Source organism: Pseudomonas sp. KH_046_2 (assembly GCF_057838985.1).
On sequence record NZ_CM174480.1, the window covers coordinates 5,662,501 to 5,777,843 of the forward strand.

Annotated in this window: 103 protein-coding genes, 1 tRNA gene and 1 pseudogene (2 of these 105 only partly in view); 59 read left to right on the forward strand and 46 right to left on the reverse strand. The window is 59.9% G+C overall.

The genetic code is table 11. The annotated features are described in order from the left end of the window. On the reverse strand, positions 1–836 hold the 5' portion of the coding sequence (gene tyrS, locus AC3IX1_RS25840) for a tyrosine--tRNA ligase (protein WP_110662979.1). Its footprint begins 364 nt before the window's first position; only the first 836 of its 1,200 coding nucleotides appear in the window; its start codon is at positions 834–836; the stop codon falls past the left edge of the window. A gap of 211 nt (positions 837–1,047) precedes the next feature. Between tyrS and AC3IX1_RS25845 the strand changes: the two genes are divergently transcribed. Together AC3IX1_RS25845 and AC3IX1_RS25850 are read left to right on the forward strand one after the other, a co-directional pair. Continuing rightward, entirely contained in the window at positions 1,048–2,466 is a 1,419-nt protein-coding gene (locus tag AC3IX1_RS25845) for a peptidoglycan DD-metalloendopeptidase family protein (RefSeq protein WP_489386274.1), read from the forward strand. A 3-nt stretch (positions 2,467–2,469) separates the two neighbouring features. After that, positions 2,470–3,561, forward strand: a complete 1,092-nt coding sequence (locus tag AC3IX1_RS25850; RefSeq protein WP_489386275.1) for an anhydro-N-acetylmuramic acid kinase — start codon at positions 2,470–2,472, stop codon at positions 3,559–3,561. Between the two features lie 68 nt (positions 3,562–3,629). On the opposite strand, the gene erpA is transcribed toward AC3IX1_RS25850, so the two are convergent. Further along, positions 3,630–3,980 (reverse strand): iron-sulfur cluster insertion protein ErpA, encoded by a 351-nt coding sequence (gene erpA, locus AC3IX1_RS25855; protein WP_007906865.1) that lies wholly within the window; start codon positions 3,978–3,980, stop codon positions 3,630–3,632. Positions 3,981–4,146: 166 nt separating this feature from the next. Continuing rightward, positions 4,147–5,181, reverse strand: coding sequence for an N-acetyl-gamma-glutamyl-phosphate reductase (argC, locus tag AC3IX1_RS25860; protein WP_007980174.1), 1,035 nt, complete (start codon positions 5,179–5,181; stop codon positions 4,147–4,149). 135 nt (positions 5,182–5,316) lie between these two features. On the opposite strand from argC, the gene hemJ reads away from it, so the two are divergent. From hemJ to coq7, 6 genes are all read left to right on the forward strand, one after another. Further along, entirely contained in the window at positions 5,317–5,745 is a 429-nt protein-coding gene (gene hemJ, locus AC3IX1_RS25865) for a protoporphyrinogen oxidase HemJ (protein WP_353741670.1), read from the forward strand. Between the two features lie 33 nt (positions 5,746–5,778). Continuing rightward, entirely contained in the window at positions 5,779–6,747 is a 969-nt protein-coding gene (locus AC3IX1_RS25870; RefSeq protein WP_489386276.1) for an NAD(P)H-dependent flavin oxidoreductase, read from the forward strand. A gap of 93 nt (positions 6,748–6,840) precedes the next feature. After that, positions 6,841–7,806 carry a DUF805 domain-containing protein gene (locus AC3IX1_RS25875; RefSeq protein WP_489386277.1) on the forward strand — a complete coding sequence of 322 codons (966 nt, stop codon included), beginning with the start codon at positions 6,841–6,843 and terminating at the stop codon, positions 7,804–7,806. A gap of 61 nt (positions 7,807–7,867) precedes the next feature. Further along, on the forward strand, positions 7,868–8,656 hold the full coding sequence (locus AC3IX1_RS25880; RefSeq protein WP_032829767.1) for an SDR family NAD(P)-dependent oxidoreductase: 789 nt from the start codon (positions 7,868–7,870) through the stop codon (positions 8,654–8,656). An 80-nt stretch (positions 8,657–8,736) separates the two neighbouring features. Next, positions 8,737–9,075: a histidine triad nucleotide-binding protein gene (locus AC3IX1_RS25885; RefSeq protein WP_007986008.1), complete on the forward strand. Its 339-nt coding sequence runs from the start codon at positions 8,737–8,739 to the stop codon at positions 9,073–9,075. 148 nt (positions 9,076–9,223) lie between these two features. Then, on the forward strand, positions 9,224–9,871 hold the full coding sequence (gene coq7 / locus AC3IX1_RS25890) for a 2-polyprenyl-3-methyl-6-methoxy-1,4-benzoquinone monooxygenase (RefSeq protein ID WP_489386278.1): 648 nt from the start codon (positions 9,224–9,226) through the stop codon (positions 9,869–9,871). Positions 9,872–9,976: 105 nt separating this feature from the next. Here coq7 and speD read toward each other — a convergent pair whose 3' ends face one another. After that, positions 9,977–10,768: an adenosylmethionine decarboxylase gene (gene speD, locus AC3IX1_RS25895; RefSeq protein ID WP_007986012.1), complete on the reverse strand. Its 792-nt coding sequence runs from the start codon at positions 10,766–10,768 to the stop codon at positions 9,977–9,979. A gap of 239 nt (positions 10,769–11,007) precedes the next feature. After that, positions 11,008–11,430 (reverse strand): OsmC family protein, encoded by a 423-nt coding sequence (locus tag AC3IX1_RS25900; RefSeq protein ID WP_007994936.1) that lies wholly within the window; start codon positions 11,428–11,430, stop codon positions 11,008–11,010. A gap of 228 nt (positions 11,431–11,658) precedes the next feature. Between AC3IX1_RS25900 and crp the strand changes: the two genes are divergently transcribed. After that, on the forward strand, positions 11,659–12,303 hold the full coding sequence (crp, locus tag AC3IX1_RS25905; RefSeq protein ID WP_008051651.1) for a cAMP-activated global transcriptional regulator CRP: 645 nt from the start codon (positions 11,659–11,661) through the stop codon (positions 12,301–12,303). Positions 12,304–12,313: 10 nt separating this feature from the next. Here crp and AC3IX1_RS25910 read toward each other — a convergent pair whose 3' ends face one another. From AC3IX1_RS25910 to AC3IX1_RS25925, 4 genes are all read right to left on the reverse strand, one after another. Continuing rightward, on the reverse strand, positions 12,314–13,015 hold the full coding sequence (locus tag AC3IX1_RS25910) for a lipoate--protein ligase family protein (protein ID WP_489386279.1): 702 nt from the start codon (positions 13,013–13,015) through the stop codon (positions 12,314–12,316). A gap of 133 nt (positions 13,016–13,148) precedes the next feature. Beyond that, positions 13,149–13,985 carry an indole-3-glycerol phosphate synthase TrpC gene (trpC, locus tag AC3IX1_RS25915; RefSeq protein WP_489386280.1) on the reverse strand — a complete coding sequence of 279 codons (837 nt, stop codon included), beginning with the start codon at positions 13,983–13,985 and terminating at the stop codon, positions 13,149–13,151. Next, positions 13,982–15,031: an anthranilate phosphoribosyltransferase gene (trpD, locus tag AC3IX1_RS25920; protein ID WP_489386281.1), complete on the reverse strand. Its 1,050-nt coding sequence runs from the start codon at positions 15,029–15,031 to the stop codon at positions 13,982–13,984. Before trpD ends, trpC begins: the two co-directional genes overlap by 4 nt. 9 nt (positions 15,032–15,040) lie before the next feature. Continuing rightward, positions 15,041–15,634 (reverse strand): aminodeoxychorismate/anthranilate synthase component II, encoded by a 594-nt coding sequence (locus tag AC3IX1_RS25925; RefSeq protein WP_007980194.1) that lies wholly within the window; start codon positions 15,632–15,634, stop codon positions 15,041–15,043. A gap of 409 nt (positions 15,635–16,043) precedes the next feature. On the opposite strand from AC3IX1_RS25925, the gene estP reads away from it, so the two are divergent. Beyond that, positions 16,044–17,954: an esterase EstP gene (gene estP, locus AC3IX1_RS25930; RefSeq protein WP_489386282.1), complete on the forward strand. Its 1,911-nt coding sequence runs from the start codon at positions 16,044–16,046 to the stop codon at positions 17,952–17,954. Between the two features lie 75 nt (positions 17,955–18,029). On the opposite strand, the gene trpE is transcribed toward estP, so the two are convergent. From trpE to AC3IX1_RS25980, 10 genes are all read right to left on the reverse strand, one after another. Continuing rightward, positions 18,030–19,511, reverse strand: a complete 1,482-nt coding sequence (gene trpE / locus AC3IX1_RS25935; protein ID WP_489386283.1) for an anthranilate synthase component I — start codon at positions 19,509–19,511, stop codon at positions 18,030–18,032. A 70-nt stretch (positions 19,512–19,581) separates the two neighbouring features. After that, on the reverse strand, positions 19,582–20,400 hold the full coding sequence (locus AC3IX1_RS25940; RefSeq protein ID WP_489386284.1) for a phosphoglycolate phosphatase: 819 nt from the start codon (positions 20,398–20,400) through the stop codon (positions 19,582–19,584). Beyond that, positions 20,397–21,071: a ribulose-phosphate 3-epimerase gene (rpe, locus tag AC3IX1_RS25945; protein WP_150725211.1), complete on the reverse strand. Its 675-nt coding sequence runs from the start codon at positions 21,069–21,071 to the stop codon at positions 20,397–20,399. Before rpe ends, AC3IX1_RS25940 begins: the two co-directional genes overlap by 4 nt. A 115-nt stretch (positions 21,072–21,186) precedes the next feature. Further along, entirely contained in the window at positions 21,187–22,335 is a 1,149-nt protein-coding gene (locus tag AC3IX1_RS25950; protein ID WP_489386285.1) for an iron-containing alcohol dehydrogenase, read from the reverse strand. A 214-nt stretch (positions 22,336–22,549) separates the two neighbouring features. Next, positions 22,550–23,374, reverse strand: coding sequence for an ABC transporter permease (locus AC3IX1_RS25955; RefSeq protein ID WP_489317422.1), 825 nt, complete (start codon positions 23,372–23,374; stop codon positions 22,550–22,552). A 12-nt stretch (positions 23,375–23,386) separates the two neighbouring features. After that, entirely contained in the window at positions 23,387–24,634 is a 1,248-nt protein-coding gene (locus AC3IX1_RS25960) for an ABC transporter permease (protein ID WP_095964075.1), read from the reverse strand. A gap of 213 nt (positions 24,635–24,847) precedes the next feature. Then, positions 24,848–25,891, reverse strand: coding sequence for an ABC transporter substrate-binding protein (locus tag AC3IX1_RS25965; RefSeq protein ID WP_150725209.1), 1,044 nt, complete (start codon positions 25,889–25,891; stop codon positions 24,848–24,850). 48 nt (positions 25,892–25,939) lie between these two features. Then, on the reverse strand, positions 25,940–27,064 hold the full coding sequence (locus AC3IX1_RS25970; protein WP_056726651.1) for an ABC transporter ATP-binding protein: 1,125 nt from the start codon (positions 27,062–27,064) through the stop codon (positions 25,940–25,942). 351 nt (positions 27,065–27,415) lie between these two features. Then, the gene (locus AC3IX1_RS25975; RefSeq protein ID WP_008051638.1) at positions 27,416–28,045 is read right to left on the reverse strand and encodes a response regulator; all 630 of its coding nucleotides are present in this window, start codon (positions 28,043–28,045) and stop codon (positions 27,416–27,418) included. 14 nt (positions 28,046–28,059) lie between these two features. Continuing rightward, the gene (locus AC3IX1_RS25980; protein ID WP_489386286.1) at positions 28,060–30,456 is read right to left on the reverse strand and encodes a PAS domain-containing sensor histidine kinase; all 2,397 of its coding nucleotides are present in this window, start codon (positions 30,454–30,456) and stop codon (positions 28,060–28,062) included. A 73-nt stretch (positions 30,457–30,529) separates the two neighbouring features. Between AC3IX1_RS25980 and AC3IX1_RS25985 the strand changes: the two genes are divergently transcribed. Further along, positions 30,530–31,519: an alpha/beta hydrolase family protein gene (locus AC3IX1_RS25985; protein ID WP_489386287.1), complete on the forward strand. Its 990-nt coding sequence runs from the start codon at positions 30,530–30,532 to the stop codon at positions 31,517–31,519. 152 nt (positions 31,520–31,671) lie between these two features. On the opposite strand, the gene AC3IX1_RS25990 is transcribed toward AC3IX1_RS25985, so the two are convergent. From AC3IX1_RS25990 to AC3IX1_RS26000, 3 genes are read right to left on the reverse strand one after another with little or no spacing between them, the layout of a single operon-like run. After that, positions 31,672–32,439, reverse strand: a complete 768-nt coding sequence (locus AC3IX1_RS25990; protein ID WP_489386288.1) for a TerB family tellurite resistance protein — start codon at positions 32,437–32,439, stop codon at positions 31,672–31,674. 1 nt (position 32,440) lies between these two features. After that, positions 32,441–33,112: an N-acetylmuramate alpha-1-phosphate uridylyltransferase MurU gene (gene murU, locus AC3IX1_RS25995; protein WP_489386289.1), complete on the reverse strand. Its 672-nt coding sequence runs from the start codon at positions 33,110–33,112 to the stop codon at positions 32,441–32,443. Then, positions 33,109–34,128, reverse strand: coding sequence for an aminoglycoside phosphotransferase family protein (locus tag AC3IX1_RS26000; RefSeq protein ID WP_489386290.1), 1,020 nt, complete (start codon positions 34,126–34,128; stop codon positions 33,109–33,111). Before AC3IX1_RS26000 ends, murU begins: the two co-directional genes overlap by 4 nt. A gap of 130 nt (positions 34,129–34,258) precedes the next feature. On the opposite strand from AC3IX1_RS26000, the gene AC3IX1_RS26005 reads away from it, so the two are divergent. The 11 genes from AC3IX1_RS26005 (at position 34,259) to AC3IX1_RS26055 (ending at position 48,367) form a co-directional block, all read left to right on the forward strand. Next, positions 34,259–37,057 (forward strand): LPS-assembly protein LptD, encoded by a 2,799-nt coding sequence (locus AC3IX1_RS26005; RefSeq protein ID WP_489386291.1) that lies wholly within the window; start codon positions 34,259–34,261, stop codon positions 37,055–37,057. Then, on the forward strand, positions 37,038–38,354 hold the full coding sequence (surA, locus tag AC3IX1_RS26010) for a peptidylprolyl isomerase SurA (protein ID WP_489386292.1): 1,317 nt from the start codon (positions 37,038–37,040) through the stop codon (positions 38,352–38,354). Before AC3IX1_RS26005 ends, surA begins: the two co-directional genes overlap by 20 nt. Continuing rightward, the gene (pdxA, locus tag AC3IX1_RS26015; RefSeq protein ID WP_489386293.1) at positions 38,351–39,340 is read left to right on the forward strand and encodes a 4-hydroxythreonine-4-phosphate dehydrogenase PdxA; all 990 of its coding nucleotides are present in this window, start codon (positions 38,351–38,353) and stop codon (positions 39,338–39,340) included. Before surA ends, pdxA begins: the two co-directional genes overlap by 4 nt. Continuing rightward, positions 39,337–40,146, forward strand: a complete 810-nt coding sequence (gene rsmA / locus AC3IX1_RS26020) for a 16S rRNA (adenine(1518)-N(6)/adenine(1519)-N(6))-dimethyltransferase RsmA (RefSeq protein WP_046039480.1) — start codon at positions 39,337–39,339, stop codon at positions 40,144–40,146. Before pdxA ends, rsmA begins: the two co-directional genes overlap by 4 nt. Positions 40,147–40,261: 115 nt before the next feature. Further along, positions 40,262–40,642: a Co2+/Mg2+ efflux protein ApaG gene (gene apaG, locus AC3IX1_RS26025; RefSeq protein WP_007980214.1), complete on the forward strand. Its 381-nt coding sequence runs from the start codon at positions 40,262–40,264 to the stop codon at positions 40,640–40,642. Continuing rightward, a complete protein-coding gene (locus tag AC3IX1_RS26030) occupies positions 40,642–41,523 on the forward strand; it encodes a symmetrical bis(5'-nucleosyl)-tetraphosphatase (RefSeq protein WP_489386294.1) in 882 nt (293 codons plus the stop codon). Before apaG ends, AC3IX1_RS26030 begins: the two co-directional genes overlap by 1 nt. Before the next feature lie 33 nt (positions 41,524–41,556). Further along, positions 41,557–41,886, forward strand: a complete 330-nt coding sequence (glpE, locus tag AC3IX1_RS26035; RefSeq protein WP_489386295.1) for a thiosulfate sulfurtransferase GlpE — start codon at positions 41,557–41,559, stop codon at positions 41,884–41,886. A gap of 297 nt (positions 41,887–42,183) precedes the next feature. Beyond that, positions 42,184–44,106 (forward strand): PrkA family serine protein kinase, encoded by a 1,923-nt coding sequence (locus AC3IX1_RS26040; protein ID WP_007982655.1) that lies wholly within the window; start codon positions 42,184–42,186, stop codon positions 44,104–44,106. 137 nt (positions 44,107–44,243) lie between these two features. Continuing rightward, positions 44,244–45,515 (forward strand): YeaH/YhbH family protein, encoded by a 1,272-nt coding sequence (locus AC3IX1_RS26045; RefSeq protein ID WP_007993202.1) that lies wholly within the window; start codon positions 44,244–44,246, stop codon positions 45,513–45,515. Continuing rightward, a complete protein-coding gene (locus AC3IX1_RS26050; protein WP_489386296.1) occupies positions 45,512–47,074 on the forward strand; it encodes a SpoVR family protein in 1,563 nt (520 codons plus the stop codon). Before AC3IX1_RS26045 ends, AC3IX1_RS26050 begins: the two co-directional genes overlap by 4 nt. A 63-nt stretch (positions 47,075–47,137) precedes the next feature. Next, positions 47,138–48,367, forward strand: a complete 1,230-nt coding sequence (locus AC3IX1_RS26055; protein WP_489386297.1) for a multifunctional CCA addition/repair protein — start codon at positions 47,138–47,140, stop codon at positions 48,365–48,367. A gap of 96 nt (positions 48,368–48,463) precedes the next feature. On the opposite strand, the gene folK is transcribed toward AC3IX1_RS26055, so the two are convergent. Both folK and folB read right to left on the reverse strand, forming a co-directional pair. Then, positions 48,464–48,982: a 2-amino-4-hydroxy-6-hydroxymethyldihydropteridine diphosphokinase gene (folK, locus tag AC3IX1_RS26060; protein WP_489386298.1), complete on the reverse strand. Its 519-nt coding sequence runs from the start codon at positions 48,980–48,982 to the stop codon at positions 48,464–48,466. After that, positions 48,973–49,329: a dihydroneopterin aldolase gene (folB, locus tag AC3IX1_RS26065; RefSeq protein ID WP_489386299.1), complete on the reverse strand. Its 357-nt coding sequence runs from the start codon at positions 49,327–49,329 to the stop codon at positions 48,973–48,975. Before folB ends, folK begins: the two co-directional genes overlap by 10 nt. Before the next feature lie 74 nt (positions 49,330–49,403). Here folB and plsY point away from each other — a divergent pair, with 74 nt between their 5' ends. Next, complete coding sequence (gene plsY / locus AC3IX1_RS26070) at positions 49,404–49,973, forward strand: glycerol-3-phosphate 1-O-acyltransferase PlsY (RefSeq protein WP_007993197.1); 570 nt, start codon at positions 49,404–49,406, stop codon at positions 49,971–49,973. A 23-nt stretch (positions 49,974–49,996) separates the two neighbouring features. Here the strand turns inward: plsY and tsaD are convergent, their stop codons facing one another. Then, a complete protein-coding gene (gene tsaD, locus AC3IX1_RS26075) occupies positions 49,997–51,022 on the reverse strand; it encodes a tRNA (adenosine(37)-N6)-threonylcarbamoyltransferase complex transferase subunit TsaD (RefSeq protein ID WP_489386300.1) in 1,026 nt (341 codons plus the stop codon). A gap of 199 nt (positions 51,023–51,221) precedes the next feature. Between tsaD and rpsU the strand changes: the two genes are divergently transcribed. The 10 genes from rpsU (at position 51,222) to AC3IX1_RS26125 (ending at position 64,520) form a co-directional block, all read left to right on the forward strand. Beyond that, positions 51,222–51,437, forward strand: coding sequence for a 30S ribosomal protein S21 (rpsU, locus tag AC3IX1_RS26080; protein WP_002551877.1), 216 nt, complete (start codon positions 51,222–51,224; stop codon positions 51,435–51,437). A 480-nt stretch (positions 51,438–51,917) separates the two neighbouring features. After that, positions 51,918–53,885: a DNA primase gene (gene dnaG / locus AC3IX1_RS26085; protein ID WP_489386301.1), complete on the forward strand. Its 1,968-nt coding sequence runs from the start codon at positions 51,918–51,920 to the stop codon at positions 53,883–53,885. A 67-nt stretch (positions 53,886–53,952) separates the two neighbouring features. Then, positions 53,953–55,800, forward strand: coding sequence for an RNA polymerase sigma factor RpoD (gene rpoD / locus AC3IX1_RS26090; protein ID WP_489386302.1), 1,848 nt, complete (start codon positions 53,953–53,955; stop codon positions 55,798–55,800). A 122-nt stretch (positions 55,801–55,922) separates the two neighbouring features. Continuing rightward, the gene (locus AC3IX1_RS26095; protein WP_489386303.1) at positions 55,923–59,669 is read left to right on the forward strand and encodes a bifunctional diguanylate cyclase/phosphodiesterase; all 3,747 of its coding nucleotides are present in this window, start codon (positions 55,923–55,925) and stop codon (positions 59,667–59,669) included. 15 nt (positions 59,670–59,684) lie between these two features. Then, positions 59,685–59,761, forward strand: a tRNA-Ile gene (locus AC3IX1_RS26100). Positions 59,762–60,030: 269 nt separating this feature from the next. After that, entirely contained in the window at positions 60,031–60,666 is a 636-nt protein-coding gene (locus AC3IX1_RS26105) for a hypothetical protein (RefSeq protein ID WP_489386304.1), read from the forward strand. Between the two features lie 138 nt (positions 60,667–60,804). After that, the gene (locus AC3IX1_RS26110) at positions 60,805–61,617 is read left to right on the forward strand and encodes a hypothetical protein (protein ID WP_489386305.1); all 813 of its coding nucleotides are present in this window, start codon (positions 60,805–60,807) and stop codon (positions 61,615–61,617) included. A 103-nt stretch (positions 61,618–61,720) separates the two neighbouring features. Further along, entirely contained in the window at positions 61,721–63,220 is a 1,500-nt protein-coding gene (gene istA / locus AC3IX1_RS26115; RefSeq protein ID WP_178925292.1) for an IS21 family transposase, read from the forward strand. Continuing rightward, a complete protein-coding gene (istB, locus tag AC3IX1_RS26120) occupies positions 63,213–64,016 on the forward strand; it encodes an IS21-like element helper ATPase IstB (protein ID WP_489385302.1) in 804 nt (267 codons plus the stop codon). Before istA ends, istB begins: the two co-directional genes overlap by 8 nt. A gap of 204 nt (positions 64,017–64,220) precedes the next feature. After that, entirely contained in the window at positions 64,221–64,520 is a 300-nt protein-coding gene (locus tag AC3IX1_RS26125) for a DUF3077 domain-containing protein (protein WP_489386306.1), read from the forward strand. Positions 64,521–64,527: 7 nt separating this feature from the next. Here AC3IX1_RS26125 and AC3IX1_RS26130 read toward each other — a convergent pair whose 3' ends face one another. Next, complete coding sequence (locus tag AC3IX1_RS26130; protein ID WP_489386307.1) at positions 64,528–65,205, reverse strand: peptidase M41; 678 nt, start codon at positions 65,203–65,205, stop codon at positions 64,528–64,530. 128 nt (positions 65,206–65,333) lie between these two features. Between AC3IX1_RS26130 and AC3IX1_RS26135 the strand changes: the two genes are divergently transcribed. The 10 genes from AC3IX1_RS26135 to AC3IX1_RS26180 all read left to right on the forward strand — a co-directional run bounded on the left by AC3IX1_RS26135 (position 65,334) and on the right by AC3IX1_RS26180 (position 76,319). Then, positions 65,334–65,795 (forward strand): Lrp/AsnC family transcriptional regulator, encoded by a 462-nt coding sequence (locus tag AC3IX1_RS26135; protein WP_007980298.1) that lies wholly within the window; start codon positions 65,334–65,336, stop codon positions 65,793–65,795. A gap of 231 nt (positions 65,796–66,026) precedes the next feature. Then, positions 66,027–67,709: a flavin monoamine oxidase family protein gene (locus AC3IX1_RS26140; RefSeq protein ID WP_489386308.1), complete on the forward strand. Its 1,683-nt coding sequence runs from the start codon at positions 66,027–66,029 to the stop codon at positions 67,707–67,709. Positions 67,710–67,721: 12 nt separating this feature from the next. Next, positions 67,722–68,516, forward strand: a complete 795-nt coding sequence (locus AC3IX1_RS26145) for a carbon-nitrogen hydrolase family protein (RefSeq protein WP_489386309.1) — start codon at positions 67,722–67,724, stop codon at positions 68,514–68,516. A 48-nt stretch (positions 68,517–68,564) separates the two neighbouring features. Then, positions 68,565–70,979: a pyrroloquinoline quinone biosynthesis protein PqqF gene (pqqF, locus tag AC3IX1_RS26150; RefSeq protein ID WP_489386310.1), complete on the forward strand. Its 2,415-nt coding sequence runs from the start codon at positions 68,565–68,567 to the stop codon at positions 70,977–70,979. Between the two features lie 172 nt (positions 70,980–71,151). Beyond that, positions 71,152–71,226: a pyrroloquinoline quinone precursor peptide PqqA gene (pqqA, locus tag AC3IX1_RS26155; protein WP_003444522.1), complete on the forward strand. Its 75-nt coding sequence runs from the start codon at positions 71,152–71,154 to the stop codon at positions 71,224–71,226. A gap of 78 nt (positions 71,227–71,304) precedes the next feature. Further along, the gene (pqqB, locus tag AC3IX1_RS26160; RefSeq protein WP_489386311.1) at positions 71,305–72,216 is read left to right on the forward strand and encodes a pyrroloquinoline quinone biosynthesis protein PqqB; all 912 of its coding nucleotides are present in this window, start codon (positions 71,305–71,307) and stop codon (positions 72,214–72,216) included. Between the two features lie 151 nt (positions 72,217–72,367). Continuing rightward, complete coding sequence (pqqC, locus tag AC3IX1_RS26165) at positions 72,368–73,120, forward strand: pyrroloquinoline-quinone synthase PqqC (protein ID WP_007993179.1); 753 nt, start codon at positions 72,368–72,370, stop codon at positions 73,118–73,120. Continuing rightward, positions 73,117–73,392 carry a pyrroloquinoline quinone biosynthesis peptide chaperone PqqD gene (pqqD, locus tag AC3IX1_RS26170; RefSeq protein ID WP_489386312.1) on the forward strand — a complete coding sequence of 92 codons (276 nt, stop codon included), beginning with the start codon at positions 73,117–73,119 and terminating at the stop codon, positions 73,390–73,392. The genes pqqC and pqqD overlap by 4 nt, the downstream gene beginning before the upstream one ends. After that, a complete protein-coding gene (pqqE, locus tag AC3IX1_RS26175) occupies positions 73,364–74,536 on the forward strand; it encodes a pyrroloquinoline quinone biosynthesis protein PqqE (protein WP_489386313.1) in 1,173 nt (390 codons plus the stop codon). Before pqqD ends, pqqE begins: the two co-directional genes overlap by 29 nt. After that, on the forward strand, positions 74,502–76,319 hold the full coding sequence (locus AC3IX1_RS26180) for a S9 family peptidase (protein ID WP_489386314.1): 1,818 nt from the start codon (positions 74,502–74,504) through the stop codon (positions 76,317–76,319). The genes pqqE and AC3IX1_RS26180 overlap by 35 nt, the downstream gene beginning before the upstream one ends. A gap of 91 nt (positions 76,320–76,410) precedes the next feature. Here the strand turns inward: AC3IX1_RS26180 and AC3IX1_RS26185 are convergent, their stop codons facing one another. From AC3IX1_RS26185 to AC3IX1_RS26195, 3 genes are all read right to left on the reverse strand, one after another. Continuing rightward, positions 76,411–76,569 (reverse strand): YqaE/Pmp3 family membrane protein, encoded by a 159-nt coding sequence (locus AC3IX1_RS26185; RefSeq protein WP_003228885.1) that lies wholly within the window; start codon positions 76,567–76,569, stop codon positions 76,411–76,413. Between the two features lie 83 nt (positions 76,570–76,652). After that, entirely contained in the window at positions 76,653–76,973 is a 321-nt protein-coding gene (locus AC3IX1_RS26190; RefSeq protein WP_489386315.1) for a helix-turn-helix domain-containing protein, read from the reverse strand. Further along, entirely contained in the window at positions 76,966–77,322 is a 357-nt protein-coding gene (locus AC3IX1_RS26195; protein ID WP_489388791.1) for a type II toxin-antitoxin system RelE/ParE family toxin, read from the reverse strand. The genes AC3IX1_RS26190 and AC3IX1_RS26195 overlap by 8 nt, the downstream gene beginning before the upstream one ends. Positions 77,323–77,690: 368 nt before the next feature. On the opposite strand from AC3IX1_RS26195, the pseudogene AC3IX1_RS26200 reads away from it, so the two are divergent. After that, positions 77,691–77,855, forward strand: a pseudogene (locus tag AC3IX1_RS26200) (LysR family transcriptional regulator); the annotation flags it as partial. 227 nt (positions 77,856–78,082) lie between these two features. Here the strand turns inward: AC3IX1_RS26200 and AC3IX1_RS26205 are convergent. From AC3IX1_RS26205 to bioB, 10 genes are all read right to left on the reverse strand, one after another. Continuing rightward, the gene (locus AC3IX1_RS26205) at positions 78,083–79,861 is read right to left on the reverse strand and encodes an acyl-CoA dehydrogenase C-terminal domain-containing protein (protein WP_489386316.1); all 1,779 of its coding nucleotides are present in this window, start codon (positions 79,859–79,861) and stop codon (positions 78,083–78,085) included. A 175-nt stretch (positions 79,862–80,036) separates the two neighbouring features. Beyond that, entirely contained in the window at positions 80,037–81,833 is a 1,797-nt protein-coding gene (locus AC3IX1_RS26210; protein ID WP_489386317.1) for an acyl-CoA dehydrogenase C-terminal domain-containing protein, read from the reverse strand. 85 nt (positions 81,834–81,918) lie between these two features. Continuing rightward, positions 81,919–83,211 carry a GGDEF domain-containing protein gene (locus AC3IX1_RS26215; protein WP_489386318.1) on the reverse strand — a complete coding sequence of 431 codons (1,293 nt, stop codon included), beginning with the start codon at positions 83,209–83,211 and terminating at the stop codon, positions 81,919–81,921. Between the two features lie 197 nt (positions 83,212–83,408). After that, positions 83,409–85,214, reverse strand: coding sequence for a phenylacyl-CoA dehydrogenase (locus AC3IX1_RS26220; protein WP_150756146.1), 1,806 nt, complete (start codon positions 85,212–85,214; stop codon positions 83,409–83,411). A 278-nt stretch (positions 85,215–85,492) separates the two neighbouring features. Beyond that, positions 85,493–85,789 (reverse strand): pyrroloquinoline quinone biosynthesis protein PqqE, encoded by a 297-nt coding sequence (locus AC3IX1_RS26225; protein ID WP_489386319.1) that lies wholly within the window; start codon positions 85,787–85,789, stop codon positions 85,493–85,495. Positions 85,790–85,912: 123 nt separating this feature from the next. Further along, complete coding sequence (bioD, locus tag AC3IX1_RS26230) at positions 85,913–86,593, reverse strand: dethiobiotin synthase (protein ID WP_489386320.1); 681 nt, start codon at positions 86,591–86,593, stop codon at positions 85,913–85,915. Then, positions 86,590–87,402 (reverse strand): malonyl-ACP O-methyltransferase BioC, encoded by an 813-nt coding sequence (gene bioC / locus AC3IX1_RS26235; protein WP_489386321.1) that lies wholly within the window; start codon positions 87,400–87,402, stop codon positions 86,590–86,592. The genes bioD and bioC overlap by 4 nt, the downstream gene beginning before the upstream one ends. Then, entirely contained in the window at positions 87,395–88,126 is a 732-nt protein-coding gene (locus AC3IX1_RS26240) for an alpha/beta fold hydrolase (protein WP_489386322.1), read from the reverse strand. The genes bioC and AC3IX1_RS26240 overlap by 8 nt, the downstream gene beginning before the upstream one ends. Further along, positions 88,119–89,297 (reverse strand): 8-amino-7-oxononanoate synthase, encoded by a 1,179-nt coding sequence (bioF, locus tag AC3IX1_RS26245; protein WP_489386323.1) that lies wholly within the window; start codon positions 89,295–89,297, stop codon positions 88,119–88,121. The genes AC3IX1_RS26240 and bioF overlap by 8 nt, the downstream gene beginning before the upstream one ends. Before the next feature lie 158 nt (positions 89,298–89,455). Continuing rightward, positions 89,456–90,511 carry a biotin synthase BioB gene (bioB, locus tag AC3IX1_RS26250; protein WP_489386324.1) on the reverse strand — a complete coding sequence of 352 codons (1,056 nt, stop codon included), beginning with the start codon at positions 90,509–90,511 and terminating at the stop codon, positions 89,456–89,458. Between the two features lie 93 nt (positions 90,512–90,604). Here bioB and AC3IX1_RS26255 point away from each other — a divergent pair, with 93 nt between their 5' ends. The 5 genes from AC3IX1_RS26255 (at position 90,605) to rarD (ending at position 96,360) form a co-directional block, all read left to right on the forward strand. Beyond that, positions 90,605–91,345, forward strand: coding sequence for a ComFC family protein (locus tag AC3IX1_RS26255; RefSeq protein WP_489386325.1), 741 nt, complete (start codon positions 90,605–90,607; stop codon positions 91,343–91,345). A 63-nt stretch (positions 91,346–91,408) separates the two neighbouring features. After that, positions 91,409–92,173 carry a TOBE domain-containing protein gene (locus AC3IX1_RS26260; RefSeq protein ID WP_489386326.1) on the forward strand — a complete coding sequence of 255 codons (765 nt, stop codon included), beginning with the start codon at positions 91,409–91,411 and terminating at the stop codon, positions 92,171–92,173. Between the two features lie 66 nt (positions 92,174–92,239). Further along, positions 92,240–94,141 (forward strand): PhoX family protein, encoded by a 1,902-nt coding sequence (locus AC3IX1_RS26265; protein ID WP_489386327.1) that lies wholly within the window; start codon positions 92,240–92,242, stop codon positions 94,139–94,141. 179 nt (positions 94,142–94,320) lie between these two features. Continuing rightward, positions 94,321–95,295: a serine/threonine protein kinase gene (locus AC3IX1_RS26270; protein ID WP_489386328.1), complete on the forward strand. Its 975-nt coding sequence runs from the start codon at positions 94,321–94,323 to the stop codon at positions 95,293–95,295. 177 nt (positions 95,296–95,472) lie between these two features. Beyond that, entirely contained in the window at positions 95,473–96,360 is an 888-nt protein-coding gene (gene rarD, locus AC3IX1_RS26275) for an EamA family transporter RarD (protein ID WP_489386329.1), read from the forward strand. A 215-nt stretch (positions 96,361–96,575) separates the two neighbouring features. Here rarD and AC3IX1_RS26280 read toward each other — a convergent pair whose 3' ends face one another. Next, the gene (locus AC3IX1_RS26280; protein ID WP_347909478.1) at positions 96,576–97,094 is read right to left on the reverse strand and encodes a glycine cleavage system transcriptional repressor; all 519 of its coding nucleotides are present in this window, start codon (positions 97,092–97,094) and stop codon (positions 96,576–96,578) included. 567 nt (positions 97,095–97,661) lie between these two features. Between AC3IX1_RS26280 and AC3IX1_RS26285 the strand changes: the two genes are divergently transcribed. Next, a complete protein-coding gene (locus tag AC3IX1_RS26285; protein WP_489386330.1) occupies positions 97,662–99,839 on the forward strand; it encodes a malate synthase G in 2,178 nt (725 codons plus the stop codon). A gap of 108 nt (positions 99,840–99,947) precedes the next feature. On the opposite strand, the gene AC3IX1_RS26290 is transcribed toward AC3IX1_RS26285, so the two are convergent. Then, positions 99,948–100,394 (reverse strand): response regulator, encoded by a 447-nt coding sequence (locus tag AC3IX1_RS26290; protein WP_489386331.1) that lies wholly within the window; start codon positions 100,392–100,394, stop codon positions 99,948–99,950. Positions 100,395–100,647: 253 nt separating this feature from the next. Between AC3IX1_RS26290 and AC3IX1_RS26295 the strand changes: the two genes are divergently transcribed. The 8 genes from AC3IX1_RS26295 to AC3IX1_RS26330 all read left to right on the forward strand — a co-directional run bounded on the left by AC3IX1_RS26295 (position 100,648) and on the right by AC3IX1_RS26330 (position 109,884). Then, positions 100,648–102,588, forward strand: a complete 1,941-nt coding sequence (locus tag AC3IX1_RS26295) for a putative nucleotidyltransferase substrate binding domain-containing protein (RefSeq protein WP_489386332.1) — start codon at positions 100,648–100,650, stop codon at positions 102,586–102,588. Continuing rightward, a complete protein-coding gene (locus AC3IX1_RS26300; RefSeq protein WP_489386333.1) occupies positions 102,585–103,292 on the forward strand; it encodes a 3'-5' exonuclease in 708 nt (235 codons plus the stop codon). The genes AC3IX1_RS26295 and AC3IX1_RS26300 overlap by 4 nt, the downstream gene beginning before the upstream one ends. A gap of 277 nt (positions 103,293–103,569) precedes the next feature. Next, positions 103,570–104,088 carry an RNA polymerase sigma factor gene (locus AC3IX1_RS26305; protein ID WP_489386334.1) on the forward strand — a complete coding sequence of 173 codons (519 nt, stop codon included), beginning with the start codon at positions 103,570–103,572 and terminating at the stop codon, positions 104,086–104,088. After that, on the forward strand, positions 104,085–105,059 hold the full coding sequence (locus AC3IX1_RS26310) for a FecR domain-containing protein (protein ID WP_489386335.1): 975 nt from the start codon (positions 104,085–104,087) through the stop codon (positions 105,057–105,059). Before AC3IX1_RS26305 ends, AC3IX1_RS26310 begins: the two co-directional genes overlap by 4 nt. A 286-nt stretch (positions 105,060–105,345) precedes the next feature. After that, complete coding sequence (locus AC3IX1_RS26315; RefSeq protein WP_489386336.1) at positions 105,346–107,790, forward strand: TonB-dependent siderophore receptor; 2,445 nt, start codon at positions 105,346–105,348, stop codon at positions 107,788–107,790. A 72-nt stretch (positions 107,791–107,862) separates the two neighbouring features. Continuing rightward, a complete protein-coding gene (locus tag AC3IX1_RS26320; RefSeq protein ID WP_489386337.1) occupies positions 107,863–108,993 on the forward strand; it encodes a PepSY-associated TM helix domain-containing protein in 1,131 nt (376 codons plus the stop codon). Further along, positions 108,990–109,169, forward strand: a complete 180-nt coding sequence (locus tag AC3IX1_RS26325; protein ID WP_489386338.1) for a hypothetical protein — start codon at positions 108,990–108,992, stop codon at positions 109,167–109,169. The genes AC3IX1_RS26320 and AC3IX1_RS26325 overlap by 4 nt, the downstream gene beginning before the upstream one ends. Before the next feature lie 85 nt (positions 109,170–109,254). Beyond that, positions 109,255–109,884 (forward strand): glutathione S-transferase family protein, encoded by a 630-nt coding sequence (locus AC3IX1_RS26330; protein ID WP_489386339.1) that lies wholly within the window; start codon positions 109,255–109,257, stop codon positions 109,882–109,884. 181 nt (positions 109,885–110,065) lie between these two features. On the opposite strand, the gene creD is transcribed toward AC3IX1_RS26330, so the two are convergent. The 4 genes from creD to rloA2 all read right to left on the reverse strand — a co-directional run bounded on the left by creD (position 110,066) and on the right by rloA2 (position 114,195). Beyond that, entirely contained in the window at positions 110,066–111,436 is a 1,371-nt protein-coding gene (gene creD / locus AC3IX1_RS26335) for a cell envelope integrity protein CreD (RefSeq protein WP_489386340.1), read from the reverse strand. Between the two features lie 94 nt (positions 111,437–111,530). Then, a complete protein-coding gene (gene creC, locus AC3IX1_RS26340; protein WP_489386341.1) occupies positions 111,531–112,949 on the reverse strand; it encodes a two-component system sensor histidine kinase CreC in 1,419 nt (472 codons plus the stop codon). After that, positions 112,949–113,629, reverse strand: a complete 681-nt coding sequence (creB, locus tag AC3IX1_RS26345) for a two-component system response regulator CreB (protein ID WP_489386342.1) — start codon at positions 113,627–113,629, stop codon at positions 112,949–112,951. Before creB ends, creC begins: the two co-directional genes overlap by 1 nt. 59 nt (positions 113,630–113,688) lie before the next feature. Then, positions 113,689–114,195: a retropepsin-like aspartic peptidase RloA2 gene (rloA2, locus tag AC3IX1_RS26350; RefSeq protein ID WP_489386343.1), complete on the reverse strand. Its 507-nt coding sequence runs from the start codon at positions 114,193–114,195 to the stop codon at positions 113,689–113,691. Positions 114,196–114,359: 164 nt separating this feature from the next. On the opposite strand from rloA2, the gene yihG reads away from it, so the two are divergent. Next, a complete protein-coding gene (yihG, locus tag AC3IX1_RS26355) occupies positions 114,360–115,247 on the forward strand; it encodes a 1-acylglycerol-3-phosphate O-acyltransferase, YihG family (protein WP_489386344.1) in 888 nt (295 codons plus the stop codon). A 1-nt stretch (position 115,248) separates the two neighbouring features. Here the strand turns inward: yihG and AC3IX1_RS26360 are convergent, their stop codons facing one another. Then, positions 115,249–115,343 carry the final stretch of a DUF2780 domain-containing protein gene (locus AC3IX1_RS26360; RefSeq protein WP_489386345.1) on the reverse strand. The gene runs 460 nt beyond the window's last position, so the window shows 95 of its 555 coding nt (coding positions 461–555); its start codon lies beyond the right edge, outside the window; it ends in the stop codon at positions 115,249–115,251.

Consider the following 115,343-nt stretch of genomic DNA (forward strand, 5'->3'; position numbering starts at 1 on the left):
TCTACATCAGCGCGGAACGCATTGATCTCATCCATAGAGCGGAAGCTGAGCAACTCGAAGTAGCGCCACATCAGCGCATCCGGAATGGAGACCAGCTTGCTGTACATCACACCCGGCGCTTCCTGGATACCGACGTAGTTGCCCAAGGACTTGGACATCTTCTTCACGCCATCCAGACCTTCAAGCAGCGGCATGGTCAAAATGCACTGAGCTTCCTGACCATAACCACGCTGCAGCTCACGCCCCATCAGCAAGTTGAACTTCTGATCGGTGCCGCCGAGCTCCACGTCTGCGCGCAGCGCTACCGAGTCATAGCCCTGAACCAGCGGATAAAGGAACTCATGAATGGCGATTGGCTGATTGGTGGTGTAACGCTTGTCGAAGTCATCACGCTCGAGCATGCGAGCCACGGTGTACTGCGAAGTCAGGCGAATGAAGTCGGCCGGCCCCATCTGATCCATCCAGGTGGAGTTGAATGCCACTTCGGTTTTTGCCGGATCCAGAATCTTGAACACCTGAGTCTTGTAGGTCTCGGCATTCTCGAGGACCTGTTCGCGAGTGAGCGGCGGGCGCGTGGCACTCTTGCCGCTCGGATCGCCGATCATCCCGGTGAAGTCACCTATAAGGAAGATCACCTGATGCCCCAGCTCCTGGAACTGGCGCAGCTTATTAATAAGCACGGTGTGACCCAAGTGCAGATCCGGAGCCGTTGGATCGAAGCCCGCCTTAATACGTAGCGGCTGGCCACGCTTGAGCTTTTCAATCAGCTCGGACTCGACCAACAGTTCTTCCGCACCACGTTTGATCAGCGCTAGCTGCTCTTCAACCGACTTCATAACAGACCCGCAAGGCTCAGATTCAAAGGGAACCAACCATACAAGATCGCGCGTCAAATACAAGGTTTGCCCGGCGCACGGAGGCCAATCCATAGACAGAGCGCCTGCGGACTTGCTTCAGAGATGATTTGGTTATATTTTATACAGTTATTTCATCTTCATCATGTCATTCATCTTTTCCAATTCATCTTTTTCAAAGTCAAAACCACTTATGACCACAGAATCGTCTAAAGCGCCGCCGCTTTACCCGAAGACCCACTTGCTTGCCGCAAGTGGTATCGCCGCCCTTCTCAGCCTGGCGCTCCTGGTATTCCCTTCCAGCGATGTTGAAGCCAAAAAGACGACCCTGAGTCTTGAACTGGAAAGCCCTGCTGAACAACTGACACAAGATCAAGACGCTGCTGACGTCGTTCAAGCCACAAATGAACCAGCAACATCTCCCTTCGCGCAGATCGACAACAGCGCCGAGGACACTCAGGAAACAGCTCAAGCCGAGCCTGCGCCGGTCGTCGAAGAAAAGAAGCCGGCAAGCCACAGGGAAGTGATCGTTGCCAAGGGCGACACCCTCTCTACCCTGTTCGAGAAAGTCGGCCTCCCCGCCACCTCGGTGCATGAAATACTGGCCAGCGACAAGCAGGCCAAGCAGTTCAGCCAGCTCAAGCGTGGGCAAAAACTCGAATTCGAACTGAGTCCTGACGGTCAGTTGAGCAACTTGCATAGCAAGCTCAACGACCTCGAAAGCATCAGCCTGACCAAGAACGACAAGGGCTACACGTTCAACCGTATTACCGCGAAACCGACCGTGCGTTCCGCCTATGTACGTGGCGTGATCAACAGCTCGCTGTCGCAGTCCGCAGCCCGGGCCGGACTGTCTCACAGCCTGACCATGGACATGGCCAGTGTGTTTGGCTACGACGTGGACTTCGCCCAGGATATTCGCCAGGGCGACGAGTTCGACGTGATCTACGAGCAAAAGGTGGTCAACGGCAAGGCCGTCGGCACCGGCCCGATCCTGTCGGCGCGCTTCACCAACCGCGGCAAGACCTACACCGCCGTGCGCTACACCAACAAACAAGGCAACAGCAGCTACTACACCGCTGACGGCAACAGCATGCGCAAGGCGTTCATCCGCACACCGGTGGACTTCGCCCGCATCAGCTCGAAATTTTCCATGGGCCGCAAACACCCGATCCTGAACAAGATCCGCGCCCACAAAGGCGTCGACTACGCAGCACCGCGCGGCACTCCGATCAAGGCTGCCGGTGATGGCAAGGTGCTGCTGGCCGGCCGCCGCGGCGGCTACGGCAATACCGTGGTCCTCCAGCACGGCAACACCTACACAACGCTCTACGGCCACATGCAAGGCTTCGCCAAAGGCGTGAAGACTGGCGGCACAGTGAAACAGGGCCAGGTGATTGGCTATATCGGCACCACCGGCCTCTCCACCGGCCCGCACTTGCACTATGAATTCCAGGTCAATGGCGTGCACGTTGATCCGCTGGGCCAGAAAGTAGCTATGGCCGATCCGATCTCCAAAGGAGAACGCGCGCGCTTCCTCGCGCAGAGTCAACCGCTGATGGCGCGCATGGATCAGGAAAAGTCCACCCAGCTAGCTTCGGCCAAGCGCTAAGTCATGGCGCTCTATATAGGTGTGATGTCCGGAACCAGCCTTGATGGCCTGGACATCGCACTGATCGAGCAAGCCCCGGCGATCAGACTGATCGCCTCCCACTACATCCCGATGCCCGACTCCCTGCGCGCCGAGCTGCTCGGCTTGTGCGCCAGCGGCCCGGACGAAATCGCCCGCTCCGCCATAGCCCAGCAGAACTGGGTGAAACTGGCAGCCCAAGGGATTCACGCTCTTCTCGCTCAGCAGCAACTGAAGCCTGACGACATTCGTGCGATTGGCAGCCATGGCCAAACCATCCGCCACGAACCGGCACGCGGTTTCACTGTGCAGATCGGCAACCCGGCCCTGCTGACGGAGCTGACCGGCATCACCGTGGTCAGCGACTTCCGCAGCCGCGACGTCGCTGCCGGCGGACAAGGCGCACCACTGGTTCCCGCCTTTCACGAAGCCTTGTTTGAAGAGCGGGCTGGTAATCGCGCAGTACTGAACATTGGCGGCTTCAGCAATCTCAGCCTTATCCAGCCCGGCAAGCCGGTCGCCGGTTTCGACTGTGGCCCGGGCAATGTGCTGCTGGACGCCTGGATTCACCAGCAACGCGGCGACCACTTTGACCGTGACGGCCAATGGGCTGCCAGCGGCAACGTAGAACCGGTGCTGTTGAATGCACTGCTCAGTGATCCGTTCTTTGTGACCAAAGGCCCGAAGAGTACCGGCCGGGAAGTGTTCAACCTGCCATGGCTGACACAGCATCTGGCACAACTGCCAGCCTTCGCCGCCGAAGATGTTCAGGCAACGCTGCTTGAGCTGACCGCGCTGACCATCATCGAATCACTGCAAAGCGCCCAGGCAGACACGCAGGAGTTGCTGGTCTGCGGCGGCGGCGCCCACAACACCGCCTTGATGAACCGCCTGGCCAGCCTGCTGCCAAACGCCAGCGTCAGCAGCACCGCCACTTACGGCGTGGACCCCGACTGGGTCGAAGCCATGGCCTTCGCGTGGCTGGCTCATTGCTGCCTCGAAGGGATCGCGGCCAACCGCCCGAGCGTTACCGGTGCCCGCGGCTTGCGCGTACTCGGCGCCATCTACCCTGCATAAATCCTCCACACAGCAAAACGCCGCAAGGCCCTGAGGCCATGCGGCGTTCTGTGAAACTGGTGCGCTGATCAGATCGAGAACGAAGAACCGCAGCCACAGGTGGTGGTCGCATTCGGGTTCTTGATGACGAAACGCGAACCTTCCAGACCTTCCTGGTAGTCCACCTCGGCACCTGCCAGGTACTGGAAGCTCATCGGATCGACAACCAGACTCACACCTTCGCGCTCGACGATGGTGTCGTCATCGGCCACTTCTTCATCGAAGGTGAAGCCGTACTGAAAACCTGAACAACCGCCGCCCGTAACGAATACGCGCAGCTTCAAGCGATCATTCCCCTCTTCATCGACCAGGCTCTTCACCTTGTGCGCAGCACCGTGGGTGAATTGCAAAGCCGTGGGGGTGAAGGATTCGACGCTCATGCTGACTATCTCCCGGCGTTACGCCGTCATATTGCGTGATGACGCGCATTATCCGCTTCTCCTAGAAAAGCGGTCAACTATTGTTATGGTATATCAACCAATCCAGTCGCCGGCCCGGAATGCAAAAAGGCCCGTCAGACGGGCCTTTTGCTGTACACGATAACGCTTACGGCAGCATGCCGGCGTGGGACAGGCCCAGACGCTCATCCAGCCCGAACAGAATGTTCATGTTCTGCACGGCCTGACCCGAAGCGCCTTTGACCAGGTTGTCGATCACCGACAGCACAACCACCAGATCGCCATCCTGTGGGCGATGCACCGCGATACGGCAGACGTTGGCACCCCGCACGCTACGAGTCTCCGGATGGCTGCCGGCCGGCATCACATCGACGAACGGTTCGTTGGCATAACGCTTTTCAAACAGAGCCTGCAGGTCCACCGAACGATCAACAACGGTTGCGTAGAGCGTGGAGTGAATGCCACGAATCATCGGCGTCAGGTGCGGAACGAAGGTCAGGCCGACGTCCTTGCCTGCTGCACGACGCAGCCCCTGGCGAATCTCCGGCAGGTGCCGGTGACCCTTGACCGCATAAGCCTTCATGCTTTCCGACGTTTCGGAGTACAGCGAGCCTACGGAAGCACCACGACCGGCACCGCTGACGCCGGACTTGCAATCAGCGATCAGATGCGCAGCATCGGCCAGGCCGGCTTCGAGCAATGGCAGGAAGCCCAATTGCGTTGCAGTCGGGTAGCAGCCCGGCACGGCAATCAGGCGCGCTTTCTTGATCTGCTCGCGATTGACTTCCGGTAAGCCGTAGACCGCCTCGTCCAGCAACTCCGGTGCACCGTGCGGCTGGCCGTACCACTTGGCCCACTCATCCGCGTCTTGCAGACGGAAGTCGGCCGACAGGTCGATGACCTTGGTCCCGGCCGCCAGCAGTTCGCCCGCCAAGGCATGGGCAACACCGTGCGGCGTGGCGAAGAACACCACATCGCAGGCACCCAGGGTCTTGATGTCCGGAACGCTGAACGCCAGGCCGTCGTAATGGCCTCGCAGGTTCGGGTACATGTCGGCCACGGCCAGGCCAGCCTCGGATCGGGAAGTGATGACAACCACCTCAGCTTGCGGATGCTGCGCCAACAGACGCAGCAGTTCGACACCGGTGTAACCCGTGCCGCCGACGATACCGACCTTGACCATAAACCTGCCCTCAACGAACCCACTGGAAAGCCGTCGATAATAGGGGCCGCGCGCCCCTGCGACAACCGTCAAGGTGACGTGCGGATGCTCAAGCCTCTACTATTCCCACTACCGTGAATTTGGGAATAACTAAAAATGCTCTATCTGTGGCTAAAAGCTTTTCACATCATCAGCGTCGTTTGCTGGTTTGCCGGCCTGTTCTACCTGCCACGACTGTTCGTTTATCACGCACAAAGTGAAGACACGATCAGCAAGGAACGCTTCAGCGTCATGGAGCGCAAGTTGTACCGGGGCATCATGGGCCCGGCGATGATCGCCACACTGATCTTCGGCGGCTGGCTCATCTACCTCAATCCAGGCATCTTCAGCCAGGGTGGCTGGATACACGCCAAACTGACCCTGGTCGTGTTGCTGATCGGCTACCACCACATGTGCGGCGCCCAGGTAAAACGTTTTGCCCGTGGCGAGAACACCCGCAGCCATGTCTTTTATCGCTGGTTCAATGAAGTGCCGGTTCTGATATTGCTGGCTATCGTAATTCTGGTCGTCGTTCGGCCGTTCTAAATCCACCAGGCACAACTTACCGGGGTACTTCCAATGTCGCTGCCCGCTCTGCTCGAAGAACGTTTGCGTCTGCCCGTGGTGGCGGCGCCGATGTTCCTGATATCCAATCCGCAATTGGTACTCGCCTGTTGTCGCCAGGGCGTGGTCGGCAGCTTCCCGGCGCTGAACCAGCGCGAAAGCAGCGGCTTCAAGGCCTGGCTGGAAGAAATCGAAGCCGGGCTGGCGACAATGGAAAACCCCGCGCCTTATGCCGTGAACCTGATCGTCCATAACAGCAATCCACGTTTACAGGCGGATCTTGAGATCTGCATCGAACACAAAGTGCCGATCGTGATCACCAGCCTCGGAGCCGTGAAAGAACTGGTCGACGCAGTGCACAGCTACGGCGGCCTGGTGTTCCATGATGTGACAACTCGTCGTCATGCCGAGAAAGCGGCCGAAGCCGGTGTGGACGGATTGATCGCCGTGGCGGCTGGCGCTGGTGGACACGCCGGGACCTGGAGCCCGTTCTCGCTGATTGCCGAAATCCGTCAGTTCTTCGACAAGACCCTGTTGCTGGCCGGCTGCTTGAACCACGGCCACGAAATTCTTGCCGCTCAATTGCTCGGCGCGGACTTGGCCTACTTTGGTACACGATTTATCGGCACGACCGAAAGTCACGCGCCCGACGCCTACAAAGAAATGCTGCTGACATCCAAAGCGGCAGACATCATCCATACTCCAGCCGTGTCAGGTGTCCCCGCGAGCTTCATGCGTAAGAGCCTGGAGGCCGCCGGTTTCGACATGGCCACCTTGCAAGGCAAGGGCGAGATAAACTTCGGTTCCAAGCTCAAACCCGTGAGCGATGAGGCCAAAGCCTGGAAAACCGTTTGGTCTGCCGGCCAGGGCGTGGGAGAAATCGAGGACTTGCCGAGTGTCGAGCAGTTGATTGCACGTCTCGACGCGGAGTACCGCAAGGCCCTGGAGCAGGCTGCCCAGTTGACCAAGCGCTGGCCGAGCTGACAGCAAACCTTGGCCAGTCTTGCCCGGCTGGCCTTACACTCGCTTGGGCACAACATTCTTCTTTCAACCTCTCGCGACAAGGATGCTTCGCACATGGGCGAAAATCATTTCAAAATCGTATTCGAGGGCGCCTTGCTGCCCGGTGTCGACATCACCACGGCAAAGCTCAATCTCGCCGACTTGTTCAAAAGCGATGTCTCGGCCATTGAGCGCTTGTTCACCGGGCGTCCGGTAGCGCTCAAACGCAACCTGTCGCAAGCCGATGCCCAGACCTATCTCCAAGCGCTGAGCAAAACCGGTATCGACGCCCGCATCGAAGCCGAAACGCCGATCGAACTGAACCTCGCCGACGTTCATGACCATGCTCCGGCCAGCAGCCAGGCGCCTTTTGCAGATCCGCAGTCCCCTTACGCGCCGCCTCGCGCGCCCGTCGGCGAAGCCGTGGCGGAATTCGCCACGCTCAAGCCATTCAGTTTCGATGGTCGTATCGGCCGCTTGCGTTACCTCGCCTGGACGCTGGTGCTGTCAACGGTGCTCCTGGCCGTTTGCGGGGTGTTTGCCTTGGTCGCCCTGGCCCTCATCGGCGCGGATTCGACCGCCGGCCTGATATTGGGCAGCTTGCTGGCCTTGATCCTGTTCGTCGGATTTGTATTCGTCAGCATCCAGATCACCGTTCAACGCTTGCACGATGTCGGCTGGTCCGGCTGGCTGTGGCTGCTGAACCTGGTGCCGTTCGTTGGCAGTTTCTTTCCACTCGTGATCATGGTTGTGCCGGGCAACGACACTGCCAACCGCTACGGCCCGCCGCCTCCGCCGAACAGTACAGCGGTCAAGGTATTGTCTTCGCTGTGGCTGGTCGTTATCGCGCTGGTTCTCTTCGGCTCGCTGGCCGGTGGTCTCTCGACGATACGGGAAGAATACAAAAGCGCCGCCCAGAGCAGCTACGAAAGCAGTTCGGTCACCACCGATGAAATCGAAGTCGAGGTCGAACCGGTGCCAAATTCCACCGACGATGCAGCCGAAGAGGCCCAGCCCCCTGTAGACTCTGCGAAAGAATGAACAGCGCTCCTGGCCCGTGACACCTGCGTCGCGGCGCGGAGCTGTTGCGATGGAGAACTGCATGACCCGTTACGCTCTGATCACTGGCGCCTCCAGCGGCATCGGCCTGGCAATGGCCGAAGCGCTGGCCCGGCGCGGCCGCAGCCTGATTCTGGTGGCCCGACAACGTGATCAGCTGGAAAGTATTGCGATTGAGCTGACCCAGAGGTTCGGCGTGGAAGTGTTGTTCCGTGCCTGTGACCTGGGTGAACCGCTGCGCCTGTCCGGGTTCCTGCTGGAACTGGAAGAAGGCGACCGGCAGATCGATCTATTGGTCAACTGCGCCGGTATCGGCACATGCGGCCCGTTTCTGGCCCAGGACTGGATGACCGAGCAAGACCTGATCGAAGTGAACATCCTCGCCCTCACCCGCCTGTGCCATGCCATCGGCAACAGCATGGCCCTGCAAGGCGGCGGGCAGATTCTGAATGTGGCCTCGGTGGCGGCGTTTCAACCCGGCCCGTGGATGAGCACCTATTACGCCAGCAAGGCGTATGTGCTGCACTTTTCCGAAGGATTGCGCGTCGAGCTGAAAAAATGTGCGATCAAGGTTTCGGTGCTCTGCCCCGGGCCGACCCGAACGGCGTTTTTCCGTACCGCGCAACTCGACAGCGAAAAACTGACCAACAGCAAACTGCTGATGAGCCCCGAGGAAGTGGCGCTCTACACCGTACGCGCACTGGAAAAGAATAAAGCGATCATCATTCCCGGGCGGCGCAACCGCTGGTTCGCCTTCCTGCCAAGGCTCGGCTCGCGGTGGCTGACTCGCACAATCGCCGGCATGGTCAACAAGGCCTATTGCCCGCGCTGATCCAACTCAAGGTAAAAAGCTGGGCGCTGGCATACGCCATGAGTACACTCAGCCCAGCCCAAACAACGGAGAAAACAGCTGTGGATACTCTGTTCACCAAGATCATCAACCGGGAAATCCCGGCGAAGATCATTTACGAGGACGACCAGGTACTGGCCTTCCACGACATTGCCCCACAGGCACCGGTACATTTCCTGGTAGTCCCGAAGAAACCGGTTCGCACCTTGAACGACCTGACCGAGGACGACAAGGCATTGGCCGGGCACATTCTGTTCACCGCCCAGCGCCTGGCACTGGAGTTGGGCTGCGAAAAAGGTTTCCGCGTCGTCATGAACTGCAATGAAGAAGGCGGACAAACCGTCTACCACATTCATATGCACGTGCTGGGACAGCGCCAGATGCACTGGCCGCCGGGCTGATTGCAGCAAACCCTGTGGGAGCGGCGCACTGCCGCTTTCACAAAAGGCATCACAGCACTGTCACAGCCTCTGCATCACAATGACCCAGCGCAAACCTTCCCCGGCCGATTGGGTTAAACTGGCCGCCGAAATTCCCCCGGAGGTCAGCATGACTACCCAACGTCACTACTCGCCAATTGACCGACTTCTGCTGCAAGCCGATGCCGCGATGCGCACCCTGCTGCCCTTCAGCGGCCAGCCGTACCGTCCGTCGCCTGCCATCGTGCAGCCAGATGCAAAAATGAGCGACGAAGACACGCGCCACGTTGCCGGCCTGATGCGCATCAACCATACCGGCGAAGTCTGCGCCCAGGCGCTGTACCAGGGACAGGCGCTGACCGCCAAGCTGCCGCAAGTGCGTGCTGCGATGGAACATGCCGCCGAAGAAGAAATCGATCACCTGGTCTGGTGCGAACAACGTATCCATCAACTGGGTAGCCACACCAGCATCCTCAATCCGCTGTTCTATGGCATGTCGTTCGGGATTGGCGCAGTGGCCGGCCTGATCAGCGACAAAGTCAGCCTCGGTTTCGTTGCGGCGACGGAAGACCAGGTGTGCAAACACCTGAACGAACATCTGGAGCAATTGCCGGCCGAGGATGAAAAATCCCGGGCGATTCTTCAGCAGATGCGCATCGATGAAGAACAGCACGCCGAAAGCGCGCTGGATGCTGGCGGGTTCCGCTTTCCGGCACCGGTGAAGTTCGGGATGAGCCTGATGGCCAAGGTGATGACCAAGAGTACTTATCGGATCTGATATCTCTGTTGCCTGATAGGGCAAGCCCGCTCCTACAGGGGTTCAGAGATAACAATAAAAAAGGCGACTGCCGTGAGGGAGTCGCCTTTTTTGTGTTCGAGAATCTTACGCCATATTGCGCGCGTAGAAGATTTCGAGCATTTCGTGCTTCACCCGCTCGGTCACCTGGGCGCGTTGCTCAGAGGACAGGTTGCTGGTGGCGTCGCCGAACAGGTAGTTATCCAGTTCGAAGTTCTTCAGCAGCATCTTGGTGTGGAACAGGTTTTCCTGATACACGTTCACGTCGGTCATCTGGTACGCGTCGTAAGTGTCGTCGGAGAGGTAGTTCTGGATCGAGTTGATCTCGTGGTCGATGAAGTGCTTTTTGCCTTCAACGTCACGGGTGAAGCCGCGCACACGGTAATCCACGGTCACGATGTCCGAATCGAACTGGTGAATCAGGAAGTTGAGCGCTTTAAGCGGTGAAATGACCCCGCAAGTCGACACGTCGATGTCCACACGGAAGGTTGCAATACCGCTGACCGGATGGATTTCCGGGTAGGTGTGCACCGTGATGTGGCTCTTGTCGAGGTGGGCCAGAATGATTTCGGGCAACGGGCCCGGGGACTCTTCGATCTGACTGTCGGTCGGGGTTACCGGTTCTTCCGAGATCAGGATCGTGACGCTGGCGCCCTGCGGCTCATAGTCCTGACTGGCAATGTTCAGGATGTTGGCACCAATGATATCGACAACTTCCGTGAGGATCTGCGTCAGGCGTTTCGCGTTGTACTCTTTATTGATGTACTCGACGTAAGCCTGCTGGTCTTGCGGGGTTTCCGCGTAGCAGATGTCATAGATGTTGAAGCTCAAGGTCTTTGTCAGGTTATTGAACCCGTGGAGCTTGAGTTTGCTTTTCACCGTTAAAAACTCTCTATGTGTTTGCGGCCCGGCCGCGTGATCAAGCATGCCCGTCAGATGCGAACAACGCACCTGCGTAGGACGGTTAACACCTCTTCGCGATGGCGATTTTGGTTGTCTGTTCGGGTGCGAGGCCTGTCGGCTGACGGGCCACTACCCTGAAAAAAGTGGCGCATTATGCAGACGTCAGCTTGTGTTCGCCAGAGTCTGCACGGCTTTTATGATAGTTGAATGTCGATTCAACCGAGCTCGATGATCTCGTAGTCGTGGGTAATTGCCACGCCGGCCGCGCCGAGCATGATCGAGGCCGAGCAATACTTCTCGGCAGACAGCTCGATGGCGCGCTTGACCTGGGCTTCTTTCAGCCCGCGGCCCTTGACCACAAAGTGCATGTGGATCCTGGTGAACACCTTTGGATCTTCGGTCGCACGCTCGGCTTCGAGGAAGGCTTCACAGCTTTCGACCGCCTGGCGGGACTTCTTGAGGATGCTGACCACATCGAAATTGCTGCAACCGCCGACACCCAGCAGCAGCATTTCCATCGGCCGGACACCCAGGTTACGTCCGCCGGCATCGGGCGGACCGTCCATGACCACGACATGACCGCTACCGGATTCGCCGAGGAACATGGCTTCGCCAGCCCATTGGATGCGTGCCTTCATCGCCAAGACTCCACTGTATAAAAAAGGGTCGCCAGCTTAGCACAGGCCCCGTGATTGACAGCGCCCGGCGTCCTGGGACATATCCCACTGCCTTGTAGGTAAATGCTCGAATATTGCTGGAAGTGTCTGTTAAGCTGACGCCAATTCTATGGCGCATAGCCAGTTTTACTCCAGCGTTCACTATTTATAAAAACCAAACATACCGTGCAGTTTTTTCGGGATACAACCATGGTTGCTATTGCCCCCAACTCCAAGATCAAGAACCTCGACAAGCTGTTGATGCATTGCCAGCGCCGCCGTTATCAGGCCAAGAGCAACATCATTTGTGCCGGCGACCGCTCGGAAACGCTGTTCTTCATCATCAAAGGCTCAGTCACCATCCTGATCGAAGATGACGACGGCCGGGAAATGATCATTTCCTACCTGAACGCCGGAGACTTTTTCGGCGAGTTGGGCCTGTTTGAGCAAGCCGGCCTGGAGCAGGAGCGTAGCGCCTGGGTGCGGGCCAAGGTTGAATGCGAAGTCGCCGAAATCAGCTACGCGAAATTCCGCGAGTTGTCCCTGCAGGATCCGGACATTCTTTACGTCCTCAGCGGACAAATCGCACAGCGCCTGCGCAACACCACGCGAAAGGTCGGTGACCTGGCATTTTTTGACGTGACTGGCCGCGTTGCCCGCTGCCTGCTGGAACTGTGCAAACAGCCAGACGCCATGACGCACCCCGATGGCATGCAAATCAAGGTGACCCGTCAGGAAATCGGGCGGATTGTCGGTTGCTCGCGGGAGATGGTCGGTCGCGTGCTCAAGGATCTGGAAGAACGCAACCTGGTGGACGTCAAAGGCAAGACCATGGTGGTCTTCGGTACGCGATAAGCTCGAAAACCTAGCCGCTGAACATCTGCACCAGCACCAACCGGTAGAGATAGTCGAGACGCGCCAGGGCATCGTGCGCCGCGAACTTCTCATGCAACGCGATGTGGCTTTCGGCGCGTACGCGTTGCTCCAGACCGCAGGCCTCGTTGAAACGATTGACCGCGGCGACCATCGACTCTCGCTCGTTGTCGATCAGCATCGCTCCGTGCACCAGTCCCACCGGACGCTGTCCACCCTGACTCTGGCGCCAGCGCTGGGCGGTGCCGACCATCTTGCGCCCATCGAGGTTGACGTTGAAGCGCCCGTCACAAAAAGCGCCTTCGATTTCACCCAGGGATGAAGTGCCACCCAACTCATCCAGCAACTGACAAATCGGATCGCACAAACGGTGGTAACCGGTTTCGATGCGATTCAGATCCCCTTCACTGCGCGGCGGCGCGTAAACCAGGGCGATGTTGATCGTTGAGGCCGATTGCGGCACCGGCTCGCCACCGGTTTCACGCAACAGCACTGGCCAACCTGCTGCCGCCGACACTTCACAGGCGGCCTCGAAACCCGGCAAGCGGTTCAAACGGCGCGGCATGACCAGCGCCCGATCGCTCGGCTGCCAGAACAGCAGGCCGAACTCCGCGTCGCCGGCACAGACCGAGGCCAGCAAGTCCTGTTCGGCTTGCAGGCCGGCTTCGATGGTCAGATGGGTCGGCGGGGTCATAAGTTGCTCCGCAACTCTGAAATCTTCAGGGGATTTGAATGCCCCTTCGCGAGCAAGCCCGCTCCCACATTTGATCGCGGTCTAATGTGGGAGCGAGCCTGCTCGCGATGGAGTCGACTCGGTCTGTGAGTAATCAGTCGAGGGTCGAGCCGCTGACGGGAATACCGCGCTCTGGGAAGAACAGGCGCTGCAACTCGGTACCCGGGCTTTCGGCGCGCATGAACGCTTCACCGACCAGGAACGCGTAGACGTCACTGATCTCCATCAGTTCGACATCGGCGCGGTTGAGAATGCCGCTCTCGGTGATGACCAGACGATCGCGCGGAATACGCGGCAACAGGTCGAGGGTGGTTTCCAGACTGACATCGAAGGTGTGCAGGTTGCGGTTGTTCACGCCAACCAGCGGAGTGTCGAGGGTTTTCAAGGCCCGCTCCAGCTCGTCGCCGTCGTGGACTTCCACCAGCACATCGAGGTTGACGCTTTTGGCCACGGCTGCCAGTTCGGCCATTTTCACGTCATCCAGCGCGGAAACGATCAACAGCACACAATCGGCACCCAGGGCCCGGGCTTCGACGATCTGGTACGGATCGATCATGAAGTCCTTGCGGATCACCGGCAGCTGGCATGCCGCACGGGCCTGCTGCAGGTAGGCGTCAGCGCCCTGGAAAAAATCGATATCGGTGAGTACCGACAGGCAGGTCGCACCGCCCTTCTCGTAGCTTCTGGCGATGTCGGCGGGAACGAAGTTCTCGCGGATCACGCCTTTGCTCGGCGAAGCTTTTTTGATTTCGGCAATGACTGCCGGCTGCTTCAGCTTGGCCTGAGCCAGCAAGGCCTTGGCAAAACCACGGGGTGCATCGGCCGCCTTGGCCAGGTTTTCCAGCTCGGCGAGGCTGACGCGAGCGCTACGCTCGGCGACCTCCTCGACCTTGCGCGCCAGAATCTTTTCCAGAACCGTCGGTACACTCATCCCTCATTCTCCACTTTGAATACCGCGGTAAACGCACCCAGCTCCTCGAGCTTTTCCCGAGCGAGGCCGGTGTGCAGCGCATCGTGCGCCAAGGCAACGCCTTCTTTCAGGCTGCTGGCATGGTCGGCCGCGTACAGTGCGGCACCGGCATTGAGCACGATCATCTCGGCCGCTTTCTGACCGTTCTCGGTCTTGCGCTTGCCCAGGGCATCGCGAATCAGTTCAAGAGAAGCCGCCGGGCTATCCACCGCCAGGCCATGCAGGCTCTGGCTCTTCATACCCAGGTCTTCCGGCTCGACCCAATACTCGGTGACCTGACCATCCTTCAGCTCAGCGACAAATGTCGGCGCGGCCAGGCTGAATTCGTCCAGGCCATCCTTCGAATGCACCACCAGCACATGCTTGCTGCCCAGACGCTGCAACACTTCCGCCAGCGGCCGGCACAAGGCCTGGGTAAATACGCCTACCACCTGATGCTTCACACCGGCCGGATTCGTAAGCGGGCCGAGCATGTTGAACAAGGTACGCAAGCCCAGATCCCGGCGCGGGCCGGCGGCGTATTTCATCGCAGAGTGATGAGTCTGGGCAAACATGAAACCGATACCAACGTTGTCGATGCAACGTGCCACCTGAACCGGCGTCAGGCTCAGGTAGATACCGGCCGCCTCCAGCAGGTCGGCACTGCCGCTCTTGCCCGAGACTGCACGGTTGCCGTGTTTGGCCACGGTGCAGCCAGCAGCGGAAACCACGAACGAAGCAGCGGTCGACACGTTGAATATATTGGCGCCGTCGCCGCCGGTGCCGACCACGTCGACCACACCGTCGAGAGTCTTGAGTTCGACCTTGTCCGCCAGCTCGCGCATCACCGATACAGCACCGACGATTTCGTCGATGCTTTCGCTCTTCATGCGCATGGCCATCATGAACGCGCCAATCTGCGCATCCGAGCATTGCCCGGTCATGATCTCGCGCATCACATCGCGCATTTCATCGGTGCTGAGGTCGAGGTGATCGACGATACGGCTCAGGGCTGCCTTGATGTTCATGAAAAGTCCTTAGCGCGTGCCGCCGGTTTGTTTGAGGAAGTTGGCGAACAGTTCGTGGCCCTGTTCGGTGAGGATCGACTCAGGGTGAAACTGCACGCCTTCGATGTTCAGGGTCTTGTGACGCAGGCCCATGATCTCGTCGACCGAGCCGTCTTCGAGCTGGGTCCAGGCGGTCAGTTCCAGGCAATCTGGCAAGGTTTCGCGCTTGACGATCAATGAATGATAGCGCGTGACCGTCAGCGGACGATTCAGGCCTGCGAATACACCCTTGTCCTCGTGAAACACCGGGCTAGTCTTACCGTGCATCACCTGACGGGCGCGCACCACATCACCGCCAAAGGCCTGGCCGATGGACTGGTGGCCAAGGCAGACGCCAAGAATCGGCAGTTTGCCGGCGAAATGCTTGATCGCTTCAATCGAGATGCCGGCCTCGGTCGGGGTGCAAGGACCGGGGGACACAACGATGCGCTCAGGGTTGAGGGCTTCGATTTCAGCAATGGTCAGTTCATCGTTGCGCACGACTTTGACCTGGGAGCCGAGCTCGCCCAGGTACTGCACAACGTTGTAGGTAAAGGAGTCGTAGTTATCGATCATCAGCAACATGGCGTATAGAACCTCTTGAACTCACTGACTTTAAAGATGGCCTTCGAATGATTTACCCGCAGAGCGCTGCGTTTTGTCAGGTGCCGGAGTAGCGCCAGCAAAGCGGCATTTCAAACAGGTAACGAAGGCAAAGCGGTACAGGTCCGGCGAGGCCGGCAAAAGAATTCAGGCGCGCCAACGCCAGCGGGCGTGTGCCTTGATGACTTGATCCAGGAGTTTACTGATGATCAACACGGGGAAGGTCTCGTTCGTACGTCCCGGCACAGTAACTTAGCTGGGCAGAGCGCGCAATATCGCCGGGGGGCACTGCCCGCGAAACTATCAAAGGCTTCGCGACAGATGGCAAAAGGCCGGAAGTTTTTGGTACTGTCGTTTCGTTCACTAAAACAATAAATAAACGGACTTGCTCATGATCAAACAGTCGTTGTTCGTACCGCTCGCAGGATGCTTGCTCGCGATCGCATGCGCCCAGGCGAACGCCGCACCCAATCCTTATACAAGCTTCATTGTCTTCGGGGACAGCCTCAACGATGCAGGGACCTTTGCCGACACGGGCGGGCCTGCCGGGGCGACACAGCGCTTCACCAACCGGACGGGACCGGTGTACCTGGATGGCAGCGGCGAAGTCCGCTCGCTGAACTCCACGCAAATCCTGGGTGGAAAACTGGGGTTTTCACCGGACCAGACGGCATCCTCTGCTTCAGCAGTTCGCGCCAACGAAGGCCTGCCCGATGGCAACAACTGGGCTGTAGGTGGCTACCGTACCGATCAGATTCTGGATTCGATCACCAGCACCTCCGCCACCGGCGAACGCACCCGGGCCGGCTATCTTCCATCCAACAACTTCCGTGCCGACCCGAATGCACTGTATTACCTGTCGGGTGGCGGTAACGACTTCCTGCAAGGTCGCGTCACCAGCCTGCCCCAGGCCAGTGCCGCCGCCGACCGCCTGGCCGACAGCGTGCAGACGCTGCAAACCGCCGGCGCCAGATACGTCATGGTCTGGTTGCTGCCCGATATCGGCTTTACCCCGGCGTTCAACGGCACCCCGCTGCAAGCGTTCACGTCCCAACTCAGCGCCCAGTTCAACACTGAACTGGTAAGTCGACTGCAAAACATCAATGCCGAAGTCATCCCGCTCAACATTCCGGTACTGCTCAAAGAGACGTTCGCCAACCCGGCACAGTTTGGCCTGGCCACCGACCAGAACCTCATCACCACCTGCTTCAGCGGCAACGGCTGCACCGAGAACGCCCGCTACGGCATCAACAGCGCCACGCCGGACCCGACCAAGCTGATCTACAACGACTCGGTGCACCCCACCGAAGCCGGGCAGCGTCTGATTGCCGATTACGCGTATTCCCTGCTGGCGGCGCCGTGGGAGCTGACCTTGCTTCCGGAAATGGCCCAGGGCACCGTGCGCGCGCATCAGGATGAATTGCGCAATCAGTGGCTGGCCGATTGGGAAAACTGGCAAGGCGTCGGCCAATGGCGGGCCATTGTTTCCGGCGGCGGACAGCATCAGGACTTTGACAGTCAGGACAGCGTGGCAAGCGCCGACGGCAACGGAGCCAACCTGAACATCGGTGGCAGCTATCGTCTCGACGATGCCTGGCGCGTTGGCCTGGTGGCCGGTTTCTATAACCAGAAACTCGAAGCCGGCAACAACGACTCCGACTACAAACTCAACACTTACCTGGGCACGGCATTCGCCCAGTACCAGCAAAACCGTGTGTGGGCTGACGCGGCGGTGACGGCCGGGCATCTGGATTACGACAGCCTCAAGCGTAAATTCCAGCTGGGCGTCAACGAACGCGGCGAAAAAGGCGATACCAGCGGCTACGTCGAAGCCTTCAGCGCACGCGTGGGTTACGACATTGCGCAACAAGCCAGCAGCCCTTGGCACCTGTCGCCGTTTGTCAGCGCCGACTTCTCCAAGGTACAAGTCGATGGTTACTCGGAGGACGGCAACAATTCCACGGCGCTGACCTTCGCCGATCAGGAGCGTATTTCCCGGCGTCTGGGCGCTGGCCTGCAGGGCAAGTACCAGATCACCCCGCAAACCCAGGTGTTCGGCGAAGCGGCAATCGAGCGTGAGTACAACGACGATACCCAGGACGTGGACATCAACCTCAACAGCCTGCCAAACAACCAGTTCACGCTGGAAGGCTACACCCCGCAAAGTCACTTGCAACGTGTGAACCTGGGGGTGAGCCACAACCTCACCAAGGACCTGGCACTGCGCGCCAGCTACAACATCCGCAAGGAAGATGACTTCACCCAACAGGGCATCAACGTAGGTGTTGCGCTGGACTTCTGATGTGCAGCCAATAAAAAACGCGGCGCCCTCTCAGGCGCCGCGTTTTTTTATGGTGGTGAGGTCTTTGTGGTCAGCTCAGCTTTCCGGGGTCTGTTCAGCCAGGGCAACAGCGCGGAACATCGCACGGCGCTTGTTCAGGGTTTCTTCCCATTCCAGCGCCGGCACCGAGTCGGCGACGATGCCGCCACCGGCCTGCACATGCAGTTCGCCGTTCTTGATCACCGCCGTGCGGATCGCAATGGCGGTGTCCATGTTGCCGTTCCAGGCGAAGTAACCGACCGCACCGCCGTAGACACCACGCTTGACCGGCTCCAGTTCGTCGATGATTTCCATCGCGCGAATCTTCGGCGCACCGGACAAGGTGCCCGCCGGCAGGATCGCCCGCAGTGCGTCCATGGCCGTCAGCCCGGCTTTCAGCTGCCCGGTGACGTTGGACACAATGTGCATCACGTTGGAGTAACGCTCGATCACCATCTTCTCGGTGAGCTTCACCGAGCCGATTTCCGAAACGCGACCGGTGTCGTTGCGGCCGAGGTCGATCAGCATCAAGTGTTCGGCGATTTCCTTGTCGTCCGACAGCAGGTCTTTTTCCAGCGCCAGGTCAGCCTCTTCGTTGGCGCCCCGCGGACGGGTGCCGGCAATCGGGCGCACGGTAATCAGGTTGTCTTCGACCCGCACCAGCACTTCCGGCGAACTGCCGACGACGTGGAAGTCGCCGAAGTTGAAGAAGTACATGTAAGGCGTCGGGTTGAAGCAGCGCAGCGCGCGGTACAGGTCGATGGGGGCTGCCTTGAAGTCGATCGACATGCGCTGGGACGGCACGACCTGCATGCAGTCACCGGCCAGGATGTATTCCTTGATGGTGTCGACGGCTTTTTCGTAATCGTTCTGGGTGAAGCTGGAGCGAAACACCGGGTCAGCCGATTGCTGCTTGCTGAAGTCCAGGCCACGGCGTGGAGTGATCGGCTGACGGAGTTTTTCCAGCAGCTCTTCCAGGCGCGCGCGACCTTGTTCGAAGGCGTCTTCCTGCGCCGGGTCAGCCAGGACGATGGCGTGCATCTTGCCGGCCAGGTTATCGAACACCACCACGGCGTCGGACACCATCAACAGAATGTCCGGTACGCCCAGCGGGTCCGGGTTCGGGCATTTGCCCAAACGTTTTTCCACATAACGCACGCAGTCATAACCGAAGTAACCCACCAGGCCGCCGTTGAAACGCGGCAGGCCGACAATGGTCGGCACGTTGTAGCGAGCCTTGAAGGCTTCGACGAAGGCCAGCGGGTCTTCCACGTCGTGGCTTTCGGTCTCGACGCCATCGACAGTCACGCTGACGTGATGATCGTGAACCCGCAGCACGGTGCGGCACGGCAGGCCGATGATCGAGTAACGGCCCCACTTCTCGCCGCCCTGTACGGACTCCAGCAAGTAGGAGTTGGGCTCGTCGGCCAGCTTCAGGTAGATCGACAGCGGCGTGTCGAAGTCGGCCAGGGTTTCGCAGGCAAGCGGGATGCGGTTGTAGCCGGCAGCGGCCAAACGCAGGAATTCTTCGCGGATCATGAGGTGCCTCGTGGCTTGAGGGTCGAACAGTCAGGTATGCAAACGCGCCGGATAACCGGCCAGGATCAAGTCAGGCGCGCCAACGCCAGCGGGCCAGGGCCTTGATGACTTTCATCCAGAGTTTGCGAGTGACCACCACGATGGCGTTTCCAGAAGGGGGTTTGACAGCGTCGGCCAACGTTATCTCAGCGGCCGGATCCAGGCAACCGGGAATTAGTTTGCGCAGGTCGTCGATCACCAGCGTCGGCGACTCTTCGGCAATCGGCCGGCCGTGGTTATAGCCGTAGCTCAGTGCCACACACTTGACCCCCGCCGCTTTCGCCGCCAGCACATCGCTGCGCGAATCACCGACGAACAACGACTGCGAAGCCGGAATGTTGGCCATTTTCATCACGAAAAACAGCGCGGCCGGATCGGGCTTTTTCTGTGGCAGGGTGTCGCCGCCGATGATCCAGCGGAAATAGCGGCCGATCTTCATCTGATCCAGCAGCGGCGCGATGAAGCGTTCCGGCTTGTTGGTGATCAGCGCCATCTCGACACCCTGCTTTTTCAGCCATTTGAGTGTGTCGCGCACGCCGGGGTAAACCACGGTCAACTCGTGGCTCTCGCCATAAGCCTGCATGAAATACTCCAGCGCACGTTCGGCCTCGGCGTTTTCGACCGCCGAATGATCAATAGCGCCAGCCAGCGCACGACGCACCAGCACCGGCGCGCCGTTGCCGACCCATTCGCGTACCGCTTCCAGACCGGCGGGTTTACGACCGAGTTTGAGCAGCATCTTGTCCACAGCCACTGCCAGGTCCGGGACCGAATCGATCAGCGTGCCGTCCAGATCGAACATCACCAGCCGCGGCAGTTGCCCCGGGAACAGCTGCTCAAAGCCACTCATGGGCGAGCCAGCGCCAGTTCGGAACGCATCTTGTCGATGACTTCCTGATAGTTCGGCGCATTGAAGATGGCCGAGCCGGCGACGAAGGTGTCGGCACCGGCCGCAGCGATTTCGCGAATGTTGTTCACGTTCACGCCACCGTCGATTTCCAGGCGAATGTCACGGCCCGACGCATCGATCAGCGCCCGCACTTCACGCAGCTTGTCGAGGGTGCCGGGGATGAACTTCTGCCCACCGAAGCCCGGGTTGACGCTCATCAACAGGATCATGTCGACCTTGTCCATGACGTGCTTGAGCACATCCAGAGGGGTCGCCGGATTGAACACCAGGCCCGACTTGCAGCCGCCTTCGCGGATCAATTGCAGGGAGCGGTCGATGTGCTGCGTGGCTTCCGGGTGGAAGGTGATGTAGGTCGCGCCGGCTTCGATGAAGTCGCCGACGATTCGGTCCACCGGGCTGACCATCAGGTGCGCGTCGATCGGCGCGGTCACGCCGTACTTGCGCAGCGCCGCGCAGACCATCGGGCCGATGGTCAGGTTGGGCACGTAGTGATTGTCCATGACATCGAAGTGCACGAAGTCGGCGCCGGCGGCCAGGACGTTGTCCACTTCTTCACCCAGGCGGGCGAAGTCGGCGGAGAGAATCGACGGAGCAATTACGAAGGGCTGCATGACGCACCTTTTCTGAGCAGAATCACGATGGCGCGCATTGTATACCTCATGCTTTGACGCGCGCACCGTGAGCGCGATGATTGGACCTTGCCATCATCCATCGACGGCAGGGGCCCTAGTACGCCGCGCGATAGATCTTTTCGATATCGACGGCACTCAACTTACGCGGATTGTTGCGCATCAAGCGCTCGATCCCCGCCGCTTCCACGGCCATGGAAGGGATGGCGCCCTCGGGCACACCGAAACTGCGCAGGCCCTGGGGAATTTCCACGGCGGCACACAGTTCGGTCATGGCTTGCACGGCTTTGTCGGCCGCTTCGTTGATACTCAAGTGAGCGGTCTTCACGCCCATGGCCTCGGCGATATCCTGCATGCGTTCGATGCAGGCCATCTTGTTCCAGGTCATGACATGGGGCAGTAGCAAGGCATTACTGACCCCATGGGCAATGTTGAAGCGCCCGCCCAGCGGATACGCCAGCGCATGCACCGCGCCAACCCCGGCATTGCCGAACGCCATGCCGGCCATCAGGCTGGCGGTGGCCATGTCTTCCCGGGCTTGCAGGTTCGACGGGTTGGCGTAGGCCTTGGGCAAGGCCTTGGCGATCAACTTGATGGCGCCGATGGCCAGGGAATCGGTAATCGGCGAGGCATTGACCGACAGATAGGATTCGATGGCATGCACCAGCGCATCGACGCCGCTGGCCGCCGTGACGCTGCGCGGACAGGTCAGGGTCATTTGCGGGCTGACCAGCGCCACGTCCGGCAGCAGGTAGTCACTGACGATGCCCTTCTTCAGCTGCGCGACCTTGTCGGAAAGGATGGCGACGTTGGTCACTTCCGAGCCGGTGCCGGCGGTGGTCGGGATGGCAATCAGCGGCGGGCCTTTGCGCGGGACCTGATCGATACCGAACAGATCCGCCAGCGCACCGTGGTACCCGGCGTAGGCCGCCACGCTCTTGGCAATGTCGATGGCACTGCCGCCGCCGAGGCCGATCAAGCCGTCATGCCCACCGTCGCGATAGGCCTGCATGCAATCTTCGACGATGGCGATTTCCGGGTCCGGCAACACCCGGTCGAAAATCTCGTAACTGCGTTCGCCCAACTGCGCCAGTGCCAGCTCTACCGTGCCGGATTTGACCAGGGCGGCGTCGGTGACGATCAGCGGGTTGTCGATGTCCAGACGCGTAAGCTCGGCAGACAGTTGCTCGATGGCACCTGCGCCGGTGATCAGTTTGTGAGCGATTTTGAAAGAGGAAATACTCATGCGCGCAGCCTCTTATAGGTAGGGGAGCTGGGCACAATAGTAGCTGGGGATTGGGGTTTGTCTGCCATTCAGGTCGTGAATGAGCAAACAGACACTGGAGATCCAATGTAGGAGCGAGCCTGCTCGCGAAGACGGACTGACAGTCACTATGGATGTCGACTGAAAGTCCGCTATCGCGAGCAGGCTCGCTCCTACAGTTGATTGGTGTGAAGGCTTAAACCTGCGCGGTACGCAGTTTCTCGCTACGCCCGCGCAGCCACTCCAGGGTCAGCAGCAGGATCACCGAGAAGGCAATCAGCAGCGTCGCGGCGGCGGCGATGGTCGGGCTGAGGTTTTCGCGAATACCGCTGAACATCTGCCGTGGCAAGGTCGCTTGTTCAGGGCCGGCGAGGAACAGCGTCACCACCACCTCATCGAACGAAGTCGCGAAGGCAAACAGCGCACCGGAGATCACGCCCGGCGCAATCAGCGGCAAGGTCACCCGGCGGAACGTGGTCAGCGGCGAAGCGCCCAGGCTCGCAGCGGCCCGCACCAGATTGTGGTTGAACCCCTGCAAGGTCGCCGACACGGTAATGATCACGAACGGCACACCCAGCACCGCATGCACCACGATCAGCGAGAAAAAGCTGTTACCCAATCCCAGCGGAGCAAAGAACAGATAACTGGCCACACCGATGATCACCACCGGCACCACCATCGGTGAAATCACCAGCGCCATTACCAACGCCTTGCCGGGGAAGTCGCCCCGGGTCAGGCCGATGGCCGCCAGCGTACCGAAGATCATGGCCAGCACCGTGGCCGCAGGGGCGACGATGATGCTGTTCTTCAGGGCGCGCATCCACTCCGCCGAGGCGAAGAAGTCGTGATACCACTGCAGCGAGAAGCCCTGCAGCGGATACACCAGGAAACTGCCGGAGTTGAACGACAGCGGAATGATCACCAGCACCGGCAGGATCAGGAACAACAGAATCAAGCCGCAGAGAATCCGCAAGCTGTAGAACCACACCCGTTCGATGGGCGACATATAAGGACTCAGCATTTCGTTCTCCCCTTAGCTCAGGCGCAGGCGGCTTGCGCCTACCAGCCAGCTGTAAATCAGATAAAGCACGACCGTCGCGAGCAACAGCAGCCCACCGAGTGCGGTCGCCATGCCCCAGTTGATGCTGGTGTTGGTGTAGAAGGCGACGAAGTAGCTGACCATCTGGTCGTTCGGGCTGCCCAGCAATGCCGGGGTGATGTAGTAGCCGATGGCGAGGATGAACACCAACAGGCAACCGGCGCCGACACCGGCATAGGTCTGCGGGAAGTACACCCGCCAGAAACTGGCGAACGGATGGCAACCGAGGGAAATCGCGGCGCGCATGTAGGTCGGCGAGATGCCTTTCATCACGCTGTAGATCGGCAGGATCATGAACGGCAGCAGGATATGCACCATGGAGATGTAGACACCGACGCGGTTGAACACCAGTTCGATCGGCTTATCGATGATGCCCATGGCCATCAGGCCGCTGTTGATCAGGCCACCCGATTGCAGCAATACGATCCACGCCGCGACGCGTACCAGGATCGAGGTCCAGAACGGCAGCAGCACCAGGATCATCAGCAGGTTGCTCTGGCGCGACGGCAGGTTCGCCAGCAGGTAAGCCAGCGGATACGCCAGCACCAGGCAGATCACGGTGATGACCAGGCCCATCCAGAAGGTACGGGCGAAGATGTCGAGGTAGATCGCTTGATCCGGGGTGGCCGGGGCGATTTCGCCGAGGTCGTCGATACGGTGATCGACAGCCGCCAGCAGGTAATACGGGGTGATGCTGCTGGTGTTGCGGCGTACCGCTTGCCAGTAGGCCGGGTCGCCCCAACGCTCATCGAGGCCTTCCAGTGCTTCTTTATAAGAAGCTGGTTCAGTGGCGAGCGGCAAGGCGCGGGCGGTTTTGGTCAGCAGGCTGCGGTAGCCGGCCAGTTCCATGTTCAGGCGCTTGGACAGATCACCCAGGGTCTGATTCTTGCGAGCCTCGGCGAGGTCTTCGGCCGCTGCTTTGTAAACCGGTTCAGCGGGCAGGCCGCGGCCGTCCCAACTGGCGATGGCAGTCACGGTGCGCGGCATGCCGCCGACCACTTCCGGGTTGCCAACGCTTTTGTAGAGCAGCGCCACGATCGGCACCAGGAACACTAGCAACAGAAACAGCACCAGCGGCGCGATCAACGCCTGGGCCTTCCAGCGGTTGACCCGCTCGGCGTGCTTGAGCCGCTGCTTCAAGGTGGGGCTGGTGCCCTCGTTCAGGGGAACGGCGATAGCCATGACGTACTCCGCAAATCTTTGATCAATCGTTAATGTGGGAGCGAACTTGTGGCGAGGGGGCTTGCCCCCGTTCGGCTGCGAAGCAGTCGTAAAACATCGCACCCGGTGTACCTGATACACCGCGATTGCAGGTTTTGGGGCCGCTTCGCGACCCAACGGGGGCAAGCCCCCTCGCCACAGAAGCCCGCCCTCACAGGAGGGCGAGCCCTCTGCTTACTTCGCAGCCCAGGAATTGAAACGCTGTTCCAGCTGCTCGCCGTTGTCAGCCCAGAAGCTGACGTCGATCTGCACCTGGTTGGCGATGTTTTCCGGGGTGGTCGGCATGTCTTTCAGGACTTCCTTGGCCAGCAAGGGTACGGCCTGGGTGTTGGCCGGGCCGTAGGCGATGTTTTCCGAGTAGGTCTTCTGCTGCTGGGGCATTACCGAGTAGGCGATAAACTTCTTCGCAGCTTCAGCGCGTTTGGCATCCAGACCTTTTGGAATGGCCCATGCGTCGAAGTCGTAGATGCCGCCGTTCCATACCACTTTCAGGTTGCTTTCTTTCTGCACGGCAGCGATACGACCGTTGTAGGCCGAGCTCATGACCACGTCACCGGAAGCGAGGTATTGCGGCGGTTGTGCGCCGGCTTCCCACCACTGGATGTTCGGCTTGAGTTCATCGAGCTTCTTGAATGCGCGGTCCTGACCGTCCTTGCCGGCCAGTACTTTGTAGACGTCCTTCGGCGCAACGCCGTCGGCCATCAGTGCGAATTCCAGGGTGTACTTGGCGCCTTTACGCAGGCCACGCTTGCCCGGGAACTGCTTGGTGTCCCAGAAATCCACCCAACTGGTCGGTGCGGTTTTCAGTTTGTCGGCGTTGTAGGCCAGCACGGTCGACCACACGAAGAAACCCACGCCGCAAGGCTGGATGGCGCCCTTGACGTAGTCTTCGGTCTTGCCGAACAACTTCGGATCAAGCTGCTCGAACATGTCTTCGTCGCAACCACGGGACAGCTCCGGCGATTCAACCTCTACCAGATCCCAGGACACGCTCTTGGTGTCGACCATGGCCTTGACCTTGGCCATTTCGCCGTTGTACTCGCCGGCCACGATCTTGCCGTTACCTGCCGCTTCCCACGGTGCGTAGAAGGCTTTGACCTGAGCCGCCTTGTTCGCGCCGCCAAAGGACACCACGGTCAGGTCCGGGCCGGCCGCCATTGCGTGTGCCGCGCCCATCATGCCCAGTGCCAAAGCGGTGAATTTCAGGGATCTCAACATTTATTGTTCTCTCCACGTGCAGGGTTGGTGTTGGTGTTGCCGGGGCGATCAATGCGCCTCTAAAAGAGGATCGAGTGCGCGAACGTGCTCGACCTGCCAGCCAAGCGGTACCACGTCGCCGACGGCGAGCGAGGGATCAAGCTCGGCAATCGGCTGTTTCACGAAGAAGTCGGTCTTGCCGCAGACTTCCATGCGAACCCGGACGTGGTCGCCCAGATAGATGAATTCCTCGACTCGCCCGGAGAAGCGGTTGACGCATTGGTCGCTGGAGCCATTGAGGCTCACTCGCTCCGGACGAATGGACAGGGTCACCGGCTCGCCGGTCTGACCGACGTTGACCGCCAGGGCTTCCACCTTTTCACCACGTCCGAGCTCGACAATGCAACGGTCGCCGGTTTGGCTGTGCAGGCGGCCATTGAGGCGGTTGTTCTCGCCGATGAAGTTGGCGACGAAGGTATTTTTCGGCTCTTCGTAGAGGGTGCGCGGCGGTGCGATCTGCTGGATTTCACCCTGATGGAACACCGCCACACGGTCGGACATGGTCAAGGCTTCGCCCTGATCGTGGGTCACGTAGACCACGGTGACGCCCAGGCGCTGGTGCAGGTGCTTGATTTCCATCTGCATGTGTTCACGCAGTTGTTTGTCCAGTGCGCCGAGGGGTTCGTCCATCAGCACCAGTTGCGGCTCGAACACCAGCGCGCGGGCCAATGCCACACGCTGTTGCTGACCGCCGGAAAGCTGCGCAGGGTAGCGCTGGGCGAAGGCATCGAGCTGGACCATGCTCAGCACGCGCTTGACCCGGGCACTGACGTCGCTCTTGTTCATGCCGCGCACGGTCAGCGGGAACGCCAGGTTCTCGGCTACCGTCATGTGCGGGAACAATGCGTAGTTCTGGAACACCATGCCGATGTCGCGCTTGTGCGGCGGCACGTTGTTGATGGCGCGCCCGCCCAACAGGATTTCGCCCGCGGTCGGCGTTTCGAAGCCGGCGAGCATCATCAGGCTGGTGGTCTTGCCGGAGCCGGACGGCCCGAGCAATGTGAGGAATTCGCCTTTGCGAATGTCCAGGTTGAGGTCCTTGACGATCAGGTTCTCGCCGTCGTAGCTCTTCTGCACTCCACGAAAGCTGACCAGAACATCATTGGCCCCTGCGCTTGAATCGACCTGGCTCATACCCACACCTTTGTTATTGATGACTGCTGTGGGACTAAGCCTAGTGGACGCCGGGGACCGCGCAAATCGGGGCGCAAGAGAGATTGGCCTCAGCCGGATGGAAGGTTGGGGGTAGGGATTGCCCTACAAGGATGGCGCAAATGGACAAGACAGCTACAAGTGTCGAGCTGCAAGCCGCAAAAGCGAGCAAAACGGCTGTCGCTATTGGATATGCCTGCCATCCCAAACCAGACGGAGATCCCTTGTAGGAGTGAGCCTGCTCGCGATGGCGTCCTGTCAATCAACATTGCATTGACTGATCCACCGCGATCGCGAGCAGGCTCACTCCTACAGTTTTGATTGCGGTGTGCTTTAGAGGAGTTTGTGCTCCATCGCGTATTTCACCAGTTCCGCCAGCGAGGTGATGTTGAGTTTCTGCATCAGCCGCGCCTTGTGGGTGCTGATGGTTTTGCTGCTCAGCGCCAGTTGCTGGGCGATGTCGTTGACGTTGGCGCCCTGGGCCAGGCGTTCGAACACGGAAAATTCGCGCTCGGATAGCAGCGAGTGCAATGGCCGCGAGTCGGTAAGACCGACCTCGAAAACCATGCGGTCGGCCAGTTCGGGATCGATGTAACGCCCGCCTGACGCCACTTTGCGAATGGCCGTCAGCAACAGCGCCGGGTCGCTGTCCTTGGTCGCATAACCGGCAGCCCCGACCTTCAACGCCCGGGCGGCCATCTGCGCTTCATCGTGCATCGACAACACCAGGATCGCCGGTGGATTGTTCAGGGCGCGAATCCGCGGAATCGCTTCCAGGCCGTTGACGCCAGGCATGGAGATGTCCAGCAACACCACTTCGCAGGGCACATGACGCAAGGTGTCGAGCAACTGCTCGCCATTGCTCGCCTCCCCCACCACCAGCAAATCCTTGGCCAGGCCAATCAGCTGCTTGATGCCTTCGCGGACGATGGTGTGGTCTTCGGCTACCAGTACACGGATCACGTTCTTCTCCAGATTCAAGATCTATCGAGCGGTACTCGCACGCTTAGGGAGGTGCCTTCACCCGGCTCACTCTCAAGGGATAACTCACCGCCCATAATCAACACCCGCTCACGCATTCCGACGATCCCAAAGGAAGTTGGCCTGCCAGGCGCGGCGACAAATCCTACGCCATCATCACTGACCGTCAGACACAACTCGTCGCCTTCAAGGGTCAGTGTCAGTTCAACAGTATGCGCCTGGGCGTGCCGCATGACATTGGTCAGCGCCTCCTGAAGGATTCGAAACAGGCCGATTGCCTTCGCATCGCTCAGCACCGGCAAGTTGTCCGGCACCTGCACCAGACACGGGATCTGCGTGCGCGCCTCGAATCGGCGGGCCTGCCACTCAATGGCCGAGGCAATGCCAGCGTCGAGAATCGGCGGGCGCAATGCCGTGGCCACATCACGGACCAACTGAAACAACTGAGCGATCAAGCGCTTCATGCTGTTCAAGCGCTCGTTCAGACCCGGATCAAGCTGCGCGTAGGCCAGTTCGCACATCGACGTTTCCAGCTTCAACACGGTGAGCATCTGACCCAACTCGTCGTGAACTTCCCGGGCAATGCGCGCTTTTTCTTCTTCGCGCACGCTTTCCAGGTGCGCGGACAACTCACGCAGTTGTTCCCGGGAGCTGGCCAGTTCAAGTTCAATGCGCTTGCTCTCGCTGATGTCCCAGACGATCCCGTCCCAGACATAGGCGCCATCTTCCAGGCGGCGGGTGATGGCCTTGATTTCCGCCCAGCGCTGCTCGCCCTGACGCGTGAGGATTCGCCCCTGCCACGACCAGTCGCTGTCGGTATCCAGCGCATGATCCTGGGTCTGGTGATAGCTGGCCTTGTCATCCGGATGCACGAGGCTGCGCAGGCCTTTATCGCGATGCGCCAGCGTGGCCGGCGAGTAACCCACCAGGCTTTCGCTGCCTTCGCTGATGTAGGCAAAGTCGATCTGACCGGTCACCGGCGCCCGCTCCAGCCGGAAAACCAGCCCCGGAACGTTGGCGGCGATACCTTGCAGCCGCGCCTCGCTTTCCTGCAAGGCCGCCAGGGCACGACGCCGCTCCGTGACATCGTTGAGGTAAACCACCAGGTATTCGCCATCGCGAAAGCGCAGAAAACTCAACGAGACATCAGCCGGCAGGATGCTGCCATCGGCCCGCACGCAATTGGATTCGAAACTTTGCGGGCCGTCTTCACTGGCCCGGGCGCGCTTCCACAGGTTCAGCCAACGGTCCATGTGCAGGCCAGGCTCGAAATCGATCAGGGGCCGATCGATGATCCCGCCGGCCGGATAACCCAGCATGCTTTCCGCCGCGCGGTTGGCGTAGCGCACATGGCTGTCCCAGTTGACCCAAAGGATACCGACGGTGCTCTGGTCGATGGAAAACTGGGTGAGCCGCAAGGCCTCTTCGCTGGCGGCGCGCAAGGCGATATCGTCTTGCGCGGCCAGCAGACGCTGTTCAAGGCTGTGCTGCTGGCGACGCTGCCAGACCACGATGGCCATGCAACTCAACGCCAGCACGGCCAGCAACAGGCAGAGGTTCTGCCAAAAACCCGGAGACTCGGTGAGCCGCGGATACTTGGGCTGCAGCCATTGATTGTGCAGGTGCTCCAGGTCCTTGGCCGGGATCGCCCGCAATGCACTTTCGACGATGCCCGCCAGTTCCGGCTTGTCGCGGAGCGTGGCCACCCGCAGCAACTGCGGCAGGCCGACATCCCCCACCACCACCAACCCGGCGAACTCCGTCTCGACCGACAAGCGTCCCAGCTGCGCCTCATCGATCACCGCATAAGTCGCCTGCTGGCCAACCAATAATTGCAATGCCTGGCGTTCCATCGGTACGCCTTGCAGATTCAGGTGTGGGTAGTTGCCGCGCAGGTAATCGGCGATGGCACTGGGCATGCGCACGGCGACGCGGGTCTGGCTGTCGAGCTTTTCCAGCTCGACAGCCCCGGCGCTTTTCTGGTCGCTGACCACCAACTGCGGTACTCGCATGTAGGGGTCGGAAAACTGCCAGAGGCGCAACCCGCCAGGGGTTTGGGTCAGCCCCGGGGCGATGTCGATTTCGCCCTCGCGTGCAGCCGCCTCCAGCTGTTCAAGGTCGGGAAAGTTGCGCCAGCTCAGTTCGACGTTGAGGGTCTTTGCCAGCCACTTCATCAAGTCGACATTCACCCCGGACAGGCGCTGCAAGCGACGATCGTATTGCGCATAGGGCGCCTGCAACACCAGGCCGACACGCAACTCGCTCTGCTGTGCCAGCCAGTACTGTTGTTTCGGGGTCAGTTGGGCAAGGTGCTCCGGGGGCACGGCCGCCGCCCAGCCCATCAAGGGAAACCACAAGCAGCCGATAACCCACAGGCAGCGAAAACGCATCATTGAACTCTCACACACTGACAAATACTGACCAACCCATTAGGCTGCCGGAACATCTTCTGGCCTGGAATATCCGATGCCCCCTGTCTACCGCCTGGCACTGCCAGCATTGTGCCTGTCGCTGATCCTGCCATGCGCTTTTTCCGTCAAGGCGGCCGACCCGGCACCCGCCACGGAAGAAAAAACCGCCGAAGAAAAACCACTCGAACGTCAGCCGCTGCCTGAGCGTAGTCAGGAAGAAGCGACTGCACTTGAGCGAAAGATCCCGGCTCAGGAACAGCAACCACTGCAAGCAGGCACCGACACCTTTCTGGCATTGTGGAAACCGGCCAATACCGCCGACCCCAAAGGTGCGGTGATTATCATCCCGGGCGCCGGCGAAACTGTTGACTGGCCGCAAGCGATCGGCCCTTTGCGGCGCAAATTGCCGGATGCCGAATGGAGCAGCCTGAGTATCACCTTGCCGGACCTGCAAAGCGATGCCATTGCGCCACGAATCGTGGAAGCGGCGCCGGTACCCAAGCCCGCCGAAACCGGCAGTAAAGACTCGACCACCGCCGCGCCCATCGAACAGGTGGCCGGTGGCGAGGCAGATGTAACCGACAAGGTCGTCGCCGAAACCACCGAAGAACAGTCCAAGGCAGATGCCGAGCGCATCTTTGCCCGGATCGACGCCGCGATCGCCTTCGCCGAACAGCAAAGCGCCCGCAGTATCGTGGTGTTGGGGCATGGTTCCGGCGCCTATTGGGCCGCGCGCTACCTGAGCGAGAAGCAGCCATCGCAGGTCGAAAAGCTGGTGATGGTTGCCGCCCGGACACCTGTGGCGGCCACGCCCGGGCTTGCAGCGCTGACCCCGACCCTGAAACTGCCGACCGCGGATATTTTCTACAAGGACAAAGCGCTGGATCGCGACGCAGCACTGGAACGCCTGCAGGCCAGCAAACGCCTGAAGTCATCGGCATTCAGCCAGGTCGCACTCAAGGCGTTGCCGGATACCAAGGCCGAACAGGAGCAACTGTTCCGTCGGGTACGGGGCTGGTTGAATCCGCAGAACCCGGCGGGCTGACAGACCGAGGCGCGATCTTCGCGGGCAAGCCACGCTCCCACAGGTTTTATGCCGATCACAAAATTGCGAACGACACAAAACCTGTGGGAGCGAGCTTGCTCCGGGCGGCGTTCCGACGATAGCGGTATCACTGGCGACGCAAGTTTTCCGGGCTAGCGAAAATCCCGCCGTTCCCGAATCAGCGTGTAGGCATTATGCAGTTCACGCGTTCGCTCGGTGGCCTCACGCACCTGCGTGGCCGTCGCGCCACTGCCGGCAATCTTGTCCGGATGATGGCGACTGAGCAGGCGCCGGTAAGCACGCTTGATCTGCGCCGGTTCAGTAGTGGCCGACACCCCCAAAAGCCTCAACGCGTCCTGATAACTTGGCACGCTGTTGGCCAATGGTCGTTTCTGCGGCTCATAGTCGTGGGCCAGCGCCTGCACCTGAAGGGGCGTCCAGCCCAACCATTTGCCCCATTGGCCGATCAGTTTACGTTCACTGCTTCCGGCACGACCATCGGCCCAGACCATTCGCCAACAGGCGCGCAATACGCCTTCTGCCGCATGGGGCTGGGCACTCAGGCGACGCAGATAACCGCGCAGCCGGTCGCGGCCCGACTTGCCGCGATTGAACGCGGCAATCGCACGACGCTGGGCCGACTCGGACATGTCCAGCGAGCGCATTTCCGCCCGTGCCTGCTCGACATGCCCAGCCATCACCTGGCCATCACACTTGGCCAGGCGTCCCAACAGGACAAACAGCAATTCATCGTTACGCAACACCGGGCGACCGCCCAGCTTTTCCCGCAAGTGCCCCCAGCTCTGCAAGTGCAAGCGCCGATCAAGCGCCTGCCCCAACAACGCGCCGAGCATGGCCCCCGGAATGCTGGCTATGGCAAAGCCTGCTCCGGCTCCGATCAGAGTCCCTGGCCACAGCATGTCAGCGGCTCGCTTCTATCAATGTTTCAACTTCGGCCAGACGCTCGTGAGTGCCGACATCGACCCAGTGCCCCCTCATCTGCTCGCCGGTAACCTGCCCGTCAGCCATGGCTTTGCGCAACAGCGGCGCGAGCTTGAAGGCCCCCGCGGTGCAACCGTCGAACAACTGCGGATGCAACACGGCGATGCCACTGTAGGTCAGGGTGCCAGCCTCTGGCTGACCGTCGCGCACCTGCGTTTCGACCAGGCTGAAGTCCCCGGCCGGATGATGGGGCGGGTTGCTGACCAGCACCAGGTGCGCCAGGCCGTTGATGGGTTGATGCAGCACGCTGAAGTCGTAATCGGTCCAGATGTCGCCGTTGACCACGACAAACGCTTCATCCCCCAGCAATGGCAACGCGCGGAAAATCCCGCCGCCGGTTTCCAGGGGCTCGCCTTCGGCCGAGTACAGAATGCTCACGCCATAACGCGAACCATCGCCCAGGTAGTCTTCGATCTGCTGACCGAGCCAGGCGTGATTGATCACGATGTCGGTGAACCCGGCGGCGGCCAGCGCTCGCAGGTGATACTCGATCAGCGGCACGCCGCCTGCACGAACCAGCGGTTTTGGCGTGGTCAGGGTCAGCGGGCGCATGCGCTCGCCTTTGCCCGCGGCCAGAATCATTGCCTTCATGCTTTCACTCCGGCGCGCAGACTGGCCAGCAACACATCCAGCCCGGCCAGTTCAGGACGGCGAGCGATCACCGCTTCTATGTACGCAAAGAAACGTGGCACATCACCCAGATAACGCGGTTTGCCGTCGCGATGGCAGATGCGCGCAAAAATGCCGATGACTTTCAGGTGACGTTGCACGCCCATCAAGTCACTGGCACGCAGGAAGTCCTCGAAGTCGGGCTGAACCGGAATCCCGAGCGCACCCGCTTGTTGCCAGTAGTTTTCGAGCCAGCCGTGCACACGCTCCTCCGGCCAGCTGAGGAATGCGTCCTTGAACAGGCAGGTCACGTCGTAGGTCACCGGGCCATACACCGCATCCTGGAAATCCAGCACACCGGGATTGGGCTCGCTGAGCATCAGGTTGCGCGGCATGTAGTCGCGATGCACCAGGACTGTTGGTTGTGCCAGGGCGCTGTCGATCAACAGTTCGCTGAACTGCTGCCAGAGCGTTTGTTGCGCCGCGTCGAATTCGATGCCCAGTTCGCGCTTTACGTACCACTCGGGGAACAGCTCGAGCTCGCGACGCAGCAAGGCCACGTCATAGCTCGGCAAAGGCGCAACCATCGGCAACTGCTGGAAAGCCAGCAACGCTTGCAGGGCATCCGTGAACAAATCGTCGGCGTTTTCGCTGTCGATGACGTCCAGATAGGTCTTGTTGCCCAGGTCATTGAGCAAAAGAAAACCGCGTTCGAGGTCTTCGGCATAAATTTTCGGCACATTTATTCCGGACTTTGCCAGCAAAAAGGCGATATCCACGAAGGGTTTGCAGTTTTCCTGGGGCGGTGGCGCGTCCATCACGATGAAACTTTTGTCACCGCCTTCCCAACGGAAATACCGCCGGAAACTCGCGTCGCTGCTGGCCGCAGTCAACGTGGCCGGGGGTACGACGCCCCAGCCCTGCTCGGCAAAAAGGGTCGCCAATTGTTCATCGAGCCAAACTTTCAGGTGTTGCAAGCGTACATCTTGATCAGGCATTGCAAGGGTCTCCGACGGCGCTAGCCGTCAAGCGGGTCATGCTTTATTATCCAGCATCTTTTTCAGACCATCGAGAGGCGTGCGGCCCACACCGCGGGCAGATGGCACGCAGGAAGCCCGGACTAATAAGATGGCATTGAAATCCCCCGCGTTTCGTAAAAAATTTCCGTTGTTGGTTACCGGCAGTTTGCTGGCGCTGCAACCCCTTGCCACTTCCTACGTGGTCGCCGCGGAACAGTTTGACTGCTCAGTCTCTGCTTCGGGCTCCTGGGACTGTGCGCCAAAGACGCCGGCAGCTGCATTGCCACCGCGCCCCGTCCATGACGGCAGCGCAGTTTCCGCCACCGGCGAAGCCCCGGCCGAGAACGGTTCCAGCGAAGACGCCGGCGCCAAGCCGGTGCTGGTCACCGAATCCAAAGGCCGTGGCCTGACGTCGCGTAGCGCAGACTACAGCCACCTCGATTGGGTTCCCCGCGAGCAGCTCACCGCCGCACAATTGGCCGAAACCGGTCCTTATTGCTCCGGTTCCTATATCGAACCGATTCGTCCTGGCATGGATGACAAGACGAATAAAAGTGACGCTCCAACCTTTATCGGCGCAAAAGCCTCCCGCTATAAGCAGGATGAGCAAGTTGCGACCCTGGCCGGCGACGTTGTCATGCGTCAGGGCAGCATGCAGGTCGAAGCCGACGAAGCCAACCTGTACCAGGCCGAAAGTCGTGGCGAGCTGAGCGGCAACGTGCGCATTCGCGACAACGGCGCGCTGATTGTGGGCGACCACGCCGACGTGCAGCTCGACACCGGTGAAGCCAAGGTCGACAACGCCGAATACGTGATGCACAAATCGCGCATCCGCGGTAATGCGCTGTACGCCAAACGTGCCGAGAACGCGATCATCCGCCTCAAGGACGGTACGTACACCACGTGCGAACCGAACAGCAACGCCTGGCAGCTCAAGGGCAACAACATCACCCTGAACCCGGCCACCGGTTTCGGTACGGCGACCAACGTGACGCTGCGGGTCAAGGACATTCCGGTCCTGTACACGCCGTACATCTATTTCCCGATCGACGACCGTCGCCAGTCCGGCTTCCTGCCGCCGACCATCGGCACCGGCAGCGATACCGGCTTCATGCTGGTCACCCCGTACTACTTCAACCTGGCGCCGAACTACGATGCCACGTTGTACCCACGCTACATGGAAAAGCACGGTTTGTTGATGGAAGGCGAATTCCGCTACCTGACCAAGTCCAGCGAAGGCCAGTTCGGTGCGGCGTACCTCAACGACGAAAGCAACGAACGCGACAAGCAGAGCGACGCCGAAAAAACCCGCTACATGTACAACTGGCAGCACAAGGGCGGTCTCGACTCGCGAGTGCTCACGCAAGTCGACTACACCAAGATCAGCGATCCGTATTACTTCCAGGATCTGCAGACCGACCAGATTGGCATCAAAAGCAACGACTACGTGAACCAGCAGGGTTCCGTCACCTATCGTGGCGACAGCTATATCGCTCGGGTGAACGCCCAGGCATACGAACTGGCGAGCGTATCGAACATTACGCCGTACGACCGCCTGCCGCAGATCACCTTCAACGGTGCGCTCCCCTATAATCCGAATGGCTTGAGTTTCAGCTACGAAACCGAGCTTGTACGGTTTGACCGGGACTTGAAAAACGGCCTCTACTCCGACGAAGACGGCAATCTATCGCCACGTCTTGATAACAACGTTGTAGGTCTGGCGCGCGCTACTGGCGACCGCCTGAACCTTGCACCGGCCGTCAGCCTGCCGTTGAACTGGACCTACGGCTTCCTGAAACCGACGCTCAAGTACCAGTACACCCAGTACCAACTGGATCTGGACAACACCGGCAAGGCGCAGATCGCCGCGCAAAGCGCAGAGCAGGACAAGCTCAGCGGGACCTTCGACAGCAACCAGAACCGCGGCGTGCCGATCGCCAGCATCGACAGCGGCCTGTACTTCGATCGCAATACCCAGTATTTCGGCAAGAACTACCGCCAGACCCTCGAGCCGCGCCTGTTCTACCTGTACGTGCCTGAGGTCGACCAGGAAGACATCCCGGTATTCGATACCAGCGAAAACACCTTCAACTATGAGTCGCTGTTCCGTGACAACCGTTTCTCCGGCTCCGACCGTGTCGGCGACGAGAACAAACTGTCCCTGGGCGTGACCAGCCGCTGGATCGAAGACAACGGTTTCGAGCGTCAACGCATTAGTGTCGGCCAAGCCCTGTACTTCAAGGACCGCGAAGTTCAGTTGCCGGGTATCGATCCAAAAACCCGCAAGGATACGCAGGCCAACGTTTCCCCTTACGCGCTGCAATACGAATATCGCTGGAACCGCGACTGGCGTACCACGGCCGACTACAACTGGGACCCGGACAGCCGTAGCCCTCGCTCAGGCAGCGCGATGTTCCATTACCAGCCTGAAGACAACCCGAACAAGGTCATCAACGCCGGCTATCGCTATCGCAATGACCAGGTCCGTTACGACCAGAACACCGGTAAATGGACTGTGGGTGGCGGTGACTACGGCACCCCTGGCACTCCTGGCTACGTGAAGGATTACTACAAGATCCAACAGCACGACTTCTCGGTGATCTGGCCGATCGTGCCGCAATGGAGCGCTATCAGCCGCTGGCAGTATGACTACAACCGCAACCGTACCCTGGAAGCCTTCGGTGGTTTCGAGTACGACAGCTGCTGCTGGAAACTGCGCCTGATCAACCGTTACTGGGTCGCCTATGACGAGTTCAGTCAGGAAGCACCACAAAACGAAAAAGGCGACCATGGCGTCTTCCTCCAAATTGTTCTGAAGGGACTCGGCGGCCTCACCGGCTCCAAGGCAGAGAGCTTCCTCGACAAAGGCATTCAAGGTTATCGTGAACGTGAAGACCAAGCTTTCTGATTGTTTGCGCCCGCTGATGCTGGGCGCGCTGTTCCTGAGTACGGCGGCGAGCGCCGCCGTACAGTCCATCGATAAAGTGGTGGCCATCGTCGACAACGACGTGGTCATGCAGAGCCAACTGGACCAACGGGTTCATGAAGTTCAGCAAACCATTGCCAAGCGTGGTTCTGCCGTGCCGCCGGCCAGCGTGCTGGAGCAGCAGGTACTTGAGCGCCTGATCGTCGAAAACCTGCAATTGCAGATCGGCGAGCGCTCCGGCATCCGCATTACCGACGAAGAGTTGAACCAGGCTGTCGGCACCATTGCCCAGCGCAACAACATGTCGGTCGAGCAGTTCCGCGCCGCCCTGACTCGCGACGGCCTGTCCTACGACGACGCACGTGAGCAGATTCGCCGCGAAATGGTCATCAGCCGTGTACGCCAGCGTCGGGTCGCCGAACGCATCCAGATCTCCGAGCAGGAAGTGAAGAATTTCCTGGCGTCCGACCTGGGCAAAATGCAGCTGTCCGAAGAGTTCCACCTGGCCAACATCCTGATTCCTACGCCGGAAAGCGCCAACTCCGACGCGATTCAGAGTGCAGCCAAACAGGCCGATGCGATTTACCAGCAGCTCAAGCAAGGCGCTGACTTCAGTCAGTTGGCAATCGCCAAGTCCGCCAGCGAAACCGCACTGGAAGGTGGTGACATGGGCTGGCGTAAAGCCGCTCAATTGCCTCCGCCGTTCGATCGCCTGCTGAGCACCATGCCGGTGGGCGATGTCACCCAGCCAATGCGCACCCCGGGCGGCTTCATCATCCTGAAGGTCCTCGAAAAGCGTGGCGGTCAGACCCAGATGCGCGATGAAGTGCATGTGCGCCACATCCTGGTCAAACCGAGCCCGATTCGCGACGAAGCAAAAACCAAGGCCCTGGCTGAATCGCTCTACAGCCGCATCGAGGCTGGCGAAGACTTCGGCGAGCTGGCGAAAAGCTACTCGGAAGACCCGGGGTCGGCCCTCAACGGCGGCGACCTGAACTGGATCGACCCGAATGCACTGGTGCCCGAGTTCCGCGAAGTGATGGCCAATACCCCGCAAGGTCAGCTGTCCAAGCCGTTCCAGACTCAATACGGCTGGCATGTCCTGGAAGTCCTTGGCCGTCGCGCCACTGACAGTACCTCACAGGCTCGCGAGCAGCAGGCAATGACCGTTTTGCGTAACCGCAAATACGACGAAGAGCTGCAAACCTGGCTGCGTCAGATCCGTGACGAAGCGTACGTGGAAATCAAACTCCCTGGCGCCGACCAGGCAGCGCAGTGAACCCCCAACGTTTCGCGCTGACACCCGGCGAACCGGCCGGCATAGGTCCCGACCTGTGCCTGCTGCTCGCCTCGCAAGCCCAGCCTCACCCCCTGATTGCCATTACCAGCCGCGACCTGCTCATTGAGCGGGCCGCGCAACTGGGCGTGGTTGTCGACTTGCTGCCAGTCACACCGGACAACTGGCCGGATGCACCCGCGCCAGCCAACAGCCTGTATGTCTGGGACACACCGCTCAATGCCAAGGCCGTCGCCGGGCAACTGGACAAGGCCAACGCTGCCTTCGTTCTGGAAACCCTGACCCGCGCCGGCCAAGGCTGCCTGGACGGGCATTTCGCCGGGATGATCACGGCGCCCGTACACAAGGGCGTGATCAACGAATCCGGCATCGCCTTTTCCGGACACACGGAGTTCCTCGCCGACCTGACCCACACTGCACAAGTGGTGATGATGCTGGCCACACGCGGTTTGCGCGTGGCCCTGGTGACCACTCACCTGCCCCTTCGCGAGATTGCCGACGCAATCACGCCGGAGCGCCTGGAACGCGTCACGCGAATCCTGCACGCCGATCTGCAAAACAAATTCGGCATCGCCCGGCCACGTATCCTGGTGTGCGGGCTCAACCCCCATGCCGGTGAAGGCGGACACCTGGGCCATGAAGAAATCGATATCATCGAACCCACCTTAGAGCGCCTGCGCGGCGAAGGCATGGACCTGCGCGGTCCCCTGCCCGCCGACACTCTGTTTACCCCCAAGTATCTGGAGCACTGCGACGCAGTGCTGGCGATGTACCACGACCAGGGCTTGCCCGTGCTGAAATACAAAGGCTTCGGCGCGGCAGTCAACGTGACCCTCGGCTTGCCGATCATCCGCACTTCGGTCGACCATGGTACCGCCCTGGATCTGGCCGGCAGCGGCAAAATTGATACCGGAAGCCTGCAAGTCGCCCTGGAAACCGCCTACCAGATGGCCGAGACCCGTTTATGACCGAGCACTACCAACACAAGGCGCGCAAGCGTTTTGGCCAGAACTTCCTGCACGATGCCGGCGTTATCGACCGTATCCTGCGCTCCATACATGCCAAGGCAGAAGACCGCCTGCTGGAAATCGGCCCGGGCCAGGGCGCACTGACCCAAGGCTTGCTCAGCAGCGGCGCGCAACTCGATGTGGTGGAGCTGGACAAGGACCTGATCCCGATCCTCAACCAGCAGTTTGCCGGCAAGAGCAACTTCAACCTGCATCAGGGCGATGCGCTGAAGTTCGACTTCAACAGCCTGAATGCCGCGCCTGGCAGCCTGCGTGTGGTCGGCAACCTGCCATACAACATCTCCACGCCGCTGATTTTTCACCTGCTGCACAACTCTCACCTGATTCGCGACATGCACTTCATGCTGCAAAAGGAAGTGGTTGAGCGCTTGGCGGCAGGGCCTGGCGGTGGTGACTGGGGCCGGTTGTCGATCATGGTTCAGTACCACTGCCGGGTCGAGCACCTGTTCAACGTCGGCCCGGGGGCATTCAACCCACCGCCGAAAGTCGACTCGGCCATCGTGCGCCTGGTACCCCACGCGGTGTTGCCACACCCGGCCAAGGATCACCGCCTGCTGGAACGCGTCGTGCGCGAAGCTTTCAACCAGCGCCGCAAAACCTTGCGCAACACCCTCAAGCTGCTGCTGAGCAATGCCGAAATCGAAGCCGCCGGCGTCGATGGCAGCTTGCGTCCCGAGCAACTCGACCTGGCCGCGTTCGTGCGTCTGGCTGACAAGCTCAGCGAACAAAAGCCTGCCGCTGACTGACAGGCGATGAGCGCTATCGGGTAGGACGCCACTCTGGTCTACTACCCGATACTTGGCCTAGACTGAACTCCAACAGCTACGCCCCGCGTCCCGCTTCGTTTTTAAGGCCCCTTGCATGTCCGATCCTCGTTATCAGGTCGACGTCAGCGTCGTCACCCGCTATCTGGCAGAACAATCGCAACCCGAGCACGACCGCTTTGCCTTCGCCTACACCATCACCGTGCAAAATAATGGCGAAATGCCCGCCAAACTGCTTTCACGGCACTGGGTCATCACCGATGGTGACGGGCATGTCGAAGAAGTGCGCGGCGCAGGCGTGGTGGGCCAGCAGCCGCTGATCGACCCCGGCAAGAGCCACACCTACAGCAGCGGCACGGTCATGACCACCAAGGTCGGCACCATGCAAGGCACCTATCAGATGCTGTCCGACGACGGCAAACATTTCGATGCCATCATCGCGCCCTTCCGCCTGGCGGTACCCGGAGCCCTGCACTGATGGCAACGTACGCTGTCGGTGACCTGCAAGGTTGTCTTCAAGCCCTGCAATGCCTGCTCAAACAAGTGACGTTCGACCCATTACGGGATCGTCTGTGGCTGGTGGGCGACCTGGTCAATCGCGGCCCGCAGTCGCTGGAAACCTTGCGCTTCCTCTACAGCATTCGCGAATCGCTGGTGTGCGTACTCGGCAACCACGACCTGCACCTGTTGGCGGCCGGACGCAACATCGAACGCCTGAAGAAGTCCGATACCCTGCGCGAGATCATCGAAGCGCCGGATAGCGCCGAACTGCTCGAATGGGTGCGCCAGCAAAAGCTCATGCACTACGACGAACAGCGCAACGTTGCACTGGTCCATGCCGGCATTCCACCGCAATGGTCGCTGCGCAAAGCCTTGAAATGTGCCGCCGAAGTCGAGACCGCCTTGCGCGACGACAACCTGTTGCCGCCCTATCTCGATGGCATGTACGGCAACGATCCGGCGAAGTGGGACAGCGACCTCAAAGGCGTGACGCGCCTGCGGGTGATCACCAACTATTTCACCCGGATGCGTTTTTGCACCGCCGAAGGAAAACTCGATCTCAAGAGCAAGGAAGGCCTCGATAGCGCGCCGCCAGGCTACAAGCCCTGGTTCCAGCACAAGGAACGCAAGACCAGGGATCTGAAAATCATCTTCGGTCACTGGGCGGCACTGGAAGGAAAGTGCGACGAACCGGGTATCTCTGCCCTCGACACCGGTTGCGTCTGGGGCGGCGCCCTGACTCTGATGAACGTCGACAGCGGTGAGCGCCTGTCCTGCAAATGCGACGAACACGGTCATGCCGTGCCGCCAGTCGCCTTATCCATTCCCCAAACATCGTCAGCCGGCGCCCCGCGCTAGACTGCCCATTCAGCCGAGCCACAGGAACCCGCCATGAGCGAATTCAAACGTATCCCCCCGGAACAGGCCCAGGCCCTGCGCGAACAAGGCGCAGTGGTGGTCGACGTCCGCGACCCGGCCACTTTTGCCGCCCTGCACATCGCAGGCTCGAAGCATCTGGACAACCATTCCCTGCACGCCTTCATCCAGGGCGCCGACCTCGATGCACCGACCGTGGTAGTCTGCTATCACGGCAATTCCAGCCAGGGCGCTGCCGCCTACCTGATCAGCCAGGGCTTCTCCGACGTCTACAGCATGGATGGCGGATTCGAGTTGTGGCGTACGACGTATCCTGCGGAAACGGCGCAAGGCGCCACTGAATAATTTTTTTGTAACATTGCAAGCCCCGGCTCCCGCGGGCTGGCGCGGTGGCAGACGAACGGTCTGCCACAACTAATTACGTATCTCGCCTTTACCTCCCGAATTCCCAACTATCCTTAAGCCCAGGCCATCCAAAACAGGGGAGAGCCGGTACACCGGCGCACGGGTCATCGGGAGTAGCTTTCGGAGTAGTCAGCTCCGGGAGAGTTCTGGGGGGTAAACAGCAATCGCCTGTTCGGTTGCTGCCAGCATCGACTGAGTGATCCGGCGTCGGCTCCACGTATCGAGCGAGGTGACGTCATGAGTATCTTTAGCCACTTCCAACAACGCTTCGAGTCCACACGCCAGGAAGAACTCTCTCTGCAAGAGTATCTGGAACTGTGCAAAAAAGACCGTAGCGCCTACGCTTCCGCCGCCGAGCGTCTGCTGCTGGCCATCGGTGAACCGGAACTGCTCGACACCTCGACCAACTCGAGACTGTCGCGCATCTTCTCCAACAAGGTCATCCGCCGCTATCCGGCCTTTGAAGACTTCCACGGGATGGAAGAATGCATTGACCAGATCGTGTCGTATTTCCGCCATGCCGCTCAGGGCCTGGAAGAGAAGAAACAGATCCTTTACCTGCTCGGCCCAGTCGGTGGCGGTAAATCGTCCCTGGCCGAGAAGCTCAAGCAACTGATGGAAAAAGTGCCCTTCTATGCCATCAAGGGCTCGCCGGTTTTCGAGTCACCCCTGGGTCTGTTCAACTCCACTGAAGATGGAGCGATCCTCGAGGAAGACTTCGGCATTCCACGGCGCTACCTCAACACCATCATGTCGCCATGGGCGACCAAGCGCCTGGCCGAATTCGGTGGCGACATCAGTCAGTTCCGCGTGGTGAAACTCTATCCGTCGATCCTCAACCAGATCGCCGTGGCCAAGACCGAACCTGGTGATGAAAACAACCAGGACATCTCGGCACTGGTGGGTAAGGTCGATATCCGCAAACTGGAAGAATTCCCACAGAACGATGCCGACGCCTACAGCTACTCGGGCGCACTGTGCCGGTCCAACCAGGGCCTGATGGAATTCGTCGAAATGTTCAAGGCACCGATCAAGGTGCTGCACCCATTGCTAACGGCTACCCAGGAAGGCAACTACAACAGCACCGAAGGTCTGGGGGCGATTCCGTTCACCGGGATCCTGCTGGCCCACTCCAACGAATCGGAGTGGCATACCTTCCGCAACAACAAGAACAATGAAGCCTTCATCGACCGGATCTACATCGTCAAAGTGCCGTACTGCCTGCGGGTCAGTGACGAAGTGAAGATCTACGACAAGCTGCTGTTCAACAGTTCGCTGGCCAAGGCGCATTGCGCGCCGGATACCCTGAAGATGCTGGCCCAGTTCACCGTGCTCTCGCGCCTCAAGGAGCCGGAAAACTCCAACATCTACTCGAAGATGCGCGTGTACGACGGCGAAAACCTCAAGGACACCGATCCGAAAGCCAAGTCGATCCAGGAATACCGCGACAACGCCGGTGTCGACGAAGGCATGAACGGTCTTTCCACCCGCTTCGCGTTCAAGATCCTGTCGAAGGTATTCAACTTCGATCCACACGAAATTGCCGCCAACCCGGTGCATTTGCTCTACGTGCTGGAACAACAGATCGAACAGGAACAGTTCCAGGCGGAGACCCGCGAACGCTATCTGCGCTTCCTCAAGGAGTACCTGGCGCCGCGCTACATCGAATTCATCGGCAAGGAGATCCAGACCGCCTACCTCGAGTCCTACAGCGAGTACGGCCAGAACATCTTCGATCGTTATGTGCTGTACGCCGACTTCTGGATCCAGGACCAGGAATACCGCGACCCGGAAACCGGCGAGATCCTCAACCGCGTAGCGTTGAACGAAGAACTGGAGAAAATCGAGAAACCGGCCGGCATCAGCAATCCGAAAGATTTCCGCAACGAAATCGTCAACTTCGTCCTGCGTGCCCGGGCCAACAACAACGGCAAGAACCCGACCTGGCTCAGCTACGAAAAACTGCGGGTGGTCATCGAGAAGAAAATGTTCTCCAACACCGAGGACCTGCTGCCAGTCATCAGCTTCAATGCCAAGGCCAGCAAAGAGGACCAGCAGAAACACAACGACTTCGTCACACGGATGGTCGAGCGGGGCTACACCGACAAACAGGTGCGACTGCTGTCCGAGTGGTACCTGCGGGTCAGAAAATCGCAGTAAGGCAGCTGCAAGCGGCAAGCTACAAGCCTCAAGCACACCGTACGGGCGCTTGAGGCTGTTGGTGGCTCCTGTTTGCTTTGAAAGCTTCGAGCTTGTAGCTTGAAGCTTGTAACTTGTAGCTGCCCGGAGGGCTCCCTATGAGCTATGTGATCGACCGACGTCTCAATGGCAAGAACAAAAGCACGGTGAACCGCCAGCGGTTTCTGCGGCGCTACCGTGATCACATCAAAAAGGCCGTCGAAGAGGCGGTCAGCCGGCGCTCCATTACCGATATGGAACACGGCGAACAAATCAGCATTCCCGGTCGCGACATCGACGAGCCGGTGCTTCACCACGGTCGCGGTGGCAAGCAGACGGTCGTGCACCCGGGCAACAAGGAATTCACCAGTGGCGAACATATCGCCCGTCCACCGGGAGGCGGTGGTGGTCGAGGCCCCGGCAAGGCTGGCAATTCCGGCGAAGGGATGGACGAATTCGTCTTCCAGATCACCCAGGAAGAATTTCTCGAATTCATGTTCGAGGACCTCGAACTGCCCAACCTGGTCAAGCGTAACCTGACCGGTACCGACACTTTCAAGACCGTGCGGGCCGGGATCAGCAACGAGGGCAACCCGTCGCGGATCAACATCATCCGTACCCTGCGCTCAGCCCACGCCCGGCGGATCGCCCTGTCCGGCAGCAGTCGGGCAAAACTGCGCGAAGCCAAGGAAGAACTTCTGCGACTCAAGCAGGAAGAACCGGACAACTTCGGCGATATTCAGGAAATAGAAGCCGAAATCGAAAAACTCAGCGCGCGCATTCACCGCATACCGTTTCTCGACACATTCGACCTCAAGTACAACCTGCTCATCAAGCAACCCAACCCCAGTTCCAAAGCTGTGATGTTCTGCCTGATGGACGTGTCCGGCTCGATGACCCAGGCGACCAAGGACATCGCCAAACGCTTCTTTATCCTGCTGTACCTGTTTCTCAAGCGGAACTACGAAAAGATCGACGTCGTGTTCATCCGCCATCACACCAGCGCCCGCGAAGTGGATGAAGAGGAGTTTTTCTACTCCCGGGAAACCGGCGGCACCATCGTCTCCAGCGCCTTGAAACTCATGCAGGAGATCATGGCCGAGCGCTATCCGAGCAACGAGTGGAACATCTACGCCGCCCAGGCCTCCGATGGTGACAACTGGAACGACGACTCTCCGATCTGCCGCGACATCCTGATCAACCAGATCATGCCATTCGTGCAGTACTACACTTACGTTGAGATCACCCCGCGCGAACACCAGGCCCTGTGGTTCGAATACGAGCGTATCGCCGAAGCCTTTTCCGACACGTTTGCCCAGCAACAACTGGTCTCGGCCGGGGATATCTATCCGGTCTTCCGTGAACTCTTCCAGCGCAGGTTAGTGACATGACCGCCAAAGAGCAGAAGCGCCAACCCATTTCCACCGGCTCCGAATGGACGTTCGAGCTGATCCAGGCATACGACCGCGAAATCAGTCGTATTGCGGCGGGTTACGCCCTCGATACGTACCCCAACCAGATCGAAGTGATCACCGCCGAACAGATGATGGACGCCTACGCCTCGGTCGGTATGCCGCTGGGTTATCACCACTGGTCCTACGGCAAGCACTTCCTCAGCACCGAAAAGTCCTACACCCGTGGCCAGATGGGGCTGGCTTACGAGATCGTGATCAACTCCGACCCATGCATCGCTTACCTGATGGAAGAAAACACCATCTGCATGCAGGCGCTGGTAGTGGCCCACGCCTGCTACGGGCACAACAGCTTTTTCAAAGGCAATTACCTGTTCCGTACCTGGACCGACGCCAGTTCGATCATCGATTACCTGGTGTTTGCCAAGCAGTACATCATGCAGTGCGAAGAACGCCACGGCATCGATGCGGTCGAGGACCTGCTCGACTCCTGCCATGCGCTGATGAACTATGGTGTCGACCGCTACAAACGCCCTTATCCGATTTCCGCGGAAGAAGAACGTCGCCGGCAAAAGGACCGGGAAGAGCATTTACAGAAACAGATAAACGATCTGTGGCGCACCATTCCCAAAGGCGCGGACAAATACAGCGACAAGGACAACGCACGCTTCCCCGCCGAACCTCAGGAAAACATCCTGTACTTCATCGAAAAACATGCGCCGCTGCTGGAACCATGGCAACGGGAAATCGTGCGCATCGTGCGCAAGATCGCCCAGTATTTTTATCCACAGCGCCAGACCCAGGTGATGAACGAGGGTTGGGCCACGTTCTGGCACTACACCCTGATGAACGACCTGTACGACGAGGGCCTGGTCACCGACGGCTTCATGATGGAGTTCCTGACGTCCCACACGAGTGTGGTGTTCCAGCCTGGTTTCGACAGCCCTTACTACAGCGGCATCAACCCCTATACCTTGGGTTTTGCCATGTATCGCGACATACGTCGCATGTGCGAGGAACCTACAGAAGAAGATTACCGCTGGTTCCCGGACATTGCCGGTACCGACTGGCTGGCAGCCATCAAGTTCGCCATGAGCAGTTTCAAGGATGAGAGCTTCATCCTGCAGTACCTGTCACCCAAGGTGATCCGTGACCTGAAGCTGTTCAGCATTCTCGATGACGATCAGAAGGACGATCTACTGGTTCCGGCCATCCACGACGAAGGCGGTTATCGCATCATCCGTGAAACCCTGGCGGCGCAGTACAACCTGGGCAATCGCGAGCCCAACATACAGATCTACAGCATTGACCGACGCGGCGACCGCTCCCTGACCCTGCGTCACCAGCAACACGACCGCAAACCGCTGGGAGAGTCCACCGAGGAAGTGCTCAAGCACTTGCATCGCCTCTGGGGCTTCGACATTCACCTGGAAACCCTGCAAGGTGACCAGATCATGAAAACCCACCACGTACCACCAAGAAGCGAGCACAGTGAAGGCGATTACGGCCGCCTGGATCTGGCTGTCATCCATCTTTGAACCAGTTTTGGCCTCCGAAAGTTCGACGCAACGGTTATCCTGTCGAGCTAACGGAGGTTTTTTATGCGGATTTATAAAGTCGGCGGTGCGGTACGCGATCGCCTGCTGGGTATCCCTGTCACCGACATCGACCGGGTCGTGGTGGGTGCCACAACCGAAGAAATGCTCGCCAAGGGCTTTCGCCCGGTAGGCGCGGATTTCCCGGTGTTTCTTCACCCCAAAACCGGTGAGGAATACGCCCTCGCCCGCACCGAACGCAAAAGCGGGCGCGGATATGGCGGGTTCACTTTTCACGCCAGCCCTGAAGTCACCCTCGAAGAAGACTTGATTCGTCGCGACCTGACCATTAATGCCATGGCCGAAGACGATCAGCAGAACCTGACCGACCCATACCATGGCCAGCGCGATCTCGAAGCACGCCTGCTGCGTCATGTTTCCCCGGCATTTGCCGAAGATCCGCTCCGGGTCCTGCGTGTTGCCCGCTTTGCGGCGCGTTATGCGGCGCTGGGCTTTACCGTTGCCCCGGAAACCCTGGAACTGATGCGCCAACTCAGCGAGTCAGGCGAACTTGAGGCGCTGACCCCGGAGCGCAGCTGGAAAGAAATTTCCCGCGCCCTGATGGAAGATCAGCCACAGGTATTCGTTGAGGTTTTGCGCGCATGCGACGCACTCAAGGTACTGATGCCAGAGGTCGACGCACTGTTTGGCGTTCCACAACCACCAGCCCACCACCCGGAAATCGATACTGGCGCGCATACCCTGAGCGTTTTGCAGCAAGCAGCATTGCACAAACAGCCGCTGACCGTGCGCTGGGCCTGCCTGCTGCATGACCTGGGCAAGGGCCTGACGCCAGAGGAGGAATGGCCGCGACACATTGCCCACGAGTTCAAGGGCTTGAAACTGATCAAAGCGGTCAATGAACGTTTCAAGGTACCGAGGGACTGCCAGGAACTGTCTCTGTTGGTGGGCGAGTATCACACCCACGGGCATCGCGCCCATGAGCTGAAGCCATCGACACTGCTGGAACTGCTGCAAAGCTTCGACGTTTTCCGTCGACCACAGCGGTTCGAGGAGTTCATCGCGGCATGCGAGATGGATGCGCGCGGGCGCAAAGGGCTTGAGGAAAGAAGTTATCCACAGGCGGATTATTTACGTGGCGCGGCAACTGCTGCTCGTAGCGTGGCGGTTCAGCCGTTGCTGGAGAAAGGCTTCAAGGGGCCGGAGCTGGGGGAGGAGATCAAGCGTGAGCGGCTGAAGGCTTTGAAGGCTTACAAAGAGGCGGCGTCTGCCTGAAAAGCTTCGTCGGAACGCCGCCCGGAGCAAGCCCGCTCCCACAGGTACGATGCGATCCCTGCGGGAGCGGGCTTGCCCGCGAAGGCGTCATCACTGTCACAACAAATTAGAAGGTGTCAGTTGCTCACCACGCCACTCGAAAACCACCGGCGCCAACACCTGATCAATCTGCGCTTCACCCCACAGTGTCGCAAAGCTCTTGCCTACACCCGGATGCACCCGATCCGGCGCTATCAACGACAACGGCCACAGAACAAAAGCATTTTTCAGAATTTCTGCCCGCGGCAAGACCAGGCCATCGAAGTTGCCCACCAGGTCACCGAACAACAACACGTCGATATCCAGCGGCAAACCTCGGCGATCCGGCGCATAACGACCGTTATCCGCCTCGATGAACTTCAGTCGACGATCAAGCTCCATCAGCGGCAGATCGGTATACGCCGACACCACGAAATTGAAGAACGGCCCGCTCTTGATGCCAACCGGCTGGCTTTCGAACACCGCCGAACAGCGGATATCGACAAGGAACGCCGCCAAAGCATCGAGCCCCGCCCGCAAATGGGCTTCACGCTCGATATTGCTACCGAGCCCGAGATACACCTGAGTCAGCGACATCCGCGCTCGATCTCCACGCCCACACCGCCAGTGGCAGCCGGGACGGCGCCGGGCTTGGTCAGCTTCAGGCGCATCCAGGTGATGTTGAATTCGCTCATCAGCACTTCAACCAGGCGCTCGGCAAAGGTTTCCACCAGCTGGAATTGCGCCTGCTCGGCAAACACCTGGATACGCGAGGAAACACTGGCGTAGTCGAGCGCCAGGGTCAGGTCATCACCGGCTGCGGCCGGGCGATTATCCCAGGCGAAGCTCAGATCAAGACGCAAGCACTGTCGGATGCCTCGTTCCCAGTCGTAGGCACCAATCACCGTGTCGACTTCCAGGCCCTCGATAAACACTCTGTCCAAGCACTTCTCTCCGCTACACGACAAGGGCGCAATGCGCCGTTAGAATCAGGGCTTCCTCGCCCGGAATAGTTAGCATGTTTTGGTTATTGGCGATCCTCGCCTACCTGCTCGGCTCTCTGTCCTTTGCCATTTTGCTCAGCCGCCTGACCGGCAACCCCGATCCGCGAATGAGTGGCTCGGGCAATGCCGGTGCCACCAACATGTTGCGCCTGGCCGGCAAGAAACTCGCCATCCTGACCCTGCTGGGTGACCTTTGCAAAGGCCTACTGCCAGTACTGATTGCGCGTCTTGCGGGCCTTTCGCAGCAGGAACAGGCCTGGATCGGCGTCTATGCCGTCATCGGCCATCTGTTTCCGCTGTACTTTCGCTTTCGCGGCGGCAAAGGTGTCGCCACCGCTGCCGGCATGTTGCTGGGACTATACCCGCCCGCCGCCCTTCTGGCGGTCTGCGCCTGGCTCTTGACGTTCTACCTGACCCGCACCAGCTCCCTGGCCGCCCTCATCGCCACACCGCTGACCCTGCCGCTACTGGCCTGGCAGGAACCAGCCGCACTGCTGCCCATGAGCACGCTCACCGGGCTGATTGTCTGGCGTCATCGCGGCAATCTACGCGACCTGTTTGCCGGGCGCGAACGGCATTTTTAAAGACTTGGCATGAGCACCGCTCATCACAGCGCCGACAACTGCTCCATCGGCCAACGCGCCTGCACGCTGATCGCCAGACTTTCCTGCTGACCGGCCTGCAAGCGCTGGCAGCCGGCGAACGCGATCATCGCGCCATTGTCGGTGCAGAACTCCGGACGGGCGTAGAACACATCGCCCTTCAAGTCGCCGAGCATTTTCTCCAGCGAGGTTCGCAGTGCCTTGTTGGCGCTGACGCCCCCAGCAATCACCAGACGCTTCATGCCCGCTTGCTTGAGGGCTCGCTTGCACTTGATGGTCAAAGTCTCCACCACGGCCTGCTGGAACGCCAGAGAGATGTCGCAACGGACTTGCTCGCTGTCGTCCCCGGCGCTGACGCTCTGCTGCCAGGTGTTCAAGGCGAAGGTTTTCAAGCCACTGAAGCTGAATGCCAGACCCGGGCGGTCGCACATTGGGCGCGGGAAAGTGAATCGTCCCGCAACACCTTGCTCGGCCAGGCGCGCAATTTCCGGACCGCCCGGATAATTGAGTCCCATCATTTTCGCGGTTTTGTCAAAAGCTTCACCGGCAGCATCGTCCAGGGTCTCGCCCAACAGCGTGTACTGACCAATCCCGTCGACCTGAACCAGCTGCGTATGACCACCCGACACCAACAAAGCGACGAACGGAAATTCCGGCGGTTGCGACTCCAGCATCGGCGCCAGCAAGTGGCCTTCCATGTGATGCACGCCAAGGGCCGGAATGCCCCAGGCAAAGGCCAGCGCCTGGGCGCATGAAGCCCCCACCAGCAACGCACCGACCAGGCCAGGACCCGCGGTGTAGGCGATCGCATCGATCTCGGTCGGCACGCAGTCGGCCTCGGCCAACACCTGACGAATCAAGGGCAGCATGCGTTTGACGTGATCGCGCGAAGCCAGTTCCGGCACCACGCCACCATAGGCGCGGTGCAGGTCGATCTGACTGAACAACGCGTCGGCCAGCAGGCCGCGTTCACTGTCATATAATGCGACACCAGTTTCGTCGCAGGAGGTTTCTAATCCCAGTACTAGCATGGGTTTGCGCCTTGTTTAGGCTGAATTCGAAGGCGCGCATAATAGTCGTCGCGTGATGCCCCGACCAGCGGTTTTCGATCAGAGGCTTTGCATTCCGAGCGATGAGGGGTTAACATCCGCAACCCTTAAAAACCGACGTCTTCAAGTGCTCTTTTGCCGCGAGGATGTTGACCCCGGTAATGAATGAAGGTAGCTCTGGATGCCAGCCGTCAAAGTAAAAGAGAACGAACCCTTCGACGTAGCTCTGCGTCGTTTCAAGCGCTCCTGCGAAAAAGCCGGTGTACTGGCTGAAGTTCGTAGCCGCGAATTTTACGAGAAGCCAACTTCTGAGCGTAAGCGCAAAGCAGCAGCCGCTGTTAAGCGTCACGCCAAGAAAGTTCAGCGCGAACAGCGCCGCGCCGTTCGTCTGTACTAATACACAGACGATCGTAGCAAGCTTCTGCCAAGCCCGGCCCTCAGCCGGGCTTATGGCATTTGCGTAAAACGCTTGATGCTTCACTGTCAAAGCCGCAGACGCGACCGAGACAAATCTGCTTCACCGCGTCAGACCTGGCTCTTTTGCCAGCGGTGCACGTCTTTTCTGACGAGCCTTTCAAGGCTACTGACGAGCACACCCACTGATTCCTCTCACGACGATCAGCCCAAGGCACCTGCTTGCGTGCCAGTTGATGAGCTATCCGAGGCCTATGATTGGCCGCAGCGGATTCAGCGCAACACATTCAAACAGTCGAATACTGATTGGCATTAACGTCAGTGGATTTTCGGCAGATACACTTCCCGACAACGATTACGCAGACGACACTGGTCGAGCCGCACACTTTGCGCGCCTCAAACAATGACCGCCGTTCGTCGCCGTACGTTACGGGATCCTTTCAGCGCAGATGACGAGAACGCCATGGCCGGGCTAATTCCCCAGAGCTTCATTGACGACCTTCTGAACCGCACCGACATCGTCGATGTGGTCAGCTCGCGCCTGCAATTGAAAAAGGCCGGCAAGAACCACACCGCCTGCTGCCCGTTCCACAAGGAAAAGACTCCGTCGTTCAGCGTCAGCCCCGACAAACAGTTCTATTACTGCTTCGGCTGCGGCGCTGGCGGCAACGCCCTCGGCTTCATCATGGACCACGACAACCTGGATTTCGTCCAGGCTGTCGAAGAACTGGCCAAAGCCGCCGGCATGGAAATCCCCCGCGAAGAAAGCGGCCGACCGCACAAACCGCGACAGCCGACCGATTCGCCGCTGTATCCACTACTGAGCGCCGCTGCCGACTTTTATCGCCAGTCCTTGAAAAGTCATCCATCGCGCAAGGCCGCCGTGGAATACCTGAAAGGTCGCGGGCTGACCGGCGAAATCGCCCGGGACTTCGGCCTGGGTTTTGCTCCGCCGGGCTGGGACAACCTGTTCAAACACTTGAGCAGCGATACCCTGCAACAAAAAGCCATGATCGATGCCGGCCTACTGATCGAAAACGCCGAAAGCGGCAAACGTTACGACCGCTTCCGCGACCGCGTGATGTTTCCGATCCGCGACAGTCGCGGGCGCGTCATCGCCTTCGGCGGCCGGGTATTGGGCGACGACAAACCGAAGTACCTGAACTCCCCGGAAACCCCGGTTTTCCATAAGGGCCAGGAACTCTACGGCCTGTACGAAGCGCGCAAGACCAACCGCAATCTCGACGAGATCATCGTCGTCGAGGGCTACATGGACGTCATTGCCCTGGCCCAGCAAGGCCTGCGCAATGCCGTCGCGACCCTGGGCACCGCCACCAGCGAGGAACACCTCAAGCGGCTGTTTCGCGTCGTGCCCAACGTGCTGTTCTGCTTCGACGGAGACCAGGCCGGCCGCAATGCGGCATGGCGGGCGCTGGAGGCGACTCTTTCGAGCCTGCAGGACGGTCGTCGCGCACGCTTCCTGTTCCTGCCCGAAGGCGAGGATCCGGACACCCTGGTCCGCTCCGAAGGCACCGACGCCTTCCGCGCACGGATCAACCAGCACGCACAGCCTCTGGCCGATTACTTCTTCCAGCAACTGACGGAGGAAGCCGACCCACGCTCGCTTGAGGGCAAGGCCCACATGGCAACCCTCGCCGCGCCGCTGATCGACAAAGTCCCGGGCGCCAACCTGCGCACCCTGATGCGTCAGCGCCTGAGCGAAATCACCGGTCTGAGCGGCGAAGCGGTGAGTCAGCTGGCACAAAGCGCCCCGCAAGAAGCGCCGCCGGCCTACGATCCGGGCATCGATTACGACGCGATGCCCGATTACAGCGACTATCATCAGCCGCAGGCACAGGAAATGTATGTGCCGCAGCAGGAATGGACGCCGAAGAAACCCGGTGCAGGAGGCAAGAAATGGGACAAGAAACCGTGGGACAAGAATGGCAAACGGGGTGGCGATCGTGATCAACCCCGCGCGCCACGGGTGCCCGCCGCCGTAGAACCGCCGACCCTCGCCGCCTTGCGCACGTTGCTGCATCACCCGCAACTGGCCGAAAAAGTCGAGGATGCCGGGCACTTCGCCGCCGAGGATCACACCAACACGCAATTGCTGGTGGCGCTGCTCGAAGCTGTGCAGAAGAATCCCAAGCTAAACTCAATTCAACTGATTGCGCGTTGGCACGGCACAGAACAAGGCCGTTTGCTCAAGGCCCTGGCGGAAAAGGAATGGCTGATTGATGGAGATAACCTTGAACAACAGTTTTTCGACACCATTACTAGCTTGTCAGCCCGCCAACGCGAGCGAAATCTGGAACAACTTCTGCGAAAAGCGCGTCAAAGCGAATTGACCAGCGAAGAGAAAAATCAACTGCGCGACCTCTTGAGTCGCAATGTTTCCGCATCAAACCCGACCTCAACTGGCGCGTGAGGTCATAGCTCAGGTATAATCCTCGGCTTGTTTTTTGCCCGCCAAGACCTTCAGTGGATAGGGTGTTATGTCCGGAAAAGCGCAACAGCAGTCTCGTATTAAAGAGTTGATCACACTTGGTCGTGAGCAGGGCTACCTGACTTACGCGGAGGTCAACGACCACCTGCCGGAGGATATTTCAGATCCGGAACAGGTGGAAGACATCATCCGCATGATCAATGACATGGGGATCAACGTATTCGAGGTTGCGCCAGATAAGGATTCCCTTATGCTGGCCGACGCCGATACCGACGAAGCCGCAGCCGAAGAGGCCGCTGCAGCGTTGGCTGCGGTCGAGACCGACATTGGTCGCACTACCGACCCGGTGCGCATGTACATGCGCGAAATGGGTACGGTGGAGCTCCTCACGCGTGAAGGCGAAATCGAAATCGCCAAGCGTATTGAAGAGGGCATCCGTGAGGTGATGAGCGCAATCGCGCACTTCCCTGGCACGGTTGATCATATTCTCTCCGAGTACACCCGCGTCACCACCGAAGGTGGCCGCCTGTCCGACGTCCTGAGCGGTTATATCGACCCGGACGACGGCATCGCGCCGCCTGCGGCAGAAGTGCCGCCGCCGATCGACGCGAAAGCCGCCAAGGCTGACGACGCCGAGGACGACGAAGAAGCCGAATCTTCCGATGACGAAGAAGAAGCCGAAAGCGGTCCGGATCCGGTCATCGCTGCACAGCGTTTTGGCGCCGTTGCCGATCAGATGGAAATCACCCGCAAGGCCCTGAAAAAGCACGGTCGCAACAACAAGGCAACGATTGCCGAGCTGTTGGCCCTGGCCGAGCTGTTCATGCCGATCAAACTGGTGCCGAAGCAATTCGAAGGCCTGGTCGAGCGTGTTCGCAGTGCCCTGGATCGCCTGCGTCAGCAAGAGCGCGCAATCATGCAGCTCTGCGTTCGTGATGCACGCATGCCGCGTGCCGACTTCCTGCGCCAGTTCCCGGGCAACGAAGTCGACGAAAGCTGGAGTGACGCCCTGGCCAAAGGCAAAGGCAAATACGCTGAAGCCATTGGTCGTCTGCAGCCGGACATCATCCGTTGCCAGCAGAAGCTGACCGCGCTGGAAACCGAAACCGGTTTGACCATCGCTGAAATCAAGGACATCAACCGTCGCATGTCGATCGGTGAGGCCAAGGCCCGCCGCGCGAAGAAAGAGATGGTTGAAGCCAACTTGCGTCTGGTGATCTCGATCGCCAAGAAGTACACCAACCGTGGCCTGCAATTCCTCGATCTGATCCAGGAAGGCAACATCGGCTTGATGAAAGCGGTAGACAAGTTCGAATACCGTCGCGGCTACAAGTTCTCGACCTATGCCACCTGGTGGATCCGTCAGGCGATCACTCGCTCGATCGCCGACCAGGCCCGCACCATCCGTATTCCGGTGCACATGATCGAGACGATCAACAAACTCAACCGTATTTCCCGCCAGATGTTGCAGGAAATGGGTCGCGAACCGACCCCGGAAGAGCTGGGCGAACGCATGGAAATGCCTGAGGACAAGATCCGCAAGGTATTGAAGATCGCTAAAGAGCCGATCTCCATGGAAACCCCGATCGGTGATGACGAAGACTCCCATCTGGGTGACTTCATCGAAGACTCGACCATGCAGTCGCCAATCGATGTTGCAACCGTTGAGAGCCTTAAGGAAGCGACTCGCGAAGTGCTGTCCGGCCTCACTGCCCGTGAAGCCAAGGTACTGCGCATGCGCTTCGGTATCGACATGAATACCGACCACACCCTCGAAGAGGTTGGTAAGCAGTTCGACGTGACCCGTGAGCGGATTCGTCAGATCGAAGCCAAGGCGCTGCGCAAGCTGCGCCACCCGACGAGAAGCGAGCATCTGCGCTCCTTCCTCGACGAGTGATCACAAAACCCCCGGCCCAGGCCGGGGGTTTTGCTTTGTACAGATTAAATCCCCCCGCTTCCCCCCTCCGCCCTGTAGCCGTCTACACTCGAAACATTCCCCCGAGCCATAACGAGACCGTTATGCCCAGACTGCCGACCGTGCTTTTTTTGCTGTCGCTGATGACCTGGACCGCAACGGCTGGCGCGCTGACTCTCACAGACGAAGAACGTAGCTGGCTGGCGGCTCACCCGGAATTGCGCCTGGGTGTGGATGCGTCGTGGCCGCCCTTCGAGTTTCGTGACGATGAGGGCCGCTACCAGGGCCTTGCCGCGGATTACATCGAGGTCATCCGCAAAAGGCTGGCAACCCGGCTCACGCCCATCGAACCGGTGAGCTGGACCGCCGTCCTGGACCAGGCCAAAAAGGGCAAGCTGGACCTGCTGCCGGGCATCATGTCGACCCCGGAACGCCAGAAATACCTGTCGTTCACCCGCCCCTATCTGGATTTTCCGATTGTCATCCTGGCCCATGTCGGGGGCCCCCAGCCCCATAACCTGAAAGACCTGTACGGCCTGAAAATCGCTGTGGTGGAAAACTACGCCCCCCACGAACTGCTGCGCACCCACCATCCCGACTTGAATCTGGTGGCGATGCCCAACGTCAGCTCGGCATTGCGGGCGCTGGCCACCGACGAAGTGGATGCCGTGGTAGGCGATCTGGCTTCCAGCGTCTGGAGCCTGCGCCAACTCAAGCTCGACGGGTTGTATGTCAGCGGTGAAACGCCCTATCGCTATCAACTGGCCATGGGCGTACCCCGCGACAACAAGATGCTGGTCGGCATTCTCGACAAAGTCCTGACGGACATGAGCCCCGCTGAAATCAGCGCCATCCAGGAGCATTGGGTCGGCAACGTCCTTGATCATCGAACTTTCTGGAATGACCTGCTGGTGTATGGCCTACCCGGATTGCTGCTGCTGACGATCGTGCTGGCGGTGGTTATCCGCATCAACCGCCGCTTGAGCTCGGAAATCGCCCGCCGGGTCGACCTTGAACAGGAACTGCGCAGCAGCGAATACCACTACCGTGGCTTGGTGGAGAGCCTGTCGGCCATCGCCTGGGAAGCAAAAGTCACTGACTTCACCTACAGCTATGTATCGCCCCACGCCGAAGACCTTCTCGGTTATCCCCTGTCCCATTGGCTGATTCCAGGCTTCTGGCGCAACATCATTCACCCCGCCGACCTGACCCGCGCCCAGACCTTCTGCGACCACGAAGTGCTGGCCGGGCGCGACCACCGCCTCGATTACCGGGTGATCACCGCCGACGGCCGCTGCCTGTGGGTGCGAGATATCGTCAGCCTGATCGAACACGGGCATGAACCGGTGATGCGTGGGTTGATGATCGACATCACCGACGCCAAGCGCACCGAAGAAGCACTGCGCCTGTCGGAACAGAAATTCGCCTCCGTGTTCCAGCAATGCCCGGACATTCTGGTGATCGCGCGCCTGAGCGACGGTTGCCTGCTGGAAGTCAACGAAGCGTTCGAAGAGCAAATTGGCCTCAAGGCCGAGGACGTCATTGGCCAGACCGCCACCAACCTGAACATATGGGGGATTCCCGGTGTCGGGCCGGGCCTGCTGCAACGCTTGCAGGCCGGCAGCATCCGCAACCTGGAAATGCCCTTTCGTCGCAGCAACGGCCTGGTGTTTACCGGCCTGATCTCCGCCGAACCGTTCGACCTCGACATGACACCGGCGCTGGTGGTCGTGGTGCGGGACATCACCCAGCTCAAGGAAACCCAGCAACAGCTGCAAACATCCGAAGAAAAGTTCGCCAAGGCCTTCCACGCCTCCCCCGACGGCTTGCTGCTGTCGCGGCAAAGCGATGGCTTGCTGTTGGAGGTCAACGACGGTTTCAGCCGCATCACCGGCTTCAATAGCGCCATGTCGGTGGATCGTTCGGCGCTGGACCTGGGGATCTGGGTCAACCTCAATGAACGCAAGCAAATGCTCGACCTTCTGCACCGCGACGGTTTTGTCCGCGACTTCAGTTGCCATATCCGCCGCAGCGACGGGCAGATCCGCCTCTGTGAAGTGTCCAGCCGTCCGCTGCCGATTGGCGAGGAGGACTGCATGCTGACCATCGCCCGGGACATCACCGAGCGACACCTGATGCAGGAAAAGCTGCAACAGGCCGCCACCGTGTTCGAAAGCACCGCCGAAGGCGTATTGATCACCGATACCCAACAGCACATCAGCGCGGTCAACCGTGCGTTCACCGAAATCACCGGCTATAGCGAAAGCGAAGCTCTGGGCCACACGCCACGCCTGCTCGCCTCGGGCCTGCATGACAGTGCGTTCTACGCAGCCATGTGGCATCAATTGACCGCCGAAGGCCACTGGCAAGGCGAGATTTCCAACCGACGCAAGAATGGCGAGCTGTACCCGAGCTGGCTGACTATCAGTGCTGTGCGCAACCGGGAAAAGTTCATCACCCACTTTGTCGCGGTGTTCGCTGACATTTCCAGCCTCAAGCATGCCCAGGCCAAACTCGACTACCAGGCGCACCACGACCCGCTGACCGGCCTGCCGAACCGAACACTGTTCGAAAGCCGCTTGCTGACGGCGCTCAACAACCAACAGGAAAACGGCGGACAGGGCGCGGTGCTGTTCCTCGACCTTGACCGCTTCAAGCACATCAACGACAGCCTCGGCCACCCGGTCGGCGACCTGCTGCTCAAGGGCATTGCCGTACGCCTCAAGGAGCAGCTGCGTGACATCGACACCGTGGCGCGCCTGGGGGGTGACGAGTTCATTATTCTGCTGCCGGGCCTGCAACAATCCAGCGATGCCGAGCACATCGCCACCAAACTGCTCAATTGTTTCGCCGCGCCATTCCAGGCCGGCGAACACGAGTTCTTCATCAGCGCCAGCATCGGCACCAGTCTCTATCCGAAAGATGGTTGCGACGTTGCCACACTGATCAAGAACGCCGACGCCGCGATGTACCGTTCCAAGGCCAAGGGCCGCAACCGCGTCGAAAGCTACACCCGCGACCTCACCGCCCAGGCCAGCGAACGCGTGGCGCTGGAACACGAACTGCGCCGCGCCATCGAGCGCAATGAGTTGCGCCTGTGCTACCAACCAAAAATCAGCCTCGAAGACTACAGCCTGGTCGGCGCCGAGGCCCTGATCCGCTGGCACCATCCGACCTTTGGCGACGTACCGCGGGAACACTTCATCCCGCTGGCCGAAGAGAACGGAATGATCCTGCAAATCGGCGACTGGGTCCTGGAAACCGCCTGCCGGCAGATGGCCGAATGGCACAGGCTGTACGAAAGTCCCGGCCCGCTGTCGGTCAACCTGGCCGGCGCCCAACTGCGCCAACCCAACCTGGTGGGCCGCATCGAACAGTTGCTCAAGGACAACGGCCTCAATCCCGGCTTCCTGCAACTGGAAATCACCGAAAACTTCATCATGAGCCAGGCCGAAGAAGCGCTGGCGGTGCTCCATCAACTCAAACAACTGGGCGTGCAACTGGCCATCGATGACTTCGGCACCGGCTACTCGTCCTTGAGTTACCTCAAGCGCCTGCCGCTGGACATCCTCAAGATCGACCAGTCCTTCGTCCGCGGCCTGCCGGACGATCCCCACGACGCAGCGATCGTACGCGCCATTATTGCCCTCGGACGCAGCATGCAATTCACCGTGATTGCCGAAGGGGTCGAGACCCTGGCGCAACAGCAATTCCTCGCCGCCGAGGGCTGTGAACAGATCCAGGGCTACATCGTCAGCCTGCCCCTCCCCCCCGACGAATTTGCCGCAACGTTTCTTCGTACAACCGTAAAGGCTTTTTCGGATAGCACAGTCGCAAAACCGTCGCTATAATCCGCGACCTACTGAGGGCCTATAGCTCAGTTGGTTAGAGCAGAGGACTCATAATCCTTTGGTCCACGGTTCAAGTCCGTGTGGGCCCACCAATAAAATCAACAAGTTAGGCCAACCATTGCGGTTGGCCTTTTTTGTTTCTGACGTACTTGTAAGCACTTTGTAAGCATCCGGCGTAAAAAAACCATTCCAGGGGACTTAGCCGGATGGTCTTGCGCGATCAAATCAGACCTACGGCAGCGCATTTGTCGGCAAGTATTGCCCATAGCAACAAACAGATGGCCCCTGCCGCTTTTTACTCGAAACAACAGCCAACCTTGCAGCCGAATTCAAAAACTTCATAGATAGGCTAGGAGTCAGCATGAACCCATCCGAGCATCTGGATCAGCTTCTGAAGATTGCTCGTCATGAAGCGGCCCACTTTACCGTCGCCGAAGCTATGGGATTCGTTGGAAAACGGATCTCGATTCATTATCAGGATACCGAGCGCTACCACGGTAAAGCGGATCATGATTTAACAGAGCGTTGCGGTTCTCTGCTTGCAGTTCAGCAATATGCCACCCGGCGAACCATAACTCTGATGGCTGGGGCAATCGGTGAGGCCCTAGGGTCTAACGGTCAAGTCGACGGAAAGGAGGCTTTCCGAATCTTCGAAGGTCCAGATACTGGGGCCGGCAGCGATAGATCTATGTCCCATGAGTTTATCCACCTCATCCATCACGTCACCGAGCCTGAAACCTTTTCCCCTGCCGAGATAAAGAATCGACTATGGAAGCTGGCCTTGGCCGTAACGCTGATGCACTCAAATGTCGTGGAGAGAATCGCACAAGCTCTTCTCGCTACTATGAACCTTAAGCCCGACGGCCTTTATATGGAGCTGACCAACCAACAAGTCGAAATTTTGCTGAATGGGAATATTCCCAGGATGGATAGTCAACTGGACGAAATCAGAATTCAAATTGAGGCCCTGCCCTCACTGTCGATTCAACAGAAATAGTCTGCGGTACGGTGCTGCCGGGCTGGATCAACGGCAGCAAATCCAGATGCACAAGGTCAGATGTCGGGTGTGGACTCTCACCGTTGAGGGTTTAAACTTCGATATCATCGCTCGTCGAACTATCTCAAGGAATGTGTGATGGAGCCTAAAGCATACGGTGTGGAGCTGAATGCCCAGCTCAGCTATCTCTTCACCTATACACAACTAATTAATGAGATCGACGTGGCTGCGGCACTGTTTGGGGAGTTTCGAGGCGCGCAAGACGCCGGATGGAACACTGTCGCGACCGCCCACGAGGTTTTTCATGAACTGCACACTCTTGCGAACAAGGGTTCGCCCTTAAATATTCCGGAAATCCGGCAGCTCCTATGTCTGTACTCTCAGCTATCGGAAGCAGGCGGAGTGTATGAAGGCCTACTGAACACGATGCAGGTTGCTCAGTTGAAGCCCTACAATCTCTGGCCGTTCCAGAACTTGGTCCGCATCCGCAAAGAACCACGTGCAGTGATTGGCCCTAATGCCAACCTTATGTTTAGACGACTTGCTGAAGTAGCCTCAGAGATCGGAATGGTTGGGCTTTCGAAGCTTCTCGAAATGACCTTTCGCGATGATATCCGTAACGCGATAGCTCACGCGGACTACATTTTGATGCCCGACGGCTTAAGGGTTAGGCGAAGGAATGGCGGGCAGCCCTTGCTAGTGACGAACCTTCAGCTGGTGGCTGCTTTGCAGATTGGTTTATTTTTTTTCGAGCTGCTCCGCAACGCTCAACAAGCCATAATGCTGTCTTACCGTCCTGCTCGTACCGTTATTGGAAGGTTGAGCGCAAACCCGCCGATGCCTTGCACTATCGAATCCACTAACACGGGATTTAGCATTTCCAGTAGCTCACCAGGCGCGGTCGTTGATGCTGCCTATAAGCGACAGCAGCGAATAAACTGTTGCCGCTGACCGAAAACTGACCCAGTAAAGGCTGTTCTGCCGACTGAAAACTGACCCAGGTGTTCAACTACTTCTGCTCACTTTCCGAGCAGGAGAACACAGGGTGATCAGCATGGAAATGTTGGGGAAAATTCGGAGGATGTACTTTCGCGACAAGCTGTCGCTGCACCAGATCGCCAAGCGTACCGGGCTGTCGAGAAACACCATCCGAAAATGGGTCAGAGCACCCGAAGCCACTCAGCCGGCGTACCAGCGGTGCGTAACCTTCAACAAACTCAGCCCATTCCACGAGACGCTGGAGCAGGCGCTGAAGGCTGATTCGTTTCGGGCAAAGCACAACCGCAGGAGCGCCAAAGCACTCTTTGAGCAGATCAAAGCCCAGGGTTATGACGGCGGCTACAGCCAGCTCACAGCCTTCATCCGCTCGTGGCGCGGTGAGCAAGGCAAATCGTTACGTGCCTTTGTGCCGCTGACGTTTGCACTCGGTGAGGCTTTTCAATTTGACTGGAGCGAAGAAGGTCTGCTGATCGGCGGCCTGTTCCGACGCATCCAGGTCTCCCACATGAAGCTGTGCGCCAGTCGCGCGTTCTGGTTGGTTGCGTATCCCAGCCAAGGCCACGAGATGCTGTTCGATGCCCATACGCGCTCGTTCGGTGCGTTAGGTGGGGTGCCACGTCGAGGCATCTACGACAACATGAAAACGGCTGTCGACAAGGTTAACAAGGGCAAAGGCCGCACGGTCAATGCTCGGTTTTCCGTGATGTGCGCGCACTACCTGTTCGATCCGGACTTCTGCAATGTCGCCTCGGGCTGGGAAAAAGGCATCGTTGAAAAGAACGTGCAAGACAGCAGACGACGCATCTGGCTCGACGCTCAAGACTGCATGTTTCACACCTTCGAAGAATTGAATGCCTGGCTCGGCCAACGCTGTCGTGCACTCTGGAGCGAGCTGGTGCATCCGCAGTACAACGGGCTGACGGTGGCAGAGGTCTTGGAGCTAGAGCGGGTCGAAATGATGCCGATGCCGACGGCTTTTGATGGCTACGTCGAGCGCACCGTGCGGGTCTCCAGCACCTGCCTGATCAGCGTGGCGCGAAATCGATATTCGGTGCCTTGCGAGCGCGTCGGCCAGTGGGTCAGCAGCCGTCTGTATCCTTCTCGGATCGTGGTCATCGCCGATGAAACTATGATCGCCAGCCACGAGCGTCTGTTTGATCGAGATCAGGTCAGTTTTGACTGGCAGCATTACATCCCACTCATCGAACGCAAACCCGGTGCGCTGCGCAATGGCGCGCCGTTTGCCGATCTGCCTAAGCCGTTGCAGCTTCTCAAGCGGGGCCTGAGACGTCACAGCAACGGTGATCGAATCATGACGCAGGTACTGGCTGCTGTGCCCATCGCCGGTCTCGACCCGGTGCTCGTGGCGGTAGAACTGGTGCTTGAGTCGGGAAGCTTGAGCGCCGATCACATCCTGAATGTTCTAGCTCGACTGACCTCCACTGCACCACCTCCTTCCGTAGAAACCAACCTGCAACTCAAGGTAGCGCCTGTCGCCAATACGGCGCGCTACGACCGGCTCCGTACAACCGATGAGGAGAATCGCAATGCGTGACCTAATGGCGGAACTCAAAGAGCTGCGTCTGCATGGCATGGCCAGCGCTTGGGAAGAACTGGCTTCTCAAGGCGAAGCCTCGACGACGTCGTCGAAGTGGCTGCTCGAACATCTGCTCCAACAAGAACAAGCAGATCGCGCCGTACGCTCAGTGAACCACCAGATGAACATGGCCAAACTGCCCATGCATCGTGACTTGGCAGGCTTCGACTTCGGCGCTTCCAGCGCAGATGCCCGTCTGGTCAAAGATCTGTCCAGCTTGGAGTTCACAGAGACCGCGCAGAATGTCGTGTTCATCGGCGGGCCCGGAACCGGCAAAACACATTTGGCCAGCGCCCTGGCCGTGTCCGGAATCACGACCCATAACAAACGCGTGCGCTTCTTTTCCACAGTGGATCTGGTCAATCTGCTGGAGCGTGAAAAGTACGACGGCAAGAGTGGCCGAATCGCTCAAGGGCTGCTTCGGACAGACCTGGTGATACTCGATGAACTGGGGTATTTGCCCTTCAGCCAGAGCGGCGGCGCGCTGTTATTTCACCTGCTGTCCAAGCTATACGAGCACACCAGCATTGTGATCACGACCAACCTCAGCTTCTCGGAATGGTCGAGTGTGTTCGGCGACGCCAAGATGACCACAGCGTTGCTGGATCGGTTGACACACCATTGTCACATCGTCGAAACGGGCAACGAGTCCTACCGCCTGCAACACAGCACTCTGGCCGCGCAGACAAAGATCAAATCACGTGAACGAAAGCGCAAGGACGAAGATGGTATCGAGGACGATGAACCGTTTTGATCTGCACCATAAACACCCTGCCGCATGCCTTTATGCGGTGGGGCTTGATGACCGTTCAACCGGAACACTGCTGCTAAGCTTATTCACAATTGCTGGGACAAAAAACAGCAATCCGCCCTGGGTCAATTTTCAATCGGCAGGGTGGGTCAGTTTTCAATCAGCGCCAACAGAATGTGACAGATCCTTGAAATTAGGAGTTTGAACATGAGCACATCCACACCTTCCGAACTAAAAACCGTCGGTTTCACCCCTTTCCTGTATCTCTCGGATCAACCACTGTTCCACGTCTGCCGCGACGTCCCAATCGCCGACGCCCTGACCCAAGTCTCCGACCTGCTATTCCTCGCCAAATCCCTGACCGTCGATGCCGCCTACGCCCAAGACTCTGACCGCCACGCCTGGGCCGCGCATTACCTGACGACGATGAGCAAAGCGGTGATTGATGATGTGGTGAAGGTGCTGACGCGAAGGCCTATTCAGGCGGCGACGAACGCCAAAGACTAGCGGCGGCTCAACTCTCGAAAACATGCCTCGATTTTTCGGGGCTTCCAATGCTTATAGACGGAATAGCCTGCACCGCCCGCAGTCGTTCCAGCATCTGCCCCGTCAATACGACCTCATACGTATCCGCCGCTCGCCCCCATTGCTCCACAAGAGCCATCCCATCCACCAGCGTCGCAGCCAGCTTGGCAATCGTCTCGGCCTGATCCTCGATGATTTTTTGCGTCCGAATCCAAACCCGATCAGTCATCGCTTTAAGCTCCGCCGTTATCTGCTCAGACGACGCTGGATCGGTATCCGGGCAGGCAATATTGCGCAGCAGATGCTGAAGCTCCCTGATTTTTGCGTAATCCTGTTCCGCACCCTGCTCGCCTTTGAGGATGGCAGTGGCCTTGGGCTTGTCGACGCGTTTGGCGGCTGAAGGTTTTGAAGGCAGTGTCTGCGCCATTGCGCCAGCCAGGAGCACCATCATCCGGGCTTCCAGATGTTCCTTCATGGCATCCATCGACGAAATTGGGCACACCAGGGTAATGGAGGCCCCTCCCTGGTGCCGCAAATCCTTGGTCACTGTCAGGGTCACGCCGCCCGTTTCAAACCCCAGGGCGCGGGCCACCACATAGTGCCCCATTTCGTGATGGGCGATCTGCAAGGCACGATCCCGTACAGCAGCAGGTAGCTTCGTTGTCATGTCCTTCGCCTCGCACCCTCGACTGCACCAATCTTAGTCGATTGCCCACTCTCTTTCGGCCACAAGCGTCGCGTTGCACGAGCCTGTAACATGCTGGACCATTGATTCACGCCTCTGGAGCCACGCCGTTGCCCGACACTCGCCCCCCTGTTCTCGATGAAATCGACCGCCAATTGATTGCCGCCCTGCAGATCAACGCCCGCGAGAGCGTGGCCATGCTTGCCCGGCAACTGGGCATCGCCCGTACTACCGTCACCTCGCGCCTGGCGCGGCTGGAAAAGGCCAAGGTGATCACCGGTTACGGCGTGCGCCTCGGCCAGCGCGTGGTGGATGGCGGGTTGCAGGCGTATGTGGGGATCACCGTGCAACCGCGTTCTGGCAAGGAGGTATTGCGGCGCCTGAGCGCAATGGCCCAGGTGCAGCAGTTGTGTGCGGTGAGTGGCGAATTTGATTATGTGGCGTGGTTGCGCACCGATTCGCCTGAGCAGCTGGATCAGTTGCTGGATCAGATTGGCAGTGTGGATGGGGTGGAGAAGACCACGACCTCGATCATCTTGAGTAGCAAGATTGATCGGGGGCAGCCGGTTTGACACTCCAATTCAGGTTTCATGGGTGTCTGAACTGACGCCATCGCGAGCAGGCTCGCTCCTACAGGGGATCTAATTGTCATTTTGATTCAACACCACGTCATATTGACCAACAAAATGGCAAAACGACGACACTTTGCGTCTTATTAACGTGTTCCGTGCTCTCTAGAATGGCTGGCATCTTTTCCTATACTCAGATGCGCATTCCGCGTCGGGTCGCCAGCAAGGTCAGCCATGAACAAGAACAATCGCCATCCTGCAGACGGTAAGAAACCAGTCACCATTTTCGGCCCGGACTTTCCTTTCGCCTTCGACGACTGGATCGAACACCCGGCCGGGCTGGGCAGCATTCCCGAGCATAATCACGGTGCCGAAGTGGCGATCGTCGGCGGCGGGATCGCCGGCCTGGTGGCGGCGTATGAGCTGATGAAGCTGGGCCTGAAACCGGTCGTCTACGAAGCCTCGAAAATGGGTGGCCGCCTGCGTTCCCAGGCGTTCAATGGCGCCGAAGGCATCGTTGCCGAACTGGGCGGGATGCGATTTCCGGTGTCGTCCACCGCGTTCTATCACTACGTCGACAAACTGGGTCTGGAAACCAAACCTTTCCCTAACCCGCTGACACCCGCGTCGGGCAGTACGGTGATCGACCTCGAAGGCCAGACCCATTACGCTCAGAAGCTGTCGGACCTTCCTGCACTGTTCCAGGAAGTGGCTGACGCCTGGGCCGATGCCCTGGAAGCCGGTTCGCAGTTCGCCGATATCCAGCAAGCCATTCGCGACCGCGATGTGCCGCGCCTCAAAGAGCTGTGGAACACCCTGGTGCCGCTGTGGGACGACCGCACTTTCTACGATTTCGTCGCCACCTCCAAGGCGTTCGCCAAGCTCTCGTTCCATCACCGCGAAGTGTTCGGCCAGGTCGGTTTCGGCACCGGCGGCTGGGATTCGGACTTCCCGAACTCGATGCTGGAAATCTTCCGCGTGGTGATGACCAACTGCGATGATCACCAGCACCTGGTGGTCGGCGGCGTGGAACAGGTGCCCCAGGGCATCTGGCGCCATGTGCCGGAGCGTTGCGCGCATTGGCCGGCCGGCACCAGCCTCAGTTCCCTGCACAACGGCGCGCCGCGCACCGGCGTGAAGAAGATTGCCCACGCGCCGGGCGGCCGTTTCGCCGTCACCGACAACTGGGGCGACACCCGCGAATACGCGGCCGTGCTGACCACCTGCCAGAGTTGGCTGCTGACCACCCAGATCGAATGCGACGAAACCTTGTTCTCGCAAAAGATGTGGATGGCTTTGGACCGAACCCGCTATATGCAGTCGTCGAAGACTTTCGTGATGGTCGACCGCCCGTTCTGGAAGGACAAGGATCCGGAAACCGGCCGCGACCTGATGAGCATGACCCTCACCGACCGCCTGACCCGTGGTACCTATCTGTTCGACAACGGCGACGATAAACCGGGGGTGATTTGCCTGTCGTACTCGTGGATGAGCGACGCGCTGAAAATGCTGCCGCAGCCGGTGGAAAAACGCGTGAAGCTGGCATTGGATGCGTTGAAGAAGATCTATCCGAAAGTCGACATCGCCGCGCGGATCATCGGCGATCCGATCACCGTTTCGTGGGAAGCCGACCCGCATTTCCTCGGCGCGTTCAAAGGCGCCCTGCCCGGCCACTACCGCTACAACCAGCGCATGTACGCGCACTTCATGCAGGACGACATGCCAGCCGAGCAACGCGGGATCTTCATCGCCGGTGACGACGTTTCGTGGACGCCGGCCTGGGTTGAGGGCGCGGTACAGACCTCGCTCAACGCGGTGTGGGGCATCATGAAACACTTCGGCGGTGCAACTCACGCCGAGAATCCGGGTCCAGGAGATGTATTCAACGAGATCGGACCGATCGCCCTGCCCGAGTAAGAGGAATCCGAAATGCGCGTAGCCCTTTACCAATGTCCGCCGCTGCCCCTGGATGTCGCCGGCAACCTGCAACGCCTGCATCAGTTGGCGCTGGAAGCCAAAGGCGCCGACCTGCTGGTGCTACCGGAGATGTTCCTGACCGGCTACAACATCGGCGTCGATGCCGTCAGTGTGTTGGCGGAGGTGTACAACGGTGAATCGGCGCAGCAGATTGCGCGCATTGCCAAGGCTGCCGGGATCGCCATCTTGTATGGCTATCCCGAGCGCACCGAGGACGGGCAGATCTACAACGCCGTGCAGTTGATCGACGCTAACGGCGAGCGCATCTGCAACTATCGCAAGACCCATCTGTTCGGCGATCTGGATCACTCGATGTTCAGCGCAGGTTCCGACGAGTTTCCCATCGTTGAGCTCAACGGCTGGAAGCTCGGTTTCCTGATCTGCTACGACCTGGAGTTCCCGGAAAACGCCCGACGCCTGGCCCTGGCCGGTGCCGAGCTGATCCTGGTGCCGACCGCGAACATGATTCCGTTCGATTTCGTCGCCGATGTCACCGTGCGCTCCCGCGCCTTCGAAAACCAATGCTATGTGGCCTACGCCAACTACTGCGGCCATGAAGGCGACATCCACTACTGCGGCCAGAGCAGCATCGCCGCACCGGATGGCAGCCGCATCGCTCAGGCAGGCCTTGATGAAGCACTGATCGTCGGTGAGCTGGATCGTCAGTTGATGGTCGACTCCCGCGCCGCCAATCGCTACCTGATCGATCGTCGCCCCGAGCTTTACGGCGACCTGAACAAGCGCTAGTCCACTGTAATCCGCTAGCATTGGCACTTCACTGTTCTGGAAGTGCCCATGCCCGCGCTGAATCACCCTCGCCCCCCTACTGAAACCTTGGCCAATGGTCTGCGGGTGACGCTGCGTCATGCCCCTGATTTGAAGCGCTGCGCAGCAGCGTTGCGAGTAGCCGCGGGTAGCCATGATGTGCCGCTGGCGTGGCCTGGCCTTGCGCATTTTCTTGAGCATCTGCTGTTTCTGGGGACTGAGCGTTTTCCCGCAGGGCAAGGGTTGATGGCCTACGTCCAGAGTCATGGCGGCCAGGTAAACGCGCGGACCAGCGAACGCACCACGGACTATTTTTTCGAACTGCCACCCCAGGCGTTTGCCGGTGGGCTGGAGCGTCTGTCAAACATGCTCGCCCATCCGCGTATGAATCCGGACGACCAGCAGCGGGAACGGGAAGTGTTGCAGGCGGAATTTGTCGCCTGGTCGCAGGATGCCGAGGCGCAGCAGCAGTTTGCGCTGTTCAATGGCCTGACCGAGGCTCATCCGCTACGGGGTTTTCATGCCGGCAATCGCGACAGTCTGCCGCTACAACAACCGGAGTTTCAGCAGGCGCTGCAGGGTTTTTATCAGCGCTATTACCAGACCGGGCAAATGACCCTGAGCCTGGCCGGGCCGCAGAGCCTCGATGAATTGAAGGCGATGGCAGAAGCCTTTGGCAGCGTCATTGCCAAAGGCGAACCAGTCACGCAACAAGCACCTACACCGCTGATGGATGCCCCGGATAAAAGTTATCAACAGGCTGACGAACGACGTCTGGACCTGCTGCTTGCCCTCGAAACACTGCCTGACAACTCTGCCGAAGCGTTGGCATTCCTGTGCTACTGGCTGAACCTGGCAAAACCCGGCGGCTTGTTGGCAGACCTGCGTGAGCGCGGGCTGGCTGATCACCTGAAAGCCCAGCCGCTGTACCAGTTCGCCGGGCAAGCCTTGCTGCATATCGAATTCACCCTGCCCTCTGCCGGCTCGGCAACAGGCATCCGCGAACGCCTGCTGGACTGGCTCGGTTTCTTTGCCGAGCAAGACTGGGACCGATTGCGCGAAGAGTACGCCACCCTGCTCCAGCGCCAGCAGCAAGTCAGCAGTGCCTTGCAACTGGCCCGACTGGACAGCGAACAACGCGAAGCCGGGTTATCCGAGCCGGGGGTTATAGCCCTCAAGCAAATCCTCCAACAAATCGGCGCTGTGGATAACTTCAGCGGCCCATGGCAATTGCCGACGCCCAACCCGTTCTTGCGCTCCGAGGCAGCGGCAGCCAACGCCGGATTGATTCGCGGCCAGACCAGCGCCCACCGTGGCCTGCGCACCTTTGCCCAGGATCGTTCACGCAGCCGTCGTGAGCGATCACCGATGCAATTCAGCCAGGCATTCCCGGACAATGGTGTTGAAGGCGCGATTTATCTGCGCTGGCGTCTTGACTCGACTCCCGGCAGCCACCTTCAATCACGGCTGGAAAACCACCTGCAATCGTTACGCGAAGACGCGCGTCAGGCCGGTGTGGATTTTTCCTTCAGTGCGTCGGGCAACGAATGGCTGCTCAAACTGAACGGGCTACAGGAGCCGATGCCCAACGTCCTGGAGCATGTGCTGAAAGAACTGACAAAACCTGATGCCGCTGTCTTACAAGCCGAATCGACCAGCGTTGCGTTGATACCGATTCGACAACTGCTCAAGGCATTGCCCGATCACTGCCTCGGGCACACCGCGAACTCGGACGACGTGCAGCAACTCTGGTCGAGTGCGCGATGGGATGGGCTGGCCATCGGGTTATCGCCTCAGACTCAAGCGGCCATGGGCCCGGCCTTGAGCCGCATACCCGGCACGCCGGACAATCAACTGACGCCGCCCTCTTCGATCCTTGCACAGCATCTGTGGAGCACTGTCGATACCGCCTCCAGCGAGCACGCGTTGCTGCTGTTCTGTCCGACAGCCACCCAGGAAATGGCCGACGAAGCCGCGTGGCGTTTGCTCGCGCATGTCTGTCAGACACCGTTCTACCAGCGCCTGCGGGTGGAGCTGCAACTCGGCTATGCGGTGTTCAGCGCCCTGCGCCAGATTCACGGGCAAACCGGGCTGCTATTCGGTGTGCAATCGCCAAGCGTTGCGCCGGTGGAGTTGCTGCAACACATCGAGCAATTCCTGAATCGATTGCCGGAACTGATAAACGCACTCGACGACACCTCCTTCAAGGCTCAACGCCAGGCCCTGACGGATCAGTTTTGCAGCGCTGCGCTCACCACGGGTCAAGCGGCCGAATTGCTCTGGCAGGGCAAACTGGCCGGCCGTTCGTCGGAATATCTGACGCAATTACCCGAAGCCATCGTGCGCATTGGTCGGACCGCTCTACTGGCTGCGGCCCAACGCCTGAACCAGGCCGAGGGTGGCTGGCTGTGCCTCGCCAACAGCGTTGCCCCAAGCGCGCCATGACAAGCGGTAAAATGATCATTACCTGGGCTGTAAGGAGCTTTCTCAAAGTTTCACGGGCAATTTCTTTGAAATTTTGAGTAACATAGCAACCTAACTATCTGGAACATCTCTGACTTGAGGTGGACTATACCTATAGATAGCGCTGTCCCACCCACTTGAAGGAGTTCAATCCATGGCCTGGACCAAACCTGCCTACACCGACCTGCGTATCGGCTTTGAAGTCACCATGTACTTCGCCAGCCGCTAATCTGCTTTGGCAGACTGCAGCTAACGCCTCGGTTATCCCGAGGCGTTTTATTTTCAGCGTTGAAATGATGGAGCGTCCATGTTTGTCCAGATTCTAGGTTCCGCTGCCGGCGGCGGCTTCCCCCAGTGGAACTGCAACTGCGTGAACTGCGCGGGCTTTCGCAACGGCAGCCTGCGGGCCAAGGCGCGGACGCAATCGTCCATCGCGATTTCCGACGACGGCGTGAACTGGGTGCTGTGCAACACCTCCCCGGACATCCGCGCCCAACTCCAGAGCTTCGCCCCGATGCAACCGGGCCGCGCCCTGCGCGATACCGGGATCGGCGCGATCATCCTGATGGACAGCCAGATCGACCACACCACCGGCCTGCTCATGCTGCGTGAAGGCTGCCCGCATCAGGTCTGGTGCACCGACATGGTCCATGAAGACCTGAGTACCGGTTTCCCGCTGTTCACCATGCTCAACCACTGGAATGGCGGGCTGACCTGGAATCGCATCGAGCTCGACCAGAGCTTCAGCGTATCGGCATGCCCGAACCTGCGCTTCACCCCGCTGCCTTTGCGCAGTGCCGCGCCGCCCTACTCGCCACATCGCTTCGACCCGCATCCAGGCGACAACATCGGCCTGATCGTCGAAGACCTCAACACCGGCGGCAAACTGTTCTACGCACCAGGCCTGGGCAAGGTGGATGCAGAGCTTCTGGAAATCATGGCCGGCAGCGATTGCCTGCTGGTGGATGGAACCTTGTGGGATGACGATGAAATGCAGCGTCGCGGCGTCGGTACCCGCACCGGTCGCGAGATGGGGCACCTGGCGCAGAATGGTCCTGGCGGGATGCTCGAAGTGCTTGAGCAATTGCCCAACCAGCGCAAGGTACTTATCCACATTAACAACACCAACCCGATTCTCGATGAGGATTCGCCCGAGCGTGCGGAGCTGGATCGGCGCCAGGTTGAAGTGGCGTATGACGGAATGAGTATTGTGTTGTAGCTGAGGGCCCCTTCGCGGGCAAGCCCGCTCCCACATTGGATCTGTGGCGCACACAACCCCTGTGGGAGCGGGCTTGTCGGATCGCCGCACCGCCGCGAAAGCGTCCGACCAGACACCCAAGATTTCAACGGTTGTACACCGGAGAACCGCAATGACCGACACCCCAATGTCCCCCGCCGAATTCGAAGCAGCCCTGCGCGCCAAGGGCGCCTATTACCACATCCATCACCCCTATCACGTGGCGATGTACGAAGGCCGGGCCACCCGCGAGCAGATCCAGGGCTGGGTCGCCAACCGTTTCTACTATCAGGTGAACATCCCCCTGAAGGACGCGGCGATCCTCGCCAACTGCCCTGACCGCGAGATCCGCCGCGAATGGATTCAGCGCCTGCTCGACCACGACGGTGCGCCCGGTGAAGACGGCGGCATCGAAGCCTGGCTGCGCCTGGGACAGGCCGTTGGCCTCGACCCGGACCAGTTGCGTTCCCAGGAGCTGGTACTGCCCGGCGTACGCTTCGCCGTGGACGCCTACGTCAACTTCGCCCGCCGCGCCAGCTGGCAGGAAGCCGCGAGCAGCTCGCTGACCGAACTGTTCGCCCCGCAGATCCACCAATCGCGCCTGGACAGCTGGCCGCAGCATTACCCGTGGATCGACCCGGCCGGCTACGAGTACTTCCGCACGCGCCTGGGCCAGGCACGGCGTGATGTCGAGCATGGCCTGGCGATCACGTTGCAGCACTACACCACCCGGGAAGGCCAGGAGCGCATGCTGGAAATTCTCCAGTTCAAACTGGACATTCTTTGGAGCATGCTCGATGCCATGAGCATGGCCTACGAACTGAAACGCCCGCCGTATCACAGCGTGACCGGGGAACGGGTCTGGCACAAAGGAATCACCTTATGAGTTTCGATCGCAGCAAGACCCCGACCTGGCGTCCTGGCTACCGTTTCCAGTACGAACCGGCGCAAAAAGGCCATGTGCTGCTGTACCCGGAAGGCATGATCAAGCTCAACGAAAGTGCCGCGCTGATCGGCGGTTTGATTGATGGTGAACGGGATGTCGCAGCGATCATCGCCGAGCTCGACCGACAGTTCCCCGGCGTGCCCGAGCTCGGTGACGACATCGAGCAATTCATGGAGGTTGCCCGTGCGCAGCACTGGATCACCCTTGCCTGACTCGTCGGTGCAAGTGCCGCCCAAACCTGAAGTCGGCCTGCCGCTGTGGCTGCTCGCCGAACTGACCTATCGCTGCCCGCTGCAATGCCCGTACTGCTCCAATCCGCTGGATTTCGCCGAGCAAGGCAAAGAGCTGAGCACCGAACAGTGGATCAAGGTGTTTCGTGAAGCACGGGAAATGGGCGCGGCGCAACTGGGCTTTTCCGGTGGCGAACCGCTGGTGCGTCAGGACCTCGCCGAGCTGATTGCCGAAGCCCGAAAACTGGGTTTCTACACCAACCTGATCACCTCCGGCATCGGCCTCACCGAGCAGAAAATCAGCGACTTCAAGAAGGCCGGGCTCGATCACATCCAGATCAGTTTCCAGGCCAGCGACGAGCAGGTGAACAATCTGCTGGCCGGTTCGAAAAAGGCCTTTGCGCAGAAGCTGGAAATGGCCCGGGCGGTGAAGGCCCACGGTTATCCGATGGTGCTGAACTTCGTTACCCATCGGCACAATATCGACCAGATCGACCGTATCATCGAGCTATGCATCGCCCTGGAAGCGGACTTCGTCGAGCTCGCCACGTGCCAGTTCTACGGCTGGGCGCAACTCAATCGCGTTGGGCTATTGCCGACCAAAGAACAACTGGTGCGCGCCGAACGCATCACCAACGAATACCGCGCCAAGCTGGAAGCCGAAGAGCATCCGTGCAAGCTGATTTTCGTCACTCCGGACTATTACGAGGAGCGCCCGAAAGCCTGCATGAACGGCTGGGGCAGTATTTTTCTGACGGTCACGCCAGACGGAACCGCCCTGCCCTGTCACGGTGCCCGACAGATGCAGGTGCAGTTTCCCAACGTGCGCGACCACAGCATGCAGCACATCTGGTACGACTCGTTTGGCTTCAACCGCTTTCGCGGCTATGACTGGATGGCCGAGCCGTGCCGTTCCTGTGACGAGAAAGAAAAAGACTTCGGTGGCTGCCGCTGCCAGGCATTCATGCTCACCGGCGATGCCAGCAACGCCGATCCGGTGTGCAGCAAGTCGCCACAACACGGCGTGATCCTCAAGGCTCGCGAAGAAGCCGGGCACGCGACCCAGACCATCGACCAACTGGCCTTTCGCAATGAACGAAACTCACGCCTCATCGCCAAAAGCTGAACCTTTCAGCGCTGCCAAAGCCGTGGCCGCCGGCATCGACTTTGCCGAACTGCAGGTCGGCCGGCACGGCCTGTTCTGGAACGAGTACCGCCCCGAAGACGCGGCGTGCCGGATCTGGCATTGGCGCGACGGTGCAGCGAAATGCCTGACGCCACCGGGGTTCAGCGTGCGCAGTCGGGTGTACGAATATGGCGGCGGCGCGTTTTGTCTGACGGACGACGGTATCGTTTTCGTTAACGAGGCCGACCAGCAGTTGTATCGGCAATCACTGCAAGGCGAAGCGCCAGAAAGGCTGACGTTCGGGGCGTGCCGTTTTGGCGATTTACAGTTCGCCAACGGAGAAGTGCTGGCTGTCGAGGAGCATCGCAATCAACACCGACTGGTGGCGATCGATCTGTTGGATGGCGCACGCCACCTACTGGCCGAAGGTGCTGATTTCTACGCAGCGCCGACGCTGAGCCCTGATGCCCGGCGCCTGGCCTGGATCGAATGGAGTCGCCCGGATCAGCCATGGACAGCGACCCGCTTGATGGTTGCCGAACGCCTCGCCAACGGAGGCTTTGCCGAGGCTCGCTGTGTGGCGGGCGACGGCGTTCAAGAGTCTGTGCAGCAACCGCGGTTTGATGCCGACGGCCGCTTGTATTGCCTGACGGATCGCGCAGGTTACTGGCAGCCATGGAAAGAATCTGAAAAAGGCTTGAGCCCATTGCCAAGTGCCAGTGCCGACCATGGTCCCGCGCCCTGGCAACTCGGCGGCAGCACCTGGTTGCCGCTGAGCGACGACAGTTATCTGGCCAGTTGGACCGAAGGCGGATTTGGCCGATTGGGCATAGGCGGCGATTCCAACGTCGACTTCACCGGCGACTACAGCCGCTTCCGCCACCTCGCCGTGGATGAGCAGTTCATCTATTGCATCGCGGCGTCGCCCGTCAGCTCAACCGCCGTCATCGCCATTGACCGCCAGAGCCGGCAAGTGCAAGTGCTGGCCGGGGGCAACGCGCCGCTTGCTCCCGAACAGATCAGCCGCCCGCAAACCTTGCGCTACCCAAGTGGCTCAGGCGAAGCCCACGGTTTCTTCTACCCGGCGATGACTGGCGAGGCGAAACCGCCATTGGTGGTGTTCGTCCATGGCGGCCCGACCTCGGCGTGTTACCCGATGCTCGATCCGCGTATCCAGTACTGGGCACAGCGGGGCTTCGCCGTGGCCGACCTCAACTATCGCGGCAGCAGCGGTTATGGCCGGGCCTATCGCCAGGCACTGCACTTGAGTTGGGGCGACGTGGATGTGCAAGACGCCTGCGCCGTGGTCAGTTACCTCAACAACCGCGGCTTGATCGATGGCGAGAATGCGTTCATTCGCGGCGGCAGTGCCGGCGGCTACACCACCCTTTGCGCCTTGGCCTTTCACAACGTGTTCCGCGCCGGCGCCAGCCTGTATGGGGTCAGCGACCCGGTGGCGCTGGGGCGCGCGACCCACAAATTCGAAAGCGACTATCTGGACTGGCTGATCGGCGATCCGCAACTGGATGCCGAACGCTACGCCGCCCGCACGCCGCTGCTGCATGCCGGCAACATCCGCGTGCCGATGATCTTCTTTCAAGGAGAACTGGATGCCGTTGTCGTCCCACAACAGACTCGCGACATGGTCACGGCGTTGCAAGAAAACGGCATCCTGGTCGAAGCGCATTACTACGCCGATGAACGCCATGGCTTTCGCAAGGCCGGCAATCAGGCCCATGCACTGGAGCAGGAGTGGTTGTTTTATCGGCGAGTGATGGACTGAGTGGACTGAAGCCCGCACAGACTCTGTGGCGTGCACAAATCCTGTGGGAGCGAGCCTGCTCGCGAAGGCGATCTACCTGCCGACGCTCAGCTCAGCGCTTGGCGATGATGTACACCGCATGCACGATCCCCGGAATGTAACCGCACAACGTCAGCAGAATGTTCAGCCAGAACGCCCCGCCGAATCCTACTTGCAGAAACACACCCAGTGGCGGCAACAGGATGGCGATGATGATGCGAATAAAGTCCATGGGACAGCTCCTGATTGGGGTGAATTCGTTCGAGCCCTACAGCTAATCGACCTGTGCCGTTTGTCAGGGTTCAGCCCGATTCCTCAGGCCAGTATATCCAGACCGTGTTTGCGCACGATACTCAGCAACTTCAGCGCCATGCCACTGGGGTGCTTATCCCCTGCTTCCCATTGCTTGACCGTGGAAGCACTGGTGTTCAGGTAGCGCGCAAACACCGGTTGGCTGACATTGTTGCGCTCACGCAATGCCTTGATCTCTTGCGCGGGAATCGCATCCGGCACCCTTGCTAGACAAGACTCATCGAATTCACGCATGGTCGCCTTGCTGATTGCACCGATGGCGTACAAGGCACTGGCAGACTCATGGATCGACTCAAACGCTTCACTTTTGAATTTCTTACTCATCAGGTATCTCCACAAACTCCTTCGTATCCAGCAAGTACTGGACTTGCACCTCTGTCAGCCCACCATAGGCCCTAGCCATTTTCCGAAATCCGATCAGTTCAGCCTGATTGATATTGCTCTGACCCTTCTTCGCATACAGGAACTGATAAATCCAGTAAGCACCGCCCTTGGCCAGGATGATCGAGCGATGGCGGTTGGCATTCAAACGTTTCTTCCAGACCCCGCCGCCCAAATTGTCAGCCTGACCATTGAGCATTTCGGTGAATGCCTCCCGGAGTTCGTCATCACCGATCCAGGCCTTGGCAGCCTGCATAGCGAAGCGCTTTGTCTTGAACAACCTTGGTGACATCGGCATCCCTTCCATAAAACATACCACCCAGTGGTACAGAAATCAAAACCAACGCGACAGCAATACCTTTTCGCTGGCACCGGCACTCCCTGCCGATGCACGCTAGAAAGCCATTGATGTGCTAACCGCTCAAGCCGAAATTGCCTTTGGAAAAAACCGGCCACAAAAAAACGCCCCACGCCAAAAGTGTCGGGCGTAGGGCGTGCGTGTTACCGCGAGACGGTTCTGGAATGTGTGCAGGATGCGTCTGATCAGACGGCAATCCCTTTGCGGCACTGCAATTGCATGGTGCGTACTCGGGAGAAGGCGCGCGCCAGGCGCAGGAGCATTTCATCGATGTTGGCGTTGCTGACATTTAGCGCTGGGGTAAACCCCTGAGCGAACCACGAGTGCCGCTGAAAGTCGGTTTGGTGTGCCGGGATGTGCAACGGCAGCAGGCCTCGCTGGCATTGCTGCGGACATTGCTGGAAGAGGTGATAAACGGCCCGGATGGGCGCTTGAACAGCGCGCAGGCGCTGGATGGGACAAGCTGAAAACTTTTCTTCAGGCAAAAGAAAACCCCGCCGAAGCGGGGCTTTGCAGACTGTTTCCCTGACATCCATTTCACTCCACCGTCCTGGCAGAATCCTACGTGTCCCTGTTGTTGCTTTGCGCTTCCTGCGCTACGTCCATGTGAAGTAGATTAGCCGTGGATCCAATTTGCATCTATGGGAGAAGAGCAGCACGTTGTGTAAGAGAATGCTTACATAACGTTACTTCATCAGAACTGCCCAGCATCCAGCAGGAACAACGATTCGCTACCGGCCTTCACCGACGCGCTCAACGAGTGAATGCGCGGCAGCAGGCGGGCGAAATAGAAGCGCGCCGTGCCCAGTTTGCTGGCGTAGAAATCGTCCTCGGTTTCTTTGCCGAAAGCCGCCTTGGCCATCAGCGCCCACATGTAGGCGTAGGCCGTGTAACCAAACGCTTGCAGATACTCGACCGACGCCGCGCCGATTTCGTTCGGATTGCTCTTCGCACGGTCAAGCAACCACGCGGTCAGCTCATCGAGGGTGGTCACTGCGTCGTTCAGCGGCTTGGTGAACTCGGCGAGGTCCGCGCTGGCGGTCGCTGTGAAGTGGCGAATCTCGTCGGCGAACAGGTTGTAGAACGCCCCGCCGCTGCCCACGATCTTGCGCCCGACCAGATCCAGCGCCTGAATGCCGTTGGTGCCTTCGTAGATCTGGGTGATGCGCACGTCACGCACCAGTTGCTCCTGGCCCCACTCACGGATGTAACCGTGGCCGCCGAAGATCTGTTGGCCGTGTACGGTGGTTTCCAGGCCGAGGTCAGTCAGGAACGCCTTGGCTACCGGGGTCAGCAATGCCACCAGGTCTTCCGCGCGCTTGCGGATCGTGGCGTCTTCGCTGAACTTGGCGGTGTCCAGTTGCATCGCCACGTAGGTGGAGAACGCACGACCACCTTCGTTCGAGGCTTTCATGGTCAGCAACATGCGACGCACGTCCGGGTGGACGATGATCGGGTCAGCCACTTTGTCCTTGTTCTGCGCGCCGGTCGGCGAACGGCTTTGCAGACGGTCGCGGGCATATTCCACGGCGTTCTGGTACGAGCGCTCGCCAGTGGCCAGGCCTTGGATACCGACGCCCAGACGCTCGTAGTTCATCATGGTGAACATCGCCGCCAGGCCTTTGTTCGGCTCGCCGACCAGGTAACCCACGGCTTCATCGAAGTTCATCACGCAGGTCGCGGACGCCTGGATGCCCATCTTGTGCTCGATCGAACCGCAATTGGCCGGGTTGCGCGCACCCAGGCTGCCATCGGCATTGACCATGAATTTCGGCACCAAGAACAGCGAAATGCCTTTCGGCCCCGCTGGCGCATCCGGCAGCTTGGCCAGCACCAGGTGGATGATGTTTTCGGTCAGGTCGTGTTCGCCACCGGTGATGAAGATCTTGGTTCCGCTGACCTTGTAGGAGCCGTCGGCCTGAGGCTCGGCCTTGGTGCGAATGATCCCCAAGTCGGTACCGGCGTGTGGCTCGGTCAGGCACATGGAACCGGCCCAGATGCCCGCGTACATGTTCGGCAAGTACGCGGCTTTCAGCTCTTCGCTGGCGTGGGCGTTGATCGACAGGCAAGCGCCGGCGGTCAGCATCGGGTACAGGCCGAACGACAGGCTGGCGGAGTTGACCATTTCTTCGACCTGGGCCGAAACGGCTTTGGGCATGCCCATGCCGCCGTAGGACGGATCGCCACCGACACCGACCCAGCCGCCTTCAGCGTAGGTCTGATAAGCCTGTGGGAAACCTGCCGGCGTGGTGACAGCACCGTCCGCCCAATGGCAACCTTCTTCGTCAGCGGCACGGCTCAGCGGTGCGATGCTTTTGCTGGTGACTTTGCCGGCTTCTTCCAGGATGGCTTCGACCGTTTCTGCATCCACAGTCTCGGCCAGTGCAGGCAGTTCGGCCCAGAGTTTGGCGACCTCGAAAACTTCATTGAGGACGAAGCGCATATCGCGCAGGGGCGCTTTGTAGTCAGCCATGGCAAACCTCGCAAGATCTATACAGGTGATTCACAGGAAGAGTGTTTTCGTTGGGTCGGAGTGTACCTCAACAACTTTTGCGACACATAGGGTCAACTCATGACCGTTTTGTTATTTTTAGTCATCAACAAAAAAGCCCGCGCAAGGCGAGCTTCTTTGTAACGGACTTTTATGACTAAAGCGCAAACAACTCCGCCGGCAGTTGCATCAGGCAATCGCTACCCGCTTCGATGGCCGCCCGATGAGCGGCAGTGCGTGGCAACAGACGCTTGAAGTAAAACTCGTTGGTCGCCAGTTTGCCCCTGCAGAAGTCGCCATCGCCGCTGCCCGCATCGAGCTGCGACTGAGCCACCAGCGCCATGCGCAACCACAGGTAGCCGAGGATGATGTAACCGCTGTACATCAGGTAATCCACCGACGCGGCACCGACTTCGTCCGGGTTTTTCATCGCTGCCATGCCGACCTTGGTGGTCAACTCACCCCACTGCTGGTTCAGTTGATTGAGCTGCGCAACATACCCGGCCAGTTGTGGATGCTCGGCGTTCGCCGCGCAGAACTTGTGGACGATTTTGGTGAAGCCGCGCAGCAGCTTGCCCTGGCTGCCGAGCACCTTGCGCCCGAGCAGGTCCAGCGCCTGAATGCCGTTGGTGCCCTCATAGATCGGCGCAATCCGGCAGTCACGGACCAGCTGCTCCATGCCCCACTCGCGAATGAAGCCGTGACCGCCAAACACCTGCATGCCGTGGTTGGTCACCTCCAGCCCGGTGTCGGTCATGAAGGCTTTGCAGATCGGCGTGAGGAACGCCAACAGGTCTTCGGCGTCCTGGCGCGCCGTTTCATCCGGACTCAGGTGCGCCACGTCCAGTAGTTGCGCGGTGAAGTAGGTCAGCGCGCGGTTGCCTTCGTTGAAGGCTTTCATGGTCAGCAACATCCGCCGCACATCAGGGTGCACGATGATCGGGTCGGCGGCTTTTTCCGGTGCTTTCGGGCCGGTCAGCGAGCGCATCTGCAAACGGTCGTTGGCGTATTTGATCGCGCCCTGGAAGCTCGCCTCCCCCAGACACAGCCCTTGCATGCCGGTGCCCAGCCGCGCGTGGTTCATCATGGTGAACATGCAGTTGAGGCCCTTGTTCGGCTCGCCGATCAGGAAGCCCTTGGCCTCGTCGAAGTTCAGCACGCAGGTGGCCGAGGCCTTGATGCCCATCTTGTGTTCGATCGAGCCGCAGGACACGCTGTTGCGCTCGCCCGCTTCGCCCGCCGCATTGGGCAGGTACTTGGGCACGATGAACAGCGAAATGCCTTTGGTCCCGGCCGGTGCGTCCGGCAATTTGGCCAGCACCAGGTGAATGATATTGGAGCTCATGTCGTGCTCGCCGGCGGAGATGAAGATCTTGCTGCCGGAGATCGCATAGCTGCCATCGACCGCCGGTACGGCGCGGGTCTTGATGATGCCGAGATCGGTGCCGCAATGAGCTTCGGTCAGGCACATGGTGCCGGTCCATTGGCCAGCGGTGAGTTTGCTCAAATAAGTGTTTTTCTGCTCTTCGGTACCATGGGCATGGATCGCGGACATGGCACCGTGGGTCAGGCCCGGGTACATGCCCCAGGACGTGTTGCTGGAGCCGACCATCTCACTGATCACCAGGCCCAGAGAGATCGGCAAGCCCTGGCCTCCGTAGGCCGGATCCGCCGCCAGCCCATGCCAGCCACCTTCCACGTATTGTGCGAAAGCCTGCTTGAATCCCGTCGGTGTGGTGACCACGCCATTGTCGAAATGGCAGCCTTCTTCATCGCCGCTGCGGTTGAGTGGCGACAGCACGTTTTCGCAGAACTTCGCGCCTTCTTCGAGGATCGCATTGACCATGTCCGGGCTGGCATCGGTGGCCCCCAGCGCGGCGTAGTTACTATGAAAGTCGAAGACGTGATCAATCAGAAAGCGCATGTCGCGCAAGGGAGCTTTGTACTCGGGCATGGTCATTCTCCGTCGGCAGATTTCTCCAACCTACTGCTGCCGACCACGCCTCACAATCACTTTGCGCTCGCTGAATGCGCCATCATCACTCAACCGTAGCGGCGTCCATGCGCACGGCGCCACGGCGGTTCTGTCCGAACGCCATCACGCAGTTGCGCCCGGCGCCCTTGGCACTGTAGAGCGCCTGGTCAGCGGACTTGAGCACCTCTTCCGGGGTGCGTTGATCGATGCGTTCGGCAACGCCGATACTGACCGTCACCGATACACTCGACGCACCGGAACCGGCACGTCGCTGGCGCCCCTGATGATCGTCCTGCGGACGATTTTCCTGGTTTCGCAATTGAATGTTGTAAGTGGCGATGGACTCGCGGATGACTTCCAGGTGCGGCATGCACTCTTCGAGGGTCTTGCCTGCAAACACCAAGGCAAATTCCTCGCCGCCATAGCGATACGCCTTACCGCCACCGCCGATCTTCGACAGCTTGCTGGCCACCAGCCGCAGCACCTGGTCGCCGACGTCGTGGCCGTGAGTGTCGTTGAATTTCTTGAAGTGGTCGACGTCGCTCATGGCCAACACGTAGTTGCGCCCCAGACGTTGCATGCGTTCATTCAGCGCACGGCGGCCCGGCAGCCCGGTCAGTTCGTCGCGGAAGGCCATTTGATAGGCTTCGTGGGCAACGGCGGCGGCGATCATCAGCATCACCTGGCTGCACATGATGTTCAGCGTGAATGGCAGGATGAAGGTTTTCGGCAACATCCAGAACAACCCGAGCAGCCCCACCCATTGCGCGGCATGCAGCGGACGCGGGTTGCGCCAGTATTGCCAGGCCAGCAGCAGGAACGCAGCGATGAACACCGGATAGGACAACTGGATCAGACTCATCCAGGCGCCATGCAGGGCAGGCCAGCGAATCTCCGACAGCCAGATCAGCAGCGCATGTGGATAACTTTGCTCAAGCCCGAGCGCCACGCTGCCGACCGCGAGCAAGACCGCGAAGCGCGCCACCATGTCCTGGAACAGATGGGTGCGCTCCTGCCACGCCGCGAACACGCCAAACAGCAGCGGCAGCAACAGGCAACACAAATGAAAGACCACGGCGGCATCGTCACGCACCTTGCCGTTGTCGCGGTAATAGTCGGTCTGGGTGTCAAGCAGGAAGTAGGCGATGTACACCGTGACCATCAGAAACAGTTCACGCTGGCGTCGGTACACCGCGCAATAGGCACCACCGAGCAACAACACCAGGGTGGGCAGCACGTTGAACAGTGACGTGAAGAAGACGTTCAGATCCTTGATGTAAGCAGCCGCAAGCCCCGCCAGTAACAGTACTAATGACGGCAGGAAATGACTGAAACGTACAGCAGATGAGCGCGGCAAGGGTAAAGCTCCGACCCGTCAAATCAATAGATGGCAATGTGCCCACTACTGTAACGGCAGGAAGCCCGAGTTACTGAGTGAATTACTGAGGTATTTTTCAAAGGGCGTTACAGACATTTTTCCACCGGCAACCTTCAAAGCAAAAAAAGCCGCTGGTCCCGAAGGAGCAGCGGCTTTTTGAAGTACTTCGTTAAGGCTTAGTAGCCCAGGTCGAAGTTCTCTTCTTTCATGTCCATCAGGTTGTTGGCGCCCGACAGCATGGTTACGACGTGAGTGCGGGTACGCGGCAGGATACGCTGGAAGTAGAAGCGCGCAGTCTGCAGCTTGGCGGTGTAGAAAGCCTCTTCGGAAGTGCCGGCAGCCAGTTTCTCGGCAGCCAGACGCGCCATGTCAGCCCAGAAGTAGGCCAGGCAGGCGTAACCGGAGTACATCAGGTAGTCCACGGAGGCCGCGCCGACTTCTTCGCGATCTTTCATGGCGGCCATACCGACCTTCATGGTCAGCTCGCCCCATTCCTTGTTCAGTGCAGCCAGCGGCGCGACGAACTCTTGAACCGCTTCGTTGCCTTCGTTGGTCTGGCAGAACTTGTGGACGATCTTGGTGAAGCCTTTCAGGGCTTCGCCTTGGGTCATCAGCACTTTACGGCCCAGCAGGTCGAGGGCCTGGATACCGGTGGTGCCTTCGTACAACATCGAAATGCGGCTGTCGCGGACGTTCTGCTCCATGCCCCACTCAGCGATGAAGCCGTGGCCGCCGTAGATCTGCACGCCGTGGTTGGCCGATTCGAATCCGACTTCGGTCATGAAGGCTTTGGCGATTGGGGTCATGAACGCCAACAGTGCGTCAGCTTTCTTCTTCTCTTCTTCGTCCACGCCGTACTTGACGATGTCGACCTGCTTGGCAGTGAAGTAAACCATCGCACGGTTGCCTTCGGCGAAGGCCTTCATGGTCAACAGCATGCGGCGTACGTCAGGGTGCACGATGATCGGGTCAGCGGCTTTGTCCGGCGCTTTCGGGCCAGTCAGCGAGCGCATTTGCAGGCGGTCGCGAGCGTATTTCAGGCCGCCCTGGAAACCGACTTCGGCGTGGGCCAGGCCTTGCAGCGCGGTACCCAGGCGTGCGGTGTTCATGAAGGTGAACATGCAGTTCAGGCCTTTGTTCGCCGGGCCGATCAGGAAACCGGTAGCACCGTCGAAGTTCATCACGCAGGTGGCGTTGCCGTGGATGCCCATCTTGTGTTCCAGGGAACCGCAGGACACGGCGTTACGCGCGCCAACCGAACCATCGGCGTTCGGCATGAACTTCGGCACGATGAACAGGGAGATGCCTTTGGTGCCAGCCGGTGCATCCGGCAGGCGGGCAAGTACGATGTGGACGATGTTATCGGCCATGTCGTGCTCACCGGCCGAGATGAAGATCTTGGTGCCGGAAACCTTGTAGGAACCGTCGGCCTGAGGCTCGGCCTTGGTGCGCAGCATGCCCAGGTCGGTGCCGCAGTGCGGCTCGGTCAGGCACATGGTGCCGGTCCACTCGCCGGAAACCAGCTTGGTCAGGTAAGCCTCTTGCTGCTCAGGGGTACCGTGCTCGGAGATGGTGTTCATCGCACCGTGCGACAGGCCTGGGTACATGCCCCACGACCAGTTGGACTCGCCAACCATTTCGCTGATGGCCAGACCCAGGGACTCCGGCAGGCCTTGGCCGCCGTGCTCTACGTCGTGAGCCAGGCTCGGCCAGCCACCTTCGACGAATTGCTTGTAGGCTTCCTTGAAGCCAGTCGGGGTCTTGACGCCGGACTCGCTCCAGGTGCAACCCTCGATGTCGCCCACGCGGTTCAGCGGAGCCAGTACCTGCTCACAAAACTTGGCGCCTTCCTCGAGAATGGCGTCAACCATGTCCGGAGTTGCGTCGGCACAAGCCGGAAGGCTCTGATAGTGCGCTTCGTAGCCGAGCAGCTCGTCACGAACGAAGCGAATATCACGCAAGGGGGCCTTGTAGTCAGGCATAGCGATAAACCTCTGCTGATGTAACCGGGAATGAACGACCGCATGGATTTGTTGTTGCGATCAAACAGTTGTTTGAAACATACGTTTACGCCCAAATCTTGTCAAGCGTCGATCTTTTGCCATTCGTCATCGCAGGATTGGACACACAGGCACGCGACAACGCAGCCGCGCTTGCGAAGCAGCCCGCCGCACCGAAAAGATTAGTTGAACAAGAAAGACTTACGCAGAAAAACGCCGCGAACAGGCGCGGCGCTGGAGGGTGCAAATTCTTTAAAGAATCAGGCGTAGGTATCGATCAAGGTTCCGAGCGCTTCGTCGGCTGCCTTGGCGACTTTCACGCCCAGCTCCGCCTGAATCTTGCCTTGGGCCATTTCGACCACGCTGCTGGCCAGGTCCGATTGCCGGCTGCGATCAACCGATCGCAGACGATCGACCTGTGCCTCAGAGGACTGGCTGGTGACCGAACGCTCGATCGTCGTGTTGGCGATCTGCCCGGCGGCTTGATCGACACGGTTCTGCCCTGTCTGAAGAGTGCTCAGACCGGCATAAAAAGCGGTGTTTCCTGAGATTTCCATGGGAGAACTCGTCCTTTCAAAGGATCAACAGCGGCCATTGAAGCAGAGTGGCTGGCAAAACACCCGTCAAAAACACTAATGGCACAGTGCCTTGTCATAGGCAAAGCCCGCATGCCACTCACCTCAGTCCAACAGGTCCAGTTGCAAGTGCTCGGCCACTGCCTCGGCCGTAACGGCCTTGAGTTTAGGCACACGCCCCAAGCACGGCGCCGGGAGGCGCTCGGCAAGGGTAGCCAGGTTTTCTTCCAGCCGCGAGGTCTTGGGGTCGATGATGTTGGCTACCCATCCCGCCAGTTGCAAACCGTCCCGGGCAATCGCTTCGGCAGTCAACAAGGCATGGCTGATACAGCCCAGTCGCACGCCGACCACCAGGATCACCGGCAACTGCAACGCGATGGCGAGGTCCGACAGATTGTCCTGATCCGCCAACGGTACGCGCCAGCCGCCGGCGCCTTCGATCAGGGTGAAGTCCGCCTGCAGGCCCAGAATCTGCCGCATCGGCGTCAGCAACGACTGCACCGTCAGCGCCACGCCCGCTTCTCGCGCCGCCAGATGCGGGGCAATGGCCGGTTCGAAGGCCATCGGATTGACCTGTGCATAGGACAGCGGCAGCGAACACTCAGCCAGCAAGGCCAGTGCATCGGCGTTACGCAGGCCCTTGGGCGTCACATCGCAACCGGAAGCTACCGGCTTGCCCGCCGCCGTGCTCAAACCCGCCGAACGCGCCGCATGCAGCAACCCGGCAGCGACCGTGGTTTTACCGACATCGGTATCCGTACCGGCGATGAAATAGGCTGCGCTCATAAGGGTTTCTCCAAAACGGCGTACACCACTTGATAAGTCGCCGGCAGTCCCTGGGCCTGACGAAACTGTTCATAAGCCTCAATCAGACCCAAAATCCGCGCCCGACCGGTCAAGCCACCCGGCCGCCCGGGATTGAGATTGTGCGCACCCAACGCCTTGAGTTCATGGGTCAGGCTGCGCACATCCGGGTAATGCAGCACATGCGCAAGGTTTTGCAGACTGACCGTCCTCAAGCTGCTGGCCGCACACAATTGCTGATAAACACCAAACTCCCGGAAGCGATTGACGTGCACCATGCCGTCGACTTCGCGCCAGCTGTCGCGCAATTCAAACAACGTCCCTACACACAGACTAGCAAACGCGAAAATGCCACCCGGTTTCAGCACCCGAAAGGCTTCACTGAGCACCGAGTCGAAGTCCGCGCACCACTGCACCGCCAGGCTGGAGAAGACCAGGTCGCAGGTCGAATCCTGCAGTGGCAAACGCTCGGCATCACCGGCCACGAAGTGCGTGGCACCGCCCAATGGCCGGGCGTGGTTGAGCATGCCTTCGGCGATGTCCAGCGCCACACCGTGACTGCCCGGAAACTGCTCATCCAGGGCACGACTGAAATGCCCGGTGCCACAGCCAAGGTCCAGCCAACGCTGCGGTACGAAGTCTTGCGGCAGGCGCCCGAGCAATTGGCTGCCAACATCACGCTGCAACTCGGCCACGCTGTCGTAGCTGGCCGCCGCGCGGGAGAATGAAGCGGCTACCTGGCGCTTGTCGGGCAAGGCGCCGGGCAGGTTGGGAAGGGATAAATCAGTCATCACCGGACTCATGCAAAAAGGCCTGGATCGCCCCCGCCACACCGTGGGGATCTTCCAGGAGAAACCCGTGACTGGCCTGTTCAATCAGACCAATTTCGACATCCGGCAGCAATGCCAACAACTCGCCCGCCGCTTGTGCCGGCACCAGCCCGTCGAGACCGGCGAACAGATGCAGTTGCGGACCGCGGAACGATTGCAGAGCCTGTCGTGTATCCAGTTGCGCGAGCACTTGCAGACCACTGAGCAGCACTGGCGCGGCGGTATTCGGGGCGCCGCCGATCAACATCCGCGACAGTCCGCGCGGGTCTTCGGCGCCTTGGGCGCAGAGCAGTGAAAAGCGTTTCAATGTCGCGCGCGGATCGGCTTCACATCCCGCCAGAAACGCATCGAAGGTTTCCCCGGACATGGCGCTTGACCATTGATCACGGGCGACAAAAGAGGCGTTGCTGGCCAGGGTGAACACGCCACAGCAGCGATCGCCACGCCGGGCCGCCAACTCGCAGGCGAGCATGCCACCCAATGACCAACCGCCTAGCCAGGCGTCTTGCGGCAAAGTCGAATCAAGCTCATCGAGCCACTCTTCAAGATCGCTCGACTCCAGTTCCGGCAACGGCTCGATCTCGACGTGCAGGTGCTCATCCAAACCGCGCAAGGCCGCAGCCAGGGGCTCCAAGGGTGAAACACCAAGACCCCAGCCGGGCAGCAAAATCAGACGATCACGCATGGCTTGGCTCCGGCTTCAGCTGTTGAAAACAATCGGCCAGTCCGTTTAACAATAGCTGTACCTGGGCCTCGCTGTGGGCAGCCGTCAGCGTGACCCGCAGTCGGGCGCTGCCGGCGGGTACGGTCGGCGGACGAATCGCGGTCACCATCAACCCGCGTTCGCGCAGCATCTGCGAAAGACGCACCGCGCGCCCCGCGTCACCGATCATGATCGGCTGGATCGGCGTGAAGCTGTCCATGAGTTCCAGGCCAATCTGTTCGGCACCCGCGCGGAACTGACGGATCAGCGTCTGCAAATGCTCGCGGCGCCAGTGTTCGCTGCGCAGCAGTTCCAGGCTTTTCAACGTGGCGCAAGCCAGCGCAGGTGGCTGGCTGGTGGTGTAGATGTAGGGACGGGCGAACTGGATCAGGCTTTCGATCAGCTCTTCGCTGCCAGCGACAAAGGCACCCGCCGTACCGAACGCCTTGCCGAGAGTGCCGACCAGCACCGGAACGTCATCCTGGCTCAAGCCGAAGTGTTCGACGATACCGCCACCGTTGGCACCCAGCGGTCCAAAACCATGGGCATCGTCGACCATCAACCAGGCGCCTTTGGCCTTGGCTTCTCGGGCCAGCGCAGGCAAGTCGGCGATATCACCGTCCATGCTGAACACGCCGTCGGTGACCACCAGCGTATTGCCGGTGGCTTTTTCCAGGCGTTTGGCCAGGCTCACCGGGTCGTTGTGCAGGTAGCGATTGAACCGCGCGCCGGACAACAGCCCCGCGTCGAGTAGCGACGCATGATTGAGCCGGTCTTCGAGCACCGTATCACCCTGCCCCACCAGCGCCGTGACCGCGCCAAGATTGGCCATGTAACCGGTGGTGAACAGCAACGCCCGCGGACGACCGGTCAGGTCGGCCAACGCCTCTTCCAGGGCATGGTGCGGGGAGCTATGGCCGATGACCAGATGTGATCCCCCTCCGCCCACCCCCCACTTCGAAGCGCCGGCGCGCCAGGCTTCGATCACTTGCGGATGGTTGGCCAGGCCCAGGTAGTCGTTGTTACAGAACGCCAGCAACGGCTGGCCATCGACCACCACTTGCGGGCCCTGGGGGCTTTCAAGCAGCGGACGCTGGCGGTAGAGGTTTTCGGCACGACGGGCGGCAAGGCGTGCGGCGAGATCGAAAGACATGCAGGCCTCGACTATCAAATGATACATGTCCACTGTGGGAGCGAGCCTGCTCGCGATGAGGGATTCACATTCGACTCTAATGCCGACTGTTAGATCGCTATCGCGAGCAGGCTCGCTCCCACAGGGTTTTGTACTTTTTCAGTGCAATCGGCGAGGCTTCAAACCGCCGCGTTATAGAACTGCTCGCTGCTCTTCTGCTCCACCAGCGCCTGCTCGATCGCCGCCTGATGCACCTCGTCGGCGTGCTCTTCGCGGGCTTCCGGCAGGATGCCCAGGCGCGAGAACAGTTGCATGTCCTTGTCGGCCTGCGGGTTGGCGGTGGTCAGCAGTTTTTCGCCGTAGAAAATCGAGTTGGCGCCGGCGAAGAACGCCAGGGCCTGCATCTGCTCGTTCATGGCTTCGCGGCCGGCGGACAGGCGCACGTGGGATTGCGGCATCAGGATGCGCGCGACCGCGAGCATGCGGATGAAGTCGAACGGATCGACGTCGTCGGCATTTTCCAGCGGTGTACCGGCGACTTTCACCAGCATGTTGATCGGCACCGACTCCGGATGCTCCGGCAGGTTGGCCAGCTGGATCAGCAGGTTGGCGCGGTCATCGAGGGACTCGCCCATGCCGAGAATACCGCCGGAGCAGATCTTCATCCCCGAATCACGCACATACGCCAGGGTTTGCAGGCGCTCGCTGTAGGTGCGGGTGGTGATGATGCTGCCGTAGAACTCAGGCGATGTATCGAGGTTGTGGTTGTAGTAGTCGAGGCCGGCCTTGGCCAGCGCTTCAGTCTGATCCTGATCCAGGCGACCGAGGGTCATGCAGGTTTCCAGGCCCAGGGCTTTCACGCCTTCAACCATCTTCAGAACATAAGGCATGTCCTTGGCCGATGGGTGCTTCCACGCCGCGCCCATGCAGAAGCGGGTCGAACCAATGGCCTTGGCGCGAGCGGCCTCTTCGAGGACCTTCTGCACTTCCATCAGTTTTTCTTTTTCCAGGCCGGTGTTGTAGTGACCGGACTGCGGACAATATTTGCAATCTTCCGGGCAGGCGCCGGTTTTGATCGACAGCAGGGTCGACACCTGCACGCGGTTGGCGTCGAAATGCGCACGGTGCACCGTCTGCGCCTGGAACAACAGGTCATTGAATGGCTGAACGAAGAGTGCTTTGACTTCGGCCAAAGTCCAGTCATGACGCAGGGTTGCAGTGGTGCTGGCGCTCATGGGTGTTTCCTTTGAATTATGCTTTGGCAGGCGGCTGGCTAATGGAATTTCACAGTCGCTTCACAGATGTTTCGGCATATTTAAGGAAGAGCGATGCGCTGTCAACCACGATACGAAGGACCGGTTTACATCTGGTTAAAAAACAAACAATCATGCCTTTTGTGCGATGAAACGGCCGACGGCATCCCTCCTCTCTGCACAGCCTGCGAAATCGAGCTGCCCTGGCTCGGCGATCACTGCCTGACCTGCGCCCTGCCGCTTCCGGCTGTCGGCCTCACCTGCGGCCATTGCCTGAAGCAGCCACCGGCCTTCGAACAGGTGATTGCGCCCTGGACCTACAGCTTTCCGGTAGACAGCCTGATCACCCGCTTCAAACACAATGCCAAGTGGCCGTTTGGCCGCCTGCTCGCCGAACTTCTTGCTCAATACCTGCAACATCGCTTCGAAGACGACCTGCAGCGCCCCCATGCGCTGATCCCGGTGCCGTTGGCCAACCGACGCTTGCGCCAGCGCGGGTTCAATCAGGCGGCGATGCTGGCTCACTGGTTGAGTGCGAGTCTCGATATCCCTTGCGACGAACGGTTGCTGCTGCGCACCCAAGACACCGACGCCCAACAGGCCTTGAACGCCGAAGCCCGCCGAAGGAACCTGCGCAATGCTTTCGCCCTGGCACCCGGCGCCGTCGTCAAAGGCCAGCACCTGGCCCTGGTCGATGACGTACTGACCACCGGTGCCACGGCCCAGGCCCTGGCTCGCCTGCTGATGGACGCCGGTGCGGCGAGGGTCGACGTCTATTGCCTGGCCCGCACGCCCAAACCCGGCGAGACACCCTGACTTGACTCGCGCGGCCCAAGCGGCCAACGTCCTCACCATCGTCACCAGCCAAAGCGACTTGTCATGTCTTTGCCCACCTTGCTGTCCCAGCACATCGTCCGCCGACCGCAGCGCATTGCCCTGCTGCAGCACATCGCCGAACAAGGCTCGATCACCCGCGCGGCCAAAAGCGCGGGCCTGAGCTACAAGGCCGCCTGGGATGCGATTGATGAGCTGAACAACCTGGCGCAGAAGCCGCTGGTGGAGCGGATTGTCGGTGGCAAGGGCGGCGGCGGTGCGCGCCTGTCCAACGAAGGTGAACGGGTGTTGCGCCTTTACCAGAAGCTGCAAGCCTTGCAGGCCCAGGTGCTCGAAGCCGCTGAAGACGCGAGCGACCTGGATCTGCTCGGACGCCTGATGCTGCGCACCAGCGCGCGCAATCAGTTGCACGGCAAGGTGATGGCGATTGAACCTCAGGGGCGCAACGACCTGATTCGCCTCGAGGTCGCCGAAGGCGTGATCGTCGCCGCACAAATCACCCACGACAGCACCGAGCGCCTGGAGCTGCAAATCGGCACCGAAGTCGTGGCATTGATCAAGGCCGGCTGGCTCGACGTGCTGGAAAGCGATTCCCCCGAAACGCCTGGAAACAATTGCTTCAAGGGCATCATCGAAAAAATTCTCGACGCCGACGACGGCCCCAGCGAATTGCGCATCACCCTGCCCAACGGTCTGACCCTATGCGCCTTGGCCGAACCGAGTCATCTGCAAGCATCGGGGTTGACGTGCGGCAAACCGGTGCGCGTTGAGTTCTCACCGTCCAGAGTTCTACTGGGCACGCCGCTTTAAGCAAACTGCAACAAAAGGTTCATTACTCATCTTTAAGGTGTCTGCAAAATCCGCAGGGAGCCTGAAATGAGCCTATTAGAAGAAAACCAGTCCACCGACCTCGAAAACATGGTCGGCCTCAGCCGTCGCGGCTTCATCAGCGCAGGTGCCCTGTGCGGCGCTGCGATGTTCCTCGGTGGCAACCTGCTGAGCCGCAGCGTGATGGCCGCCAGTGTCAGCGCCGGCAACAGCCAGTTGCTGGGCTTCGACAGCATTGCCGCCGCCACCAGCGACGCCATCACCCTGCCACCGGGCTACAAGTCCTCGGTGCTGATCAGCTGGGGCCAGCCTCTGCACAAGGACGGCCCTGCGTTCGACCCGAGCGGTAATGGCAGCGCCGAACATCAGGAAGCCCAGTTCGGCGACAACAACGACGGCATGAGCCTGTTCGAATTTCCGGGCGAAAAAGACCGGGCGCTGATGGCGATCAACAACGAATACACCAACTACCGCTACCTCTACGCCCACGGCGGTATGCCGCAATCGGCGCAAGAAGTGCGCAAGGCGCTGGCCTGCGAAGGTGTGTCGGTGATTGAAGTGCAACGCAAGAACGGCCAATGGCAATTCGTCCAGGGCTCGCGCTACAACCGCCGGATTCACGGCAATGCACCGATCAGCCTGAGCGGCCCGGCCGCCGGACATGCCCTGCTCAAAACCAGCGCCGATCCGCACGGCAAGAACGTCCTGGGCACCTTCCAGAACTGCGCCAACGGCAAGACGCCGTGGGGCACCTATCTGACCTGTGAAGAGAACTTCACCGACTGCTTCGGCAGCAGCAACGCCGAGCAGAAATTCGACCCGGCGCAGAAGCGTTACGGTGTGGTGGCCACCAGCAAAGAGATCAACTGGCACCAGCACGACGAGCGCTTCGACATGGCGAAGAACCCCAACGAACTCAACCGTCACGGCTGGGTGGTGGAGATCGATCCGTTCGATCCGAAATCGACGCCGGTCAAACGCACGGCCCTGGGACGCTTCAAACACGAAAACGCCGCCCTGGCCGAAACCGGCGACGGACATGCCGTGGTGTACATGGGCGACGACGAACGCGGTGAGTTCATCTACAAATTCGTCAGCCGCGACAAGATCGACCACAAGAACCCCAAGGCCAACCGCGACATTCTCGACCACGGCACCCTGTACGTGGCGCGTTTCGATGCCGGCGACGGCAACGTCGATCACCCGAAAGGCCAGGGTGAATGGATCGAACTGACCCACGGCAAAAACGGCATCGACGCCAGCAGCGGCTTTGCCGATCAGGCCGAAGTGCTGATCCACGCCCGTCTCGCCGCCAGCGTTGTGAAAGCCACGCGCATGGACCGCCCGGAATGGATCGTGGTCAGCCCCAAGGATGGCCAGGTCTACTGCACGCTGACCAACAACGCCAAACGCGGCGAAGACGGGCAACCGGTGGGCGGACCGAACCCGCGCGAGAAGAACGTCTACGGGCAGATCTTGCGCTGGCGCACCGAGCGTGACGATCACGGCTCGAAAACCTTTGCCTGGGACCTGTTCGTCGTCGCCGGTAATCCGGGGGTTCACGCCGACACACCCAAAGGCGGATCGTCGAATATCACGCCGCAGAACATGTTCAACAGCCCTGACGGGCTGGGCTTCGACAAGGCCGGACGCTTGTGGATTCTCACCGATGGCGATTCGAGCAACGCCGGAGACTTTGCCGGCATGGGCAACAACCAGATGCTCTGTGCCGACCCGGTAACCGGCGAGATTCGCCGTTTCATGGTTGGCCCGGTAGGTTGTGAAGTGACGGGGATCAGCTTCTCGCCGGACCAGAAAACCCTGTTTGTCGGGATCCAGCATCCGGGTGAAAACGGCGGTTCGACCTTCCCTGAGCACCTGCCCAATGGCAAGCCGCGGTCTTCGGTGATGGCGATTTCGCGGGAAGATGGCGGGATCGTCGGCGCCTGATTAATCGCCATCGCGAGCAGGCTCGCTCCCACAGGGAATCATGTAGTCCTTGTGGGAGCGGGCTTGCCCGCGAAGGCGCCAGCCCGAGCAACACATCTCGCAACCCTGCCCCTAAAGAGCGCCCGTCTGCGCTACCATGCCTGGCCGGACGCAGCAGCCTGCTGCGCGCAGGAGTCAGCATGGCCCACCCGTTTGAAACCCTCACACCAGACCTCGTGCTCGACGCCGTCGAAAGCATCGGCTTTCTCAGCGACGCGCGCATCCTGGCGCTCAACAGTTACGAGAACCGCGTCTATCAAGTCGGTATCGAAGACGCCGAGCCGCTGATCGCCAAGTTCTACCGGCCGCAACGTTGGACCAACGAAGCCATTCTGGAAGAGCACCAGTTCACCGCCGAACTCGCCGACTGCGAGGTGCCGGTCGTGGCGCCGTTGATCCACAATGGCGAAACCCTGCACGAACACAAAGGATTCCGTTTCACCCTGTTCCCCCGCCGTGGCGGCCGCGCACCGGAGCCGGGCAACCTCGATCAACTGTATCGCCTGGGCCAGTTGCTCGGGCGCCTGCATGCGGTCGGCTCGACCCGGCCGTTCGAGCACCGTGAAGCGCTGGCGGTGAAAAACTTCGGCCATGACTCACTGGCCACGTTGCTCGACGGCAATTTCATCCCCCGCAGCCTGCTACCGGCCTACGAATCGGTGGCCCGCGATCTGCTCAAGCGTGTGGAAGATGCCTACAGCAACACGCCGCACCAGAACATCCGCATGCACGGTGACTGTCACCCCGGCAACATGATGTGCCGTGACGAGATGTTCCATATCGTCGACCTCGACGACTGCCGCATGGGCCCGGCGGTGCAGGACATATGGATGATGCTCGCCGGCGATCGCCAGGATTGCCTGAGCCAGTTGTCGGAACTGATGGACGGCTATAACGAGTTCCACGACTTCGACCCCCGTGAACTGGCCTTGATCGAACCGTTGCGCGCCTTGCGCCTGATGCACTACAGCGCCTGGCTCGCCCGCCGCTGGGAAGACCCGGCTTTCCCCCGCAGTTTCCCGTGGTTCGGCACAGAGCGTTATTGGGGGGATCAGGTGTTGGCGTTGCGCGAGCAATTGGCGGCGCTCAACGAAGAGCCACTAAAGCTCTTCTGACCAAACACAGATCCAATTGTGGGAGCGAGCCTGCTCGCGATGGCGGGTTGTCAGTCACCGAAGTGCTGAATAGAAAGCCTTATCGCGAGCAGGCTCGCTCCCACAAAGGTTAGCAGCAAAGCTAAACAAATCTCCTTACAATCCCCTCTTTGTTAGCTGCCTAAGCAAGGATTCTGCATGCAAGCCGCCAACCCGCGTCGCGGGTACATTCTAGGCCTGAGTGCCTACATCATCTGGGGGCTTTTCCCCCTCTATTTCAAAGCCATCGCCAGCGTGCCCGCCGTGGAAATCATCATCCACCGGGTGCTGTGGTCGGCGCTGTTCGGCGCCTTGTTGCTGATGGTCTGGAAGCATCCCGGCTGGTGGCGCGAGCTGCGGGAAAATCCGCGACGGCTGGCGATCCTGGCCCTGAGCGGTGCGCTGATCGCGGCCAACTGGCTGACCTACGTCTGGTCGGTGAACAACGGACGCATGCTGGAGGCCAGCCTGGGTTACTACATCAACCCGTTGGTGAACGTATTGCTGGGCATGCTGATCCTCGGCGAACGGCTGCGGCGCATGCAATGGATTGCCGTCGGTCTGGCGGCTGTCGGTGTGGCGCAACAGGTCTGGCAAGTCGGCAGCCTGCCGTGGGTTTCACTGGTGCTGGCACTGACCTTCGGTTTCTATGGCCTGATTCGCAAGCAGGCGCCAGTCAAGGCGCTGCCGGGGCTGGTGGTGGAAACCTGGATGCTGGTACCGATTGCCCTCGGTTGGTTGCTGCTCAATCCGACGGCCAGCAGCGCCCAGGCCGAATTCTGGACCACCTCCCAAGCCTGGTGGTTGGTCGCCGCCGGCCCGATCACGCTGGTGCCGCTGGTCTGCTTCAACGCTGCCGCACGGCATTTGCCCTATACGACACTGGGGTTTCTCCAGTACCTGGCACCGACCCTGGTGCTGCTGCAAGCGGTCCTGCTGTTTGGCGAGCACCTGTCGTCCAGCACCTTGGTGGCGTTCATGTTTATCTGGGCCGGCCTGGCGGTTTACAGCGTCGATGCGTGGATAAGTTTGCGCCGCCGCAGCTGATCAAAAAACGCACAAAACCCTACAGGCCACGTCTCCCGTGGCCTGTATCATTCCTTCCCAAGGTTATCCACAGCGTGATCCCCGCCGTTTGTGCGCAAGTATCTGAAACTGCTGGTTTTTTGATCAGAAGCTGGAGAGCCCCGGTCGGCGTGGCCTGGCGGGGTGTCTCTACAGGTTATCCACAGGCCGGTGCACGTTTAACTTGGATAACCTGATCAGGGTTCACTGCGCAGCACCAATTCGACCATCAGGTCGTCAGCCAGGGTTTCCAGGCGCGATTGCAGTACGTCCAGCGACAGCGTCAGCGGAACCGCGAGAATCGCTTCGGCATGGAACAACGGCTCGCTGCTCATCGGTGCCGGACGCACTTCGGTGACCAGCCGCTCCAGATTCACCCCCTGCTCGCTCAGCAAGCGCGTGATGTCACGCACGATCCCCGGGCGATCATTGCCCACCAGTTCCATGGCGATCGGTTTCCAGGTGCAGGATTGTTCGATACCGCTTTCAGCGATCAACACGCGAATGCCATGGGCGGACAAGCCCTGCAAGGCATCGACCAGTTCGTCGTAGGCCTCAGCCGGCACCCCCACTCGAAGAATCCCGGCGAACTGTCCCGCCATACGTGACATGCGGCTTTCCAGCCAATTGCCGCCGTGCTCGGCAATGCATTGGGCAATGCGCTCGACTTGCCCGGGCTTGTCCGGAGCAAAAACAGTGAGTACGAGGTGGTCCATGGCGCAGCCCTCTTGTCATGACTTTTGTTATAGAGAACCAAGTATAGGCAAGGGATGGATGGTGACTGGGCAGATCCGGAATCAAAGGTGTATCGACTGGCCTCTTCGCGGGCAAGCCCGCTCCCACAGGGTCATGCGCTGTCCTTATGGGAGCGGGCTTGCTCGCGAATGAAGCGCCGCCGATCTGACCGACCCAACAAATCGTGTACAACTTTTGATATTTAACTGGAACAATCCACTGGTTTTTTGAGAACATCCTGCTCCGCGCCGTGACCGCAATGCGTCATGGGGTCGCAGAACGACGTAATTAGTCTAATTTTCACAACCGCAATTCATCATGTAGTATGCCGCAGCGCGCACTACATAACGTTGGATCGATGTCTGCCACAGGCACGTTCGCAACCCTGAAAGCCCTGTCAGCAAGGCCCCAAGCCGTTGATTGGTCCCAACCCAGCCGCCTGTCATGGGCATGTACTGGTAGAGGGGTTTGTGGTTTAAATGGCCAAAGGCTTCATTGTTAAATTGAAGAGCTGAAAAGCGAAATAGCTGAGCAGAGTGAGGCAAGCAATGACTGAACACGTTCAAGTCGGTGGCCTGCAGGTCGCCAAAGTCCTGTTCGACTTCGTGAACAACGAAGCCATTCCCGGTACCGGCCTCACCGCCGATAAGTTCTGGGCCGGTGCCGACAAGGTCATCCATGACCTGGCGCCGAAGAACAAAGCCCTACTCGCCAAACGCGATGATTTCCAGGCTCGTATCGATGGCTGGCACCAGGCGCGTGTCGGTCAGGCGCATGACGCCGTGGCCTATAAAGCCTTCCTGCAAGACATCGGTTATCTGCTGCCAGAAGCGGCCGATTTCCAGGCAACGACGCAAAACGTCGATGAAGAAATCGCCCGCATGGCCGGCCCACAGCTCGTGGTGCCGGTCATGAACGCCCGCTTCGCGCTCAATGCCTCGAACGCCCGCTGGGGCTCGCTGTACGACGCGCTCTACGGCACCGACGCCATCAGCGAAGCTGACGGCGCGGAAAAAGGCAAAGGCTACAACAAGGTACGCGGTGACAAGGTTATCGCTTTCGCCCGTGCTTTCCTCGACGAAGCGGCGCCTTTGGCGGCCGGCTCCCACGTCGACTCCACCGGCTACAAGATCGTCGACGGCAAACTGGTGGTCGCCCTTAAAGGCGGCAGCAACACCGGCCTGCGCAACGACGCGCAACTGATCGGCTTCCAGGGCGATGCTGCGGCACCGACCGCGATCCTGCTGAAAAACAACGGCCTGCATTTCGAAATCCAGGTCGACGCCAGCACCCCAGTCGGCCAGACCGACGCGGCCGGCGTCAAAGACATCCTGATGGAAGCCGCGCTGACCACCATCATGGACTGCGAAGACTCGGTTGCCGCCGTCGATGCCGATGACAAAGTGGTGATCTACCGCAACTGGCTCGGCCTGATGAAGGGCGATCTGTCGGAAGACGTCGCCAAAGGCGGTCAGACCTTTACCCGCACCATGAATGCCGACCGCACCTACACCGCCGTTGATGGCAGTGAACTGAGCCTGCACGGTCGTTCGTTGCTGTTCGTGCGTAACGTCGGTCACCTGATGACCATCGATGCGATTCTGGACAAAGACGGTAACGAAGTGCCGGAAGGCATTCTCGATGGCCTGGTGACTTGCCTGGCATCGATGCACAACCTGAACGGCAACACGTCGCGCAAAAACACCCGCACCGGCTCGATCTACATCGTCAAACCGAAGATGCACGGCCCGGAAGAAGCGGCGTTCACCAACGAGCTGTTCGGTCGCATCGAAGACGTGCTGGGCCTGCCGCGCAACACCCTGAAAGTCGGGATCATGGACGAGGAGCGTCGTACCACGATCAACCTCAAGGCCTGCATCAAGGCGGCGAGTGAGCGCGTGGTGTTCATCAATACCGGTTTCCTCGACCGCACGGGTGACGAAATCCACACCTCCATGGAAGCCGGCCCGATGGTGCGCAAGGCGGACATGAAGGCGGAAAAATGGATCGGCGCCTACGAGAACTCCAATGTCGATATCGGTCTGAGCACCGGCCTGCAAGGTCGCGCACAGATCGGTAAAGGCATGTGGGCCATGCCTGACCTGATGGCAGCGATGCTCGAACAGAAAATCGCTCACCCGATGGCCGGTGCCAACACCGCCTGGGTACCATCGCCGACCGCAGCTGCCCTGCACGCGCTGCACTACCACAAGGTTGACGTGTTTGCCCGTCAGGCCGAACTGGCCAAACGTGCCCATGCGTCGGTGGACGACATCCTGACCATCCCGCTGGCGGTGAACCCGCAGTGGACCGCCGAACAGATCAAGAACGAACTGGACAACAACTCCCAGGGCATTCTCGGTTACGTGGTGCGCTGGATCGACCAGGGCGTCGGCTGTTCGAAAGTGCCGGACATCAACGACGTCGGCCTGATGGAAGACCGTGCCACGCTGCGTATTTCCAGCCAGCACATCGCCAACTGGCTGCGTCACGGCATCGTCACCGAAGAGCAGGTCATGGAAAGCCTCAAGCGCATGGCGCCGGTGGTTGACCGTCAGAACGCCGGCGACGCGCTGTACCGTCCGCTGGCCCCGAACTTCGACAGCAACATCGCCTTCCAGGCGGCGGTCGAACTGGTGGTCGAAGGCACGAAGCAGCCGAACGGCTACACCGAGCCGGTCCTGCACCGTCGTCGTCGCGAGTTCAAGGCTGCCAATGGCCTGTAACTGAGCGTCTGCGCCGGACATGAAAAAGCCCTGATCGAAAGATCAGGGCTTTTTCTTTGTGGGCTGCCCGCGATCCCACAGAGGTAGTTCAAGGCTGACAGGCTTGGACTATGGCTCCACTCCAAGCTCATGCTTGACCAACCCCAGCAGCTTGCCGGCATCAATCGGCTTGAGCAGAAAGTCCACCACATTCAAATGCATCGCGGCGATCGCATCTTTCACGTCGGCATCGCCCGAGACGATGATGATCGGCAATGCCGCCCGTACCGACTCGCGCACCTGTCGTATCAGGTCCAGTCCGTCGATGTGGCCCATGCGCAGGTCGGTAATCATCAGTCCGATCGAAGGTTTCTCCTCCAGCATCTTGAGTGCCGCTTCGCCACTGGCCGCGGTCAGGCAGCGAATACCGTCCAATGCCAGGATCTCTGACAGCAGGTCCCGGGCGTCTTTATCGTCATCGACGATCAGCACCCGTTGCGGTGGCAGGTCAGGTTCCAGCATGACGGCACTCAGCGCTTCGCGCTCGGCGTCGCTCAAAATATCGTGGTCGGACATGGCTTTCCCTATATGTTCAATACAATTCCCTGGCACAGCAGTGAGACATCCCTAAGCAGACCATCAATGTGCGCCTCGTCGGAGAATAGTCCAATAGGGCAGCAGAGAGGTTTTTCGCACAATTGCGTAGGCTTTTTCCGACATTTCAGGGTGCTAACCGCCTACCTAGACTTACGTCCAATGGGCACCCCGGCCACAGGGGTCGACCATGTCTGGGTCATCCGACTACAACAATTCAAAAAAGACTGCGGTAATGGTTATGAGTAAAGCGGACGCCTTCACACAGGCAGGGAAAACCGCGGTGTTGCAGAACATCCAGGGCACGTTGCAATTCCTTCAGCGCTTCCCGCCCTTCAACCAGATGGAACACGCTCACCTGGCGTATCTGGTCGAGCAATGTCAGCTGCGTTTTTACGCCCCCGGCGAGAGCATCATCAAACCCGCCGACGGACCGGTCGAGCACTTCTATATCGTCAAGCAAGGTCGGGTCGTGGGCGAGCGTCCGGATGCGGCAAAAGGTGGCACCGAAACGGTCTTCGAGATCACCACCGGCGAATGTTTCCCCCTCGCGGCGTTGCTGGGTGAACGGGCAACCCGCACCGAACACCTGGCCGGCGAGGACACCTTCTGCCTGCAACTGAACAAGCCGGCGTTCATCCGCCTGTTTTCGCTATCGGACACCTTCCGCAACTTCGCCCTGCGCTGCGTCAGCAGCCTGCTGGATCAGGTCAACCAGCAAGTGCAGCAAAAAGCCGTGGAAACCCTGGGCACCCAATATTCGCTCAATACCCGACTGGGCGAGTTGGCCATGCGTCACCCCGTAACGTGCGGCCCGCAGACACCGTTGCGCGAAGCCGTGACGTTGATGCACGAACAACAGGTCGGCAGCATCGTGGTGGTCGACGAACACAAGGCGCCACTGGGGATTTTCACCCTGCGCGACCTGCGCCAGACCGTGGCCAACGGCAGCAGTGATTTCAACGAGGCCATCGAAGGACACATGACCCGGGCGCCGTTTTTCCTGTCGCCGGATCACAGTGCATTCGACGCGGCGATTGCCATGACCGAGCGTCACATCGCCCATGTCTGCCTGGTCAAGGACCAACGCTTGTGCGGCGTGGTTTCCGAGCGCGATCTGTTTTCCCTGCAACGGGTCGACCTGGTGCACCTGGCCCGCACTATCCGCAATGCGCAGAAGGTGGAAAACCTTGTGGCGATGCAGGGCGAAATCGGTCAACTGGTCGAGCGCATGCTGGCCCACGGCGCGTCTTCGACGCAAATCACCCACATCATCACCTTGCTCAACGACCACACCGTGTGCCGGGTGATCGAACTGACCCTCGCCGAAAGAGGCGACCCCGGCGTGCCGTTCAGCTGGCTGTGTTTCGGCAGCGAAGGCCGTCGCGAGCAGACCCTGCACACCGATCAGGACAACGGCATTCTGTTCGAAGCCAGGGACGCGGCCCATGCCGCCGAGATTCGCGGCATGCTGCTGCCCATTGCCCAGCAGATCAACCAGAGCCTGGCGCTGTGCGGTTTCACCTTGTGCAAGGGCAATATCATGGCCGGCAACCCCGAGCTGTGCCTGTCCAGGGCCGAATGGGCGCGGCGCTTTGCGGCGTTTATCCGCGAGGCCACCCCGGAGAACCTGCTGGGTTCGAGCATCTACTTCGATTTGCGCGTGGTCTGGGGCAGCGAGCAAGGCTGCGAGCAGTTGCGTCGGGGCATTCTCGAGCAGGTCGGCGACAACCGTTTGTTCCAGCGCATGATGGCCGAGAATGCGCTGCGCAATCGCCCGCCCGTAGGGCGTTTCCGCGACTTCGTGCTGGCGCGCAAAAATGGCGAGAAGGCCACCCTGGACCTGAAGATCCAAGGCCTGGCACCCTTTGTCGACGGCGCCCGGTTGCTGGCCCTGGTCCACGGTATCGAAGCGAACAACACGCTGGAGCGTTTTCGCCAGTTGGTCGCCAAGGAGGTCATCGACCCCCTGGACGGCGCCGCGTACGAAGAGGCCTATCACTTCATCCAGCAAACCCGCATGCAGCAACATCAGCTACAGACCCGGGAGAATTTTCCTTACTCGAATCGGGTCGATCCCGACAGCCTCAATCATCTGGACCGACGCATCCTGCGTGAGTCCCTGCGCCAGGCACAACGCCTGCAAAGCAGCCTGACCTTGCGGTATCAGTTATGAGCCTGTTTTCGTGGCTGCGCCCGCCGAGTCCCACCCTGCCAGCTCTCCTGCAACATCGGCTACAACGCTTGCCAAAGGCTGCCGACCTGGCGCAGTGCAGCCTGCGCGAACAGCGCTGGGTGGTGCTCGATCTGGAAACCACCGGCTTGAACCTCAACAAGGACCACGTGTTGTCCATCGGCGCGGTGGTGATCGAGGACGGGGCCATCGACTTTCGCCAGCAGTTCGAACGCACCCTGCAATATCCGCAAGTGAAACTGGGCCCCAGCGTGCTGATCCACGGCATCGGTCCCAGCGCCATTGCGGCGGGCAGCGACCCGGCAGAAGCACTGCTCGACCTGATGGAGTACATCGGGGACAGTCCGGTGCTGGCCTTCCACGCACCGTTTGACCAGCACATGCTCGGCCGTGCGCTGAAGGATCACCTGGGTTTCAAATTGCAGCATCCGTTTCTGGATGTGGCGGACATTGCACCGTTGCTATGCCCTCAGGCGCACATTCGCGAGGCCGGGCTGGACGACTGGATCGACTGGTTCAAGCTCGAAGTCTTCGAGCGCCACCACGCCAGCGCCGATGCCCTGGCCACCGCTGAACTGATGCTGATTCTGTTCAGCCGTGCGCGGCTGCAGCAGATTCATAGCCCGTTGAATCTGCAACAGCGCTTGAGTCAGTGGAAGCGCCGGCAGCAGGCGCCGTCCTTTTAGACTCAACTCAAATCATGTGGGCGTATGCATTAACTGTGGCGAGGGAGCTTGCTCCCGTTGGGTTGCGAAGCGACCCTCAGCATTTTCCTGCCAGTTCGCAGCCGCAGGTTTGACGACTGCTTCGCAGCCGAGCGGGGGCAAGCCCCCTCGCCACAGGTGTTAGCTCGCCATAACACCGCACCAACCACCCGACCAACGCCAATTGCTTACCTCCCTCGCCTCTGCCACAATCGCGAACAATTCTCGTTAGTTAATATTTCCCAATCGGTGATGCGGCGTGTCGTCAGTCCCAAGCCCTCAAAGTGAGCTCGTCGGTGCGTTATATCGCGACCATCGCGGTTGGCTATTGGCCTGGCTTCGACGCAACGTCGCCTGCCCGCAGCGGGCCGAAGACCTGAGTCAGGACACTTTCGTGCGCTTGCTGGGCCGCGAGGAACTGAAGGTCCCGCGCGAGCCGCGGGCGTTCCTGGTGGCGATCGCCAAGGGCCTGCTGTTCGATTATTTCCGGCGCGCCGCGCTGGAGCAGGCTTACCTCACAGAGTTGATGCTGGTTCCCGAAGCCGAACAACCGTCGGCGCAAGAGCAGCAAATGATCCTCGAAGACCTGAAAAACATCGACCGTTTGCTCGGCAAGCTTTCCAGCAAAGCCCGGGCGGCATTCCTGTACAACCGTCTTGATGGCCTCGGCCACGCAGAAATCGCCGAGCGCCTCGGTGTGTCGGTGCCGCGGGTGCGCCAGTACCTGGCCCAAGGCATTCGCCAGTGCTATATCGCGCTGTATGGTGAGCCGACATGAACCCGCTCAGTTCCAAACCGGTGTCGGCCAACGTGCTGGATGCGGCGATTGCCTGGCAGTTGTCCATGGACTCCGCCAACCCGGTAGAGCGCGAAGAATTCGCCAAGTGGCACGCGGCCCACGAAGAGCACGCCCGCGCCTGGCGCCAGCTGGGCATGCTCGACCAGCGTTTCAGCGTGGCCAGTGGCCCGGCCCGCACTGCCTTGCTGCAATCACGCGAAGGCATTCGCCGGCGAGTGCGCAAGCTTGGCAACGGTGTCGCCAGTATTGTTGCCGTGATCGGCCTGGCCCTGTTCGCCGGGGATCGTTACCTGCCGGTCGACTATTGGCTGGCCGACCAGCGCACCGCCGTTGGCGAGCAGCGCACCCTGCGCCTGGCTGATGGCACGCTGGTCAATCTCAACACCCACAGCGCCCTGGACGTGCGTTTCGATGAAAAGCAGCGGCGCATCGTGCTGCAGGAAGGCGAAATCCTGGTCGAAACCGGCCATGGCGATCCCCGGCCGTTCATCGTCGAAACCCGCGAAGGCAGCATGCGTGCGCTGGGTACGCGGTTTTTGGTCAAGCGCGAGGAAGACGGAACACGCTTGAGCGTCCTGCAGTCGGCGGTGGCGGTTCACCCTGAGTCCAACCCTGACGAACAGATTCTGCGCGAAGGCCAGCAGGTGCTGATCCGCAACAACGGCCTGGGCCCGGTTCTGGCGGTCAACCTCGGCGCGGATGCCTGGACCCGCGGCATGCTGGTGGTGGACAACACCCGGCTGGAAGATCTGGTGCAGGAAATCGGCCGCTATCGAAACGGTTACGTCGGAGTCGCGCCGGAAGTGGCCGACCTGCGCATCACCGGCAGCTTTCCGCTGCGCGACACCGACCTGGCACTCAACGCCCTGCTGCCGACCCTGCCGGTGCAGATCGAACAGCACACGCCATGGTGGCTGAAGGTCGTGGCCAAGGCTGATACCAAGCCCTGAACCCGCACACAGAACCCTGTGGCGAGGGGGCTTGTCGGAACGCCGCACCGCCCCGTTGGGTCGCGAAGCGGCCCCCTGCATTTTCCTGACAGACTGTGTTCGCTGACTTTACGACTGCTTCGCAGCCGGACGGGGGCAAGCCCCCTCGCCACATCTGCGCACGACTGAAGCCTTTTGATAGGGACTCAGTATCTGAATCGAAATTATTTTCATCCAGCCCTATCACTTTTTAATTTTCGTTCGGCACACAGGCAATTGAGAAATATTTCCATTCAGGAGCCGCTGTATGCCTCGTTCGCTAGACTCCCTGTTGCGCCGCAGTTTGCTGTTGGTCGCCATTGCCTTTTGCACCCCTTTGGCCAGCAGCCAACTGGTCGCCGCTGAACAGGCGTCCAGCGTCCGCGCCTACAACCTGCCGGCCGCACCACTGGCCAACACCCTGAACCAGATCGCCAGCCAGGCCGGTTTGGCCCTGTCGTTGAATCCGTCCCTGGCGGCGGGCAAGACCTCGGCGCCGGTCAAAGGCCAGTTCGATGCAACCGGCGCCCTGCGCGAAGCCCTGCGTGGCACCGGCCTGCAACTGGAGCAGAGCAGTGCGGGCACCTACACCCTGGTGGCCGTGCCCGAGGGTGTGATGGATCTGCCGGCCACCAGCGTGATCGGTGTGCAAGACACTGAAAGCGCCTGGGGCCCGGTACAGGGCTACCTGGCCAAGCGCACCGCCGCCGGCACCAAGACCGACACCGCGCTGGTCGAGGCCCCGCGTTCGATTTCGGTCGTCACTCGTGAGCAGATGGACGACCGCAACGCGCACACCCTCGATGATGCCGTGCGTTACTTGCCGGGCATCACCTCCAGCAGCTTCGGCAGCGACACCCGCTCCGACTGGTTGCGCGTACGGGGTTTCGAGCCGACTCAATTCCTCGACGGCCTGCCACTGCCAAAAGGTGTGTACTCCAACCCGAAACAGGAAACCTGGAACCTCGACCGCCTGGCGCTGCTGCGCGGCCCGGCCTCCTCGGTGTACGGCCAGACCCCGCCGGGCGGCCTGCTGGACATGGTCAGCCGCCGCCCAAGCGCTGAAGCCAGCAGCGAGATCCAGCTGCAGTACGGCAGCGACAACCATCGCCAGATCAACTTCGCCAGCGCCGGCAAGATCGACGATGAAGGCCAGTTCCTGTACAGCCTCAGCGGCGTACTGCGTGACGGCGGTACGCCCATCGACCACATCGATGACAAGCGCTACAACATTGCGCCGAGCCTGATCTGGAACATCGACGACGACACCAGGCTCACCCTGCTCACGCAATTCACCCGTGACGATACCGGTATCACCAGCCAGTTCTATCCGATCCAGGGCACCAAGATCGACATGCCGTTCGGCGATATCTCCCACCACAAGAACCTGGGTGACCCGAACTACGACTTCTACGACCGCACCTACTACGCGCTGGGTTATGCCTTCGAACACCGCCTGAACGATGTCTGGCAGTTCCGGCAGAACCTGCGCTACACCAAGTCGGAGCTGTCGTTCCAGGCCGTGACCGTCAACAGCTACAACCCTGAGTTTGCCGAGTTCGGGTTTGTCGTCGACGATCAAGGCAACACCGGCCGTGGCACCACCAATGTCGACGAAGACATCGCCCAATTCGCCGTGGACAACAACTTCCAGGGCGACTTCGTCACCGGTGACGTCAGTCACACCCTGCTGATCGGCCTGGACCACCAGCGCAACACCACCAACTACCTCTCGATCTTCGGCACCGCGCCGGGCATCAACGTCAACGACCCGGTCTATGGCTTGCCGATCACCCGTCCGCCACGCTCCACGGCGTTCTACGACTACGAGCAAAAGACCCAGCAGTCCGGCCTGTACATCCAGGACCAGATGGCCCTCGACCAATGGCGCCTGACCCTTGGCGGCCGTGAAGACTGGGTCCACACCGGTACCACGTTCTTCAACAAGGGCGATGCCACCAACACCGAACGCGACAAGAACTTCAGCGGCAACGCGGCGATCAGCTACGTGTTCGACTCGGGCTTCGTGCCCTACCTGTCCTACGCCGAATCGTTCCAGCCGACCAGCAATGCCGTCGCCTCGCCGACCGAGTCGTTCAAGCCGACCGAAGGCAAGCAATGGGAACTGGGGATCAAGTACCAGCCACCGGGCAGCAACACCCTGCTGACCGCGGCTGTGTATGACCTGACCCAGAAAAACGTTTCCGTCACCAACAACGTGGGCAACGTGACAGTCACCAGTCAGACCGGCGAAGTGAAAGTCAAAGGCCTGGAGCTGGAAGCCGTTTCCGACGTGACCGAAAACCTCAAGGTCACCGCTGCCTACACCCTGGCCAAATCCGAAGTGCAAGAAGGCATCTACAAGGGCAATCGCCTGCAACTGATGCCTAACCAGCAAGCGTCGGTGTGGGGCGACTACACCTGGCACAACGGCGTGCTGGATGGCTTCGGCATCGGTGCCGGCGCGCGCTACACCGGCAATACCTATGGCGACCAGGCCAACACCTGGCTGGGCAAGGCCGACGCCTACACGGTGTTCGACGCGGTGGTTCACTACGACCTCGGTCGCCTGGACAACAGCCTCAAAGGCGCTTCGCTGGCCGTTAACGCGACCAACCTGTTCAACAAGGACTACATCTCGACTTGCGACAGCTACTACTGCTACTACGGCGACCAGCGCAGTGTCGTCGCAAGTGCAACCTACAAGTGGTAAAGCTTTGAGCTGACACGCCCAATGACCAGGCCGTCCATCGTGGGCGGCTTTGGTTTTTCTGAAGGCTATGAAATGAAAAGTAAAACAATTCGCCGCTGGTCCTTCGTCCACACCTGGTCCAGCCTGATCTGCACAGCGTTTCTGCTGATGCTGGCACTGACCGGCCTGCCGTTGATCTTCCACCACGAGATCGACCACTTGCTGGGCGATGCACCTGAAGTGAAGGAAATGCCGGCGGACACCCCGCACCTGAATTTACAGCAGCTGGTGGAAGCGGCCGAGAAGCATCGCCCCGGTGAAGTCATGCAGTATTTCGGCTTCGAGGAAGATGAGCCCAACGCGGTGCTGACCATCATGGCCGCGACCGCCGGCACCGAGCCGAACTCGTCCCACACCTTCATGCTCGACGCCCGTACCGGCGAAGCGCTGGAGACGCCATCGGCCAACGGCGGCTTCATGATGGTCATGTTGCGCCTGCACGTGGACATGTTCGCCGGACTGCCGGGCAAGTTGTTGCTGGCGTTCATGGGGATCCTGTTCGTGGTAGCGATTGTCTCCGGCACGGTGCTGTACCTGCCATTCATGCGCCGTTTGAAGTTCGCCACCGTGCGCCAGGACAAATCCAATCGTCTGCGCTGGCTCGACCTGCATAACCTGATCGGTGTGGTGACGTTGACTTGGGCATTGGTGGTGGGCGTGACCGGCGTGATCAGCGCTTGTGCCGACCTGCTGATCGCCGCGTGGCGCAACGACAGCCTGAGCGCGATGGTCGCGCCGTACCGCGATGCGCCACCGCTGACGCACCTCGCGCCAGCCACTCGTTTGCTCGATATCGCCAAAGATGTTGCGCCGGGCATGCAGCCGGACTTCATCGCTTTCCCCGGCACGCGGTTTTCCAGTGAGCACCATTACGCGGTGTTCATGAAAGGCAGCACGCACTTGACCTCGCACCTGCTGACACCGGTACTGATCGACGCCAGCACCCTGCAAGTCACCGCCGTGGCCGAACGACCGTGGTACATGGACGCCATGGGCATGTCGCAACCGCTGCACTTCGGTGACTACGGCGGCATGCCGATGCAAATTCTGTGGGCCACGCTGGATGTGCTGACCATCATCGTTCTGGGCAGCGGGGTTTACCTGTGGGTGGTGCGGCGCAAGGCTGCCAAACCTGTGCTTGAAAAAGCGGAGAGCGTGGCATGAAGCCTCGGCAGTCGAACTTCCGGAAAGTGTTTGCCATCCCGACCGTCATCGCGGTGCTCAGCGCGGCAGGGTTGTTTGCCGCGTTGCTCGGGGATGGCGTGTGGGATTCGCTGAGCTGGTTGGGCTTGGGCATCCCCGCAGCCCTGGCCCTGCGCGGTCTCTTCCAACGCCGTTGATCCCTGTGGGAGCCAAGCCATGACGCTTGAGCTATCAGGCCAACGCGCTATGCTGCCCGACACTGCCACCGATCGAGACACTGCCATGTCCGCCCCGAGCATGACCCTGTACCACAACCCGCTCTCTCCCTTCGTTCGCAAAGTCATGGTGCTGTTGCACGAAACCGGTCAACAGAACCGCGTGGCGTTGCAGACCAGCGTGCTCACCCCGGTCAACCCGGACCTGACCCTGATCGAAGATAACCCGCTGAGCAAAATCCCCGCCCTGCGCCTGGCCGACGGCAACATCATCCACGACAGCCGGGTGATCCTCGACTACCTAGATCACCAGCACGTCGGCAACCCGCTGATCCCCCGCGAAGGCTCGGCCCGCTGGCGGCGCCTGACCCTCGCTTCGCTGGCCGACGGGATCATGGACGCGGCCGTGCTGGTGCGCTACGAAGTCGCCCTGCGCGCCCCGGAAAAACACTGGGACGAATGGCTCGACGGCCAGCGCGACAAGATCCGTCGCGCCCTGGCATTGCTGGAAAAGGACGCGATTGCCGAGCTGACCTGCCACTTCGACGTGGCCGCGATCAGCGTGGCCTGTGCACTGGGTTACCTGGACCTGCGCCATCCGGATCTGGATTGGCGCACAGCGAATCCACAGTTGGCGGCGTGGTATTTCGAGGTCAGTCAGCGGCCTTCGATGATTGCGACGATGCCGAAGGCTTAGAACTTCGCTGACTGCTCTGCCCCCTTCGCGAGCAGGCTCGCTCCCACCTTTGACTGCGGTCCCATGTGGGAGCGAGCCTGCTCGCGATGGCACCACAACGGATCCAGCGCAAACAACCCGGCAATCAGCGTCGCCAACACCCTCCCCTCCCGCTGGTCTTCCCGCAACCCCACCGACCGGCTCATTGCACCGCTCCAATATCGAAGTCCAACGGTTTCAGCGTTTTTTGCCCAACTCCGTACCAGTCCAGCTTGCGGGTCAGCACCATGAACACGCCCAGCAAGCAGAACAGCAGCAGCGAGCCCATCAGCAGCGCGTAATCCTCGGCGCTCAACACGCCATAAAGCAGGCCGTACAACCCCGCCAGACCCGCGGAGAAACTCAATCCGTTTACGACGCTGCGCAAGACATGACACACATAAAAACCGATCAACGACACGCAGCCAACCGCCGACAACAGATACGCCGGCCCAAAACCGATGTGCTCGGACAGCGACAGCAACAGCAGATAAAAGAACGCCAGGGCCACACCCACCAGCGCGTATTGCACCGGATGCACGGCCAGGCTCTTGAGCACTTCGAAGAGGAAGAATCCGGCGAAGGTCAGGACGATGAACAGCAGCGCATATTTGATCGCCCGGTCGCTTTTCAGGTACTGGTCCACCGGGTCGATGAAGCTCACCCCGAAACTGCGGCCACTGAAGGCTGCGCAGTCACCGCCGGTGACGCAACTGTTCAAGGCCTCCTGCAAATTGGTGGAGAAGAACGACGTCTGCCAATTGGCGGTGAACCCCTGATCGGTGACTTTACGCTGGGCCGGCAGGTAATTGCCGATGAAGCCTGGATGAGGCCAGTCGGCGCTCAGTGAGACTGTGCTGGTCTTACCCACCGGCAATACCTGCAATACACCCGTACCCTGCAGGCGCAGGTCAAAACCGAAGGCCAGCTCCGTGGCCTGTTCTGCATTCAACGCCGGCAGCACCACGTGCACGCCCTCACCCAGCCAGCCGACCTGGCTACCAGGAATGAAGTCCAGGCTCTGGCCTTCGAGTTCAAGTTTCAAGGCATTTTCGATACCACGGATGTCGCTGATGCCAACGGCGATGAACGGCTGGTCGAACCGGTAATCGGCAAAGTCTTCCTTGATACCGAGCCGTGCCGGCAGCGAAAAATGCCCGCTGATGCGATTCTCGGCATGAAACAGCCGCGCCTGGTAAATCCCTCGGGAGCGCAACTCGGTCTGCACCTGGCCGTCGAGTTCGAAGCGTTCCGGCAGGAAATACAGACGACCGCGCTCTTCGCCGATTTCCTGATAACGCTCGTTGGTTTTTTCACGGGTCTTCCAGGTGCGCACCACCTTGCGATACGGCACCACCATCAACGGGCCGCTCACCTGCTGGCTGTAACTGGAGCTGCGGGCAATGTCTTCGAGCACACCGTCGCGCAGTTGCTGGCGGTCCTGGATCACGCCGTTGATCATCAGCAGTGGAACCAGCAACAACAGGATCAACAGGGCAATTGCCCCGAGTTTTAGGGTCAGGCTACGGTTCATGGGACTCTCCCTGTTTTGGATGGGGAAAGTCTGGGTTGGCCGTGTGAGGAATGAATGGAGGGAGTGTGGAGACTTTGTGGAGACTGGACCGGTCCTAAGGTAGGTGCAATGTCACTTCCACACCGCCATCGACATTCCCGATGCTCATCGTACCGCCATGCAGCTTGACCACTTCCTCGACAAAATTGAGCCCAAGCCCGGTGCTTTTGCGCCCGCTGTCCGGTCTCGGCAACGAGTAGAAACGCTCGCTAAGCCTTGGCAACGCATAGTCTGGAATGGCCTCGGCCTGATTGAACAGTTTGAACTCGACCTGCTCGCCAATTCGCCGGGCACTGAGGCGCAGCAGGCCTTGGACCGGGGTAAAATCCAGTGCGTTTTCCAAGAGGTTGCCCAGCGCCTGCCGCAATAAAAACGGCTCACCACTCAGCATCAGATCCGCTGCAATGGTTTGTTCCACCTGCAACTGACGACCTTCGATTCGCGCCGTCTGAGCACTCAGAAACTCAGTCACCAACTCGCCCAACGGCACATCGACGCGTTCTTCCAGGCCCTGACGCTGCTCGACTTGCGCCAGATTCAGCAAGCGCTCGATCAACTGCTGCATGCGCGCACTTTCGCTGTCGATGTTGCCGACGAACCGTTGCCGCTGTGCCAGAGGCATCTCGCCCTGCAACAGTTCCGCCGCACCACGAATCGCCGCCAACGGACTCTTCAATTCATGGGTCAAGGTGTGCACGTATCGCTCGACGTAGGCCTTGCCTTCAAGCTGCGTGCGCATCTGCTCCACTGCCGTGGCCAATTGCTCCAGCTCACCTCCGCGATAATGCGGCACTTCAACCCGCCGGCCTTCACTGACCCCTTGGGCGTACGCCGTCAACCTTCGCAGTGCGCGGCTCAGCCACCAGGACAACAACGCGCCGAACAGCAAACCGAGGCCGACCAGCCCGGCGCCATACGCCAGCAGCCGGCGTTCCGTGCGATCCACATACGGCTGCAACGAGCTGTTGGGCTTGGCCACGGTAACCACGCCGATGATCTGGCCGTTGTCGCGAATCGGCGCACCGACGTGCATCACCGAAGTCCCCGGATCGTTCGGGTCATTGCGCGTCGAGCGAGCGCCATATTCGCCGCGCAGGGTCAGGTAGACGTCATTCCAACGCGAGTAATCCTGCCCCACCGCCGCCCCGCTGGAATCCAGCATGACAATGCCCTTGGCGTCGGTGACGTAGATGCGGTGGTTGACCTGATTCTTCGGCAGTCCCCAGATATTCGCCGCCGGCTGTCGCTCACCATAGGCCTTGAGCAGTTCCGGCCAGCGATTCTGGTTGAGGCTGCCGGCCTTGAAGTCGTCGCGCAAGATCTCGGCCATCAGGTTGGCGGTGTCGACCAGGGTTTCTTCGGTGGACTGGCGAACGCCGGGACGGATCTCTTGCATGACCGTGTTGAGCACAAAGTAGCCCGTCAGGCCGATGAACAGTGCGTAGACCAGGAAAATCCGGATTCCCAGCGGCATCAGCTTTGTCCCGGGTTGTAGCTATAGCCGAGGCCGCGGTGGGTCTGGATCGGCTCGGCGTCAGCCTTCACCAATCGCAGCTTGGCGCGCACGCTCTTGATGTGGCTGTCGATGCTGCGCTCGTAACCGGCGTCGGCGGGCACGCCCACTGCATCGAGCAACTGTTCGCGACTGAAGACCCGCTCGGGTTGCTCCAGCAGGCATTGCAACAGACGGAACTCATGGCGGGTCAGGGTCAGCAGTTGACCGCGATAGCTGATTTGCACGCGTTCGTTGTCGATGCGAAACAGCGCAGTCGACGATTCGCCCACCGGGCGGGGCGCCATGCGCTTGAGAATCGCCCGGACCCGCGCCGCCACCTCCCGAGGGCTGAACGGCTTGACCACGTAATCGTCGGCGCCTATTTCCAGGCCCACGACGCGATCGATTTCGCCATCCCGGGCGCTGAGGAACATCACCGGTACTTCGCTGAAGCGCCGCAGTTGCTTGCAGGTTTCGAAGCCGCTGATGTCCGGCAGGCCGATATCGAGAATGATCAGATCCGCCGGGGTCTGACGCTGGTACTCCAGCGCCACCGCGCCCAGGCTCAGCCATGTGGTGGTGAAGCCCTCGCCTTGCAGGGCGAAAACCAGGGTATCGGCAATGGCCGCTTCGTCTTCGACAATCAGGATATGAGGCATGCCGTCCGAGCCCGGCAGGGATGTGGGCGAACGGTGCCCCAAGCCTCACACCCCGTCAATCAGCAATCGGGCTTATCCGCCGTAAACCTTCTCGCCGGATTCACCGCCGCCCCAAACTCACGCAACGCCTTGGCGCCGATCAGCAACGGATAGTTGAAGCTGCTGCGGTCAGTCAGGTTGACCTCGACCGTGCGCTTGACATTGCCCAGGCACAGTTCCAGATCGACCACCGGACGTTTGGTGGGTGCGATCACTTCGCTATCCTCCTCTTCCTCTTCGGAACGGGTCTTGATCTTGCTGATGCGGGCGATCTTGTGCTCGTAGACCTTGTTGCTCGCGTCCTTGGTGGCCAGGCGGAAGCGCACCCACTCTTCGCCATCGCGGGTAAAGGTTTCGATGTCCTTGGCCGACAGCGACGCGGTCAGAGCGCCGGTGTCCATTTTCGCCTTGAGGACCTGCCCGCCGATTTCCGGCAGGGCGATGTATTCGTAACGACCATAGAGGGTCGGCTCGGCGGCCATGACCGGCAGGGCGATGAGGGAAAGCACTGCAAGGAGGGATTTCACGTAATGGGTTTCCATGAGAGTGAGCAGTCGGATTTTAGACCGTCGTGCGCCTGATCGTTCCCACAAGGTTACCGACCCGAAAGTGAAACATTCGTCACCCCCAATTTGGCCTGTTGCCCGAAGCTGCTTATCATGGCGCGCCCAACCGCTTCCACGAGTGACTTATGCGCCGCCTGCTCACCGGCTGTTTCGTGACCCTCCTGCTGTTGCTCAACACCCTGGTCCTGATCGGGCCGCTGATGGTGTTTGCCCTGCTCAAACTGGTTCTGACCGGCCGTTTTCGCGATTACGCCTCATGGGTGGTGATGTGGATTGCCGAAACCTGGTCCGAGGTCGACAAGCTGATTTTTCGCTGGTGTATCCCCACCCAATGGGACATCCGTGGCGGTGACGATCTGCGTCGCGACACTTCATATCTGGTGATCAGCAACCATCAATCCTGGGTCGACATCCCGGCGCTGATCCAGACGCTGAACCGACGCACGCCATTCTTCAAATTCTTCCTCAAGAAAGAACTGATCTGGGTGCCCTTCCTGGGCCTGGCGTGGTGGGCGCTGGATTACCCGTTCATGAAGCGCTACAGCAAAGCCTTCCTGGCCAAACACCCGGAACTGGCGGGCAAGGATCTGGAAATCACCAGACAGGCCTGCGAACTGTTCAAGCGCCAACCGGTGACGGTGGTCAATTATCTGGAGGGCACCCGCTTCACGGCGGTTAAACGTGCCCGGCAACAGTCACCATTCAATCACCTGCTCAAGCCCAAGGCCGGCGGCGTGGCCTTTGTGCTGGCGGCGATGGGTGAACAGCTGGACGCGATTCTCGATGTGACGGTGGTTTACCCGCAGCAGAAGATTCCGGGATTCTGGGACTTGATCAGCGGCAATGTGCCGAGGGTCATCATCGATATCCAGATCCGCGAACTCGACCCGGCGCTGTGGCAGGGCGATTACGAAAACGATCCTGCGTTTCGAGAGAAGGTCCAGAACTGGGTCAACCAACTCTGGATCGAGAAGGACCGGCAAATCGACGCCTTGCGCACCGGGCGCGGCTGAATCAGCTACCAGTGCCGGCACCCCAGATCCCGCCCAGGCTGCTCAGCAACGAACTGCCGACGCCCTGCTGGCCGAGGTATTGCAGGAGCACCGGGG

Bases quoted from the DNA above. Each gene is read 5' to 3' on its own strand.
- AC3IX1_RS25845 (WP_489386274.1), top strand. From the start codon at position 1,048: ATGACCACAGAATCGTCTAAAGCGCCGCCGCTTTACCCGAAGACCCAC.
- AC3IX1_RS25850 (WP_489386275.1), top strand. From the start codon at position 2,470: ATGGCGCTCTATATAGGTGTGATGTCCGGAACCAGCCTTGATGGCCTG.
- erpA (WP_007906865.1), bottom strand. From the start codon at position 3,980: ATGAGCGTCGAATCCTTCACCCCCACGGCTTTGCAATTCACCCACGGT.
- argC (WP_007980174.1), bottom strand. From the start codon at position 5,181: ATGGTCAAGGTCGGTATCGTCGGCGGCACGGGTTACACCGGTGTCGAA.
- hemJ (WP_353741670.1), top strand. From the start codon at position 5,317: ATGCTCTATCTGTGGCTAAAAGCTTTTCACATCATCAGCGTCGTTTGC.
- AC3IX1_RS25870 (WP_489386276.1), top strand. From the start codon at position 5,779: ATGTCGCTGCCCGCTCTGCTCGAAGAACGTTTGCGTCTGCCCGTGGTG.
- AC3IX1_RS25875 (WP_489386277.1), top strand. From the start codon at position 6,841: ATGGGCGAAAATCATTTCAAAATCGTATTCGAGGGCGCCTTGCTGCCC.
- AC3IX1_RS25880 (WP_032829767.1), top strand. From the start codon at position 7,868: ATGACCCGTTACGCTCTGATCACTGGCGCCTCCAGCGGCATCGGCCTG.
- coq7 (WP_489386278.1), top strand. From the start codon at position 9,224: ATGACTACCCAACGTCACTACTCGCCAATTGACCGACTTCTGCTGCAA.
- AC3IX1_RS25900 (WP_007994936.1), bottom strand. From the start codon at position 11,430: ATGAAGGCACGCATCCAATGGGCTGGCGAAGCCATGTTCCTCGGCGAA.
- crp (WP_008051651.1), top strand. From the start codon at position 11,659: ATGGTTGCTATTGCCCCCAACTCCAAGATCAAGAACCTCGACAAGCTG.
- AC3IX1_RS25910 (WP_489386279.1), bottom strand. From the start codon at position 13,015: ATGACCCCGCCGACCCATCTGACCATCGAAGCCGGCCTGCAAGCCGAA.
- trpC (WP_489386280.1), bottom strand. From the start codon at position 13,985: ATGAGTGTACCGACGGTTCTGGAAAAGATTCTGGCGCGCAAGGTCGAG.
- trpD (WP_489386281.1), bottom strand. From the start codon at position 15,031: ATGAACATCAAGGCAGCCCTGAGCCGTATCGTCGATCACCTCGACCTC.
- AC3IX1_RS25925 (WP_007980194.1), bottom strand. From the start codon at position 15,634: ATGTTGCTGATGATCGATAACTACGACTCCTTTACCTACAACGTTGTG.
- estP (WP_489386282.1), top strand. From the start codon at position 16,044: ATGATCAAACAGTCGTTGTTCGTACCGCTCGCAGGATGCTTGCTCGCG.
- trpE (WP_489386283.1), bottom strand. From the start codon at position 19,511: ATGATCCGCGAAGAATTCCTGCGTTTGGCCGCTGCCGGCTACAACCGC.
- AC3IX1_RS25940 (WP_489386284.1), bottom strand. From the start codon at position 20,400: ATGAGTGGCTTTGAGCAGCTGTTCCCGGGGCAACTGCCGCGGCTGGTG.
- rpe (WP_150725211.1), bottom strand. From the start codon at position 21,071: ATGCAGCCCTTCGTAATTGCTCCGTCGATTCTCTCCGCCGACTTCGCC.
- AC3IX1_RS25950 (WP_489386285.1), bottom strand. From the start codon at position 22,335: ATGAGTATTTCCTCTTTCAAAATCGCTCACAAACTGATCACCGGCGCA.
- AC3IX1_RS25955 (WP_489317422.1), bottom strand. From the start codon at position 23,374: ATGCTGAGTCCTTATATGTCGCCCATCGAACGGGTGTGGTTCTACAGC.
- AC3IX1_RS25960 (WP_095964075.1), bottom strand. From the start codon at position 24,634: ATGGCTATCGCCGTTCCCCTGAACGAGGGCACCAGCCCCACCTTGAAG.
- AC3IX1_RS25965 (WP_150725209.1), bottom strand. From the start codon at position 25,891: ATGTTGAGATCCCTGAAATTCACCGCTTTGGCACTGGGCATGATGGGC.
- AC3IX1_RS25970 (WP_056726651.1), bottom strand. From the start codon at position 27,064: ATGAGCCAGGTCGATTCAAGCGCAGGGGCCAATGATGTTCTGGTCAGC.
- AC3IX1_RS25980 (WP_489386286.1), bottom strand. From the start codon at position 30,456: ATGATGCGTTTTCGCTGCCTGTGGGTTATCGGCTGCTTGTGGTTTCCC.
- AC3IX1_RS25985 (WP_489386287.1), top strand. From the start codon at position 30,530: ATGCCCCCTGTCTACCGCCTGGCACTGCCAGCATTGTGCCTGTCGCTG.
- AC3IX1_RS25990 (WP_489386288.1), bottom strand. From the start codon at position 32,439: ATGCTGTGGCCAGGGACTCTGATCGGAGCCGGAGCAGGCTTTGCCATA.
- murU (WP_489386289.1), bottom strand. From the start codon at position 33,112: ATGAAGGCAATGATTCTGGCCGCGGGCAAAGGCGAGCGCATGCGCCCG.
- AC3IX1_RS26000 (WP_489386290.1), bottom strand. From the start codon at position 34,128: ATGCCTGATCAAGATGTACGCTTGCAACACCTGAAAGTTTGGCTCGAT.
- AC3IX1_RS26005 (WP_489386291.1), top strand. From the start codon at position 34,259: ATGGCATTGAAATCCCCCGCGTTTCGTAAAAAATTTCCGTTGTTGGTT.
- rsmA (WP_046039480.1), top strand. From the start codon at position 39,337: ATGACCGAGCACTACCAACACAAGGCGCGCAAGCGTTTTGGCCAGAAC.
- apaG (WP_007980214.1), top strand. From the start codon at position 40,262: ATGTCCGATCCTCGTTATCAGGTCGACGTCAGCGTCGTCACCCGCTAT.
- AC3IX1_RS26030 (WP_489386294.1), top strand. From the start codon at position 40,642: ATGGCAACGTACGCTGTCGGTGACCTGCAAGGTTGTCTTCAAGCCCTG.
- glpE (WP_489386295.1), top strand. From the start codon at position 41,557: ATGAGCGAATTCAAACGTATCCCCCCGGAACAGGCCCAGGCCCTGCGC.
- AC3IX1_RS26040 (WP_007982655.1), top strand. From the start codon at position 42,184: ATGAGTATCTTTAGCCACTTCCAACAACGCTTCGAGTCCACACGCCAG.
- AC3IX1_RS26045 (WP_007993202.1), top strand. From the start codon at position 44,244: ATGAGCTATGTGATCGACCGACGTCTCAATGGCAAGAACAAAAGCACG.
- AC3IX1_RS26050 (WP_489386296.1), top strand. From the start codon at position 45,512: ATGACCGCCAAAGAGCAGAAGCGCCAACCCATTTCCACCGGCTCCGAA.
- AC3IX1_RS26055 (WP_489386297.1), top strand. From the start codon at position 47,138: ATGCGGATTTATAAAGTCGGCGGTGCGGTACGCGATCGCCTGCTGGGT.
- folK (WP_489386298.1), bottom strand. From the start codon at position 48,982: ATGTCGCTGACTCAGGTGTATCTCGGGCTCGGTAGCAATATCGAGCGT.
- plsY (WP_007993197.1), top strand. From the start codon at position 49,404: ATGTTTTGGTTATTGGCGATCCTCGCCTACCTGCTCGGCTCTCTGTCC.
- tsaD (WP_489386300.1), bottom strand. From the start codon at position 51,022: ATGCTAGTACTGGGATTAGAAACCTCCTGCGACGAAACTGGTGTCGCA.
- rpsU (WP_002551877.1), top strand. From the start codon at position 51,222: ATGCCAGCCGTCAAAGTAAAAGAGAACGAACCCTTCGACGTAGCTCTG.
- dnaG (WP_489386301.1), top strand. From the start codon at position 51,918: ATGGCCGGGCTAATTCCCCAGAGCTTCATTGACGACCTTCTGAACCGC.
- rpoD (WP_489386302.1), top strand. From the start codon at position 53,953: ATGTCCGGAAAAGCGCAACAGCAGTCTCGTATTAAAGAGTTGATCACA.
- AC3IX1_RS26095 (WP_489386303.1), top strand. From the start codon at position 55,923: ATGCCCAGACTGCCGACCGTGCTTTTTTTGCTGTCGCTGATGACCTGG.
- AC3IX1_RS26105 (WP_489386304.1), top strand. From the start codon at position 60,031: ATGAACCCATCCGAGCATCTGGATCAGCTTCTGAAGATTGCTCGTCAT.
- AC3IX1_RS26110 (WP_489386305.1), top strand. From the start codon at position 60,805: ATGGAGCCTAAAGCATACGGTGTGGAGCTGAATGCCCAGCTCAGCTAT.
- istA (WP_178925292.1), top strand. From the start codon at position 61,721: ATGGAAATGTTGGGGAAAATTCGGAGGATGTACTTTCGCGACAAGCTG.
- istB (WP_489385302.1), top strand. From the start codon at position 63,213: ATGCGTGACCTAATGGCGGAACTCAAAGAGCTGCGTCTGCATGGCATG.
- AC3IX1_RS26125 (WP_489386306.1), top strand. From the start codon at position 64,221: ATGAGCACATCCACACCTTCCGAACTAAAAACCGTCGGTTTCACCCCT.
- AC3IX1_RS26130 (WP_489386307.1), bottom strand. From the start codon at position 65,205: ATGACAACGAAGCTACCTGCTGCTGTACGGGATCGTGCCTTGCAGATC.
- AC3IX1_RS26140 (WP_489386308.1), top strand. From the start codon at position 66,027: ATGAACAAGAACAATCGCCATCCTGCAGACGGTAAGAAACCAGTCACC.
- AC3IX1_RS26145 (WP_489386309.1), top strand. From the start codon at position 67,722: ATGCGCGTAGCCCTTTACCAATGTCCGCCGCTGCCCCTGGATGTCGCC.
- pqqF (WP_489386310.1), top strand. From the start codon at position 68,565: ATGCCCGCGCTGAATCACCCTCGCCCCCCTACTGAAACCTTGGCCAAT.
- pqqB (WP_489386311.1), top strand. From the start codon at position 71,305: ATGTTTGTCCAGATTCTAGGTTCCGCTGCCGGCGGCGGCTTCCCCCAG.
- pqqC (WP_007993179.1), top strand. From the start codon at position 72,368: ATGACCGACACCCCAATGTCCCCCGCCGAATTCGAAGCAGCCCTGCGC.
- pqqD (WP_489386312.1), top strand. From the start codon at position 73,117: ATGAGTTTCGATCGCAGCAAGACCCCGACCTGGCGTCCTGGCTACCGT.
- AC3IX1_RS26180 (WP_489386314.1), top strand. From the start codon at position 74,502: ATGAACGAAACTCACGCCTCATCGCCAAAAGCTGAACCTTTCAGCGCT.
- AC3IX1_RS26185 (WP_003228885.1), bottom strand. From the start codon at position 76,569: ATGGACTTTATTCGCATCATCATCGCCATCCTGTTGCCGCCACTGGGT.
- AC3IX1_RS26190 (WP_489386315.1), bottom strand. From the start codon at position 76,973: ATGAGTAAGAAATTCAAAAGTGAAGCGTTTGAGTCGATCCATGAGTCT.
- AC3IX1_RS26195 (WP_489388791.1), bottom strand. From the start codon at position 77,322: ATGTCACCAAGGTTGTTCAAGACAAAGCGCTTCGCTATGCAGGCTGCC.
- AC3IX1_RS26205 (WP_489386316.1), bottom strand. From the start codon at position 79,861: ATGGCTGACTACAAAGCGCCCCTGCGCGATATGCGCTTCGTCCTCAAT.
- AC3IX1_RS26210 (WP_489386317.1), bottom strand. From the start codon at position 81,833: ATGCCCGAGTACAAAGCTCCCTTGCGCGACATGCGCTTTCTGATTGAT.
- AC3IX1_RS26220 (WP_150756146.1), bottom strand. From the start codon at position 85,214: ATGCCTGACTACAAGGCCCCCTTGCGTGATATTCGCTTCGTTCGTGAC.
- AC3IX1_RS26225 (WP_489386319.1), bottom strand. From the start codon at position 85,789: ATGGAAATCTCAGGAAACACCGCTTTTTATGCCGGTCTGAGCACTCTT.
- bioD (WP_489386320.1), bottom strand. From the start codon at position 86,593: ATGAGCGCAGCCTATTTCATCGCCGGTACGGATACCGATGTCGGTAAA.
- bioC (WP_489386321.1), bottom strand. From the start codon at position 87,402: ATGACTGATTTATCCCTTCCCAACCTGCCCGGCGCCTTGCCCGACAAG.
- AC3IX1_RS26240 (WP_489386322.1), bottom strand. From the start codon at position 88,126: ATGCGTGATCGTCTGATTTTGCTGCCCGGCTGGGGTCTTGGTGTTTCA.
- bioF (WP_489386323.1), bottom strand. From the start codon at position 89,297: ATGTCTTTCGATCTCGCCGCACGCCTTGCCGCCCGTCGTGCCGAAAAC.
- bioB (WP_489386324.1), bottom strand. From the start codon at position 90,511: ATGAGCGCCAGCACCACTGCAACCCTGCGTCATGACTGGACTTTGGCC.
- AC3IX1_RS26255 (WP_489386325.1), top strand. From the start codon at position 90,605: ATGCGCTGTCAACCACGATACGAAGGACCGGTTTACATCTGGTTAAAA.
- AC3IX1_RS26260 (WP_489386326.1), top strand. From the start codon at position 91,409: ATGTCTTTGCCCACCTTGCTGTCCCAGCACATCGTCCGCCGACCGCAG.
- AC3IX1_RS26265 (WP_489386327.1), top strand. From the start codon at position 92,240: ATGAGCCTATTAGAAGAAAACCAGTCCACCGACCTCGAAAACATGGTC.
- AC3IX1_RS26270 (WP_489386328.1), top strand. From the start codon at position 94,321: ATGGCCCACCCGTTTGAAACCCTCACACCAGACCTCGTGCTCGACGCC.
- rarD (WP_489386329.1), top strand. From the start codon at position 95,473: ATGCAAGCCGCCAACCCGCGTCGCGGGTACATTCTAGGCCTGAGTGCC.
- AC3IX1_RS26280 (WP_347909478.1), bottom strand. From the start codon at position 97,094: ATGGACCACCTCGTACTCACTGTTTTTGCTCCGGACAAGCCCGGGCAA.
- AC3IX1_RS26285 (WP_489386330.1), top strand. From the start codon at position 97,662: ATGACTGAACACGTTCAAGTCGGTGGCCTGCAGGTCGCCAAAGTCCTG.
- AC3IX1_RS26290 (WP_489386331.1), bottom strand. From the start codon at position 100,394: ATGTCCGACCACGATATTTTGAGCGACGCCGAGCGCGAAGCGCTGAGT.
- AC3IX1_RS26295 (WP_489386332.1), top strand. From the start codon at position 100,648: ATGGTTATGAGTAAAGCGGACGCCTTCACACAGGCAGGGAAAACCGCG.
- AC3IX1_RS26300 (WP_489386333.1), top strand. From the start codon at position 102,585: ATGAGCCTGTTTTCGTGGCTGCGCCCGCCGAGTCCCACCCTGCCAGCT.
- AC3IX1_RS26310 (WP_489386335.1), top strand. From the start codon at position 104,085: ATGAACCCGCTCAGTTCCAAACCGGTGTCGGCCAACGTGCTGGATGCG.
- AC3IX1_RS26315 (WP_489386336.1), top strand. From the start codon at position 105,346: ATGCCTCGTTCGCTAGACTCCCTGTTGCGCCGCAGTTTGCTGTTGGTC.
- AC3IX1_RS26320 (WP_489386337.1), top strand. From the start codon at position 107,863: ATGAAAAGTAAAACAATTCGCCGCTGGTCCTTCGTCCACACCTGGTCC.
- AC3IX1_RS26325 (WP_489386338.1), top strand. From the start codon at position 108,990: ATGAAGCCTCGGCAGTCGAACTTCCGGAAAGTGTTTGCCATCCCGACC.
- AC3IX1_RS26330 (WP_489386339.1), top strand. From the start codon at position 109,255: ATGTCCGCCCCGAGCATGACCCTGTACCACAACCCGCTCTCTCCCTTC.
- creD (WP_489386340.1), bottom strand. From the start codon at position 111,436: ATGAACCGTAGCCTGACCCTAAAACTCGGGGCAATTGCCCTGTTGATC.
- creC (WP_489386341.1), bottom strand. From the start codon at position 112,949: ATGCCGCTGGGAATCCGGATTTTCCTGGTCTACGCACTGTTCATCGGC.
- creB (WP_489386342.1), bottom strand. From the start codon at position 113,629: ATGCCTCATATCCTGATTGTCGAAGACGAAGCGGCCATTGCCGATACC.
- yihG (WP_489386344.1), top strand. From the start codon at position 114,360: ATGCGCCGCCTGCTCACCGGCTGTTTCGTGACCCTCCTGCTGTTGCTC.